Genomic DNA, 94,536 nt, shown 5'->3' with positions numbered 1-94,536 from the left:
CTCGAAGACGACCAGCGCATCGCATTGCCAACGCGCCACCTGCTGTGTGATGGCCTGTGTCGCGTTGGCAATGCGCCTCGGCACGCCGTCAGCCTCATCAAAGATATCGAGGTGTTTTTTGGAGATGTCGATTCCGACGTAACGAAGAGCTATGATCACGGTGCCTGTCCCTGTGATGCGAGGTCTGTTTGGCGCAGCCTCGTGCAACTGTTCAGGTTGATAGATGGAACGGGCGGGAGACCGAGCCGGCTCACGGCGTCAAGCGCCAAGGACCCAACGGCTTCCCGCCCACCCTCATCCTGACAGACTTCCAAGACACAGGGACCCATACGCCGCGGCGGACGTTGTGGCTGGGACTGGTCGTTGCAATAGTGCAGAAGGCGTCGTGCCCGCGCAGCGACCTCGCCGGCATGGCCGCAGGAAATCACGACCGGCGTACGCCAACACGCACGCCTGCCATGGCAGACGGCCGCGCGAATCGACAGTGCTATGAAAACTGTGCGCCCGAGGCTCTCAGCGCGGCGGCGACCTTATTGGTCCACCTTCGGCGTCTTGCCCGCAATGTCGAGGCCGAACCGGAGCGCGCGCTCCTGGCGCTCTTCCGTCAGCAGCTTCAATTCCCGTTCCAGCGACCGCGCGACCTCGTCCTGGGTTTCCTTGGAGCGGCGACGGGAGTCGCCTTGCGGTTTGGCCGGTTCGGCAGTCACGGGAGAAACCCTTGTCATCACAGTGTCACAGGCCCTGATGGCACGGCGGGAGTCGGGGCGACAATCAAAAAGAATTCAGTGGGCGCATCTTTGGAAGGTTTGCTGTGCGTCTGACTCAAATTTGGGCAGAAAATTCTCTTAAGTGTTGCCTCGAATGGAGCCGAACCGCTTCGGCCCGCCGTCTCATCAATTCGGATGAGAGAGCCCGGTTCCGACGAAATCATTTCCGGATTCGCACGAAGGCGTCCTGAAACCGACAAGGTCTAACCTTAGTAGCGTTGTGAAGGACGGCTGCCTGGTGAGACGCTGAGGACCGCGGTGGTGAGATTCACGACCCGGGTCGAGAGGTCAGTCGGTCCTCCTGAGACGTTGGGGATGATCCCGGAAATGAAGAAGTTGAATGCTGTGCCTTATGTCTGGGCGGCCGCGCTGATCGCGGTCGCGATCTGGGGCGTGAGCGGCACCCCGCAGACGGCACATACCTCTGCCAGCACTCATCTGGCCCGGGTGCGCTAGAGCTTCGGCCGCAGCGAGCGCTGCATATCCATCGTGTAGGTGTAGCGCCCCTCGGGGTGCGTGGTGATGGTGACCTCGAACAGTTCCTCGCGCTGGCCGTAGTAGCGGCGTACCACGGTGAGCGCCGGCGAGCCGGTCTTGACGCCGAGCGCCCTGGCGATCGGCGCCGGCATGCCCCGCACGAAGATTTCCATCTGCGCGCGCTCGGTGACCTGGCCGTACATCCTGGCGATCTGCTCATGCACCGGGGTGCGGCCGTGGTCGCTGCGGGTCACGACATCGGCGAACCGGCGCAGCACGTAGATTTCGGCCCAGCCGAGCGGCGCGGCGAACTGGTCGGAGCGGCGCACCGCCTCGATCAGGAACCAGCTCTTGCCAGGCTCGCATTTCAAAAGCCCGGCCAGCTTGCGGTCGGCCACGATGTCGCTGCTGGCCACGACCTCGCGGTAGGTCTCGTTGGAATAGCGCAGCCACTCGCCGAGCGACTTGACGCTGTGGGTGAACAGCACCGGCGGCTCGGATGCGATCACCACCGAGCCGAGGCCGGCGCGGCGCACGATCAAGCCCTGGTCGATCAGGATGCGCAGCGCCTCGCGCACGGTCTGCCGGCTGGCCTGGTAGCTCGCCATCAGCTCGGTTTCGGTCGGCAGCAGATTGCCGACCGCGTAGGTGCCGAGCCGGATGTCCTTCTGCAGCCCGGTGGCGATGTCGCGGTAGCGGGACGATCTCGCCCTGTCCGGTTGTTCAGACATGGCAGATCACTGGCATGCCATATGGCAGGCAACCGGATGTCCAGACTGCATCGACTGCAGCGCGGCCTCGAACGCGGCGAGCGTCGCCAGCACGTCCGCTTCAGGCACCGGGAACGGCTGCTTGCCTTCGACAGCGTCGGCAAAGGCCGCAAGTTCCGCGGTCAGGCTATCGATCGCCGGATAGCGCGTGGTCGCGGGCGCCTCGCCGGATTTCCGCAGCACCATCGTCTGTTCGTCGAGCACCTCGGCCGATCCTTCCGTGCCGAACACATGAATTCGCCAATAGAACGGTGTTGCGCGGATCGTCGCAAGTGTACCGCTGACGTGATTCACAAATTCAATCGTCAAAGTTGTGGTGTCGAGCGGCGGCGGTCCCGCCTCGCGCGCACTCAACCGGGCATAGACCTGGCGCGCGGGGCCGAGCAGGCTGACGAAGCCGTCGAGCACATGCAGCCCCGCGCCGGTCAGGCCGCCGCCCGGCGATTCCTCGGGTGACAGCCGCCAGCCCTGCGTGATGGTCTGCGAGTTCTCGTTGCTGTTGTGGCCCTCGACATGCAGGATGGTGCCAAGCTCGCCGCTGGCCGTGACCGCGCGCAGCGCCTGCATCGACGGCCAGAACCGCCGGTTATGCCCGACCGCGAGCACCACGCCGGCGCTGCGGCACGCCGCGAACATCTCTGCGGCATCGGCGCGCCGAAGTGCCAGCGGCTTCTCGCAAAACACCTGCTTACCGGCGCCGGCTGCCGCGATCACCTGGCCCTTGTGCAGCGAATGCGGCGTCGCCAGCAGCACGGCATCGATGCGAGGGTCGGCGAGGACATCGTCCAGGCTCGCCGCGACGGAGAGGCCGTGCGCCTCGCAAAAGCTGGCGGCGCTGTTGGCGTCGGGTTCCACCGCGCGGACGATCCTGAGCCGCGGCTCGTTGCGCGCGGCCCCGACCAGCGCGCGGCCCCATCGACCGAGGCCCGCGATCGCACAGTTGATCATGACTGTCCCTCGCCGTGGCCGCGGCCGGCCCGGATCGCCTCGATGACCGCGGCGCTGTCGTTGTCCGGCCCTTGAAGCGCGATCGCCGCGCGCAGCAGTCCGGCCTGCACCGAGGTCAGCGGCAAGGGCAGGCCGTGCCGACCGGCCTCCTGCAGGATCAGTTCGGCATCCTTCAAGGTCTGCGCGATGTGCGATTGCGGCGAGAAATCCCGCGCCAGCATCTTCGGCCCCTTGCTGTCCATCACCTTGGAATATGCCGCCGATTGCCGCGCGGTCGCAAGGAACACCGCGCCGTCGAGGCCGAGGCTCTCGGCAAAGGCGATGCCCTCGGCCAGCGCGGCGCGGTTGTTCTGCAGGATGAGGTTGATGGCGAGCTTGGTGCGGCTGGCATTGCCGACCGCGCCGACATTGATCCGCTGCGGGCAGAGGATATCGAGCGTCGCCGCGGCGGCGTCGATGACGTCGGCATCGCCGGCGACCAGCGCGGTGGCCGTGCCCGCACGCACCTCGGCGCTGGTCCCCGAGATCGGCGCTTCGACGAAGGCGAGGCGCGAGCGGGAGGCGAATTCGGCGATTGCCACGATCTCGCCCGGCGCGCCGGTGGTGGTGCAGATGACGCGCGGCGGCGGCGTCGCGTTGGCGAGGTCCGGCAGCAACGTCCTGACCTGGGCCGCGTCATACACCGCGATGACGATGGTCCGGCAGCGCGCCGCGACGTCGGCGGCGAACGCCGCGAACTCGGCGCCGCTGGCTCTCAGGCCATCCGTCTTCGCGGCGTCGATGTCGAAGCCGATCACCCCGATGCCGGCGTCGATCAGCCGTGCGGAAAGTGCCGATCCCATCAGCCCCAGGCCAATCATGCCAACAGGTGTCTCGCGAGCCATGATGCGACGCCGCCTCGCTTTATTGCGGCTGGATACCGGCCGCCTTGACCTCCGCCGACCAGCGCACGACCTCGCTCCTGACGAAGGCGCCGAACTCGGCCGGCGCCAGCGGCGCCACCATCACGCCGACATCGGCGAGCTTCTTCCTCGTCTCCGGCATCGCGAGGTATTTCGCACACTCGGCGTAGAGCTTGCTTACCACCGGTTCCGGCGTGCCGGCGGGCGCGAACAGGCCGTACCAGATCGTGGCCTCGAAGCCTGGCATCGCTTCGGCGAGCGCGGGCAGATCCGGCGTCAGCTCGTTGCGGGCCGCCGACGTCACGGCGATGCCGCGCAAGGTGCCGCCCTGCATCTGCGGGATCGCGACCGAGAAGTCGCCGAAGGTGAGATCGATCACCCCCGCCATCACGTCGGTCATTGCCTGCGGCACGCCACGATAGGACGCCGCGATCAGCGACAGGCCGCCGCGCGATTGTAGCTGGGCGATCGAGATCTGCGAGGCACCGGAGCCGTAGCCCGCGGTCAGATTGGGATTGGCCTTGGCGTAGCTGAGGAACTGCGGCAGGTCCCTGGCCGCGAGTTTCGGATTGACCAGCAGCACCATCGCCGTCGTGGTGGTGCGGATCACGGGTGCAAAGTCCTTCACCGGGTCGTAGGGCAGGCTCTTCAGCGTCGCGACGTTGCTGGCATGGGTGGTGTTGGTGCCCATCAACAGCGTGTAGCCGTCGGGCGCGCTGCGGGCGACCTCCTGCGCGCCGATGCTGCCGAGCGCGCCGGCGCGGTTCTCGATCAGCACGGTCTGGCCGAACGCGTCCTGCAGATGCTGGCCGACCAGCCGCGCGACATTGTCGGGACCGGCGCCGGCCGGGAAGGGCACGATGATCTTGAGCGGCCGTTGCGGAAAATCGTCGGCGGCGAAAGCCGGCAGGACCGGAAGCGTCGCAAGCAGGACGACGAGCAGCCCCAGCCGTAACTTCATCCCGGTCCCCTCCCGTGTCTGCTTTTGCAAATTTATACGGACAAATACATCAGAAAGGCAAGCGTCGGGCCTGCTGGAATGTTGAGGTGCATCATATTTATCCGTATAAATAGTCCATTCAGGGAGCCCGACGACGATGGTGGACATCAGCGATCTCCATGCGCGCGGACTGCGCCGGCGCCAGAAGATGTTCGGCGAGAGCGATGTCGCCAAGCGGATGGCCGCTGCCGGCGATTTCGGCACGCCGCTGCAAGACATCATCAATGCCTATGTCTATGGCGACGTCTGGGAGCGCAGCGGGCTGTCCGACCAGATCCGCAGCCTCGTGATGCTCGGCATCACCGCGGCGAGCAGCAAACCGGCCGAGTTCCGCGTGCATGCCAAGGGCGCGCTGGCCAATGGGTGCACCGCCGCGCAGGTGCAGGACGTGCTGCTGCTGGTCGCGATGTATTGTGGCATTCCGGCCGCGATCGAGACCAGCAAGATCGCAGCCGAGGTGTTCGGCGAGGTGCCGCCTGAGGGGTAGGGCACCGGCCTGCGCCGTGATAGGGACGTTGCCGACCGCGACCGGCAACAGGATCTGCCCATGTCCGCCTTCCCGACCTCGACCACCGTGCTCGATTCCGTATTGTTTCGCGATGCCTTCGGCACGCACGAGATGCGCGGGGTGTTTTCCGACCTGCGGCTGATCGAGCGCTATGCCGAGGTCGAGGTCGCGCTGGCGAAGGCCGAAGCGCGCTGTGGCGTGATTCCTGCTGAAGCCGCCGCGGAGATCGCAAAGCGGACCGATGTTGCCGCGTTCGATTTCGATCTGCTGCGGCAGGAGACCGACGTGGTCGGCTACCCGATCCTGCCGCTGGTGCATCAGATGGCGAAGCAGTGCGGCGAAGCCGGTCGCTATGTCCATTGGGGCGCGACCACGCAGGACATCATGGACACCGCCGTGGTGCTGCAGCTGCGCGACGGATTGAAGATCATCGAGGACGACATCGCCGCGCTGCGCGGCATTCTGGCCGGTCTCTCGAAAAAATACCGCGACACGCCGATGGCCGGGCGCACCCATCTGCAGCAGGCGCTGCCGGTGACCTTCGGCTACAAGACCGCGATCTGGCTCGCCGCCTTCGATCGCCATGCCGCGCGGCTCGTGGAGCTGAAGCCGCGCGTGCTGGTCGGCCAGTTCGCCGGTGCCGCCGGCACGCTGGCCTCGCTCGGCGACAAGGGCTTCGAGGTCCAGCAGGCGCTGTGCGAAGAGCTCGGGCTCGGTGTGCCCGTCTCCACCTGGCATGTTGCCCGCGACGGCCTGGCGGAAGCGGTGAATTTCCTCGCGTTGGTCACGGGAACGCTCGGCAAGATCGCGCTCGACATCATGATCATGGCGTCGACCGAGTTCGCCGAGGTCTACGAGCCGTTCGTGAAGGGGCGCGGCGCGTCCTCGACCATGCCGCAGAAGCGCAACCCGATCTCGTCGGAGTTGATGCTCGCCGCCGCCAAGGCGGTGCGCCAGCATGCCGGCCTGATGCTGGATGCGATGGTGCAGGATTTCGAGCGCGCCACCGGTCCGTGGCACGCCGAATGGATGGCGATCCCGGAAAGCTTCGTGCTGACCGCGGGCGCGCTGCATCAGGCGAGGTTCGCGCTTGGCGGCCTGATCGTCGACGAGCGGCGGATGGCCGACAATCTCGACATCAGCCGCGGGCTGATCGTGGCCGAAGCCGTGATGATGGGCCTCGCGCCCGCGATCGGCCGGCAGGAGGCGCATGACGTGGTCTATGACGCCTGCCGCGTCGCCAACGACAAGGGCCTGACGCTGGCCGAGGCGCTGGCCGCGGATGATCGCGTTGCCAGCCGGATCGATCGGGCGACGATCGACCGCCTCACCGCGCCGAAAAACTATCTCGGCCTCGCGCCCGAGATGGTCGACCGCGTGCTGGCCTCGGTGAAGCGGTAAAATTCGAGGCAATTGCTCGCCGTCGCGTGATCGAGCGCGGTGGCCGGGAACCTTGCGGATGCGGATCGAATTGGACTACGAATCCCGAGAGTTCCTCAAACGACACGGCGCTCCATGACCGCACATCAACGCAACCTTTCCGCCTCGATCGATCCCGTGAAACTCGATCGGCTCGCCGAAGTCGCGATCAAGGTCGGCCTGCAGTTGCAGCCGGGCCAGGATCTCTTGCTGACGGCGCCTGCCGCGGCGATGCCGCTGGTGCGGCGGGTGGTGGAGCATGCCTACAAGGCCGGTGCTGGTCTCGTGACCCCGTTCTTCTCGGACGAAGAGCTCACGCTGGCGCGCTACCGTTACGCCAGCGATGCGAGTTTCGATCGTGCCGCAAGCTGGCTCTATGAGGGCATGGCGAAGGCGTTCGGCGCCAACACCGCGCGGCTTGCGATCGTCGGCGACAATCCGATGCTGTTGTCGGGCGAAGACCCGGCCAAGGTGGCGCGCGCCAGCAAGGCCAATTCGATCGCCTACCAGCCGGCGCTGGAGAAGATCGTCAATTTCGACACCAACTGGAACATCATCGCCTATCCGAGCACGTCCTGGGCCAAGCAGGTGTTCCCCGACGATGCCGAGGACGTTGCGGTGGCCAGGCTTGCGGACGCGATCTTCTCCGCCTCCCGGGTCGATCAGGATGGCGCCGTCGCCGCCTGGGCAAAGCACAATGCGAAGCTCCGCGAGCGCACCGAATGGCTGAACGGCCAGCGCTTCCACGCGCTGAAATATTCCGGACCCGGCATGGACCTCACGATCGGCCTCGCCGACGGTCATGAATGGGAGGGTGGTGCGTCGACCGCCAAGAACGGCATCGTCTGCAATGCCAACATCCCGACCGAGGAAGTCTTCACCACCCCGCACTGCCGCCGCGTCTCAGGCCACGTCGTCAGCTCCAAGCCGCTGTCCTATCAGGGCACGCTGATCGACAATATCTCGGTCAAGTTCGAGGAAGGCCGCATCGTCGAGGCCAAGGCCTCGCGCGGCGAGGAAGTGCTGAACAAGGTGCTCGACACCGACGAGGGCGCGCGCCGCCTCGGCGAGGTCGCGCTGGTGCCGCACTCCTCGCCGATTTCGAAGAGTGGGCTGCTGTTCTTCAACACGTTGTTCGACGAGAACGCCGCCTCGCACATCGCGCTCGGCCAGTGCTACTCGAAATGCTTCGTTAATGGCGACAAGCTGACGCCGCAGCAGATCGCCGAGCAGGGCGGCAACAAGAGCCTGATCCATATCGACTGGATGATTGGCTCGGCGCACACCGACATCGACGGCATCCACGCCGACGGCCGCAGCGTGCCGGTGTTCCGCAAGGGCGAGTGGGCGTAAGGGGGCCGCTCACCCCGTCCTCTCGAGCTTGGTTCCGTCATCCTGAGGTGCGCGCTCTTGCGCGCCTCGAAGGATGCACGGCCCGCATCTCGCGGATGTGGAGAGAGCCCGGCCGTTCGCCCTCCGAGGCTCGCTCCGCTCGCGCCTCAGGGTGACGGGGATAGGTTTGCGCCGCCGGACTGTGACTAGCGAAACTTGCGCTCCCGCGCGGCGATCAGTTCGCCTCGCGGGGCGCTGAAGCGGCAGGTCTCGTGCTGCGGCCGGAAGCCGAGCCGGCGATAGATCTTCAGCGCCGGAGCGTTGCGGCTCGATACGTTGAGCCAGCAGGGGTGCTCGACCGAGACGTCGTGTGCAGCCAGCACGCGATAGACCAGCAACTGGCCGAGCCCGCGTCCCTGCCGCACCGGATCGACGGCGACCGACTCGATCCACATCGAGTTCCGCTCCGGCTCGGTCAGGCAGAAGCCCGACATCTGTCCATCCTCCGACGCGATCCAGACTTCGCTCTCGGTCAGGACCTGCGCCATCTCCTCCGGCGAATACAGGCGGAAGGCGGCGTCCGAGGCATAGGCGGCATTGTGGATGCGCGCGACCTCGCCCGCGCAGGCGGTGACGTCGCTGACCTGCTCGATGGTGGCGCGCGCGGCCGCGAGCGTGCGCGCCGGCTGCAGCGGCTCGACGCACTTCATCCCGATCTCGGACTCGACATGAACAAAGCGGAAGGCAGCCACGAAGGCCATTCCGGCCGGCCAGTCGCTGCTCACCAGCGTCTGTACGGCGAGATTGGAATCGGTGTCGATCGCAAGCACGTGGTCGAACAGTGCGAGGCCAATCCGGTGGCGCCGCATCTCGGGCGCCACGACGATCTTGAGGAACCGGGAATGATGCGCGCCCTGGTCGCGCAACGACGATTCGGCGAGGCCGCAGAGCACGCCATTGCGCTCGGCAACGCGAAAGTCGCGCCCGCCGCGGTTCTGCGGCAGCTTCAGGAACTGATCCCATTGCGGCAGCGTGACAGGGCCTAGCCGCGGTTCCACCGCGGCTGCCTTTGCGTAAAGTTCGACCACCGCTTCCGCATCAGCCTCTCGAAGCGGCCGGATGGTGATGCCGTCATCCATGAGTCGAGAGTTTACCCGATATCGAGCCGATAGACATCCTTTGCCGTCTTCAAGAACAACGCCGTCTTTTCGGCTTCGCTATATTGTGATGCAAGCCGTTTAAAGGTGTTGAAGATGACCTGGTAGCTGCATTGCCCCTTATCAGGTGGGAAGTTGCTCTCGAACATGCAACGGTCCGGACCGAACGCCTCGATGCAGGTCTCGATATAAGGCCGCCAGGCGGCGGCGAGTTCCTCCGACGAGGGCGGCCTGGGGCGGAGGTGGAAGTCGTAACCGAGCAGGCACATCGCCAGCCCGCCGAGCTTAACGACGACATTCGGGCATTGGGCGATCTCCTGGATCGACGCCTTCCAGACCGGAAATGTCTCCGCGCGCTTGCCGGCGAAGCGGCCGGTGCCGACCGGGCCGCCGCAATGGTCGAGCACGATCCTGGTATCGGGAAAGGCGCGAGCGAGGTCGGTCAACTCACCGATCTGCGGGTGAAACAACCAGGCATCGAAGCTGAGGCCGAGCGGTGCCAGGCAGGCGAACCCCCTACGAAAGGTGGAGTCCAGCAGAATACCCTTCGGCCGGTTCGCGTACATATGCGCGACGTTGGGGTCCTCGTCCCAGGCCGAGGAGTGGCGGATGCCGCGGAACCGGCCGTTGCCGGCGGCAATCTCCGCCTCCAGCACCGCCTTGGCCTGATCGCCAATCAGAAGGTTAACGTGGCTGACGATGCCGGCGCAGATCGCCGCCTTGCCGTAGCCGCCGCTCGCCGCCATCGCCGCGACGCCGTTGGCGAACTCGACCTCGCCGACCGGGCGGAACGCCTCCGGGCCGTCGGCGCGGTACATCGACCGGCAATCGACATAGACGGTGGCCACGATGTTGTGGCCGGACGCGATGTCGTCGCGCATCTCCTCGATCAGATAGCGAAGCCCGCCGCGATCCCAGAGATGGTGATGCGGATCGACGATCGGCCGGGCCGGATCGATGATCTCTTCAGTGTATTGGGCGAGCCAGTCTTCGCGCGGGTTGGCATAGAGCCCGCTGGCGGAGGAGGGCAGAGTGCTGGCCATGGATGATGCTCCCTGTTCTTGCTCTTGTCGGCCGCCGATACGATGTCGGCTGTGGGGAGGATAACGAGCCGCGGCGGAGCGCGTCAAACCCGAGCCTCTGCCTGACCTCTGCCTGAGGAAGCATGCGTATGTCTGCGCGTACCGGTCATCCCGACCGCATTGCCGGTCGCGACCATGTCATCGACTGAGCTTGCCTCGCCGACGCCGGCGATGCCTGCTCGGCGCGCCAGGTGATGATGACCGAGGCGATGACGAGAAGCGCTCCAAACAACATCATGACGGAAAACGGCTCGCCCAGAATCAGCGTGCCGAGCAGCACGGCGATGATCGGGTTGACGAAGATGTAGGTCGAGACCATGAACATCGACACATTGTCGAGCAGCCAGCGAAAGGCCGTGAAGCCGATGACGCTGCCGGCGATGGCGAGATAGATCACGGCCGCGAGCGAGGGCGCCGAAACGTCGCGCGGCGAGAAGCCTTCCAGTTCACCGGACGCAACACTGATCGCAAACAGGACCGCGCCGCCGATCGACAGCTGCATGCCTGACGACAATGTTGGCGAGCCATGATCCGAGGTCCGACGCGACAGCACCGTGCCCACCGCCCAGGAGAACGCCGCAGCGAGCAGCAGCAGAATGGGGAGGATGCTGAAATGGCCCTGTCCGGCCGATTGCCAGCCCACGATTGCAACACCTGCAAGGCCGGGCAGCAATGCGGCCAGCGTCATGGTCGCGGGACGCCGGGTTTGCGGATGCAGGAAATCGACGAGCAACACCCAGAACGGAATCGTGGCCAGCATGATCGCGGCGATGCCGGACGGAACCGATTGCTGGGCATAAGCGAGAACACCATGGCAGCCGACGAAGAACAGCACGCCGCAGAGCGCTGCGGTCAGCCAGTTCCACCGCGAAACGCGCGTGACGTCCGCCCCGTTCAGAGCGATCAGGATCAGGCCGCCGCCGAGCGAGCGAAGGCCCATCAGCAGGAACGGCGGGATCGACTTCAAACCGAGCGCGATCGCGAAGTAGGTGGAACCCCAAAGCAGATAGATGGCGGCGAACGCGCCGACAATCAAAAGGCGCTTGGACATGCGAGGCTCCCGAGCTAGATTCTAACCCCTTAATGGGTTGTCAAATCCAACCCATTAAGGGGTTATGCGTTCCAGAGGAGTTGCTGGACCATGTCGCGTGTTCCTTCGCCTGAGGCGTCGTCCCGGGAAGAGCTCAGCATCAAGTTCGTCAATACCGTCGCATGGCGTCTCCGCGACCTGGTTGAGGACCGGATCGCGACCTCGGACTCCATCCTGAAATGGCTGGTCGATGCCGAACTGGCGGACCGCCGGGTCGCCGCGCAGCTCAGGGCGCGATGGAAATCCTCACCGCGCGAGGCCGATACCTTTCTGAATGCCGCGCATGGCCTGCGCGAGGCGCTCTACCAGTTATTTGTTGCTCGCATCGGGGGTGGCCGGGCCGATCCGACGGCGGTGGCCGATCTCAACCGGTCTCTCGGAACTGGATCGGGTGGTGTTGCGCTCGGAACCGTCGGCGACACCCTGCGGTGGCTGCCGACCACCGGGAGGGTCACGCCCGACGCGCTGTTGAAGCCGATTGCGTGGTCGGCGGTGAGCCTTCTGACCGGTCCCCGTGCTGAGCGGGTGAAGCAGTGCCAGGACGAGCGGGGCTGCGGCTGGTTGTTCGTCGACGAGAGCCGTGCCCAGAACCGGCGGTGGTGCTCGATGGGCGATTGCGGCAATCTCGCCAAATCGCGCCGGCATTACCAGCGCAGCCAAGCGGCGGAAGAATGACGACGTGAGCCTCACACCCCGTCGAGGATGATCACCGTCGGCTTCGCCGGCAGGGTGTCGCGCGAGATCCGCAGGGTGCGCTCGCCGCCGCGGCGATCGATCTCGAACTGCTGGCCGATCAGGCGCATGAACTCGTCGAGCGGGGTAGCGAAGCGGTGCATCGGCAGCACGACGGCGGCGCGCAATCGCCTGGTGATCTCGGAGATGCCGTCGAGCGACATCGTATAGGTGCCGTCGATCGGCACCATCACGATGTCGAGCCGGCCGATCGCGGCGAAATGGCTGTCGTCGAGCTTGACGTGGAGGTGGCCGAGATGGCCGATGCAGAGGCCGGCGACCTCGAAGATGAAGATCGAATTGCCGTCCTTGATCATCTCGCCGCCGGAGTCTTCGCCCCAGTAGCGGCGGATGTCGGTGGTGACGTTGCGGATATAGACGTCGCCGATGCGCTCAGCGTAGTGCGCGGCCTGGCCGTTCTCTCCCCAGCCATGCAGCACGTGGGGAATCTTGGGATCGGGAAACAGCGTGTAATGGGTCGCGTGAGCCCGGTTCATGGTCGCGACGTCGGGCAGCCGCCCGGTCCGATAGACGCCGTTATAGTCGGTCGCGATCCGGACGCCGCCCGGCGTGTCGATGTAATAGGTCGAATGGCCGGCATAGGTGATTGCGACCTCGTCGGCTTTGGCTGCGACGCGCCGGTAGTTCACCGGGACGGCGCGCGGCGGCGCATTGGCCATCGCCAGGCATTCGCTGCGCTGGGCGTCCTGCGCGAAGGCGTGGCTGGTGAACGTTCCCAGCAAGACGAGCGCGGCGAGCAATCTCAGCATGACTGTTCCGTCTGCGGCGGCATCCGCGGACGATAAGACTAGCGCGCAATTGGCGCGCCGTCATGATGAGGCCCGTGCATCGCTCCATGGCGCGGGCTGCAATACGAGCCGGCGATTATTGCGTCGGGACACGCTAGGATGCCGCGCAAACCGAGATCAGGGAGTTCTGCGTGACTGATAACGTCTCATCGCAGCGCGCGCCTTCGACCAAACGGTTCGAGCCGTTACGGCAGGTCGACGCCGGTGTGCTCAGCATCGCCTATTACGAAGCGGGCCCATCCGATGGGCCGGCCGTGATGCTGATGCACGGCTTCCCCTACGACATCCACTCCTATGTGGACGTCGCGCCCCTGCTGGCGGCGCAGGGCTGTCGGGTCATCGTGCCCTATCTGCGCGGCTACGGACCGACGGCGTTCCGCGACAAGTCAACGCCGCGCTCGGGCGAGCAGGCGGCGGTCGGCGCCGACATGATGGCGCTGATGGACGCGCTCGGCATCGAGCGCGCGGTGTTCGCCGGCTATGACTGGGGCGGCCGCGCCGCATCGATCGGTGCGGCGCTGTGGCCGGAAAGATGCATCGGACTCGCCTGCACCAACGGCTACATGATCCAGGACATCGCGCATGCAATGGTGCCGGCGCCGCCGGATCGCGAGGTGGCGCTGTGGTATCAGTACTACTTCCAGCTCGAGCGAGGGCGGGCGGGGCTCGCCGCCAACCGGCGCGGCATCGCCAAGATCCTGTGGACGCAATGGTCGCCGAGCTGGGCGTTCGATGACGCCTGCTTCGAGCGGACTGCGGTCGCGTTCGACAATCCTGATTATGTCGACGTGGTGATCCACAGTTATCGGCACCGCTACGGCGTTGTCGATGGGGATCCGCAATATGTGGATTTGCAGCGGCGGTTGGCCGCGCTGCCGGTGATCACGGTCCCCACCATCACGCTCGACGGCGGCGATGACGGGGTTACAGCTGCCGGCGACGGCAGCGCCAGCGCGGCTAAATACACGGCCCGCCGGGCCTATCGCGTGATCCCGGGCGCCGGCCACAATCTGCCGCAGGAAGCGCCGGAGGCGTTTGCCGCGGCGGTGATGGAGCTGGTGAAGGGTTAAATCTTACGCGCGCCGCGGGCTGATCTTCCAGGCGATGGCAAGCGTCAGCAGCGTCAGAATGCCGCTGACCAGCGCGGCCGTCGGGATTGTCAGGGCCAGCGCCGCGGTTGCGGCCCAGCCGATCGAGGAGAAGGCTTCCGCGAAAGTGGCGATGCGGGAGGAGGTCTGACGCCGGCGGAATTGGCTGCGCTTGGCCTGCGCGCGGAACCAGAGCTGGACGGCGGCGGCGGATGCGGTCGCGATGATGATCGCGATCGCCGTGACCGCGGCCTGCCCTGGCGAGGCAAACGCCAGCGCGGCCACCAGCGGGGCGAAGACCACGGCGATTGCGAACAGGACCACCTCGACCTTGGCGCGGGTCACGCGTGACGGCGGCAGCGGCGCGGTCGCCACCAGATCGGGCGCGTCCTCGCCGGAGATGGTCAGCCAGGCGAGCCCGCCGGCGAGTTGGCCTGCGGCCATAACGATGACAGGCGTAATCAGCACGATCGCGGTCGATGTGCCGGAGAAGCTGCGCCACAGCATCAGCGCCGGCGGCAGCAGATAGAGCATCTGCATCAGGCTCTGCGACAGCAGCCACGGATCGCGGCGCAGCAGCAAGAATTCCTTGCGCCGCAGCGCCTGCTGCCGCGAGCCCGCCCGGAACGCGCGGGCGCGTCCCCGCGTCACCGCAGCCGGATTGGCGGCGACGCTGGCGACCGTATCGGCAAACCGCGGTGCGAATATCGCCATCACGCCGCCGAGCATCACCAGCGCCGCGGCGAGCAGCAGCATCATGATTTCGAGCTCGCCGAGCGATGCCCGTGCCGGCCACCAGAGCAGGCTGTCGGGGGCGGGGGCGATTCGTGCCGCGGTTTCCGAGGTCAGAAAGGCAAAGCGCGACAGCGTGCCATAGGACAGCACGGCCACGACCTGCAGCGCGATGACGAAGCCCGCACCGATCACGGCGGAGACGACCTGCGCCACCAGCCGCGTCCGGCTCGGCCCGATCAGGCGGAACAGGAACGCGGTGACGGCGATCGCGGTGGCTGCCGCCGACAGCCCGATCGCAAGGACGACGCCGAAGCCGGCGAGCCAGCGCGGGCCGCCGAGATAGACCAGCACGTCGATGAACGGCGTCGACAGCAAGAGCGCCATGCTGCTCACCGTCAGCGCGATCGCGGCGATCCGGATCGAGAAGATGTTGGTGAGTTTTGCCGGTGACGACATGATCAAATCGAGATCGGCGCGGGCGTAAAACACGCGCGTCACCGACTCGATCGCCTGCGAGAGCATCAGCGCCCAGGCCAGGAAGATCGTCGCGGTCAGCACGATCAGCGACGACGGGTCGAGCGGAAACCGCAGGTCGGCATAGCGGCTGACCACGGCATAAGCCGGCAGATGCAGGATCGCCGCGAAGATCAAGAGGCCGATCACGGCGCGATTGCGCCGGCGCCGGCCGCCGGTCATCATCGCCAGCCATTCGCGCCACGCCAGGCGGAATTCGTGGCGCGCGAACCAGGTGAGGTGGGCGACCGAGCTCACGCGGCCGCCGCTTCGGTGTCGACCAGCGCGATGAACATATCCTCGAGGGTGGTGTCGTTGCGGCCGTTCTGCTCGCGCAGCTCGGCCAGCGTGCCCTCGGCGATCAGCCGGCCGGCCGCGATCACGCCGATCCGGTCGGCCATCCGCTCGGCGACTTCGAGAATGTGGGTCGTCATGATCACGGTGCAGCCGGCGCGGACGCGCTCCTGCAGCAGCCCCTTGACGTGACGCGCCGACAGCGCGTCGAGGCCGGTCAGCGGTTCATCGAGAATGATCAGGCGGGGATCGTGCACCAGCGCGCCGGCGAGCGCCACCTTCTGGCGCATGCCCTTGGAGAAGCCTTCGCAGCGCTCGTTGAGATGCGGCTCGAGCCCGAGCGACATCAGGAGATCGCGCGCCGAACTCTCCGAGGTGCGCGGATCGATGCCCCAGAGGCCGGCGACGAATTCGAGATATTCCAGCGGCGTCAGCTTGTCGTAGATCATCGGCTCGTCGGACACCCAGGCCATGACCTGCTTGGCGGCGACCGGATCGGCGAGCGCGTCGTTGCCGAGGATCGACACCGAGCCGGCATCGGGCCGCAACAGCCCCGCCACCATGCGCAGCGTCGTGGTCTTGCCGGCGCCGTTCGGCCCGAGCAGTGCATAGAATTCGCCGACACGGATCGTGAGATCGAGCGCGTCGACCGCCGGGCGGTCAAAACGCTTGGTTAACTCTCGCACGGCGAGTGCGGACAGTTCAGGTGTCATGGCGTGGTGGCGATCCGGAATTTCGCTCGTCGGTTGCGCAAAGCTTGGACAAAAACCGTTTCGGTGCAGTGAATCGCACGGGGCAAATCAAAGGTGATATCCGTATTAGTCCGTGCTGCGGCAAATCTCCGCAAATGTGATGATACAGCGACATCAGCGGTTTGTTGACAGGGATCGGGCCTTTTGGCTCAATCGGGGGGACATAGGCGGCTTTCAGCGCTCCAGACACAAGGGCGTGAAGGCGGGATGCAACGAGCGATCGGATAAGAATCGCCGGGCATCGGGGAGGGAACGATGCTGGACTTTGTTCAGCAGCTCGTCAGCGGCATCGCGCTCGGCTGCGTTTACGGCCTGATCGCGCTCGGCTTCGTGCTGGTCTACAAGGCAACCGAGGTCGTCAATTTCGCGCAAGGCGATTTGATGATGCTGGGCGGCTTTTTTGCCTTCACCTTCATCGGCATGCTCGGGCTGAATTACTGGGTCGGGTTCGCCGGCGCGGTGATCTGCATGGCGCTGTTCGGCATGCTGGCCGAGCGGCTCGTGGTGCGGCCGATCCTCGGCTATCCACAGTTCTCCATCATCATGGCGACGATCGGGCTCGGCTATTTCCTGCGCTCGATCTCCGGCATGATCTGGGGCACCGACGACTTCAAGATCGAAACGCCGTTCAGCCAGGGCGTCCTGCGGATCGGCAGCCTGGTGCTAGCCTACGACAAGCTGTCGGTGATCGCGGCGACCATCATCCTGTGCGCGCTGCTCTATCTGTTCTTCAACCGCACCACGCTCGGCACCGCGATGCGCGCCAGCTCCGAGAACATGCTGGCTGCCTATTACATGGGCATTCCGGTCAAGCGTGTGGTCTCGATCGTCTGGGCGATCTCGGCCGCGGTCGCGACCTGCGCCGGCGTGCTGCTGGCGCCGATCACCTTCATTCATTCCAATGTCGGCCTGGTGCTGGGGTTGAAGGCGTTTCCGGCCGCGGTGCTCGGCGGCTTCGGCTCGATCCCGGGCGCCGTGGTCGGCGGCGTCCTGATCGGCGTGATCGAGAGCATGGCCGGCTTCTATTTGCCGCAGGGATGGAAGGACGTCGCGCCCTACATCGTGCTGCTCGCGGTGCTGCTGCTCAAGCCCGAGGGCCTGTTCGGCCTTCATGTTCGCAAGAAAGTCTGAGGAGCAACACATGCGGTTTCTCTTCAAGACCGATTACGAAGACGACATCAAGCTGTTCCCGCATTCGGGCTACATCTATTCCTACGGCCTGTTGCTGGCGGTGCTGCTGATCGCGCCCTACGTGCTCTCAAGCTATCTGATGAGCCAGCTGGTCTTCGTCTGCATCTACGCGACCGTCGGCGTCGGGCTCCTGATCCTGACCGGCTTCACCGGACAGGCCTCGCTCGGCCATGCCGCGTTTCTGGCGATCGGCGCCTACACCGCGGCCTATCTGCAGCAGTTCAATGTGCCGTTCCCGGTCTACTTCCTCGCTGCGGGGCTGTTGACCGGCGTGGTTGGCGCGCTGGTCGGATTTCCGGCGCTGCGGCTGCAGGGCATCTATCTGGTGATCGCGACGATCTCCTTTGCGTTCATCGTCGAGGAGATCCTGGCGCGCTGGGAAAGCGTCACCAACGGCAATGAGGGCATGCGGGTCAAGACCATGCAGCTGCTCGGCACCACGGTGTCGCGCGATGGCCCGACCTTCTATTATCTCTGCCTTGCGGTGCTGGTGCTGACCATCGTCGGCACGCTCAATCTGCTGCGCTCGCCGACCGGGCGCGCCTTCGTCGCGATCCGCGACAGCGAGACCGCGGCGCGCAGCATGGGCATCAATGTCGCGCTCTACAAGGTGAAGTCGTTCGCGATCTCGGCGGCGATCACCGGCTTTGCCGGCGTGCTGTTCGCGCACAAGCTGTCCTTCATCTCGCCCGAGATGTTCACGCTGCAGCTCTCGATCGAGTTCATCATCGTGATCCTGATCGGCGGCACGTTCAGCCTGCACGGCGCGGTGCTGGGCGCGATCTTCCTGGTCATGATCGATCCGTTCCTGACCTATCTGAAGGACGACATGCCCGGCGTGATCGGCGGCGTTGCGGCGACCCTCGGCGCCGGCACCGAGCGCGCGGGCCACATCCAGGACGCGGTCGCAGCCTTCGCCTCCGCCAACGGACTGAAGGGTGCGATCTACGGCATCATCATCGTGCTGTTCGTGCTGTTTGAGCCGCTCGGACTCTACGGCCGCTGGCTCAAGATCAAGCTCTTCTTCCAGCTGTTCCCGCTCTACAAGCGCGCGACCTTCAAGCGGCAGAAGATCTACGTGAAATCGGAGCGGAACAGATGAGCTATTTCCGCGCCGAGAACCTGTCGCTGCATTTCGGGGGCCTCAAGGCGGTCGATGCGGTCAGCTTCGCGGTCGAGAAGGGCGAGATCCTCTCGATCATCGGGCCCAACGGCGCCGGCAAGAGCTCGATCTTCAACCTGATCTCGCGGATCTACCCGCCGACCTCCGGCAAGATCTTCTTCGAGGATCAGGACATCACCCAGGAGCCGGCCTACGACATCGCGAAACTCGGCATCGCCCGCACCTTCCAGAACATCGAGCTGTTTGAGAACGCGACCGTGCTGAGCAATCTCCTGGTCGGCCGCCATCGCCATTCCAGCACCCGGCTGTGGCAGGAACTGCTGTTCCTACCGAGCGTTCGCGCCGGCGAGAAGGCGCATCGCCGCCGCGTCGAGCAGGTGATCGAATTCCTCGATCTCGAGCCCTACCGCGACAAGCTGATCTCGGGACTGCCTTACGGTGTGCGCAAGGTGATCGAGCTGGCGCGGGCGCTGTGCTCGGAGCCGAAGCTGATCCTGCTCGACGAGCCGTCGTCAGGCCTCAATGTCGAGGAAACCGACGACATGTCGTTCTGGATCCGCGACATGAAGAGCGAGCTCGGCATCACCGTGCTGATGGTCGAGCACGACATGACGCTGGTCAACCGCGTCTCCGACCGCGTCATCGCGCTGAACTACGGCCGCGTGCTGGCGATGGGCTCGCCGTCCGAGGTGCAGCACCATCCCGACGTCGTCGCAGCGTATCTCGGCGCATGAGGATGATGCCATGAGCACAGCGGACATCATCCTGAAGCTCTCCAACATCGAAAGCTATTACGGGCCGATCATGGCGATCCGCGGCATCAGCCTCGAGGTGCCGCGCGGCCAGATCGTGACGCTGCTCGGCGCCAACGGCGCCGGCAAGACCACGGTCCTGAAGACGATCTCCGGCATCCTCGACCCGCAGAAGGGCTCGATCGAATTCCTCGGCAAGCCGATCCAGCGCATGGAGGCCGACCGGATCGTGCGGCTCGGGCTGAGCCACGTGCCGGAGGGGCGCGAGGTGTTTCCGTTCCTGTCGGTGCGCGAAAACCTGATGATGGGCGCCTATCTGCGCAAGGACCGCGACGGTGTGGCGCAGGACCTCGAGCGCGTCTACGGCTATTTTCCACGATTGAGGGAGCGGCTCGGCCAGCCGGCCGGGCAGCTTTCGGGCGGCGAGCAGCAGATGCTGGCGATCGGGCGGGCGCTGATGAACCGGCCGACGCTGTTGCTGCTCGATGAGCCGTCGCTCGGGCTGTCGCCGATTCTGGTGAAGGAGATCTTCACCATCATCCGCCGCGTCAATGAGGAGCAGGGCATGTCGATCCTGCTGGTCGAGCAGAATGCCAAGATCGCGCTGGAGACGGCGCATTACGGCTATGTGCTGGAGATCGGCCGCGTCGTCATGAACGATACCTGCGAGCGGCTGATGAATTCACCCGATATCCAGGAGTTCTATCTCGGCGCCAAGGAAGCCGGCGCGCGGGGCGAGCGGCGCTGGAAAAAGAAGAAGACGTGGCGTTGAGAAGGACTTGGCGCTGAAAATTGGCGCCGAGGAAGGTTTGGCACTGAAACAGGGTTGCAGCTAGATTTCAGGCCTGTTTCGCCAACAAGACCGGCACCAAGGGCCGGCGGGCGAGACGGGCGGCGGAGGAGGGAGCGCGCATGGCAGGACCAGCGGTGCTGACGGTTGCCGACACGATCGCGAGGAGCTTTCTGCTCGCGGTTCAGACGCGTGGCGACAGGCCCGCGATCCGCGAGAAGAAGTTCGGCATCTGGCAACCGACCAGCTGGCGCGAATGGCTGCAGATTTCCAAGGACATCGCCTTCGGCCTGCATGCGACCGGCTTTCGCCCCGGCGACGTTGGCTCAATCATCGCCAACGCGGTGCCGGAATGGGTCTATGCCGACATGGGCATCCTGTGCGCCGGCGGCGTCTCGTCCGGCATCTATCCGACCGATTCGGCGGCGCAGGTCGAATACCTCATCAATGATTCCCGCACGCGGGTGATCTTTGTCGAGGACGAGGAGCAGCTCGACAAGGTGCTGACCTGCCGCTCGCGCTGTCCGACGCTGGAGAAGATCGTCGTGTTCGACATGGAGGGCCTCTCCGGCTTCTCCGATCCGATGGTGCTATCGCTTGCCGAATTCACCGCGCTCGGCCGCAACCATGCCCAGGGCAACGATGCCTTGTGGGACGAGATGACTGGCAGCCGCACCGCCTCCGACCTCGCGATCCTGGTCTACACCTCCGGCACCACGGGCCCGCCCAAGGGCGCGATGCACTCCAATCGCAGCGTGACGCACCAGATGCGCCACGCCAACGATCTCTACCCCTCGACCGACAGCGAGGAGCGGCTGGTGTTCCTGCCGCTCTGCCATGTCGCCGAGCGGGTCGGCGGCTATTACATCTCGCTCGCGCTGGGGTCGGTGATGAATTTCGCCGAGAGCCCGGAGACGGTGCCGGACAATCTGCGCGAGGTGCAGCCGACTGCGTTCCTCGCGGTGCCCCGGATCTGGGAGAAGTTCTATTCCGGCATCACCATCGCGCTGAAGGATGCGACCCCGTTCCAGAACTGGATGTACGCCCGTGCGCTCGCGATCGGTAACCGGATGACCGAGTGCCGGCTGCAGGGCGAGACGCCGCCCTTGTCGCTGCGGCTCGCCAACCGCGCGGCCTATTGGCTGGTGTTCCGCAACATCCGCCGCATGCTCGGGCTCGACCGCTGCCGGATCGCATTGACCGGCGCCGCGCCGATCTCGCCGGATCTGATCCGCTGGTATCTCGCGCTCGGCATCGACATGCGCGAGGTCTACGGCCAGACCGAGAATTGCGGCGTCGCGACCATGATGCCGGCGGACCGCATCAAGCTCGGCTCGGTCGGCAAGGCCGCGCCCTGGGGCGAGGTGATGATCTGCCCGAAGGGCGAGATCCTGATCAAGGGCGACTTCCTGTTCATGGGCTATCTCAACCAGCCGGAGAGGACCGCCGAGACGATCGACGCCAGAGGCTGGCTGCACACCGGTGACGTCGGCACGATCGACAATGAAGGCTATGTCAAGATCACCGACCGGATGAAGGACATCATCATCACCTCCGGCGGCAAGAACATCACGCCGTCCGAGATCGAAAACCAGCTCAAATTCTCGCCCTATGTCTCGGACGCGGTCGTGATCGGCGACAAGCGGCCGTATCTCACCTGCCTGATCATGATCGACCAGGAGAATGTCGAGAAGTACGCCCAGGATCACGACATCCCCTTCACCAATTACGCGAGCCTGTGCCGCGCCCGCGAAATCCAGGATCTGATCCAGCGCGAGGTCGAGGCGGTCAACGTGAAGTTCGCGCGCGTCGAGACCGTCAAGAAATTCTATCTGATCGAGCGCCAGCTCACGCCCGAGGACGAGGAGCTGACGCCGACCATGAAGCTGAAGCGCAGCTTCGTGAACAAGCGCTACGCCGCCGAGATCGACGCCATGTATGGCGAGCGGGCGGTGGCATAGCCGAAGAGAAGGAAATTGGCGAAGGAGCGAGCCGGCCCGACCCTTCGCTCAACATGGGCCATTGTTAAGGAGGAGACTGCAATGTCGAAATCGCTGAAGGCGCTGGGCCTTGCGGTGAGCGCGCTGGCGCTGACCTGTCTGCCGGCCGCAGCCCAGACCAAGGTCACCAATGAAGGCATATCGCCGACCGAGATCGTGATCGGAACGCATCAGGACTTGTCCGGGCCGATCAAGGTCTGGGGCGTTCCGGTGTCCAACGGCATGAAGATGGCGGTCGAGGAGATCAACGCCGGCGGCGGCATCAACGGCCGCAAGATCAAGATGATCCTGGAGGATAACGGCTACGATCCGAAGAAGGCGGTGCTGGCTTCGCAGAAGATGGTCGAGCGCGACAAGGTGTTCGCGATGATCGGCCCGATGGGCTCGCCGACCGTGCTCGCCGCGCAGGACGTCCTGTTCGATGCCGGCGTGCTGCAGCTGTTCCCGCTGACGGCTGCTGAATTCACCTTCAAGTTCGATCCCGCCAAGCCGCAGGAGCGGCTGAAGTTCAACAACCTCCTGCCCTATGTCGAGAGCACGCGCGCCGCGCTCAAATACATGATGGAGTGGAAGAACTTCAAGAAGCCCTGCATCATGCATCAGGATGACGAGTACGGCAAAAACGTGCTCGACGGCTTCACCCAGCAGCTCGGCGCGATGAAGGTGCAGCCGGCCTCGGTCACGAGCTACAAGCGCGGCGCCTCCGACTTCTCGGCGCAGGTCGCCAAGATGAAGGCCGACGGCTGCGACCTCGTCGTGCTCGGCACCGTGATCCGCGAGACCATCGGCGCGATGAACGAAGCCAAGAAGCTCGGCTGGGACGTGACCTTCCTCGGCGCCACCCCGACCAACGTGCTCGAAGTGCCGGCGCTCGGCAAGGAAGCCGTCGAAGGGCTCTATGCGGCGTCGGGCTTCGAGATCCCTTACGAGGACACGGCCAAGGGCAAGGTGAAGGACTGGCTGGTGAACTACAAGAAGATGTTCAACACCGACGCCAACACCCAGGCGATCATAGGCTACAACGCGGTGATGACCTTCGCCTTCTACGCGCAGAAGGCGGGCAAGGATCTCACCGGCCAGAAGATGCTGGACTCGCTGGAGTCAGGCGACAAATTCCTCGACATCTTCAGCTCGCCGCCGACCAAGTTCTCCAAGACGGATCATCTCGCCAACACCATCACCCAGGTGCAGCAGGTCAAGGGCGGCCGCTGGGTGCTGGTGAAGGATAATCTGATGTTCTGAGCGGACCCTCGGGTCGTTCCGGGATGGTGCGTGAGCACCAGACCCGGAACCTCGAGCTTCCGGGTTCGATGCTCCGCATCGCCCCGGAATGACGCAGTCAGTTCAGCCGCGCCGGCGCCACGCGGCCTCGGCGACGAGCGGGGCATCGACATAGCGGCTGACGCCATCCTGGTCGATCACGAAGGTCGGCCGAAAACTCCTGATGTCGGTATCCTCGATCATCGCCATGCGGCGGTTGTCGAGCGTCAGCCAGCGGCCGTCGAGCCGCGCCGCGACCACCGCATGGTCCTCGCCGCCGACGAGGTCATGCAGGACGACGATCCGCAAATCTTCCGGCGCGACGCCGGCCTTGCGCAGCGCCACCAATTTCGCGATCGCATAGTCCTCGCAATCGCCGCTGCCGCGGGCGAACGTGGCGAGCGGCGTCGCCCAGACGTCGGCCTCGCCATAGGCCACAAGATCGCTGCCCGGACGGATCGCAAGGTTGATCGCGCGGTTGATCTCGCCAAGACGGGCGCGACCCTGACGCGCCCGTCCGGCATCGACGATCGCCAGGAATCGCAGCGCCGCCGGTGACGCACAGCCGGCGCGGTCGCTCTCGCAGGCTGCCAGTTGCTCCAATTCGTCGGCGAGCTGGCGCTGCACGCCGAGCCATTTGTCGTGCAGGCCGCCGTCGGCAAGCAGGCTGGTCGTCAGGCCGAACGGCTCGGTCGACTTTCTGATCAGCGTCGCCGGGCCGGGCGAGAGCAGCGAAGCGGCATTTAGCTCGGCAACCGGCGCGGCTAGCGCCAGGCCAAAGCCCAGCATGATGGCGCGCAGCGCAAGCGGGCGAAGCGAGAATCTCATCTGACACCCCCTGTCCGCTCATCGGTGGGTGGATATTGCACCGCGCACGCGACCGGATCGTTTCATGCCGGGCAGCATGGCGAACGATCCCTTCGAATCGACTTAAGATGTGGGGAATCAGGGGAAGAGGCTAAAGGGCGCCTGCTTGGGGTCCCGAAAACTTTACCGGTTTGTGAAAGGAAGCGACGAACCTTTTTCCACTGCTTTGCAACTCATCCTTGCCTTCTGGTTAACCCGGCCGGTCCGCGCACGGGACCGCTGTGATTTGTAAGCTAAGTCACAGCTTTGGCCGGGAAATTGGGGTCAAATGCCCGCTCTGGGCTGTGGGGAAATAGAGGCAAGTACAGAAATGCCAATCAATACCACGAATACGTGGCTCAGTACGTATTTTGGCTTAAATCCCACCTTATGGTACCGTCAGGCGAATCGGAACTACTCGACTCTTCACAGCGTGAGCCAAGTCACATCCAGTCAAACCGCACCACAGGACCACCTTGCGCAAGCACAGAGTGGTTTCGCCAAGCTTTATCCGATGATATGCAGGCATAATCATTCGGATATTTTAACAATATTAACTCTCGTGCGGTGATCCGCAGTGAACTTTGTCGAGAAATTCGACGGCCTGTTGCCGAACACGGACGCTTATGCCCGTGGATACGTGCACGTCGACAGTGTCTCCACGCATGCTCCGCCCGGCGCGATCATCGTCGACGACGGGCAATTGCTGTTCACCGGCGACTTCAAGCGGACCGGGCTCGATCTCGTCATCGCGAAGGACGATCGGGAACTCGTCCTGCACGACTACTTCAAGGGCGAAAAGCGCGCGCCGCTGGCGTCGCCTGACGGCGCGCATCTCACGGGCGAACTCGTCAGCGCACTCACCGGCTATACCCAATATGCCCAGGCCGGCGGCGCGGCGGAGCCGGCCAAGGTCATCGGCCATGTTACCAAGCTGACCGGGAACGCCACGGCCATCCGCAATGGCGTCGCGATCGTCCTGAACCAGGGCGACAACGTCAACAAGGGTGACGTTGTGCAGTCCGGCGGCGACTCGACGCTCGGCATCACCTTCATCGACGGCACCGTGTTCGGTCTCGGCCCGAACGCGAAGATGGTGTTGAACGAGATGATCTACGACCCGAACGGGTCGAGCAATTCGTCGCTGATGAGTCTGGTCTCGGGCACGATCTCCTTCGTTGCCGGCGCGACCGCCAAGCACGGCGACATGAAGGTCGATACGCCGGTCGCGACCATGGGCATCCGCGGTACCGCGGTGCTGGTCGAGATCGATTTCGACGTGCAGGGCACCGGCGGCGTGCCGCCGGCCAAATTCCAGGTGCTGGTCGAACCCGATGGCACCACCGGCTCCTACATCCTGTTCGACAAGACGACGCTCAATCCGATCGCGACCGTCGATCAGGCCGGCACCCAGACCATCGTCAACGGCCAGGGCAGCGTCAGCTTCGTCTCGTCGGCTCAACTGTCGACCGATGCGCAGAAGCTCATCTCCGACGTCTTCGCGCTGAAGTTCACCGACAACAACAATCCTAACACCAAGCTCACGACGAACTTCACGGACAGCGTCGTGCCGGTGTCGACCAGCTTCAAGCTCACCAGCAGCGACAGTGGCGCGCCGATCATCATTCTGCTGACGTTCGTCAACACGACCGGACCTCAGGCCGGCGGCGCTCCCAACAGCAGGCTCGATCACATCCCGGGGCCGCCGCAAGTCGTGACCCAGGACGCGGTGTTTACCGAGCGGTCGGGGCTGACCCAGAGCGGACTGTTCGACACCGCGACGGGCCAGATCAAATGGCTGGACCTCAATGTCGGTGACACGCCGAGTGCGAAGGTCGACTATTCCGCGTTCAGCTACCGGGACGCCAACGGCAGCGACGTCACCTCATCGTTGACCGCTGCGCAGCTTGCGGCCATCAAGGCCGTCGAGATCCCCTTGCTGCTCGAGCCCAATCCGAACAACAAGAATGCCGGTTCGGCGACCTGGACCTACAACCTTGCCGACAGCGCGTTCGACTTCCTGGCCGCCGGGGAAACGCTGACGCTGACCTATGTCGCGCGCGTGGACAATAATTTCGCGCCGAACAACGAGACCACGTTCAAGACCTTCACGATCAAGATTACCGGCACCAACGACACGCCGGTGGTGACGTCCTCGGCGCAGGCCGGTTCGATCACCGAACTCGCCGCAACGACGAATTCCGCCCAGCCCGATACGGCGCACGGCACGCTGACATTTACCGATGCCGATCTGACCGACACGCATGCGGTCACCATCACCGGCGTCACCGAGGCCGGTGTCACCAGCGGACTTGCCGGCCATGCCACCGTGCTGAGCTGGCTGTCGCTGGGCGCGCTGACCGATTCGACCGATGGCGTGACGGGATCGCGCTCCTGGACGTTCTCGGCCGCCGACAGGAGCTTCGATTATCTCGCCGCCGGCGAGACGCTGACGCTGACCTACACGATCCAGATCGACGACCATCAGGGCGGCGTCGTCACGCTGCCGGTCACCATCACGATCGTCGGCACCGACGACAGGCCGGTGATCACCTCGCCGACCCAGGCGGCCGCCATCACTGAAGCCGAGGAGACGACCGGTTCGGTCGTGCCGGATACCGCATCCGGTACCGTGACCTTCGTCGATGTCGATCTCAGCGATACCCACAGCGTCACCGTGGCCGGCGTCACCGAAACGGGCGTGACCACGGGGCTTCCCGATCAGGCAACGATACTGGGCTGGATGTCGCTCGGCACGCTGACGGATTCGACCGGCGGCGTAACCGGATCGCGCGCCTGGACTTTCTCGGCCGCCGACGGGAATTTCGACTATCTCGCCGTCGGCGAGACGTTGACGCTGACTTACCTGATCCAGGTCGACGACCACCACGGCGGTGTCGTGACCCAGCCCGTCACCATCACCATCACGGGCACCAACGACGTGCCAGTGGTCGCGGCCGACGTCTCCGGCAAAGCCGGCGTGCACGAGATTACCGAGCTTCCTGATACGACCGGCGACACCGTTGATTCTGACAGCGCAGTTGGTTCGCTGGCCTTCACCGATGTCGATCTGAGTGATCGTCATACGGTCAGCTATTCCGCACCGAGCTTCGGCTGGTCGGATGCTGGCCAGCAGCTGACCTTGACCGCGGATCAGCGGGACGCGTTGACGGCGGCGAGCCACCTTACCCTGACGCTCAGCGACAGCACAGGCAGCGGTCATGGCGCGGTGGACTTCAATTATAGCGCCGTCGATGCAAGCTTCGATTTCCTCGCTCTGGGCGAGACGCTAACGGTCACCTACGACCTCACGGTCACCGACAACAACCACGTGTCCTCGATCCAGCCGGTGACGATCACGATCATCGGGTCCAACGACGCGCCGACGCTCGCCAATGTCAATGCCGGTACGCTCACCGATACCGCGGCCGACGACAGCTTCGGGCCGCTCACCGGCACGCTGCATGGCAACGATGTCGATCACGGCGAGACCGCGACGCTGACCTATGCGGCCGTGAACAATGACGTCCCGACCCTGGACGTCGCGATCAAGGGCCTGTACGGCTCGCTCACCGTCCATGCCGACGGTACCTACACCTATGTTCCGGATGCGATCGCGATCAATGCGCTCGCCAAAGGCACCTATGCCGACATCTTCGATATCGAGACCGTCGATGTGCATGGCGCCGTCGGCGCAGCACAACTGACAATCGACGTTGTAGGGGCAAACGATGCGCCCGTGACGACGGACGACGTGGCCACGACTTTCGGGAGCACCGGCAGCGTCACGGGCAACCTGCTCAGCAACGACAGCGATGCCGAACACGATACGCTCTCGATTGCCGGCGTCGGGCACGATGCGGCGGTGGACCATCAGTTCATGGTCGATGGCCTTTATGGCGAGCTGGTCGTCGATCCGGTGACCGGCGCTTATACCTACACGCTGGGGGTCACGGCCGCGCAGATTGCGGCGGTCGCTGCCCTGCCTCACGGCACCAGTGCGGTGGACCAGTTCACCTATACGGCCTTTGACGGCGCGCTCGGAACTGCCGGGCATCTGACGGTGACGGTCAATGGCGACGACGCGCCCGTGATCCAGACCGACAATATCGGCGTGCTGCACAATTCCGACGGGACCGACACGATTACTGGCCTGACGGTGACGGATGCCGATGCAGGCGCCGATGAGATTTTCAACCTGACAGCGGCGACTGATGGCAAGAGCAGCAGTACGGTCACACCCTCGTCCCACGCGGGCGACCTGGCCGGTATCAATTCCACGCTCTCAGCGGGCCTTACCTATGATCCGGGCGAATTCGCGCCCTCCACCGATATGGTTACGCTTACAGTGGCCGACCGGTACGGCGCGACCGACAAGGTCAATCTGATCTTCAACGTCCAACAGGATCGGCCCGAGCCCGTGATGCTGACCGGGACAGGCGACAAGGACATATTCTTTGGGTCGGACTATCAGGACAAGTTCGTGTTTGCGCCGAACTTCAACCACGACACGATCCTGAACTTCACGCCAGGCGAGGACCAGATCGACCTGTCCACAGTCGTCTCGGCAAGCACCTTCAGTACCTGGTTCGATCAGCATGTTGCGACATCGCCGACGAATTCGGCGGATACGCTGATCACGGTCGACGGCGCAGACACGATCACATTGCACAATGTCGCCAAGGCGAGCCTGTCCCAGAACGACTTCATTATTCATTTTACGTGACGGACGCGCGGCCGTGCCGCCGCGGGTCTGGTCCGGCTGATTGTGCACTGCGTGCTTGCTCGATTGGAACAATCCTGCGCGCGTGATATCCAGATGGCATGAAACGGCTGAAGGCGATACGCAGGTGGTTCGCACGGCGCTTCGGCTATGCGCGGCTGGTCTGCGTGGCGCTGTTGATCGGCATTGCCGCGCTGCGGATCGTGGATCCGGCTCCGGTCCAGGAGCTTCGCGTCAGGACGTTTGACACATTCCAGGCGCTGCAACCGCGCCAGAAGACCGCGCGGCCCGTCACCATCGTCGACATCGACGAGAAGAGCCTCGCCGATCCCCGGCTCGGACAGTGGCCGTGGCCACGGACGCGGCTCGCCGACATCGTCACCAATCTCACCCGGCTCGGCGCCGTGGTGATCGCGTTCGACGCGGTGTTCTCCGAGCCGGACCGTCTCAACCCCGATATCGCCGCCGATACCTTCAGCAGCCTCGATGAGGAGATGCGCGCCAGGCTGCGGCAGCTGCCGAGCAACGACAGCATCATGGCCGAAGCCATCAAGAACTCGCGCGTGGTGCTCGGCGAATCCGGCGGGCCCAACGTGCGCGCCGACCTCAACGAAAAGCTTCCGGTCACCGGACTTGCGATGCTCGGCGAGGAGCCGCAGCCTTTCATGTTCATGTTTCCGGGGTTGCTGCGCAACGTGCCGGTGCTCGAGGAGGCGGCTGCCGGGCGCGGCCTGTTCACGATCAGGCCGGAGCGCGACGGCATCGTCAGGCGCGTGCCGATGATCATGGTGGCGCAGGGCATCACCATGCCGTCGCTGAGCTTCGAGATGCTGCGGGTGGCGAGCGGCTCGGGCACGATCCTGATCAAGGCCGACAAGGCCGGTATCAAGAGCCTGGGTCTCAAGGGCTTTGCGATCCCGACCGATCTCCACGGCCAACTCTGGATCCACTACGCTCGCCGCGATCCCTCGATCTATGTCTCGGCCGTCGATGTGCTGGACGGGCGCGTCTCACCGGACCGAATTGCCGGCAAGCTGATCGTGATCGGCACCTCGGCGATCGGGCTGAACGACATCAAGACGACGCCGGTGACGCCGGCGATGCCCGGTGTCGAGGTTCATGCCCAGGTGCTGGAGAGCGCGCTGACCGGCGATGTCGTTTCGCAACCGAATTACGGCATCGGCATCGAGTTCTTCGCCGCGCTGATCATGGGGCTCCTTGTCATCGCCTTCGCGCCGAAGTTCGGTCCGATCACGCTGGTCGCCGTCGGCGGGATGTTCGCCTCCGTGCTGATCGGCACGTCCTGGTATTTCTATTCCCAGCACCGGCTGCTGATCGACTTCACCTATCCGCTGATGTCGACCACGGCGATCTATCTCACGCTGATCTTCTCCGCCTTCGTGCGCGAGCAGCAGCAGCGCCGACAGATCAGGTCGCAATTCGTGCAGTACATGTCGCCCGCGCTGGTCGAGCAGCTGGCGCAGTCGCCGGAGCGGCTGGTGCTCGGCGGCGAGGAACGCGAGATGACCATCATGTTCTCGGACATGCGCGGTTTCACCTCGATCTCGGAAACCTACAAGAGCAATCCGCAGGGCCTCACGGCGCTGATGAACCGCTTCCTTACCCCGCTTTCCAACGCGATCCTCGCCCGCAAGGGCACCATCGACAAATATATGGGCGACGCCATCATGGCGTTCTGGAATGCGCCGCTCGACGACAAGCAGCACCAGCTCAACGCCTGCGATGCGGCGCTCGACATGCTGGAGCGCGTCGACGACCTCAACCGTGAGCGCGAGCAGGAGGCGAAGGACGGTGGCCATGTCTATGTGCCGCTCAACATCGGTGTCGGTCTCAACACCGGCTCCTGCGTGGTCGGCAATATGGGCTCCGATGTGCGCTTCGACTATTCGGTGTTCGGCGACAGCGTCAATCTGGCCTCGCGGCTCGAGGGGCAGTCCAAGGAGTACGGCTTCCCGATCATCGTGGGATCGAAGACCGCGCTCGCGGTGAAGGAGAAGTTCGCGATCCTCGAGCTCGATTTCATCATGGTCAAGGGCAAGAAGGAGCCCGAGGTGATCTACGCGATTGCCGGCCGCGAGGATGTCGCGAACTCCGGCCGCTTCCAGCGGCTGCGCAACCTGACCATCGAGATGCTCGCCTGCTACCGCGGCCGCGATTGGGACGGCGCGCTCGCCGCGATCGAACGCGGCCGCAAGACCGACGAGGCGCAGACGCTGCAATATCTCTACCGACTCTACGAGGCGCGCATCCGCGCCTTCCAGAAGGAGCCGCCGCCGCAAGACTGGGACGGCGCGTTTGCGTTGACGACGAAATAGGCGTCACAAGCCCGATGTCGTCCCGGCGAAGGCCGGGACCCATAACCACAGATGGGTGTTGTTAGAAAGCCGTCTGGCCGCTTGCCTATTGCGCCGGCCGCGACATATGGGTCCCGGCCTTCGCCGGGACGACGGTCCAGAGATTTACTCCAGCCCAATCTGGGTCAGGTCCTGGAACCAGTGCTGCGCCTGCACGAAGGTTTTCACCTTCGGCGACAGCGCGTGCGGATTGGTATCGTGCACCACCCACACCAGCGCGGCATCGTCGACGATCAGCGCGTGCGCCTGCGCCAGCAGCTCGTCCTGCTTGGCGGTATCGAAGGTCTGCTTGGCCTCGTCGATCAGCGCATCGACCTTCGGGTTCTTGTAGCCGCCCCAGTTGACGCCGACCGGCGCCACTTGGCCGGAATGGAAGAACCGCACAATGGCGTAGAGCGGATCCGACGTGACATAGGCGATGTTGTTGGCGGTGATGCCGGCGTTCATCTCGTCCGCCGCGCCCTTGCGCCAGTGCGTATATAATGTCTCGAGCTCGACCACCTTGAAGTCGATGTCGATGCCGATCTCCTTGAAGCTCTGCTGCAGGAATTCGTTCATCGGCAGCGAGAGCATCTGCCCGGTGCCGCCCTGGGCGATGATGAAGGTCGCCTTCAGTGGCTTGTCCTTCGAATAGCCGGCTTCCTCCACCAGCTTCCTGGCGGCTGCGACGTCATATTTCAGTTCGAAGGCCGGCTTGCCGAACCACGGGCTCGACGGGTCGACCTGGCCCTTGGCGGGCTTGGCGAGGCCGTTCATCAGGCCGACCACCGCGTCGCGGTCGATCGCGAGGTTGAGCGCCTTGCGCAGGCGGATGTCGGTCCATGGCGAGCCCGGCAGCACGCTCAAGTGATAGTTCCAGACATGCGGTGTCACGTTGTCGACGATCCTCATGCCGGCGGCCTTGAGCTGCGGCACGGCGTCGGGCGCCGGCGTTTCGATCAGGTCGACCTGGCCGGCCAGCAGCGCGTTGGTGCGGGTCAGCGCTTCCGGCATCGGAATCAGGATCATCTTGTCGACCTTCGCAAGCCGCTTCTTGTCCCAATAGTCCGGGTTCTTCGTCAGCTCGGCGAGCTCGCGCGGCACCAGCTTGGTCAGCTTGAACGGACCGGTGCCGGAGGGCTGAGTGGCGAACTTGTCCCAGTCCTTGCCGAGCTTTTCATATTGCGCGGGGCTCGAGACCAGGAACCAGAGCATCTGATAGGGGAAGAAGGAGTCGACCGTCTTGGTGGTGATCTCGATGGTGAAATCGTCGATCTTGGCGTAGCTCGCGACCGAGGGCAGGCGGGTCTTGACCTGCGCGCTCTGCCGCTTGTCGAATTGAAGTGCCTTGTCGTTCAGCACCTTGTCGAGATTCCAGATCACCGCGTCGGCATTGAAGTCGCTGCCGTCGTGGAACTTGACGCCCTTGCGCAGCGCGAAGCGCCATTTGGTCTTGTCGTTGTCGTCGACCTTCCATTCGGTCGCAAGCCCGGGCACCAGTTTGCCCGGCCGGTCGGCAACGTCCATCTCCCAGGCCACCAGCGGATCGTAGATCGTGTAGGCGGTGAACTGATAGGCGCCGGCGCCGCGATCGGGCTGGCCGGTGGTCAGCGGGATGTCGGCCATCGAGATGCCGTAGCGCACAATGGACTCTGCTTGCGCGGATTTCCCCGGCCAGCACGCGGTCAGGGCAAGCGCCATTGCCGCCATCAGGATCGAATTGCGCGCACGCATATGAAGGCTCCGTTGGAAAGATGTGGGAGCCAAATCCTGCAAGCATGATGCCAGAATAGGCATCTTCGCTCCGTTCAGGCGCGAGGTGGGAAGAAATGACGCGCCCGGCGGTTATTTGCTGATGAACTATTCCCCTTGGCACAGGCATTGCATACGCTTGCCCAAGAAATAATCACCAAAACGTCACCAGACTCGAAGGGGCTGCTCAGATGCGTAACAGGAAAACCAATGCGACGGCGATCATGCTGGCGCTTGCGATAGCCACAGGCGTGCCGGCGATCGCCAGCGCGGAGAGCGTGCTGCGCATTGGCATGACTGCTGCCGATATTCCGCGCACGCTCGGTCAGCCCGACCAGGGGTTTGAGGGCAATCGCTTCACCGGGCTTACGATGTATGATGCGCTGACGATGTGGGACCTGTCCTCGTCGGACAAGGCGAGCGCGATGATCCCCGGCCTCGCCACCGAGTGGAAGGTCGACGATACCGACAAGACCAAGTGGATTTTCAAGCTGCGTCCCGGCGTCACCTTTCACGATGGCTCGCCGTTCAATGCCGACGCGGTGGTCTGGAACGTCGACAAGGTCCTGAAGCAGGACGCGCCGCAATACGATGCGAGCCAGGTCGGCGTCACCGCCTCGCGCATGCCGACGCTGGTCTCGGCGCGCAAGATCGACGACATGACGGTGGAGCTGACCACCAAGGAGCCGGACAGCTTCCTGCCGATCAATCTCACCAATTTGTTCATGGCGAGCCCGGCCAAGTGGCGGCAATTCTACGACAAGGCCGAAGGCGCCGACGCCAAGGCGAAGTCGCAGGCCGCGTGGGCCGCGTTTGCCAAGGACGCGTCGGGCACCGGGCCTTGGAAGATGTCGAGCTTCACCCCGCGCGAGCGGCTTGAGCTGGTGAAGAACGAAGATTATTGGGACAAGGCGCGGGTGCCGAAGGTCGACAAGATGGTGCTGTTGCCGATGCCGGAGGCCAATGCCCGCACCGCGGCGCTGCTGTCGGGACAGGTCAACTGGATCGAGGCGCCGGCGCCGGACGCGCTGCCCGAGATCAAGCAGCGGGGTTTCAACCTCTATTCCAACGAGGAACCGCATGTCTGGCCGTGGCAGTTCTCGCGCGTCGAGGGTTCGCCGTGGAACGACATCCGCGTCCGCAAGGCTGCCAATCTCTGCGTCGATCGCGAAGGGCTGCGTGACGGCCTGCTTGCCGGCCTGATGGTGCCGGCGACCGGCACGTTCGAGCCCGGCCATCCCTGGCGCGGCAACCCGACCTTCCAGATCAAATACGACAAGCCGGCCGCGCAGAAGCTGATGCAGGAGGCGGGCTTCGGTCCGAACAAGAAGCTGACGGTCAAGATCCAGACCTCGGCATCGGGCTCGGGCCAGATGCTGCCGCTGCCGATGAACGAGTATCTGCAACAGGCGTTGGCCGAATGCTACTTCGATGTGCAGCTCGACGTCATCGAGTGGAACACGCTGTTCACCAATTGGCGGCGCGGCACCAAGGATCCGACCGCCAACGGGTCGAACGCCATCAACGTCACTTATGCGGCGATGGATCCGTTCTTCGCGCTGGTGCGTTTCCTGCAGTCGGGCATGGCGCCGCCGGTGTCGAACAATTGGGGTTTCAACAACAACCCGAAGTTCGACGAGCTGGTGAAGAAGGCCCGCCAGACCTTCGAGCCGGCGGCGCGCGACGCCGCGCTCGCTGAGCTGCATGCGACCTCGGTCGACGACGCGGCCTTCCTTTATGTCGCCCACGACGTCGCACCGCGCGCGATGAGCCCGAAGATCAAGGGCTTTGTGCAGCCGAAGAGCTGGTTCGTCGACTTCTCGCCGGTCACGGTCGCGCCGTGAGGCGCTAGTCGCGCAACAGGTGCACCCTCTCCCCTTGTGGGAGAGGGTGGCTTCGCGAGAGCGAAGCCGGGTGAGGGGTTGTCTCCGCGGACACGCCTCCCTGAGATGAAATGATTGTATCCGCGGATAGAAACCCTCATCCGGCGCGCTCCGCGCGCCACCTTCTCCCGCAAGGGAGAAGGAAGAAAGAACGCAACGTGTTCGCCTATACGTCCAGACGGATCGTCTACGTCATTCCGATCGTGCTCAGCGTGGCGCTGGTGTGCTTCCTCTTGGTGCACATCACGCCCGGCGACCCCCTGGTCGCGGTGCTGCCGGCCGATGCCTCGCAGGAGCTTGCCGCGCAGTTGCGCACGGCCTACGGCTTCGATCGTCCGTTGCCGGTGCAATTCGGCCTGTGGCTGTGGCGCGCGATCCATGGCGATCTCGGCAATTCGATCGCGACCGGGCGGCCCGTCCTGACCGAGGTGATGCGCGCCGTCGGCAACACCGTGATGCTGGCGATCGCGGCCGCGATGATCGGCTTTACGCTCGGCCTGCTGTTCGGCCTGATCGCCGGCTATTTCCGCGACACCTGGGTCGACAAGGTCGCGACCTCGGTGGCGATAGCTGGCGTGTCCCTGCCGCATTACTGGCTCGGCATGGTGCTGGTCATCATCTTCTCGGTGCAGCTCAACTGGCTGCCCGCGGTCGGCGCAGGTCCCGGCGGCTCCGGCGCCTGGGCGTGGGACTGGGAGCATCTGCGCTATCTGGTGCTGCCGGCGATCACCACCTCAGTGATCCCGATGGGCATCGTCACCCGCACAGTGCGCGCGCTGACCGGCGACATCCTGAGCCAGGATTTCGTCGAGGCGCTGCGCGCCAAGGGCCTGCGTGAGACCGAGGTGTTCCGCCACGTCGTCAAGAATGCGGCGCCGACCGCGCTTGCGGTGATGGGCCTGCAGCTCGGTTATATGCTGGGCGGCTCGATCCTGATCGAGACCGTGTTCTCGTGGCCGGGTTCAGGCCTGCTGTTGAACTCGGCGATCTTCCAGCGCGATCTGCCGCTGCTGCAGGGCACGATCCTGGTGCTGGCGCTGTTCTTCGTGCTGCTCAATCTCCTGGTCGACATCGCGCAGGCCGCGATCGATCCGCGCATCAAGCGGAGCTAACCATGAGTGCGATGTCAGATACTGCATTACAGGCCGCTCCCGCGAGCAAAGCGCGCGGCTATTGGGCGACGGTTGCCCGCCGCATCAGGCGCGACAAGGTCAGCATGGCCTGCGCCATCATCCTGGTGCTGATCTTTGCCTCGGCGCTGCTGGCACCATGGCTGCATCTCGCCGATCCCTATCAGGGCTCGATGATCCGCCGTCTCCGCCATATCGGCACGCCGGGCTATCCGCTCGGCACCGACGAGCTCGGCCGCGACATGCTGGCGCGGCTGATCTATGGCGGACGGCTGTCGCTAGTTATCGGCATCCTGCCGGTGATCTTGGCGTTCGTGATCGGCACTTCGCTCGGCCTCGTCGCCGGCTATGTCGGCGGCAAGCTCAATACCGCGATCATGCGTACCGTCGACGTGTTCTACGCCTTTCCCTCGGTGCTGCTGGCGATCGCGATCTCGGGTGCGCTCGGCGCCGGCATCACCAATTCGATCGTGTCGCTGACCATTGTGTTCGTGCCGCAGATCACCCGCGTCGCGGAAAGCGTCACCACCGGCGTCCGCAACATGGATTTCGTTGAGGCGGCGCGCGCGTCCGGCGCGGGTCCCTTCACCATCATGCGGGTGCACATGCTCGGCAACGTGCTAGGCCCGATCTTCGTCTACGCCACCGGCCTGATCTCGGTGTCGATGATCCTTGCGGCCGGTCTCTCGTTCCTCGGGCTCGGCACCAAGCCGCCGGAGCCGGAATGGGGCTTGATGCTGAATACGCTGCGCACTGCGATCTACGTCAATCCGTGGGTCGCGGCGCTGCCGGGCGCGATGATCTTCGCGGTCTCGATCTGCTTCAATCTGCTCAGCGACGGTATGCGAAGTGCCATGGACATCAGGAACTAAAGCATGAGCGACGCCAATCTCTCCGTCGATATGCTGGAGCCGGTCGCCGACCTCGGCGGCGCCGCGCAGCCGCTGCTGCAGGTCAAGGGACTGACCAAGCACTTCCCGGTGCGCGGCGGCCTGTTCAGTCCGCGCAAGACCGTGCGCGCCGTCGACGACGTTACCTTCGCGGTCATGAAGGGTGAGACCGTCGGCATTGTCGGCGAATCCGGCTGCGGCAAATCGACCACCGCGCGGCTGTTGATGCATCTGATGGCGCGCGATGCCGGCGATATCATCTATGACGGGCGGCAGGTCGGCCCGTCGCTCTCGCTGCGCGATCTGCGGCGCGGGGTGCAGATGGTGTTCCAGGACAGCTACGCCTCGCTCAACCCGCGCCTCACCATCGAGGAATCGATCGCCTTCGGGCCAAAGGTCCACGGCATGGCCGACGACACGGCGCGGACGCTGGCGCGCGAGTTGCTCGGCAAGGTCGGCCTGCGGCCGGAGATCTTCGCCAACCGCTATCCGCACGAGGTGTCGGGTGGCCAGCGTCAGCGCGTCAACATCGCCCGCGCGCTCGCGCTGTCGCCGCGGCTCGTGATCCTCGATGAAGCGGTCTCTGCGCTCGACAAGTCGGTCGAGGCGCAGGTGCTCAATCTGCTCGCCGACCTCAAATGCGAATTCGGCCTGACCTACCTGTTCATCAGCCACGATCTCAACGTCGTCCGCTACATCTCCGACCGCGTGCTGGTGATGTATCTCGGCGAGGTCGTCGAACTCGGGCCGGTCGATGCGGTCTGGGACGCGCCGGCGCATCCCTATACCCGCGCGCTGCTGGCGGCGATGCCGTCATCCGATCCCGACAGGCGCACCGAGGTGCCGCCGATCTCGGGCGATCCGCCCAATCCGATCGATCCGCCATCGGGCTGCCGGTTTCACACCCGTTGTCCGTTTGCGGAGCCGCTCTGCGCAAACGACACGCCAAAACTCAGCGATCTCGATACAATGGGCCATCAAGCGGCGTGCTACATGGCCATTTCTGGCTCGGGGCACAGCCGCGCGCCGGCAAAAGCAAAAGGAGAAAACGCGGCATGACCAGACCCACTCCCAAGGATGTCAAGGTGATCGCGCACGTCGCCGACGTGCCCGCCGACGACGACGTCGCCACCCGGATCGCCAATTCGATCGGGCCGGCATTCGACGGCTTCGCACCGATCTCCGGCACGCTGCCCTTCGATCTCGAACCCGCGAGCTTCCTGCTGGCGCAGATCGCGCAGAAGATCGAGAAGGTGTCGAAATGAGCTCTGAACCGGCCCTGATGACGCTGACCGCGGTCGCCAAGGCGATTGCCGACAAGAAAGTTTCCTCGCATGAGGCGACGCGCGCCGTGCTGCATCGCATTGCGGAATGGCAGCCGCGCCTCAACGCCTATATGGCTGTTGAATCCGAGCAGGCGCTGGCCGCCGCCACCGAGGCCGATGCCGCGCTCGCCAAGGGCAATAGTCGCGGTGCGCTGCATGGCGTGCCGCTGGCGCACAAGGACATGTATTACGACGCCGGCAAGGTCGTGACCTGCGGCTCGCTGATTCGCCGCGACTTCGTGCCGAAGACGACTGCGACCGCCCTGCAGCGGCTGAAGGATGCCGGACAGGTCCGCCTCGGCTCGTTGCAGATGGTCGAGTTCGCCTATGGGCCGACCGGCCACAACGTGCATTACGGCGCGGTGCGCAATCCCTGGAACACCGAGCACATTACCGGCGGCTCGTCGTCGGGCTCGGGCTCGGCGGTCGCCGCGCGGCTCACCTTCGCGGCGCTCGGCTCCGACACCGGCGGTTCGGTGCGCATGCCCGCGCATTTCTGCGGCGTCACCGGCCTGAAGACGACGGTCGGCCGCGTTAGCCGCGCCGGCGCGATGCCGCTGTCGCAGTCGCTCGATACGGTCGGTCCGCTGGCCCAGACCGCGGAGGACTGCGCGCTTCTGCTCGGCCTGATGGCCGGCGCGGACCCGGAGGACCTGACGGCGTCGACGCAGCCGGTGCCCGACTACTTGGCCGCGACCAAGCAGTCGCTGAAGGGTCTGAAGATCGGCGTCCCGACGTCGTTCTATGTCGACGACCTCGACCCTGAGGTGGCGCGTATCCTCGACGAGACCATCGCCACCTTGAAGAAAGAGGGCGCCGAGATCGTCAAGGTCGAGTTGCCCGATCAGCGCCAGCTCTCCTCGGCATCGCAACTGGTGCTCGCGGTCGAGGCTGCCGCCTTCCACAAGCGCTGGATGATCGAGCGGCCGCAGGATTACGGCGCGCAGGTCTTGATGCGGCTGCAGAACGGCCTGACCATTCCGGCGGTCACCTATCTTGAGGCGATGCGCTGGCGCGGCCCCGCGCTCGCCGCGCACAACGCGGCGGTCAACGGGGTCGATGCGGTCATTGCGCCGTCGTCGCCGGTGCCGGCGCCCACGATTGCCGAGAGCGATGTCGGCAATGGTCCGGGCGCCGACGCGGTGCTGCAGCGGCTGACGCGCTTCACCCGCCCGGTCAACTATCTCGGCCTGCCGTCGCTCTCGATTCCCTCCGGCTTCACCAAGACGGGTCTGCCGGTCGGCATGCAACTGATCGGCCGCTCCTTCGAGGAAGCGGTTCTGCTCCGGATCGGCGCCGCCTTCCAGCGCGCGACCGATTTCCACGCCAGGGTGCCCAAGCTCGCATGACCAACCTCGTCGAGATCAACAACCTCAACATCCGCTTCACCGGCGATCGCACGGTCCATGCCGTGAACGATCTCAGCCTGTCGCTCGGCGAGGGCGAGGTGTTGGGGCTGCTCGGCGAGTCCGGCTCGGGCAAGAGCGTGACGCTGCGCGCGTTGATGCGGCTGTTGCCGAAGAAGCGCACACAGATCTCCGGCAGCGTCAAGGTGCTGGGCCAGCAGGTGCTGGCGATGGACGACGAGGCGCTGTCCGCATTCCGCGGCCAGAGCGTCTCGATGATCTTCCAGGAGCCGGCGCTGGCGCTCGATCCGGTCTACACCATCGGCCGCCAGATCGCGGAGACGGTGATGCGCCACGAGGGCAAGAGCGAGCGCGAGGCGACGGCCCGCGCGCTTGAAATGCTCGAGGTGGTGCGGATCCCCTCCGCGAAGCGGCGGCTGGACTCCTATCCGCACGAGATGTCGGGCGGCATGCGCCAGCGTGCGATGATCGCGCTGGCGCTGGCCTGCAAGCCGAAGATCCTGCTCGCGGACGAGCCGACCACGGCGCTCGATGCCACCGTGCAGATCCAGATCCTGCTGCTGCTGCGCGAGTTGCAGCGCGAGTTCGGCATGTCGGTGATCTTCGTCACCCACGACATTGGCGTCGCGATCGAGATCTGCGACCGCGTCGCGGTGATGTATGCCGGCCAGATCGTGGAGCAGGGCGCCCTGCGCGACATCGTGCGCTCGCCGGTGCATCCCTATGCAAAGGGTTTGCTGGCCTCGACCATTCACGGCGCGATGCGCGGCCAGCGGCTGGAGACGATCCCGGGCACGCCGCCTTCGCTCGATCACGCGCCGTCCAGTTGCTCCTTCGCACCGCGCTGCAAGTTCGCCGAGCCGCGCTGCAGCGAGCGCTTGCCGCCGGTCGTGCAGGTCGCGCCCGGCCGTTTGGCACGGTGCATCCTGGCCGAGCCGGCGCCCGCCACGGTTTAGTCTAGCTCGCGCGAGCGACCGCGTCCGTGATCCAGCGCCGCACCGCGGCGATGCGGCGGTCCCGCGCCTGCTCGGTGCGGGAGACCAGGTAGATCGTCTCGCTGTATGCGGCCTCGAACGCAAACGGCGCCACCAGCCGCTTGCCGAAGCCCGGCCGCGCCTTGATCAGGGGCGCGATCGCAATCGCGACGCCGAGCCCGTGTTCGGCGGCCTCCAGCATCGCCGGCACGCTGTCGAGCCACAAATGTCCGCGCGGAGCGAGATTCGGCAGCCCGGCCTCCTTCAGCCAGGCCGGCCACGCCCGCGGCTGCGTCGTGACATGGATCAGCACCTCGCGCGACAGGTCTGCAGGGGTCCGAAGACCTGCCTTGACCAGTGCCGGCGTACAGACCGGCATTCCTTTGACCTGCACCAGCGGCTCGACCTTCAGTCCGGCGGCGTGTTCCCGTCCGTAGCGGATCGCGACATCAACGCGCGAACTGTTGAAGTCGGCATATTGGTGGGTGGCCTCGATCCGCAGCGTCAGTTGCGGATGGCGCCGCTTGAACTCCGGCAGCGCCGGCAGCAGCACGGCGCTGGTGAAGAACGGCAATGAGCTGATCCAGAACTCGCCGCCGGCCTCGCCGCGTTGCCGCAGCATGTCACGGCTCGCCTCCTGCAGCGTCGCCAGCGCGGCCGACACTTTTGCAAGGTAGCGCTCGCCGTCGTCGGTCAATCGCACCTGGCGCGCGCCGCGGACGAACAGCCTGGTGCCGAACTGCTCTTCCAGCCCGCGGATCTGATGGCTGATCGCCGACGGGCTCAGCGACAGGTCGCGCGCGGCGCGCCGGAAGCTGAGTTGCGTGGCCGCGCGCTCGAAGGCGAGCAGCGCCGGCAGCGGCGGGATCGCCCGCGGATCGGGGGCATCCAATGGGTGAATCCTGCTCACCTGAAGTGATGAATGGCCTTTTGTCATAGCCGCTATTCTTGGATCAGATTGGCCGAACGCTCAATCCTGCTCATCTCAGGGATCATTCGCCTTGGCCATCTTCGAACCGCTCGCCACGCCCCACCACTGGAAGCCGGCAGCGCTGGCGGCCGGGCCGTTCACCGGCCTTCAGGGCGGCGCGGTCGCAAGCCTGCTGACCGGCGAGGTCGAGGCCATGGCCGCCGCGCGCAATTGGGGCACCGCGATCTCGGCGGCGGCCTGGTTCCTGCGGCCGACGCCAATGGCGGAACTGCGCACGCACGTTACCGTGGTGACCGAAGGCGGCCGGGTCAGCGTGGTCGACAACACGCTCTGGCCGGCCGGTGAGGAGCAACCCTGCGCGACGGTGCGCGTGACGCTGTCGCGCGAGCGTGCCGTCGAGGTCCCGGGGTTTTACGGGAGCGCAGCCGATCCGGTGGATCCCACGGCATTTCCGTTGCGCAACCTGCGCGCCGGCCATGGCCATGGCCGCAGCTGGTTCATGGATGCGATGGAAGCCCGCGCCGGCGGCGATACCGCCTGGTTTCGCTTGCATCACGCCGTAATTGCGGACGCCGGTCCGCTGGCGCGGGTGCTCGGCCCGGCTGATTGGACCCACGGCATCGCGCGCCCGGTCCAGAACGTGGTGGCCGACCCCAATCCGAACCTCGCGGTGCAACTGTTCAGGCCGCCGCGGGGCGCGTGGATCGGCGTTCGCGCCGAGGCCCGCTGGCGGCCGGAGGCCGGGCTCGGCGTCGGCAGCGGGGTATTGCTCGACGTGGATGGCGAGATCGGCCGGGTCTCGATGTCGGTCATTCTCGTGCCGTTTCCGAGAAGCGCGCCCGCGCAGGGCCAGGGTTCCGCGGCCGGTTAACCCTAATTATTCCGTCAACTGTCGGTGCGATCACAAAATTAGGCCGCGAACCATGCTTTGGTTCACGCGACTTAAAATGGACGGTGGTCGCAAACGTCTATACAACGTGGTGATCACGTAACTCTTTTGTTTTGCAGAGATCAGTTTTTATGGCAGCCGCGCCCGCTGTCCGGCGTTCCGAACTGGCTGAGGCGCTGCGCGCTTGCCGCAGCGCTTTTATCGGCGTCGGCCTCATCAGTTGCATGATCAACCTGCTCTACCTGACAGGTTCGATGTTCATGCTGCAAGTCTACGACCGGGTGCTGCCGAGCCGCAGCGTTCCCACCCTGGTCGGCCTCGTGGTCATCGCCGCGGTCCTCTACATCGCCCAGGGCGTGCTCGACCTGCTTCGCGGACGGATCCTCGGACGCGTCGGCACCTCACTCGACGAAGCGCTTAACGCACGGGTGTTCGACACCGTCGTGCGGCTGCCGCTGATGGCCGGCAATCGCAGCGAGGGCCTGCAGCCGCTGCGCGACCTCGACAATGTGCGCTCCTTCCTCGGCAGCATGGGTCCCGGCGCGTTCTTCGATCTGCCCTGGCTGCCGTTCTACATGGTGATCTGCTTTGCCTTCCATTGGCTGCTTGGCGTCACGGCGCTGGTCGGCGCGATCATCCTGGTGACCCTGACGCTGATCACCGAATATTTGTCGCGCACGCCGGCCAAGGAAGCGATGACGCTCGCGGCGCGGCGCAACGATCTCGCCGCCTCCAGCCGCCGCAATGCCGAGGTGCTGGTGGCGATGGGCATGGCCGGCCGCATGAACAGGCGCTGGAACGAGGCCAACGAGGAATATCTGTCCGGCAACCAGCATGCGAGCGACGTCACCGGCGGGCTCGGTGCGGTCGCCAAGGTGCTGCGCATGATGCTGCAGTCCGCCGTGCTCGCGGTCGGCGCCTATCTCGTGATCCATCAGGAGGCCACCGGCGGCATCATCATCGCCGGCTCGATCCTGAGCGCGCGGGCACTGGCGCCGGTCGATCTCGCGATCGCGCATTGGAAGGGCTTCGTCGCCGCCCGGCAGAGCTGGCATCGGCTCAACCGCCTGCTGCAGCAGATGCCGGCGCGTCCCGAGCAGACCCTGTTGCAGGCGCCGGAGAAGAAGCTCTCGGTCGAAGCCGTGACCATGGTCGCGCCGGGCGATCAGCGCGCCATCGTGCAGGACATCACCTTCGCCGTCGAGGCCGGCAGCGGCGTCGGCGTGATTGGCCCGAGCGGCTCCGGCAAGTCGTCGCTGATCCGGGCGCTGGTCGGCGTCTGGCTGCCGGCGCGGGGCAAGGTACGGCTCGACGGCGCCGCGCTCGACCAGTGGTCGTCGGACCAGCTCGGCCGTCATGTCGGCTATTTGCCGCAGGACGTCGAACTGTTCGCCGGTACGGTCGCGCAGAACATCTGCCGGTTCGATCCCGACGCCAAGTCCGACGGCATCATCGCGGCGGCCAAGGAGGCCGGCGTGCATGAGATGATCATCAAGATGCGCGAGGGCTACGACACCCAGGTCGGCGAACAGGGCACTGCGCTCTCCGCCGGCCAGGCGCAACGCGTGGCGCTGGCGCGTGCGCTGTACGGCAATCCGTTCCTGATCGTGCTGGATGAGCCGAACTCCAATCTCGACAGCGAAGGCGACGAGGCGCTGACCCGCGCGGTGCGCGGCGCCCGTGAGCGCGGCGCGGTCGTCATTGTGGTTGCGCACCGGCCGATCGGCATCGAGGGCGTCGATCATCTGCTGGTGCTGAAGGACGGACGCATGCAGACCTTCGGGCCGAAGGAAGCCGTGCTCGCGCAGGTGCTGCAGCGCGCCGCGCCGCCGGTGCCGACGCCGATCAAGATCGTCGCGGATGCGGGAGCCGCCAAGTCATGACCGATCAACCGCGCAACGCACATCGCTCGATCCGCAAGCATCTGATCGTCGGCCTCGTCGTGGTTCTGGTCCTGGGCGGCGGCGTCGGCGGCTGGGCCGCGACGGTGCCGATCTCCGGCGCGCTGATCGCGCCGGGCTCCGTGGTGGTCGAATCCAACGTCAAGAAGGTGCAGCATCCGACCGGCGGCGTCGTCGGCGAAGTCCGGGTGCGTGACGGCGACGTGGTCAAGGCGGGCGACATCGTCGTGCGCCTCGACGAGACCGTCGTGAAGGCCAGCCTTGCCATCGTGGTCAAGACGCTGAACGGGCTCTATGCGCGGGCGGCCCGGCTCGAGGCCGAGCAGCAGGGCCGCGACAAGATCGTCTTTCCGCCGCAGCTCACCGAGCAGGCCAAGGATCCCGACGTTCGCGACATCATGGTGAGCGAAACCAAGCTGTTCGAGGTGCGGGTCAATGGCCGCACCGGTCAAAAAGCGCAGCTGCGCGAGCGCGTCACCCAGCTTAACGAGGAGATCTCGGGGCTTGAGGCGCAGGAGAAGTCCAAGGACAAGGAAATCGAGCTGGTGAAGACCGAACTGGTCGGTGTTCGCCAGCTTTACGAGCAGCATCTGGTGCAGCTCACCCGCCTGACCACACTGGAGCGCGACGCGGCGCGGCTCGCCGGCGAGCGCGCGCAATACATCGCCTCGCGCGCGCAGGCCAAGGGCAAGATCACCGAGACCGAGTTGCAGATCATCCAGGTCGACAAGGACATGGTCTCGGAGGTCTCGAAGGACCTGCGCGAGGCCAACGACAAGATCGGCGAGTTCGTCGAGCGCAAGGTGACCGCCGAGGACCAGCTCCGCCGTATCGATATCCGCGCACCACAGGACGGCGTGGTGCTGCAGTCGACCGTGCACACCGTCGGCGGCGTCATTACCGCGGGCGACGCCATCATGATGATCGTGCCGAAGGCCGATGATCTGTCGGTCGAGGCCAAGGTCAATCCGCAGGACATCGACAAGCTGCAGGTCGGACAGAAGACCGTGCTGCGGCTCTCCGCCTTCAACCAGCGCACCACGCCGGAGCTGAACGGCGTCGTCACCCGCGTCTCCGAAGTCGGAGGCCAAGCGGTCTTAGGAAGACAAATATGTCTGGCAACTCCTTGGCTCACAGAACGACATGGCTACGATCCGACTTGGTGAAGATCATCCCGGGAATGCCGGTGGAAGCCTTCGTCCAGACCGGCGACCGCACCATGCTGTCCTATCTGATGAAGCCGATGAGCGACCAGTTCATGCGCTCGTTCCGCGAGAAGTAGGTTCTCGCGTTACCGCTTTCGTAGCCCGGATGGAGCGAAGCGAAATCCGGGAACAGTCGTGCTGCGGATATAGCCGCCCCGGATTGCGCTTCGCTTCATCCGGGCTACGCCGTCTTCGTCAGGTTGCAGGCTCTTTCCTTGCGTCGTCCCTGCGAAAGCAGGGACCCATAACCACAGGATCGAGTTGTTGAAGCAGGCTGTGGCTCGAGCGGACCATCGTCAATGGCCATCGGTGGTTATGGGTCCCGGGTCGCGCTTCGCTTGCCCGGGACGACAGCGGAGATTTATTGCGACAAGTTCTTCAACAACAGCTCCAGCGCCGCCTTCGCAAATGCCTGCATGTTCGCCTGCCGGTCGCTGCTGGCGGTCTCCAGCGTGATTACCTGCTGCCGGGGGCCGGCGACCGCCATGCAGCTGTGACCGGCGGCATCGCCGTAGCGGTTGCCGGTCGGGCCGGCGGCACCGGTCTCCGACAATCCCCAATCGGTTGCGAGGCGCTCGCGAATCTGCCGCGCTAGCAATTGCGCGTAGGGTTCCGACGACGAACGGAGCCCGCGCATGGCATCGTCGGAAATATCCATCAGCGCGCGCCGCGCGTCGCGCGTGTAGATCACGCCGCCGCCGAGGAAATAGGCCGACGCGCCGGGAACCGCGAGCAGCGATGCGGAGATCAGTCCGCCGGTTGAGGATTCCGCGACCGCAATCGTCTGCTTGTTCGCGATCAGCTTTGCGGCGACCTGTTCGGCGATGGATGTGAGCGCGTTCATCGGCCTTCTTCCTCGTTGCTTGCCATGAAAATCCCGTGGGGCGTTCTGCCTTCCTAGCACAGCACGCAGGCCCTTGCCGAGTTGCAGGCCGCGGCATGGCCTGTTTGAATGCGAGCCAAGAACCAAGCGCCGCCCGACAAGCTTGTCGTAAGAGCGTGCGCGGAGGAAACATCATGACGTCGCCGATCGCGGGCGGCGTGGATTGCGATCTGCATCCCGCCGTACCTCACCTCACCAGCCTGCTGCCGTACATGAACGACTACTGGCGCGACCAGGTGACGACGCGCGGCATGACCGACCTGATCTCGCAATCCTATCCGACCAATTCGCCGATCTCGTCGCGGCCGGACTGGCGTCCCGCGCAAGGCAAGCCGGGCTCGAGCCTTGCGGACATGCAGCGCCAGGCGCTCGACCGGTTCGGCACGGCCTACGGCATCTGCAATCCGCTTTACGGCGTGCAGATGGTGTTCTCCGAGGACATGGCCGATGCGTTCTGCCGCGCGCTGAACGACTGGCTGGTCAAGGAATGGCTCGACAAGGACGATCGCCTGCGCGGCTCGATCGTGATCCCGGTGCAGAGCATCGAAAAGGCGGTCGCCGAAATCGAGCGCTGTGCGCAGGACAAGCGTTTCGTGCAGGTGCTGATGCTGGTGATGGGCGACATGCCGCTCGGCAAGCGCCACTACTGGCCGATCTACGCCGCGGCCGAACGGCTCGGCCTGCCGGTCGGCATCCATGCCGGCAGCGCCTATCACAATCCGCCGACCTCGGTCGGCTGGGGTTCCTATCACATCGAGGATTATGTCGCGCAGGCGCAGGCGTTCCAGACCCAGCTTACCAGCCTGATCGTCGAGGGCGTGTTTGCGCGCCATCCGAACCTGAAGATGGTGATGCTGGAGGCCGGCTTCACCTGGCTGCCGCCATTCCTGTGGCGGCTGCACAAGTTCTGGCGCGGCGTGCGCATGGAGACCCCGTGGGTCGACCGCGCGCCGCTGGAGATTGTGCGCAGCAACATCCGCTTCTCGCTGCAGCCGATCGATGCGCCGCCGGACGGAGACACGCTGAACCGCCTGTTCGACCATATGCAGTCGGACGAATTGATCCTATTCTCGTCAGATTATCCGCATTGGCAGTTCGATGGTGACGAGGTGCTGCCGCAGGGGTTGTCGCAGGATCTGGTGCGCAAGATCATGGTCGATAATCCGCATGCGACCTATGGCCGGCTCAAGGTGAAGGAGATGACGCCATGAACATCCAGTTTCGCGAGCGCCCCGAAACCGCGTCGCCGACCAGCATCAAGACGGCGATCGCCGACTGCGACATCCATCCGGCCCGCGCCACCAAGGACGAGCTGTATCCTTATCTCGAAAAGCGCTGGCATGCGCATCTCGAGACCTTCGGCGTCCATGCCTATCAGGGCATGATGGAAGGTCCGCCCTATCCGAAGGCGCAGCCAAATGCGTCGCGCCGCGATGCCTATCCGCCGGAAGGCGGCCCGCAGGGCTCGTCGCTGTCCTTCATGCAGAAGCAACACCTCGATCCCAACAATGTCGCGCTCGGCGTGCTCAACCCGCTCAACACCGGGCAGGGTATCCGCAACCAGGATCTCGCCGGCGCGATCTGCTCGGCCATCAACGACTGGCAGATCGAGAAATGGACCAGCAAGGATTCCCGGCTGAAAGGCTCGGTCGTCGTCGCCAATGAGGATGGCGTGTCAGCCGCCGCCGAAATCCGCAAGCGCGCAGGCGACACAAATTTCGTCCAGGTGCTGCTGCTCAGCCGCAATGTCGAGCCGCTCGGCCAGCGTCGCTACTGGCCGATCTATGAGGCGGCACAGGAAGCCGGCCTTCCGATCGGCGTGCACGCCTTCGGCTTCGGCGGCAACCCGATTACCGCGTCGGGATGGCCGAGCTACTATATCGAGGAGATGGTCGGGCATTCGCAGTGCCAGCAGACCGCGCTGGCGAGCCTCGTGCTCGAGGGCGTGTTCGAGCGCTTCCCGAAATTGAAGATGGTGATGGTGGAGGCCGGGTTCGGCTGGGCCCCATCGCTGGCCTGGCGCCTCGACAAGGTGTTTGCGCGGCTGCATGCCGAAGTGCCGCATCTGAAGCGCAAGCCGTCGGAATATATCCGCGACCACATCTGGTGGACGACGCAGCCGATGGAGGATCCGGAGAGCCGCGACCATTTGTTCCAGACCATCGAGTGGATCGGCTGGGACAGACTGTTGTTCGCGACCGATTACCCGCATTGGGATTACGACGAGCCGTCGCGCGTGCTGCCGGCCGGCGTCAGCGATGCCAATCGCCAGGCGTTCTATCTCGACAATGCCAGGCAGCTGTACGGTATCGCATGATCCGAAAAAGTGGGAACCGGTTTTTCGAATCAGATCATGCGTGAGAACGATTGATGGCGCGGCATGTGATCGCCCCGGTGGACGAGCTGCCGCCGGGTTCGCGAAAATTCCTCGAGATCGACGGACGGCCGATCGCGGTCTTCAACGTCAAGGGCGAGTTCTTCGGCCTGCTGAACCGCTGCCCGCATCAGGGCGCGGCGCTGTGCGAGGGGCCGCTGATCGGGCTCGCCTCATCGTCCGATCCCGGCGAGATCGAATACACCAAGCTCGGTGAGATCCTGCGCTGCCCCTGGCACGGCTGGGAGTTCGACATCCGCACAGGCCAGTCCTATTGCGACCCGCGCCGCTTCCGCGTGCGCGCCTATCCGGTCAGCGTCGAGCCGGGCACCAATGTGGTGAAGGGGCCGTATGTCGCCGAGACCATCAAGGTCGCGGTAGAGAGCGACTACGTGGTGGTGGATTTGTAGCCGCGACCGTCCCGAAATCCTGTTCACCGGAGATGGCAATCGGTGAGCGCCGTGCAAAGCATCCTCTTGCGTGCGTTTGGCCGTCCTCGGGGTCTCCTGGGGAGGCTCGGCGGCATGATCATGGCGCGCACCAATGCCGATTGCGGCGCGTGGGTCGCAGATCGCCTCGAGGTCGGACCGGACGACAGCGTGCTCGAGGTCGGGTTTGGTCCGGGCGTCGTCCTTCAACGCCTGTCGACATTGGTGCCGGCGGCACGCGTCGCGGGCATTGATCCGTCGCAGGAGATGGTCGGGCAAGCTCGCGCCCGGAACGCGGCCGCGATCGAGGATGGTCGTGTCGAGCTTCGGCTTGGCTCCGTGGAGCGCATGCCATTCGATGCGGACAGCTTCGACAAGGTGCTGGCGATCAACTCGATGCAAGTCTGGCCGGACGCCATCGCCGGGCTACGGGAGGTCCGGCGCGTGATGAAGCCGAGCGGCAGGATCGCACTCGGCTTTACGCGCTACTCCGGACAGCCCAAGGAAGGGGTCGCGGAAAAGATGACAGCAGCCGGCTTCACGCAGGCTCAGCTGGTCGAGACAAATGAGTGGTTCTGTGTTCTGGCGACAAAGCCCGATGCAGGATGAATTCGTAAGCCGGGCTACGCTGCGTAACCCACCACCATTCATTCGGCCATCGTCTGCCGTTCGCGCGCATAGCGCACCAGCGCGACGAAGCGGTAGATGCCGTGCACGAATTTGCCGTAGGGCATGGTGATGAACAGCGCGAACACCACGCCGAGATGCAGCGCCAGCAGCGGGCCCATCGCGGCGGTCTCGCGCCACAGCAGCAGGGCGAGGCCGGTAACGCTGGTCAGGAACAGCATCAGGATGAACGCGGTATCCATGCCCATGCGCTGCTCATCGACCAGCACGCGGTCGCGCTTCCATTTCTCCGACAGGAGTCCGATCGGGCCGACCACGAGTCCGATGCCGCCGAGCGTACCGAGCACGACGGGCAGGTCCCACCACGCATAGGGCGCCTCGCGCGCCAAGAGGTAATGATACAGTGTGCCGACGCAGGTCGCGGCGAAGCACAGGATGAAGCCGTAGAACGTGAAGTGGTGATACAGCTTGCGGCGGTCGGTCGGCTGGTCGTCCTCGTTGAAGCAGCCGACACCGCCGCCATCAAGATAACGCAGCTCGCCGGCGTCGCGGACCGCCTGCAACAGCGCCTTCGCATCCGTCGTCATGCCGACCGGCTCGCCGATGTCGCGCCAGAACGCACGCACGCCCATCACCAGCGCCAGGATCGCGTAGAGCAGGGCCAAGCCGAACAGCAGCGCCATCGCATTGTGGGGCATCAGTTTATAGAACGCGCCGGGACCGGTGTGGATGCCGGTGAGCACGCCGCGATCATTGACCGCGGCGAAGCCGAAGATGAAGGCGGCGACGCTGAGCGCTGCGATCAGACTGATGACGAGGCCGTTGCGCGCGAACGCGCCGGCAAAGGCGCGCGGCCAGGCATAGGCGGCATAGGATTCGGCGCGCGCCACCGCGAGCGTCTTCGGTACATTGACGTTGAATTCGTGCGGTGGCGAGAACTGGCAGTCGGTGTAGCAGGCGCCGCAGCCATGGCAGAGGTTGGCGAGGTAGTTGAGATCGCCGTCGGAGAAGGCGCGGCGCATTTCCATCGCGGGAAACACCGCGCACAGGCCCTCGCAATAGCGGCAGGAATTGCACACCGTCATCAGACGGTCGGCTTCCTGCAAGATCCTCGTCCCGTGCATCGCGTCAGTCCCGCCTTCAGTTCCGCGCATTCTTGGCTGCTTCCCGGCCGGCGACGCGGCCGAACACGCTGCCGATGGTCATGCCGATGCCGGCTGCATAGCCCTTGCCGAGCACGTTGCCGGCCATGATCTCGCCGGCGGCGAACATGTTGGCTGACGGCTTGCCGTCCTTCATCAGCATCCGCGCCTCTCTGTTCACGCGGGTGCCGAGATAGGTGAAGGTGATGCCCGGCCGCACCGGATAGGCGAGATAAGGCGGCGTCTCGATCCGGCGCGCCCAATGCGTCTTCGGCGGAGTGATGCCTTGGGTAGCGCAGTCGTCGAGGATGGTGTGATCGAAGGTGCCAGGCTGCACTGCGGCGTTGAACTCGGTGATGGTCCTTTCCAGCGCGGCCGCGTCGAGCTCGAGCTTGCCGGCGAGCTCGGCAATCGTCGCGCCTCCGATCGGCGGAAACAGCGTCGGCATGAAGCTCGTCACCACGGTCGAGTCGAAGATGATGTAGGCGATCTGGTCCGGCTGCGCGGCGACCAGCCGGCCCCAGATCGCGTAGCGCTTCGGCCAGATGTCCTCGCCCTCGTCGTAGAAGCGCTCGGCATGCTTGTTGACGACGATGCCGAACACGACCGAGTCGTGGCGCGTGATGATGCCACCGTCGAATTTCGGCGCGCGCGCATCGATCGCCACCGCATGGCATTGCGTCGGATCGCCGATCTCCTGCACGCCCTTGGCGAGCAGCATCTTCAGGATCGCGCCGCGATTATAGGGCGTGCCGCGGATCAGGAAATTGTCGGCCGCATCGCCCCAGGATTCCTTCAGCCATTCGATGTTGGCCTCGAAGCCGCCGGCGGCCGCGACCAGGGTCGAGGCGCGGACTTCGGTCTTGCCGCCGACCGGCTGCTTCAGCTGCGCCGAAAGGAACATGCCGTCCTCGACCGTGAGGTCGATGACCTCGGCATCGTAGAGGATGTCGACACCGAGCTCCTCGGCGGTGCGATAGAGCGCGTTCAGCATCGCGCGGCCGCCGCCGAGGAAGAACGAGTTGGTGCGGCCAAGGCTCAGCGTGCCGCCGAGCGACGGCTGCCAGCGCACGCCCTGTTCGACGATCCAGTTCAGGATGTCCTTGGATTCGTGGATCATGAGGCGGGCCAGTTCCTCGTCGGTCTGGCCGCCGGTCACCAGCAGCAAATCGTTCCAGAACTCGTCCTCGGTGTAGGGACCGGTGAGGATTTCGGTCGCCGCGTCATGGGCGCAGCGCATGTTGCGGGTGTGGCGGGTGTTGCCGCCGCGATAGAATTTCGGGGCGCCTTCCAGCACCAGCACGGAGGCGCCGGCGCGCCGTGCGCTGATCGCAGCGCACAGCGCGGCGTTGCCGCCGCCGATCACCAGGACGTCGAACCTGCGCGTCAGATCAACCATGCGCTCTTGTTATCGTTGTTGGCATGGAAAGCAACACGGCCGGGCGCATGAGCATGATCCGGAAAAGCGTGTCGCGATTTTCCAAAGAAGTCATGCCCAGCGAGCCCGCCCGGCCGCAAAGTGGAATATCAGGCCGCAACCGTCTCGCGCTGCTCGATGGTCTGGCCGCCACGATAGACGATCAGCGTGGCGACGATGCCGAGAGCTGCGGCGCACATCAGCCAGTAGCCGGGCGAAGCCTTGTCGCCGGTCTGCTGGATCAGCCAGGTCGAGGCGAACGGCGTGAAGGTGCCGAACAGCCCGGCCGCCAGCGCAAAGGCCAGCGAGAAGCAGGTGGTGCGGACATGCGCCGGCACGATCTCGACCAGAGAGCCCAGCATGGTGCCGCTGTAGACGCCGAAATAGAACGAGAACATCATCTCGACCGCCAGCATCTTGCCGAACGACGGATTGGTCACCAGCCAGTGCAGCGCCGGATAGGCCGTGATGAGGGACAGGCCGGCGATCGCCAGCAGCACCGGCTTGCGGCCGATCCGGTCGGACACCGCGCCGCCGACCGGATTCCAGATGAAGTTGGTCACCGCAACCAGCAGCGTCACCAGCAGCGCGTCCTGGGTCGAGAGCTTCAGCACGGTCTTGCCGAAGGTCGGCGTGTAGACGGTGACGAAGTAGAAGGTGGTGGTGGTCAGCACCGCGATCATCATGCCGAGCACGACGATGCGCCAGTTCGCGATCGCCGAGGCAAACACCTCGCTCGCGGTCGGATGCTTCTTCATCGCGAGGAACGCCGGGGTCTCCTCCAGCGTCCGGCGCAGGAAGAAGATCACCGGGATGATCAGGCAGCCGACGAAGAACGGGATGCGCCAGCCCCAGGAGGCAACGGTCGCCGCCGGCATGCTCTCGCTGAGGACGAAGCCGAGGATCGAGGCGACGAAGATCGCGACCTGCTGGCTCGCCGACTGGAACGACGTGTAGAAGCCGCGATTGCCGGGCGTGGCGATCTCCGCGAGATAGACCGAGACGCCGCCGAGCTCGACGCCGGCGGAGAAGCCCTGCAGCAGGCGCGCGATCAGCACGATGATCGGCGCCGCAATGCCGATGGTCGCATAGCTCGGGCAGAGCGCGATCACCACGGTGCCGATAGCCATGATCGACAGCGTCACGATCAGGCCCTTGCGGCGGCCGATGCGGTCGATATAGGCGCCGAGCACGACGGCGCCGACCGGGCGCATCAAGGCGCCGAGCCAGAACACGCCGAACGCGTTGAGCAGCGCCGCGGTCTCGTTCTCGGAGGGGAAGAAGGCCTTCGCAATCGCCTGCGCATAGAAGCCGAACAGGAAGAAGTCGAACTGCTCGAGGAAATTGCCGCTGGTCGCGCGCAGGATGGCGCCAAGACGCGATTTGATCTGCGGGACTTGCGATGAACTCGACTGCGACATAACGCCCTTTCCTCCCCGTGACGAAACGGCCGGCGCAAATTGTTTCGCCGGCCAAAGCAGTTAACTGCCATGTGCGGCAATTTGGCACGCCTGTCCGGCGCGACCAACCCGAAATCACGCGGGGGGCTATGGGAAAAAAGCCGTAGGCGGACATCGTAGGGAGCGTATCGAGCGAAAAGGATACCGGTTCGCGCGAATAAACCTCGTCAAAACAACATTCTAGCGCTTCGGCGCTGGTGCAATCAGAACCGAAGCTCCGGCCGTCATGTGCGCCGCATCAAGGCGCGGCGTGCGCCGTTGTGCCGAGCCAGTTCCGGAACGCGGAGAGCTTTGGCGTATCGGCGCGTCCCTGCGGCGACACCAGGTAGAAGCCGGCGTCGGCAGGCAGCGCGATCTTGAAGGGAACCACGAGGCGGCCCTTGGCGATGTCGTCCTGCACATAGGAGGTGCGGCCCATCGCGACGCCGATGCCGTCGATCGCGGCCTGGATCGTCACGAACAGCAGGTCGAAGGTGACGCCGGGCTGCTTGGAAATATCGGTCGGCAGCCCCGCCGCGGTCAGCCACAGCCGCCAGTCGTCGCTGTTGGCGTTGCTGGTGTGCAGGAGCGTGTGATCCCTGAGGTCTTCAGGGCATTTCAGCGGCCTGGTTCCCTGCAGCAGCGACGGGTTGCACACCGGAAACAGCTCATCCGCCATCAGCCAGTCGGCACGCAGGCCCGCCCATTGGCCGCGGCCATAGCGGATCGCCGCGTCGACCTTGTCGCGCTGGAAGTCGACCAGGCTGGTCGAGGTGGTGATGCGAACGTCGATACCGGAATGCGCCTCCTGGAAGGCCGACAGCCGTGGCAGCAGCCATTTGGCGGCAAGCGATGCCAGCGTCGAGACAGTCAGCACGTGATCGTCGTCCCGGCGCAGCAGGCGGTCCGTGGCGAGCCTGAGGTCGTTGAAGGCGGCGCGGACGCCGGGAAGGTATTCGGTAGCCTCCGGCGTCAGGCTCAGCGAGCGGTTCTGGCGGACGAACAGGCGGACGCCGAGCTCCTCCTCGAGCCGCCGGATCTGATGGCTGATCGCGGTCTGCGTCACGTTCAGTTCGGACGCCGCCAGCGTGAAGCTCATATGCCGTGCGGCGGCCTCGAACGCCCTCAGGCCATTCAGCGAAGGCAGGCGGCTGGTCATCTCTTAAGCGTCTCCAGATGCATGACTTTAATTCATGCGAAACGGTACAAAGTGTCGTTTGTGAGTGGACCGAATAGCGCCGATATTACCGCCAACAGGTTACCGACAGGAGCCGCAGATGTCCATTTTCACCCATGAATCGATGACAAATCATCATACTCCCGGATTGCTGAACCAGGTCGGCGAGACGCTGCATGTCTGGTGGGAGCGCTACGAGCGCCGTCGCGAGCTGTCGCAGTGGACCGAGCGCGATCTGCACGACATCGGCATGTCCCGCAGCGACATCGTGTTCGAGACCGAGAAGCCGTTCTGGCGGGCCTGAGAAGGACGCCACCGCTGGCGCCGCCTCGATGAGGGGCGCAGGCCAATTTCTTCACCCGAGGAGCGTGTCATGGTTGCGCTGCATCTCGACGATCTCAAGCAATACTCTGACGTGCTGCGCGCCAAGAACGGCAGCGAGGTCAAGGTGCGCTTCGTCGAGCCGCGCGACCGCGAAGAGCTGCAGAGCTACATCCGCTCGCTCTCCGCGGGGTCCCGTTACAACCGCTTCCTGGGCGCGTTGAGCGAGCTGCCGAAGACGGAGCTCGAACGTTTCATCCACGTCGGCGAGGCTGACCGGTTCACGGTGGTCGCGACGATGCTGGTCGATGGCTTTGAGACCATCGTCGGCGAAGCCCGCTACGCCTTCCATGCCGATAATTCGAGCGTCGAGTTCGGCCTGTCGATCGATGACCGGTGGCAGGGCCACGGCATTGGCAAGGCGCTGCTGAAGAATCTCGAATGCCGCGCGGCGTCCTTCGGAGCCGAGCGCATCTTCGGCGACACGCTGCGTTCCAATGCGACGATGATCGGCCTCGCCCGCAAGTCGGGCTACGCCTTCACCCAGAGCCCCGGCGACTGGAAGCTGGTGCGCTTCGTGAAAGAGATCCACGTCGAACCGCAAGACATTCCCTGTGCCAGCTGGCGGCTTGCCGCCACTTCCCGCTTGGCCGCGATGTCCTCGCTTGCGGTTTGACTGACTAGGCCCGGTTCTGGCCCCTCCAGAACCGGGCCCTTTTCTTTTTGATTGCTCCGACCCCGTAGCCCGGATGAAGCGCGGCGTAATCCGGGGGCGTACCGCCGCGAGACTTGTCCCGATTTCGCTTCGCTTCATCCGGGCTACGAGCTCTCACCTCCCCTTGAAAAGGGGAGGTCGCTTTGCTCGTCAGAGCAAAGCGGGTGGGGATCTTCTCTCTCCCCGGCAATGGCGCGTGTGGCTGACCCCCATCCCGACCTTCCCCCTTTCAGGGGGAAGGAGAGATCGCGCTCAACTCCCCCGGAACACCGGCTTCCTCTTCTCGATGAAGGCCTGCACCGCCTCCTTGTGATCGGCCGTCGTGGTGAGGCGGATCAGCCGCTCGGCCTCGTGGTCGCGCGCGGTGGCGAAGTCGAATTGCAGCGCCTCGTCGAGATTGTCCTTCATGTAGCGCAGCGCGAGGGTCGGGCCCTCGGCGATCGACTTCGCCAGCGCAAAGGCTTCGTCCTGCAGCGTTTCGTCCGGCACCACGCGGTTGACGAGGCCGATCTGCTCGCACCTCGCGGCGTCAACCTTCTCCGAAGTGAACATCAGCTCGCGGGCGCGCGAGGTGCCGATCAGCCGCGTCAACAGCCAGGCCATGCCGTAATCGCCGCTCAGCGCCACGCGCAGGTAACCGGTCGAGATGAAGGCGGATTGTGCGGCGATCCGGATGTCGCAGGCCATCGCGATCGCAAGGCCGGCGCCGACCGCGGGGCCGGGAAGGGCGGCAATCGTCGGCTTGCGCACCGAGGCGAGCGCGCCGGTGAGCAGGCGCTGGCGCTCCTGCAAATCCGCGACCTTGTCCTCATAGGACATTTCGAGCTTCTTCTTGTCGCGGTGCGCGCCCATGCCCTTGACGTTGCCGCCGGCGCAGAACGCCTTGCCGGCGCCGGTGACGAGCAGCACGCCGACCTCGGGGTTCTCGCCGCAGGTCCTAATCATCGTGCGCAGCGCCGGCGTCAGCGTGTCCGACAGCGAGTTGCGGGCGTCCGGGCGGTTCAGCGTGATGACGGCGACGCGATCGCGGATCACGCAGAGCAGTTCGTCGGTGCCGGTCTCGATCTTGATTTCGTTCGACATGTTTTCCTTCCCCAGAGTTCCATCCGTCATTGCGAGCCACCCGGTCGGCGCGCAGCGCCGGCCGGATGACAGGCTCAGCGAAGCAATCCATGCCGCCGCAAGTGGAGGAATGGATTGCTTCGTCGCTTCGCTCCTCGCAATGACGAATGTGGCGGCGGTTTGCGTCCAGCCTACGCCGCTTGCATGATCTCCGTCATCTCAAAACTTCTCAACCCAGGGCCGCAATTCCAGCTCCCAGGTCCAGGCGCTGCGCGGCTGTTGCAGCACGTTCCAGTAGCTCAGTGCAATCGCGTCGGGATCGAGCATCGAGTCCGGCCGGTCGGCGGGCTCGGTGCGGGCGGCGCTGCGGATGCCGCCGTCGATCACGAAATGCGCGACGTGGATGCCCTGCGGCGACAATTCGCGTGCCATGCTCTGCGCGAGGCCGCGCAACGCGAACTTGCCCATCGCGAACGGCGCCGACTGCGCATAGCCCTTCACGCTGGCGGAGGCGCCGGTGAACAGGATCGCGCCCTTCTTGCTGGGTAGCATGCGCTTCGCCGCCTCCTGCGCTACCAGGAAGCCGCCGAATGCCGAGACCGCGATTGCCTGCTCGACCTCTGAGGGCACGAGTTCAACGAAGGGGCCGCGCGAGCGGCCGGAGGCGTTGTAGACCACGAGATCAGGCGTTCCGATCTCGCGCTCGACCAGACCAAAAAGCCGTTCGACATCCTCGGCCTTGGTGGTATCGCAGGCATAGGCGCGTGCGCCGGTTTCGGTGCAGAGCGCGCCGAGTTTCTCGATGCTGCGGGCGCCCAGTGCCACGCGAATTCCCTCTCGCGAAAATAGCCGCGTCAAGGAGGCGCTGAGGCCCGCGCCGGCACCGACGATCAGGGCGATCTTGTATTTTGGAATATCCATTGGGCTTTCCTTTGCTCGGCCGGAGGAGGATAGTCGTGCCCAAACAAATGAGCACCGAAGCCGGGAATTCAATGCAGCCGCACAAGCAGGATCCGAAAACGTCAGCCGCCACCAACCAGCCGGGGCTGCTGGCGCCCGACACGACGGGAATCAATTTCTACCGGGCCGATCCGGCGCTGACCGATCTTCTGAAGCTGCATCTGCCCGAGGCATTGTTCCGCCATATCGAGCCGCATCTCGACCGCCTCGGTGGGTTAGCCGGAGGCTATCTCGACGAATGCGCGCGACTTGCCGACCGGCATACGCCGGTGCTGCATCAGCGCGACAAGTTCGGCCGCGACGTGCAGCACATCGAATATCATCCGGCCTATCGCGAGATCGAGAACGCCGCGTTCGGCGAGTTCGGCATCCATGCGCTGTCGCTCCGCAAGGGCATCATGGGTTGGCCCGACAAATACCCTGTCGTGGCCAAGCACGCCTTCACCTTCCTGTTCAACCAGACCGAATTCGGCATGGGCTGCCCGATCAACGTCACCGACGGTTGTGCAAAGCTGCTGGCGAATTTCGGCAGCGAGGCGTTGAAGGCAAAATATCTCGACGGCCTGACCCAGACCGACATGAGCAAGCTGACGCAGGGCGGCCAGTTCATGACCGAGAAGGAAGGCGGCTCCGATGTCGGCACGCTGACCACGCGCGCCGTGCAGGAGGGCGATCACTGGCGGCTCTATGGCGAGAAGTGGTTCTGCTCCAACGCCGATGCCAAGGTGGTGATGCTGCTGGCGCGGCCGGAAGGCGCGGGGCCCGGCACCCGCGGCGTCGGCCTGTTCCTGATGCCGCGTTTCCTCGACGACGGCTCGCAGAACCATTACCGGATCGTGCGGTTGAAGGACAAGCTCGGCACCCGCTCGATGGCCTCGGGCGAGATCAAGCTCGACGGTGCGATTGCCTACGCCGTCGGCAAGCTCGACCGCGGCTTCGTGCAGATGGCCGAGATGGTGAATTCGTCGCGGCTCTCCAACGGCGTGAAATCGACCGCGCTGATGCGGCGCGCCTGGCACGACGCGATCACCGTGGCGAAGGGCCGCGTGGTGTTCGGCCAGCGCATCATCGACCTGCCGCTGGCGCGGCGCCAACTGATGAAGATCATGCTGCCGACCGAGCAGGCGCTGTCGATGAGCTTTTTGACCGCTGACGCGCTCGACCGCGCCGAGGCCGGCAGCCAGGACGCCGCGGCACTGCTCCGCATCCTGACGCCGACGCTTAAATTCCGCGCTACCCGCGACGCCCGCAAAGTCTGCGGCGATGCGATGGAGATGCGCGGCGGCATCGGCTACATCGAGGAATTCGTCACGCCGCGGCTGCTGCGCGACGCGCATCTCGGCTCGATCTGGGAGGGCACCGGCAACATCGTCGCGATCGATGCGCTGAAGCGCGCGGTCGGCCGCCATGGCGCCGACAATGCGCTCGCCGCCGATCTGCATGCGCGGCTCGATGACAGCGCGAATGTGCCGCAGGCCTGGCGCAACCGGCTGCGCGATCTCAGCGACCGTGCGGTCGCGTTTGCGCGCGAGGTGGCGAGCCGCGTCGACAATGAGGGCGACGCGCGCCGCGCCACCAGCCTGCTCTATCATGTTGCAAGCGCGGTCGCGCTGGCATGGGAGGGCGGACGCATCCACGAGGTGCGCGGCGATGCGCGCCGGCTGTTGCTGTCGCGGATGGTGGTCGATCACCGCGTGCTGCCGGGCGATCCGTTCCGGCTAACGGAAAATACCGTTCAGCGCAGGTTGACCGAGCACCTGCTCGGCGATCGCGCGGTCGGCATGGCCGAGGTTGGCGAATTGCTTGACGCAGCGTAGGCTGCCGCGCGAGCGAACTTTTCAAACAATCAAAAACGTCAAGGGAGACCCCGATGAAGGCCGCCGTTCTGCATGAAGTCAATCAGCCGCTGGTGATCGAGGATGTCAGCGTGCCCAATCCGGGGCCACGCGAGGTCCTGATCCGCACCGCGGTTGCGGGCCTGTGCCACTCCGACCTGCACTTCATGGAAGGCCTGTATCCGCACCCGCTGCCGGCGGTGCTCGGGCATGAATCGGCCGGCGTGGTTGAGAAGGTCGGCTCCGACGTCAATTACGTGAAGCCCGGCGATCACGTCGTCACCTGTCTGTCGGTGTTCTGCGGCACCTGCGACAACTGCACCACCGGGCGAACCGTGCTGTGCACCGACACCACCGTGAAGATGCTGCCCGGCGCCTCCAACCGCCTGTCATGGGGCAGGAAGGAGAAACTGAATCAGTTTCTCAATCTGTCGTCGTTCGCCGAGCAGATGCTGGTGCACGAGAACGCCATCGTGAAGATCAAGAAGGAGATGCCGCTCGATCTCGCCGCGCTGATCGGCTGCGGCGTCATCACCGGTTATGGCGCCGTGGTGAACACCGCGAAGGTGACCGCCGGCGAGACCGTGGCTGTGATCGGCTGCGGCGGCGTCGGCATGGCCGCGATCAACGGCGCGCAGATCGCGGGCGCCGGCCGCATCATCGCGATCGACACCAATCCGGCCAAGCTGCAGCTTGCGACCAAGCTCGGCGCAACCGACATCGTCGATCCGGCCCGCGGCGACGTCGTCCAGCAGGTGCGCGAGATCACCGGCGGCGGCGTGCAGCACTCGTTCGAGGTGCTCGGCCGCAAGGACACCGCCGAGCAGGCCTTCGCCATGCTGGCGGCAGGCGGCACCGCGACCATCGTCGGCATGATCCCGTTCGGCCAGAAGATCGAGCTGCACGGCTTCGACTTCCTGCGCGAGCGCCGCATCCAGGGCTCGTCGATGGGCTCCAACCACTTCCGCGTCGACATGCCGCGCCTCGTCGACTTCTACATGCGCGGCAAGCTGCATCTTGAGGACTGGATCTCGGCCAAGCTGAAGCTTTCCGAGATCAACGAGGGCTTCGCCAACATGAAGGCCGGCAAGACGCTGCGCAGCGTGATCATGTTCGACAGCTGACGAACTTGTCGTCGCCCGGCTTGACCGGGCGACCCAGTACGCCGCGGCGGAAGTTGTGAAATCAACTGCGGCCGCGGAGTACTGGATGCCCCGCATGAAGCGGGGCATGACAGCGGAGGGTGACGCTGCGAACGTCGCGCTCACCGCGCGACGTGCGCAGATACCGCGAGCCATTTTCCGTTCTGCCGCGCCCAGCAATCGGTGTAGCGGCCGCGCGCCGGCTCACCATCCGCGTTGGTGTAGCTGGTCTGGGCGTGGATGATGGCGAAATCGCCGAGGATGCGGATTTTGACGTCTTCGGCCTTCAGGCCCTTGATCTTCACCGGGATCGCCGTCTGCTTCAGGAAGGCAGCGCGGTCGACCAGGCTCTTGTCGGTATTGGTGCAATAAAAATCCTGCGCCAGGATCTCGTCGAAGCGCTTGACGTCACAGTTCTGAACGGAATCGACGTAATCCTTGTTGAGCCTTGTCAGCTCCTCGAGATCGTTGCTCATTGGTTTCCTCCCGGTTTCCCCTCGTCATTGCGAGGAGCGAAGCGACGACGCAATCCACGCCTCCGCGCAGACGGATATATGGATTGCTTCGCTTCGCTCGCAATGACGATGGCGAGTATCAATCATCAAACATCTTCGGCGGCACGAAGCCGCCGAACTCGCGCTCGATCAGCTCCGCGAGCTTGAGCGGCGTGCGGTCCTCGAGCCAGGGGCCGACGATCTGCACGCCGACCGGCAATCCGTCGGGCGCAAAGCCGGTCGGGATCGCAGTCGCAGGCAGGCCGGGCAGGGTCGCGATGCCGGGCCAGGCGAGCTGGTCGGTGTAGACGTGCGGCACGCCGTCGATCAAAATCCGCCGCTGCTCCTGGTCGGGCGCATGGTCGTGCGGATAGGCCGGCGTTGGCATGATCGGGCAGATCACCGCGTCGAACGACTTGAACAGCTCGCGCCATTGCGCGCGCAGCCGCGAGCGGGCGACCGTCGCCTGCACCCAGTCGCGGTGGCTGAGCGCGATGCCGCGTAGCCGCTCGGCCTGCAGGCTGTTGTTGCTGGCCGGCAGCGCGGCCGCCGCCGCGCATGCGCCGGCATAGACCTCCGGCGGGAAGGTCGCGGCGAGAAACGACAGCAGCATCCGCATATAGAGCCGCGAGGACGCCGCGAAATCCGGCAGCAGCGGGCTCGAACGCGATATCTTCGCGCCGGCCTTGTCGAGGTGGCTGGCGAGCTTGTCGATGCTGCCGCGAACCGCCTTGTCGGTCGGCAACACCGGATCGGTGTCGATGACGAGGATGCGGAAATCCTTCAGGCTGGCGTGGCGCGCCGCCGGCAGGTCGAGGCGATAGGCCTTGCCCGCATCGAGCGGATCGGGCGCGGCCATCACGTCGAGCAGCAGCGACAGGTCGGCCGCGCCGCGCGCCATCGGGCCGGTCACCGCAAGGTCGCGCTCATAGATGATGGGCGGCGCCGGCGGCGCGGTGTGGCCGCGCGACGGCAGCAGCGCGAAGGTCGGCTTGTGCGCATAGATGCCGCAATGAAACGCCGGCACGCGGAGCGAGCCGCCGATGTCGGAGCCGAGCGACAGCGCGCCATAGCCCGCGGCGAGCGCCGCCGACGATCCGCCGGACGAGCCTCCCGGCGTGCGGCCGAGGTCGTAGGGGTTGTTGGTGGTGCCGTAGATCTCGTTGTAGCTCTGCCAGTCGGCAAGCCCGACCGGCACATTGGTCTTGCCGAGGATGACGCCGCCGGCGTCCTTCACCCGCTGAATCGACAGCGCGTCCTCGGTCGGGACAAAATCCTTTTGCGGCAGGAAGCCCCAGGTGGTCGGCAATCCCGCGACGTTGAAGGATTCCTTCACCGTCATGGGAATGCCGAGCAGCGGCCTGTGCTCGCCGCGCGCGATCGCGGCATCCGCGGCGCGGGCAGCGGCGAGACCGCGCTCGAAGTCGCGCACGCAGACCGCGTTGACCCTGCCGTCGTGGCGCTCGATGCGGCCGATCGCGTCCTGTGCGAGCTCGACCGCCGAGACCTCTTTGTTGCGCAGCGCTTCCGACAGGTCGACGGCGGTCTTGAAACTGTAGTGCGATTTGGCCACGGCGTGCTCCCGGTTTGTTGTTGGCGCGATGATGGGCAGTTTGGCTGCCGCCCGCAAGCGCTGTAGCCGTGACGTCGTCGCCGTGTTTGATCGGAATTGCTACGCCGCGCCGATCAGGATGCCGACCGCGAGCACGATCGCGCCGCCGAGCACGATCTGGAACACCGCCTGCAGGAACGGCGTGTCCATGTAGCGCGCGCGGATGAAGGCGATCGCCCACAATTCGAAGAACACCACGATCCCGGCGATCGCGGTCGCGATCCAGAATGCGTTCGGCCAGGCGTCGGGCACCAGATAGGGAATGGTGTGGCCGAGCCCGCCGAGCGTCGTCATCAAGCCGCAGGTCAGGCCGCGCAGCCAGGGCGAGCCGCGCCCGGTCAGCGAGCCGTCGTCGGACAGCGCCTCGGCAAAGCCCATGCTGATACCGGCGCCGATCGAAGCGGCAAGTCCGACCAGGAATGTTTGCCAGTTATGATGCGTGGCGAAAGCGGCGGCGAACAGCGGCGCCAGGGTCGAGACCGAGCCGTCCATCAATCCGGCAAGGCCCGGCTGCACATATTGCAGCACGAACATCCGCCGACGCGTGCGGTCTTCCTCCGCGCGCACGTCGGGCTTGAGGATCTCGCCGGTCAGCTTCACCGCGAGCTTCTCGTGGCCCTTCTCCTCCTCGGCGAGATCGCCGAGCAGGCGGCGCACGCCGACATCCTCGGCCTTCTCGGCGGCTTTGGCATAGAAGCGCTCGGCCTCCAATTCCATGGTCTCGACTTCCTTGCGGATGGTGTCGAGCGGCAGATTCTTGGTGAGCCAGATCGGGCGCCGGCGCAAAAAGCCTTTGACGTCCTCGCGCCGGATCGGCGGCAGATGCGCCCCGAAGCGCTGCTCGTAGGTTTCCAGCAGCCGGTGGCGATGGCCGCGTTCCTCATCGGCCATCTCCTCGAAAATCTTGGCGGTGTCGGGATAGCGCTCGGCGAGATCCTCCGCGAACGTCATGTAGATGCGGCTGTCCTCCTCCTCGGAGGCGATCGCGACCGCCAGCACCTCGCGCTCGGTCAGATCGGCAAAGTTCTTCACGGCAACGCCTTCTTCACGGAGTTTAGAATTAGAATAGTTCTAAACTATAAAGTTGCACTGGCGCCGGGTCAAATCCGGATCGGCCGGGTTCGCTGCCGCAGCACCGGCAAGCCGCGCGGGTTGGGCGAAGAAAACGCGTGAGATCAACGGGATGCGATGCGACGGCCGAACGGGCGCTTAGCGCTGCGCGCCCGCCTCTCGCAGGAATGTGAGCAGAAGCCGGCTCACCTCATCGGGCTGTTCCTGCTGCACCCAATGGCCGGCGCCGTCGACCAGATGGCAGCCGATCATGTTGGTGCAGGCTTTCGTCCGCATCGCCTCGAACACGCCGGGCCGCTGGTAGGTGCCCCAATCCTGCTTGCCGGAAATGAAGGCCGACGGCTGGTCGATCGTGCGGCCGCTCCAGGTCTGCAGTTCCGGGACGAACGCGCCCGAAGTGCCGCAGCGATACCACTGCAGCCCGCCCTGGAATCCCGTGCGCTGATATTCGCTGCTGTAATAGGCGAGCTCGCTATCCGGCAGCCATGTGTTGGCGGCGATCGCCTCGCGTGACGGCATTTCCTCGGCGACGGTGGCGGCCATGTCCTTGGCGAGATCCATCACATAGTAGGTCGGCAGTTTTGCCAATTCGCCCGCCGACCAGGATTGCAACGGATACGGCTTGTTGTCTTTCCAGTCCGCGCTTTTGTGGTGGTAATAGGCGCGCAGGAAGTCGTGCACGCCCTGCGGCGCGCGATGCATGTCGTCATTGGCCGGGCGCGTCGAATAGTACCATTGGTAGTGCTTGCGCGGCCGCGGCAGCGCGGCGAGTTCGCGATGCACGGGGTCTTCGGTCGCGGGCTTTGCCGGCGCGCTCGCGGTGTTGAACGGCAGCGACGGCGGCCCCGAAAACGGCGCGCTCATCATCACAACCGCGCGGAACACGTCGGGCCGGATCAGCGCGCACCACGCCGCGACCGACGAGCCGAAATCGTGCCCGATCACCGCATCGACGTGTGTGTAGCCGAACGCTGCGACCAGCCCGAGCGCATCGCGCACCAGATTGGGCAGGCGGAACGACGCGAGATCGCCGTCATACTCCGCACTCGATCCGCTGGTGCGGCCATAGCCGCGCTGGTCCGGCGCGATGACGTGATAGCCGGCAGCGGCGAGCTTCGGCATCACCTTGCGCCAGGAAAACGCCAGCTCCGGAAAACCGTGCAGCAGCAACAAGCAGGGCCGGCCGGATGTTTCAAAGCCTGCTTCCAGCACATGCATGCGCAGGCCGTTGATCCCGTCGACATAACGCGAGCGGATGGTGGAGGGGAGCGGAACGTCGGGGAGGGCTTCCATTGTGCAGATCACCTGTTGGGCATCGCCGCAGAACCAGCGCATTTCACTGTATGCTGACGGTCATTGTTGAACGATAGCAATTTTGCCCAGGGGATGCATACCGCATGCGCCACGCGAAGATTGCAGAGCAGCCCGGCTGGACGTCGCTACTGGGTCTCATGATTGTGGCGGCAAGTCTGGTGCTGATGTCGGCGGTGCGTGCCGCCGACATCAAGCAGCTGACCGAAAAACTGCCGCACGCCTATATCGGCGAATTCCTGTGGGACGGCGACAATACGGTGCAGAACATCGTCGTCACCTTCGACAAGGTGAAGGCCTTGAATGAGCAGAACGCGGAAGCGCTCGGCTGCGGTACATATGAGGTCGGCCGTCGCGTGACCAAGATCGGCGTGCAGATGTTCATCCGGCTGTCCGATCTCGAGGTCGAGATATTCGAACGGTCCCCTGACGGCAACGGGGCGTTCGAAACCGACGGCAGCCATCGCGGCAAGCTGTCGGAGGATTTTCAGCAGATCGATGCGCAGTGGACCACCACAGCGACAGGCAAACACGGCCAGCTGCATCTGCGTGCCGTGGTGTCTGCTGCGTGTGAGCCAGCGGCGGAGTTGTAGGAGTGGGTCAGCAGCGCCGGCGGGCTGGGCTGCGTGCGCTCTTCATCCTCCCCTGGAGGGGTCTCCAGGGGAGGGTGAAGCGCGGCTACGCCTTGACTGGAGCCTTCGGCCAATAGCGGTCGCGCAAATGCCGCTTCACCAGTTTTCCGGTCGGCGTGCGCGGCAGCTCTTGCTCGAAGTCGATGCTCTTCGGGCATTTGATCGGCGACAGATGTTGCCGGCAGAACGCGATCAGCTCGGCCTCGAGCTCCTTGCCGGCCCTGGTGATGTCGTGCGGCTGCACCACGGCCTTGACCTCTTCGCCCATCTCCTCGTTCGGCACCCCGAACACCGCGACGTCGGACACCGCGGGATGCGTGATCAGCACGTCCTCGGTCTCCTGCGGATAGATGTTCACGCCGCCGGAGATGATCATGTAGCTCTTGCGGTCGGTGAGATAGAGGAAGCCCTCTTTGTCGAGGTAGCCGACATCGCCGAGCGTCGACCAGCCCTTGGCGTTGTAGGCCTTCTTCGTCTTCTCCGGATCGTTGTGATAGGAGAACGCCGGGGCGTCGGCAAAAAAGACCTGACCGATCTGGTCGGTCGGCGCCTCCTCGTCGTTCTCGTCGAGGATCTTGACCTTGCCGACCACGGCGCGGCCGACCGTGCCGCGGTGGGTGAGCCATTGCTGCGAGGTCGAGACCGTGACGCCGTTGCCTTCGGAGCCGGCGTAATACTCGATCAGGATCGGTCCCCACCACTCGATCATCTTCGCCTTGACGTCGACCGGGCAGGGCGCGGCGGCGTGGATCGCGCCCTTCAGCGAGGAGACCTTGTAGCGGCTCCGCACCTCGTCGGGCAGCTTCAGCATGCGCACGAACATGGTCGGCACCAGCTGCGACTGCGTCACCTTGTGCTTCTCGACCTGCTTCAGAAATTCCTCGGCGTCGAAATGCTCCATGATGACGGAGGTGCCTCCGAGCACGGTCGCCATCATGTTGAAGCGCAGCGGGGCCGCGTGATAGAGCGGCGCCGGCGACAGATAGATGCTGTCGGCATTCATGCCGCACATGTCGGCGGTGAGAATCCGCAGGAACGGGTTCGGCACGTCGATCCGGTTGCCTTCGAACTCCTTCTTGATGCCCTTGGGCCGGCCGGTGGTGCCGGAGGAGTACAGCATGTCGTAGCCCGCGACCTCATCGGCAACCGGCGTGGTCGGCTGCGCGCCGGCCTCCTTGTCATAGGAGCGGAAGCCTGGTGCGGGCTCGTCCATCATGTAGAACAGCGGCTCGCCCACCTCGCCCTTGATCAGGCCTTTCACCTTGTCGGCGCATTGCGGGGTGGTGATGAATACCTTCGCGCCACAGTCCTTGATGATGTAGGCGATCTCCTCTTCCGTCAGGTAGCGGCTGATCGCCGTGTAATAGAGACCCGAGCGCTGCGCGGCCCAGCAGATCTCCATGAAGGCGAGGCGGTTTTCCATCAGCAGCGCGATGTGGTCGCCGGCCTTCAGGCCGAGCGAGCGGAACAGATGCGCGCCCTGGTTCGAGAGCTCGTCGAGCTCGCGGTAGGTGATCGCCTTGCCGCTGCCCGCCATCTGGTAGGCGAGCTTGTTCGGATGGGTACGCGCGTGGGTCGACGGATGGGTCATTGTGTTTCCTCAGGGCATCAAGAGTGGTCGTCCCCGCGAACGCGGGGACCCATAACCACCAATTTTTCTTGTTGGACTGAGTTGTGGCCCCAGCCGCGCCTAACCACGGGCATTTGTGGTTATGGGTCCCTGCTTTCGCAGGGACGACACCTATTGCGTGGAGGCTGCGTGCCTCGTTTCTCGCGACGTTACAATCGCTCGACAATCGTGACGTTGGCCATGCCGCCGCCTTCGCACATGGTCTGCAGGCCGTAGCGCTTGTTGCGCTGCTTGAGGGCATGCAGCAGCGTCGTCATCAGCTTGGTGCCGCTGCCGCCGAGCGGATGGCCGAGCGCGATCGCGCCGCCATTGACGTTGAGCCGGGCCGGATCGGCGCCGGTGGTCTTCAGCCACGCGGTCGGCACCGAAGCGAAGGCCTCGTTGACCTCGAAGAGATCAATGTCGTCGATCTTCATGCCGGCCTTCTGCAGCGCGCGCTGGGTTGCCGGCAGCGGCGCTTCCAGCATGATCACGGGATCGCCGCCCATCATCGTGAGGTGATGGATGCGCGCCATCGGCTTGACGCCGAGCGCCTTCAGGCCCTTCTCGTTGACGACCATGACGCCGGAGGCGCCGTCGCAGATCTGGCTGGCGCTCGCCGCGGTCAGCTTGCCGTTCTCGGCGATCAGCTTGACGCCCTTGATGCCGTCGAGGCTGGCGTCGAAGCGGATGCCTTCGTCGATGTGATGGGTGTCGGTCGAGCCGTCGGCGCGGGTGATTGTCACCGGCACGATCTCGTCCTTGAAATGGCCGGCCTGTGTTGCCGCGATCGCGCGCTGATGGCTGTTATAGGAGTATTCGTCGAGCTCATCCTTCGACAGGCCGTACTTCTCGGCCATCATCTCCGCGCCGGTGAACTGGCTGAAGACGATGTTGGGATATTTCGCCTCGATGCCCGGGCTCTTGTAGTGGCCGAAGCCGTTCTTGGCGGGCAGCGAGGAGGCGAGGCCCATTGGCACGCGGGTCATCGATTCCACGCCGGCGGCGATCACGCAGTCCATCGTGCCAGACATCACCGCCTGCGCCGCGAAGTGCAGCGCCTGCTGCGAGGAGCCGCACTGGCGGTCGATCGAGGTCGCGGGCACGCTCTCCGGCAGCTTCGAGGCCATCACCGCGTTGCGCGCGATGTTGGTGGACTGCTCGCCGGTCTGCATCACGCAGCCCATGATCACGTCCTCGACCTGCGCGGGGTCGGCACCGGTGCGCTCGACCAGCGCATCGAGCACGGTCGCGGCCAGATCGGCCGGATGCCAGCCGGCGAGACGCCCTCCCTTGCGGCCGCCCGCGGTGCGAGCGGCGGCGACGATATATGCCTCGGCCATGTCTGATCTCCCTGATGTTTCCGGATTGGGCGGTCTGAAAGTTGGGCCGGATTTAAGGGGCGGCTCAGCATTTAGTCAATCAATCAATTAACTCTTGAGTGCGACCCCGCCATGGGCTTATGTGCGGCCTCGATTTACCGTCGAACCCTGACACTGAGCGGGACCAGAGCGCAGTTGAATACCAGCGTACCGACGAAACTTCCGGCCGGCAAAAATGCCACCGCCGACAAGCTATTGGTCGCAGCCAGCGAGCTGATGATCGAACGCGCCTCCATCGAGGTCTCGCTGTCCGACATCGCGCAGAAGTCGGGCGTCAACGCCGCGCTGGTGAAATATCATTTCGGCAACAAGGACGGGCTGTTGCTGGCGCTGCTGGCGCGCGACGCCGCCACCGAGATATCGCAGCTCGAATATCTCATCAGCCAGCCGATCACGCCGTCCGCGAAACTGCGGCTGCATATCGGCGGCATCATCCGCGCGTATCACCAGTTCCCCTATATGAACCGGCTGATCCATTATCTCCTGCACGAAAGCTCGCCTGCCGCCGCGAACGAGGTGTCGAAATTCTTCGTCGCGCCGCTGTTGGATTTTCACCGCCGGCTGCTCGCCGAAGGCATCAAGGCCGGCGAATTCCGCAAGATCGATCCGGTGCTGTTCTACACCAGCCTGATCGGCGCCTGCGATCATCTGTTCTTCGGCCGCCACGCGATGTCGCGCGCGGTCGGCGTCGGTCCGGTCACCGACGAGGTCTGCCGCGAGTACATCAAGCATATGGAAGCCTTGATCTTCGGCGGCGTGCTCAATCCCGACAAGGAAACGGCAGCGGTTGCCGCCGGATAACAAGTTCGAAGTCTAGAGAAGAAACGCCCAAGGAAAGGTTGTATCCATGCAGTTGAAAGACGTTGCCGTTCTCATCACCGGCGGTGGCTCCGGCCTTGGTGCCGCAACCGCGCGCGCCATGGCCGCCAAGGGCGCCAAGATCGGCGTGATCGACCAGAACAAGGAAAACGCCGAGAAGGTCGCCGCCGAGGTGAAGGGCGTCGCGCTGCATGCCGACGTCACCGACGAGGACGCGATCAAGGCGGCGATCGCCAAGGCCGAGGCCGCGCACGGCATCGCGCGCGTGCTGATGAACTGCGCCGGCATCGGCGGCTCGCAGCGCATCGTCGGCAAGGACGGCGTCTATCCGCTGGCGAAGTTCGTCCGCATCATCAACGTCAATTTGATCGGCACCTTCAACGTGCTGCGGCTGTTCGCCGAGCGGCTGGCGACCGAAGCCCCGATCGGCGAAGAGCGCGGCGTCGCGATCAACACCGCGTCGGTCGCGGCCTATGAAGGCCAGATCGGCCAGATCGCCTATTCCGCCTCGAAGGGCGGCGTCGTCGGCCTCACGCTGCCGGCGGCGCGCGACCTCGCCAGCCTGAAGATCCGCGTCAACACCATCGCGCCCGGCCTGTTCCTGACGCCGCTGCTGATGGGTCTCAACGAGGAAGCGCGCAAGAGCCTCGGCGCCCAGGTGCCGCATCCGGCCCGCCTCGGCGATGCCTCGGAATACGGCAACCTCGCCGTTCACATCGTCGAGAACCCGATGCTCAACGGCGAAACCATCCGCCTCGACGGCGCCATCCGCATGGCGCCGCGCTAACGCTGGCTCTGCCGTACTTCCCTTCTCCCCTTGTGGGAGAAGGTGGCGCGGACGCAGTCCGCGACGGATGAGGGGTTCTCTCCGCGGAGACAGACCCCTCACCCAACCGAATGCAAGGCAATAGCGAACATGCCCTCTCCCACAAGGGGAGAGGGCACAGCAACGAGCATCGCGTTCGCTGAACGGTCGGGAGGACCATGCGCGTGTCTCAGCCGCTGCTGATCGAACATCACGACGGGGTCGATTGGGTCACGCTCAATCGCCCCGAGAGCCTCAACGCGCTCGATCCTTCATTGATCGACGCGCTCAACGTCTACTTCCAGGGCTTGCAGCGCAATCGCGACACCCGCGTCGTGGTGCTGAAGGGCGCCGGTGCGAACTTTTGCGCCGGGCTCGACCTCAAGCACGCGATGGCCCGCCGCGGCGGGCAGGCCGAGCCGCCTGGCGTCACGGAGTCGCTGGACTCGCAGCGCCGCATTGCCGACATCGTGATGCTGATGCGGCGCGCTCCGCAGCCGATCATCGCGTTGGTGCAGGGCGCGGCCGCCGGCGGCGGCTTTGCGCTGGCGCTCGCGGCCGACATCCGCATCGCGGCGAAGAACGCGCGGATGAATTGCGCCTTCATCAAGCTCGGTCTCGGCGGTTGCGACATCGGCACCAGCTATTTCCTGCCGCGCCTCGTCGGCGTGTCGGTTGCTTCCGAACTGATCCTCACCGGGCGCTTCATCCATGCCGACCGCGCGCTTGCGGTCGGCCTGGTGTCCGAGGTGGTCGAGGCCCGCGATCTCGATGCTGCGGCCAATCCTTATGTCGAGGCGATGATGACGGCCTCGCCGGTCGGTCTCCGCCTGTCGAAGGAATGCATCAACATGAGCGTCGATGCCGGCTCGATCGAGGCCGTGATTGCGATGGAAGATCGCAATCAGGTGCTGTGCAGCCGCTCGGAAGATTTCCAGGAAGGCATCAGGGCCTTTCTCGAGAAACGAAAGCCTGTCTATATCAGGCGCTGAGAACAGATCCTCTAAAGGACAAGAATTCCGGGAGACGCAAAATGGATGGAGACGCGGCGATGCTGACGAAACCTGCCTTTCGCAAGGTGGATTGGCTCGCACGTGACATCGCGGTCGAGCGGCGCGGTGACGGTACCGTCGTCCTGAAGTCGCGGATTCCGCTCCAGGCCTACGAGACGCACATTCCGGCCTATCTCGCCAAATGGGCGGCGCAGGCGCCGGAGCGGATCTGGCTCGCGCAACGCGGCGGTCCCGACCGGCAGTGGCGCAAGGTCTCCTATGGTGAAGCCAAGCGCACCGTCGATGCGCTGACGCAAGGCCTGCTCGATCTCGGCGTTGGCGACGGCCGGCCCGTCGCGATCCTCTCCGGCAATTCGATCGAGCATGCGCTGATGACGCAGGCCGCGATGCAGGCGCGGCTGCCGGCCGCGCCGGTGTCGCCGGCCTATTCGCTGATGAGCCAGGATCATCTCAAGCTCAAATATCTGTTCAACCTGATCAAGCCAGCCGTCGTGATGGTGCAGGACGGACCTGCCTTCGAGAAGGCGCTGAAGGCGATCGACCTCACCGGCATCCCGGTCGTTCACGTGCTGCGTCCCTGCGAGGGCATCAAGAGTGTGGCCTTTGCTGACCTCGCGGCAACGAAGGTGACGGCTGACGTCGACGCGTCGATCGCGAAGATCACGCCTGACACCACGGGCAAGCTGCTGTTCACCTCGGGCTCGACCGGCATGCCCAAGGCCGTCATCAACACCCAGGAGATGATGTGCGCCAACGCGGCGATGATGATGCAGGTGCGCCCGCGTGAAACGGAGGGACCGATCCCGACGGTGCTCGACTGGATGCCGTGGAATCACACCATGGGCGGCAACGCTGCGTTCAATCCGGTGCTGGTCGACGGCGGCACGCTCTATATCGACGACGGCCGGCCGATGCCGGGCCAGCTCGAGGAGACCATCAGGAACCTGCGCGAGGTGTCGCCGACCTATTACGCCAACGTGCCGGCCGGCTATGCCGCGCTCGCCGCCGCGATGGAGAAGGACGAGGCGCTGTGCGCGAGCTTCTTCAAGAACCTCTCGATCATGGCCTATGGCGGCGCGCGGCTGCCCGACGATCTCTATGACCGCATGCAGGCGCTGGCGGTGAAGACCACGGGCGAGCGCATCGTGTTCTACACCGGCTGGGGCTCGACCGAGACCGCGCCGACCTCGACCGGCACCTATTGGGACACCGAGCGCGTCGGCCTGATCGGCCTGCCGTTCCCCGGCGTCGAGCTGAAGATGGTGCCGTGCGGCTCGAAATACGAATTGCGGCTGCGCGGCGTCAACGTCACGCCCGGCTATTTCGGCCAACCGGAGCTCACGGCAAAGATGTTCGACGAGGAAGGCTTCTACTGCATCGGCGATGCCGGCGTGTTCGTGGACCCCGAAGACCCGCTGCAGGGCATCATCTTTGCCGGCCGCGTGGTCGAGGATTTCAAGCTGACGACCGGCACGTTCGTGCATGTCGGCTCGTTGCGCACCGATGCGATCGCGGCCGCGACGCCGGTCGTGCATGATGCGCTCGTTGCGGGGCAGGACCGCGAGTTCATCGGCCTGTTGTGCTGGCCGAACCTGCATGCCTGCCGCCAGCTCGTCGGCAACGCCGATGCCAGCTATGAGGACGTGATCCGGCATCCCGAGGTGGTCGCGTGCCTCAAGAAGGGCTTGCAGGCGCACAACGCTTCCATCACCGGCAGCAGCATGCGCATCGCGCGTGCGATGCTGATGGTCGAGCCGCCGTCGATCGACGGCAACGAACTCACCGACAAGGGCTACATCAACCAGCGCGCCGGCCTCGAACGCCGCGCCGCACTGGTCGAGAAACTGTACGCCGGCAAGCCCGGCGACGACGTGATCATCTTGAACTGATCCTACGAAAGCAAACGCGTCATTCCGGGGCACGCGAAGCGTGAACCCGGAATCCAGAGAGGTTCCTTACGTCGAGATTCCGGGTTCGATGCTGCGCATCGCCCCGGAATGACAGCAAGAAAAAGGTAAGCGCCATGAATTTCGATTTCTCCGACGAACAGAAGCAGATGCGCGATGAGGCGCGGAAATTCCTCAGCGAACAGTGCCCGCCGAAAGCCGTGCGCGAGGTGCTCGACGGCAAGGCGCCTTACGACAAGGCGTTGTGGAAGGGCCTCGCCGAGATGGGCTTCCTCGGCGTTGCGATTCCGGAACAGTTCGGCGGCGCGGGTGCCGGCCATCTCGAGCTCTGTGTGATCGCGGAGGAAATGGGCCGCGCGCTGGCGCCGGTGCCGTTCTCCTCCACCGTCTATCTCGCCGCCGAAGCGATCCTGCTCGCAGGCAGTGACGCACAGAAGCAGAAGTGGCTGCCGAAGATCGCCGCCGGCGAAGCCATCGGCACGCTGGCTCTGTTCGAGGGCAAGGGCAACCCGTCGCCGAAGGCGATCAAGGTGACGGCCAATGGCGGCGTGCTCAACGGCGTCAAGAAGCCGGTGCCGGATGGCGCGATCGCCGATTTCGCCGTTGTCGCCGCGCGCACCGGCTCGAGCGGACGCGAGTCCGATATTTCCCTGTTCATCGTCGATCTCAAGGCCAGCGGCGTCGAAATCAAGTCGCTCACCAACATCGACCTGACCCGCGGCCAGGCCGAGTTTACCTTCAAGGATGCGAAGGCTGAGCCGCTCGGCGCGGCCGGCGAGGGCTGGAGCGTCATCTCCCAGGTGCTCGATCGCGCGGCCGTGTTGACGGCGTTCGAGCAGGTCGGCGGCGCCGACCGCGCGCTGGAGATGGGCCGCGACTATGCGCTTGATCGTATTGCCTTTGGCCGTCCGATCGGCTCGTTCCAGGCGGTCAAGCACATGCTGGCCGATATGTATGTGTCGGCGACACTGGCGCGCTCGAATTGCTACTACGGCGCCTGGGCGCTCTCGACCAATGCCGGCGAATTGCCGGAAGCCGCCGCCGCCGCACGCATCAGCGCGACGCAGGCGTTCCAGCACTGCGCCAAGAACAATATCCAGGTCCATGGCGGCATGGGCTTCACCTGGGAGTTCGACTGCCACATGTACTATCGCCGCGCCAATGCGGTGGCGCTCGGCCTCGGCAGCCCGTCCTATTGGGAAGACGCGCTGATCGATCGCATGCGCAAGAAGAACGCGGCGTAACGCTACGATTCGTCATTCCGGGGCGCGCGTTGCGCGAACCCGGAATCCAGAGGTTGGGAATCGAGATTCCGGGTTCGATGCTCCGCATCGCCCCGGAATGACGGAAAGAAAGCCACCATGAATTTCGACGACACCCCGCAGGAGGCCGCATTCCGCGCCGAGGCGAAAGCCTGGATCGCGGCCAATGCGCCCAAGCAATATGAGGACGAGCTGCGCAAGGCCTCGCTCGGCCGCGTTGCGCTCAAGGGCGCCAACATCCTCGAGGTCGCAAAGGCCTGGCAGAAGAAGAAGGCCGACGCCGGCTGGGCCTGCCTGCACTGGCCGAAGGAGTATGGCGGTCGCGGCGCCTCGCCGATCGAGCGCGTGATCTGGCAGCAGGAGGAGGGGCCGTTCGGCCGCCTCAGCTCGATGTTCATCATCGGCCACGGCATGTGCGGGCCGACCATGATGGCGTTCGCCGGCGAGGAGCAGAAGCGCAACTATCTGCCGCCGCTTGCCTCCGGCGAGAAGATCTGGTGCCAGCTGTTCTCCGAGCCGGCCGGCGGCTCCGACGTCGCCGGCCTGCGCACCCGCGCCGAGAAGCATGGCGACGAATGGGTGATCAACGGCCAGAAGATCTGGACCTCGGGCGCGCATTATTCCGACTACGGCATCTTGCTCACCCGCACCGATCCGACCGTGCCCAAGCACAAGGGCCTCACCATGTTCTTCCTGGACATGAAGAGCCCGGGCGTTGAGGTCCGGCCGATCAAGCAGGCGAGTGGCGCCTCTGACTTCAATGAGGTCTATTTCACCGACGTGCGCATTCCGGACTCGCAGCGGCTCGGCAATGTCAATGACGGCTGGAACGTGTCGCTAACGACGCTGATGAACGAGCGGATGTCGATCGGCGCCGGCGTCGCCACCGGCTTCCCCGAGCTGTTCGACTATTGCAGCAGCCTAGTGCTGGAGGATGGCCCCGCGATCGAGAATCGCGCGGTGCGCTCCAAGCTTGCGAACTGGGCGGTGAAGGCGAGCGGGCTGAAATACACCAGCATGCGCGCGATCTCGGCGCTGTCGAAGGGCGAGCGTCCGGGACCGGAGAATTCGATCGGCAAGCTGGTCGCCGGTTCGATGATCCAGGACGTCGCGACCTACGCGCTCGACCTGCAGGGCGCCGCGGGTGCCTTGAGCGGACCCGAGGATGCCGAGGTCGCCGGCAAATTCCAGGCGATGCTGCTGCGTGCGCCGGGCACCCGCGTCGAGGGCGGCACCGACGAGATCATGCGCAACATCATCGCCGAGCGCGTGCTGGGCCTGCCCGGCGACATCAGGGTCGACAAGGACGTTCCCTTCAACAAGATCCCGACCAAGGGAAGATCATAACCGTCGTTCCGGGGCGGCGCGAAGCGGCGAACCCGGAACCTCGAGCCGCACCACTCATCTCCAGATTCCGGGTTCGCGCTGTGCGCGCCCCGGAATGACAAGAAAAAGGAGCCGCCATGAATTTCGATGACACGCCGCAGGAAGCCGAGTTCCGCGCTATCGCCCGCAAGTGGATCGCGGCCAACGCGCCGAAGGAGTTCGAGGAGGAGCTCTCGAAGTCGTCGCTCGGCCGCATCCGGCTCGCCAGGCACGACATGGTCGAGGTCGGCAAGGCCTGGCAGAAGAAGAAGGCAGAGGGCGGCTGGGCCTGCCTGCATTGGCCGAAGGAATATGGCGGCCGCGGCGCCACCCCGATCGAGCGCGTGATCTGGCAGCAGGAAGAGGGCGTCTACGGCAAATTGACCCAGCCGTTCCAGATCGGCGAGGGCATGTGCGGCCCGACCGTGATGGCCTGGGGCAGCGAAGACGCCAAGCGCCGCTATCTGCCCAAGCTCGCTTCGGGCGAGGAGATCTGGTGCCAGCTGTTCTCCGAGCCGTCGGCCGGCTCCGACGTCGCGGGGCTGCGCACCCGCGCCGAGAAGAAGGGCGACAACTGGGTCGTCAACGGCCAGAAGATCTGGACCTCAGGCGCGCATTACTCCGACTACGGCCTGTTGATCGCGCGCACCGATCCGAATGTGCCCAAGCACAAGGGCCTCACCATGTTCTTCCTCGACATGAAGAGCCCCGGCGTCGAGGTCAGGCCGATCAAGCAGGCCAACGGCATGCAGGAGTTCAACGAGGTCTATTTCACCGACGTCGTGATCCCGGACAGCCAGCGCTTAGGGGCGGTCGGCGAGGGCTGGAGCGTGTCGCTGACCACGCTGATGAACGAACGCATGTCGATCGGTGCGCGGCTAGCCACCGGCGTGCCCGAGATGTTCGAGTTCTGCTCCAATCTGATGCTGGAGGACGGTCTTGCGATCGACGATCCGGCGGTGCGCTCCAAACTTGCGAGCTGGGCGGTGAAGGCGAGCGGGCTGAAATACACCAGCTACCGCGCCATCTCGGCGCTGTCGAAGGGTGAGCGTCCGGGGCCGGAAAACTCCATCGGCAAGCTCGTCTCCGGCCTGATGCTGCAGGATATCGCGACCTATGCGATGGACCTCGAGGGTGCGGCGGGCAGCCTCACCGGCACCGATGAGGAGCAGGCCAACGGCCAGTTCCAGCAGATGCTGCTGTCGTCGCCCTCGATGCGCATCGCCGGCGGCACCGACGAGATCCTGCGCAACATCATCGCCGAGCGCGTGCTGGGCCTGCCCGGCGACATCCGCGTCGACAAGGACGTGCCCTACAACAAGATCCCGACCAAGGGGCGGGGTGGTTAGTCGTCATTCCGGGGCGATGCGAAGCATCGAACCCGGAATCTCGAGATTCCGGGTTCACGCTTCGCGTGCCCCGGAATGACGAAAAAAGAGGATATGTCATGGACGCGAAGACACCGAACCCGCGTTACGCGACCGAGGACCGCATCGGCGCGCTCGAGGAATTGCTCAACGAGCGCTACTCGGTGCGCGCGTTCCAGCCGCGCGAGGTGCCGCGCGAGGTCATCGAGCACATTCTGTCGACCGCGCAGCGCACCGCGTCCTGGTGCAACAGCCAGCCCTGGCAGGTGCTCATCGTCTCCGGCGAGGCCAAGGAGCGGTTTCGCAAGGCGATCTATGCCGAAGCCTCGCGCGGCCTCGCCGAGGATTACGACTTCACGCCGCCGCGCGAATATGTCGGGGTCTACCTGGAGCGCCGCCGCGAAAGCGGCTTCCAGCTCTACAACACGCTCGGCATCGCGCGCGGCGATAAGGCGGCCTACGCAAAACAGGCGCTGGAGAACTACAATTTTTTCGGTGCGCCGCACATTGCCGTGATCCACACCAATGAGCCGCTCGGCATCTATGGTGCGATCGACTGCGGCGGCTATGTCTCGAATTTCATGCTGGCGGCGCAGGCGCTCGGGCTCGGCACCATCCCGCAGGCGGCGATCGCGCGCCATTCCGGGCTGATCCGCCGTCATTTTAACCTGGCCGACGATCGCCGGGTTGTCTGCGGTATCTCGTTCGGCTATGCCGATCATGAGCAAAAGGTGAACAGCTACCGCACGTCGCGTGCAACCGTGGAAGACACTGTCACATTCGTCGATGTATAGTTTCCTGAAGGCGGGAAGGTCGGTTCACCCCCCGCCGAGGACAAGAAAAGCTACAAAGAAACGACAAGAACAAAAATGGCGAATAACGCCTCCCTGACGCCGGCTGAGATCAGCTGGCAGCTGCACCGTCTGCCTGCGCTTGAGCGTGACGCGTTCATCGCCGCGCATTATCTGGGCCAGCAGGTCGCCTGGAAGACCCGCTTCTTCGACGCGATCGACTGGGGCGCAGGCTCGGTGCTGCAATTCAGTTTCCTGCAGCGCGGCTGGCATCGCCATTCGCGGCTCGACAATCCGATCTATGCCTATCTCGACATCGAGCAACATCCGGAAACGCGCGGCCTGCGTCGCGGCCGCCGGATCGATCTTGAGGGCACGATCAAGGGTGTCGACTTCGTGACCGGGATTACGCTGACGCTGGACCGGTTCGAGATCCTGCCGGTGAATTTTTTCGACCGCTTCGTCATCAGCTCCGACAGCCGCTACTAGCAAGCAGCGAACCGCAGACTCTGCTCCACCTCGCCCCGCGCGCGGGGAGAGGTCGGAACGCATCGTTAGATGCGTTCCGGGTGAGGGGGAGGCTCAGCAAGCGCAGCTATCACCGTATGCGCGGAGACAGCCCCTCACCCCAACCCTCTCCCCGTAAGAACGGGGCGAGGGAGCGCACTGCTCCTGCGGCTCCATTCAACCCAATCTCATCGCGCTTTAGCGCCAGCCACCGCGCGGCGCGGCGGCGCCTCGGCATAGCGGGCGGCCATCGCGCCGGTCAGCTCGGCCATCTTCTCGCGCAACTCCCCCGGCGCGACCACCTCGGCCTCGGCGCCAAGCCGCAGCAATTCGGTCGCCGCATGCCACACCGTCTTGCCGACCGGCATGGTGGCGAGCCGCCAGCCGTCGGCGTCGGTGCCATCAGTGAGCCGCATCCGCGCCTTCACGTAAGGGTGCGCAAGCGCGTCGAACAGTTTCAGCCCGAGCGGCGACAGCCGCACCGTGGCCTCGTTCGGATGCAGCTCGGCCTCCAGCCGCTCGATCGAGGCGCCCCAATAGGCGGCGAGGTCGAACTCCGCGGGCCGCGCGAACGGCGTCTCCAGCGTCGCGCAGTCCAGCACGCGTGCGACGCGATAGGTGCGCACATTGCCGTCGACAAGGCCGGCGAGATACCAGCTGCCGCCCTTCAGCACGAGGCCGAGCGGCGCCACGCGCCGCCGCTTCTCGGCCTTCCAGCTCTGGTAGCGGATCTCGAGCATGGTCTCGCGCAGCACGGCGCCGGCGATGGCGCGCAGGTGCGTCGGCTCCTCGGTCTCGCCGAACCAGCCCGGCGCGTCGAGATGGAAGCGCTGCTGCATCCCTCTTGCGTTGGGCCGCAGGTTCTCCGGCAGCGCCGCCATCAGCTTGGTCTGCGCCGCCGCCATCGCGGCATCGAGGCCGAGCGCGGCGGCGGGCCCCGGAAGTCCGGCCATGAACAGCGCCTCGGCCTCGCCCTGCGACAGGCCGTTGAGCCGCACGCGATAGCCGTCGAGCAGGCGATAGCCGCCCTCGGCGCCGCGGTCGGCATAGACGGGAACGCCGGAGGCGGCGAGCGCGTCGATGTCACGATAGATCGTGCGCACCGAAACCTCGCAGGCTTCCGCCAGCTCAGGCGCGGTGACCTGCCCCCGCGCCTGCAGGGTGGTGAGGATGGAAAACAGCCGGCTCGCGCGCATGGCCAGATCATACCTGACACAAGATGTCAGGTATAGGCGGACATAAGGAGCCATGCCCCTAGCGGCTCAAGGAGACCCCCATGACCATCACCGACCGCGTCACGCTGTATTATTCGCCGCAGAGCCGCGCCACCGGCACCCGCGTGCTGCTGGAGGAACTCGGCGCGCCCTATGATCTGCACGTTCTCAACATGAAGGCGGGCGAGCAGCGCAAGGACGCCTATCTCGCCATCAATCCGCTCGGCAAGGTGCCGGCGATCCGCCATGGCGACGCGCTGGTGACCGAACAGGTCGCGATCTTCATCTATCTCGCCGATCTGTTTCCGCAGGCCGGCCTGACGCCGGCGCTGACCGATCCGCGCCGCGGCCCGTATCTGCGCTGGATCGCCTATTACGGCTCATCGTTCGAGCCGGCCGTGATCGACCATTTCATGAAGCGCGAGCCCGCGCCGATCACGCAGTCGCCCTATGCTGATTACGACACCATGCTGGGCGCGCTGGAGACGCAGCTGGCTAAGGGGCCCTATCTGCTCGGCGAACAGATCACGGCGGCCGACATCCTCTGGGGCATCGCGCTCTCTTGGACCATGATGTTCGGCATCGTGCCGAAAAGGGACGTGTTCGTCCGCCATGCCGAACGCATCGCCGCGCGCCCGGCCTTCCAGCGGATATCGAAGGCCGACGACGAGATGGCGGCGCAGCATGCGGCGGCCGCCGGAGTGTGATACGGATCGGCCCGATGGCGAAAGTCCTGCACAGCACCAACTGCTTCAACACCCTGATCCGCGTCGCGGAGGACTGCCCGGCGGAGCGCGGGGAGGAGCCGCAGCCGCGCGGCGGCCAGCCGACGGTTGCCGTGCTGCAATATCGGATGATCGCGGGCGCGCCATACAAGTACACCTCCGACGACGTCGTGTTCGCGACGTCGGCGGCCGGCCGCGCGCTCGATGCGAAAGCAGCGAAGAAGGCGCGCAGCCTCGCCCGCGAGACGTTCTTCTCGCGCGGCCAGGCCTGCATGCGCGCCTCGCCGCTCGGCAAGCGGTTCGGCTGGGGTGTCCATGCCGATGCCGAGGGCCGCATCGCGCTCCACGCCGTCGACAGCAAGCGCTACCAGGCACTCGCGGCGGACCCGGAGATCGCGCAGGTTCGCGCGATGCGAAGCAAGCGGGCATAGTGGGTCCCAACGAGGATCGCGACGACTATTGGACCGTCATCCCCGCGCAAAGGCTTCGCCTTTGTCGCTGGAGGTGCGAGCGGAGCGAGCCTCGAAGGATGCACGGCCACCAGTCGGGCCGTCGACCCTTCGAGACGCCGCTACGCGGCTCCTCAGGGTGACGGGACAAGGGAGGCGGGCCGAGCTAAAACCGCGGCGCACGCTTCTCGGCGAATGCCTTGATGCCTTCCTTGATCTCGTCGCCGCGCATGCTGTCGCGGTGGCGGGCATCGGCGGCGGCTTCGTCCAGCTCGCCGCGGGCAAATTCGTTGATCACGCGCTTCATGCCGGCCATCGCCTTGGGCGCGTTGCCGGCCAGGATCGTCGCGAGCTTGTCGACCTCCTCGTCGAGCAGGTCGAGCGGCACCATCGCGGTGAGGTAGCCGATCCGCAGCATCTCCGGCGCCGTGATCCTTTGCGCGGTCAGGAACAGCATCTTGGCGTTGTCGACGCCGAGCCGCGTGACGTAGCGCTGGATGCCGCTCTTGTAATAGTGCAGCCCGAGCCGCGCCGCCGGCATGAACATCTCGGCGATATCGACGCCGATGCGAAAGTCGCAGGCGAGCGCGAGGTCGGTCGAGCCGCCATAGACGCCGCCATTGAGCCGGCAGATCGTCGGCACGCTCAAATCCTCGAGGCGGTTGACCACGACCTCGAACGCCGAGCCCGCGCTCTGCTGCTCGCTCGCGCTCACCGCGCGCTCGGCCACCGAGTTGAGGTCGTAGCCGGCGGAAAACGCGCGGCCGGTTCCGGTCAGCACCAGCACGCGGATCGCAGGATCGGCCTCGATCCGGTCGAACAATTTCAGCAGCTCGCCGAGGTCCTCGGCCTGCAGGCGGTTGAGATGCTTCGGCCGGTTGAGGCGGATCGTTGCGCGCGCGCCCGCGATTTCGAGCACGGGTCCGCTGGCGGTGTCGGCCGCGTCAGCCATCTTGGTCTCCATCATTGATTCTCACGTTCGCGCCGCTTGGCCTCGGCATCGATGGTCTCGGCGAGATCGGGATGCCTTGCCATCAACAGGCGGAAATCGACCAGGTCAAGCACCAACAGCCTGGTCACCTTGCTGGTCGAGACGCTGGCGCCGCGCTTGGCGTTACCGAGCAACGCCATCTCGCCGAAGAACTCGCCTTCGCCAAGCTTCACCTTGCGTCCGGGCAGGTCGACCTCGACCTCGCCGGCGGCGACGAAATACATGCAGTCGCCATTGGTGTCCTTGCGGATGATCATGGTGCGCGGCGGCAGGTCGATGGTCCGTAGCACCTGGGTGACGTCGGCGATCGCGGCCGGGCCGAGATGCGCGAAGAACGGCACCTTGCTGACGGTCTCCCAGGTCCTCAAGAAATTGTCGCGGCGGGTTTCGGCGGCAAAGCCGGTCGCCAGGATACCGGTCCACAGCCCGAACACGCCGAGGCCCGAGATCATCACCATGGCGGCGACCAAGCGGCCGAGCGGGGTGATCGGCACCACGTCGCCATAGCCGGTCGTGGTCAGCGTCACCACCGCCCACCACAGCGCCGCCGGCACGCTGCCGAAGGTCTGCGGCTGGACGTCCCGCTCCAGGAAATATTCCGCGACGGAGGCCAGGAACACCACCATCAGGAAGATCACGAGCACGCTGAGCAGCGGCCCTGACTCCACCACCAGCACGCGCCGGAGCTGGCGCAGGCCGGGAATGCCCGGCACCACCTTGAGCACCCAGAGCACGCCGAGCAGCCAGGCGGTTTTCGGCTCGACGCCGGACAGCAAGGCCACCGGCACGGCCAGCGCGCCGATCGCATCGACGATGCCGGCGCTCGACAGCGCGTAGAACCAGAACTTGCCCTGCCGGCCCATGTGGCGCAGCCGCACCAGCCATTCGAACACGAAATAGGCAAGGCAGGCCCACAGCAGCGCATCGACCCAGCCCGGCGCCGCGTCATGGGTCGGCGCGACCGTCAGCAGCGTCATCGTGGCGACGCCGGCCGCGACCGCGACATAGGCTGCCGTGGTCATGTTGCGGCCGGCGGTGGCGGAAACGAAGCGCGTCAAGGCCGGAAGGACGAGCCGCTTGGACATCGGAACGGACTTGCCTGTCGGTGAACTGCTGGAATTGAGGCCCTGCGAACGGCAGAGCCGATGTCACAACGTGCCTCTCCCGGTTGAGGCCGTCAACGCGCTGCCCGTGGCGGCATGATCGCTGGGGAAGACGACCGCATCTGTTGGACGAAAGGCCTAACCATGTTGGCCCGATTTTGCGCCCGCGAATGTGAGAAATCGGACAAATCGTCGCTTTTTCCCCGTATATCAGGGATGCTGGTCGCTGATGCGACCCGGGCCGGAATGAAGCGACTAATAAGACGATCTTATTCACTTCTTGAGCATTGGCTGGTTTCCGATGGATACCTCACATCTCGCGCAGCACGCCGGCGCTGCCGGCAGTCTCTTCGCTTCGATCTTCGTGGTCGCCACGCTGTCAATGCGCACCATGATCCCGTTGCGCGTCTTCGCCATCCTGACCAACATCATCCTGATCGCGACCGCGATCCCGACGCACAATTATGCGACGCTGATTCTGCATGCCGTGCTGCTGCCGGTGAACACCTATCGGCTGCACCAGATGCTGCAACTGGTCCGCAACGTGAAGAAATCGGTCAACAGCGATCTGTCGATGGAATGGCTGAAGCCGTTCACGACGGAACGCAAATGCACCGCGGGCGAAGTCCTGTTCTACAAGGACGAGAAGGCCGACAGCATGTTCTACATTGTCAGCGGCCGCTTCCGCCTGGTCGAATCGGGCATCGAGCTGCCGGTCGGCGCCCTGGTCGGCGAGTTCGGCATGCTGTCGCCGTCGAACACGCGAACCCAGACGCTGGAGTGCGTCGAGACCGGCATGGTGCTGTCAGTGACCTATGACCAGGTCGAACAGCTTTACGTCCAGAACCCGGCGTTCGGCTTCTACTTTCTGCGCCTCGCCAGCGCCCGTCTGTTCCAGAATATCTCGACGCTCGAGCAGCAACTTGCGCAGCACACGACCCCACAGGTTGCGGAGCCAAAACCTGCATGAGCCCCGTGACGAGTTCTGGAGGCGCCGCAGTGCCGGATGACGACGGTCTCCTGGCTTCGCTCCGTTACCTCTTTGCCGACATCATCGGCGATGAGGACGAGGGGCCGCCGGTGCTGCCCGACGCCTGCCCGGACCATCTCGGGCCGGCCGTCACCAAGGCCATCGATCTGTTGATCGCCTATCAGAGTACGAGCTACGCCCAGCTCTATATCGACCGGCTCAAGCGCTTCGCCGGCCGCCGCGGCGTCGACGACGCCCTGCTTGCCGAGATAGCCCGCCTGATGGCGGAGCGCATGGCCTATGAGGACGCAATCCGCATCGCGCAGCTCAAGCTTGGCGAAGTCAATGCGGTGGGCGGCCTTGCGGCGCGCTCGGCCGACGACGTCAAGAAGTTCCGCCTTGACGAGTTGATCGACGCCTTGCCGGCGGTGGTCGCCGATCCGGTGCTCGGCGTGCTGGAACAATTCGGCTGGCGGCGTCGCCGGGTCTCGATTCGCTTCAGCGCCAACAACCGCTTCAGCGTTCGCCGGCTCAGGATCGAGGCGGGCCTGAAGCGCTGGCGGCTGTTCTCGGGACGCTATGCGAGGGAGCGCGTCTGGGTCGAGCGCTGGCTGCACATGATCGACCGCAGCCTGACCAAGCAGCCGAGCGCCGCCCCGGCGGTCGTGCAGACCGCGACCATGATCCAGGGCTACGGCGATCCCTACCGCCAGGGCATCGCGGACTGGCACGTGATCATCGACGGGCTCGCCAAGCCGACCTTCGACGGCGTGCTCGTGCTTCCCGATCTTGCCGACGCCATTGCGGAAGCGCGCGCCGCCATCCTGCCCGATCCGCGGCAGGCAGCGCTGAAGCGCAAGGTCGCGGAGATTCGCGCGCGGGCGCCGGCGGTGTCGTAAGAACCTTCGCCGTCATTGCGAGGAGCGAAGCGACGAAGCAATCCAGTTCTCCGCTTGCGGCGCTATGGATTGCTTCGCTTCGCACGCAATGACGCGGGAAGCTATCACCGTCACCCTGAGCGCGCTCTAACGGGTCTGAAAGACTCCCCGCGGCTCTGCCGAAGCCGCCTACCGCTTGATGTGCGGCGGCTCGTCGTAGCCGCGGCGGCTGGAATAGAACAACAGCCCCATCAGGCCGATGCAGACCGCAGCCAGGACCGCAACGCCGATCGTGAACACCACGATGCCGTAGGTCGGCACCGGAGCGTCCACGGTCAGGCCTTCATAGGCGTAGGCGCCGACGGCGGCCAGAAAGGCCAGCAGGCCGATGCTGATTGCAATGCGCATGCGTAGCTCCTCTGCTGAGGGCTGAGGGCAACAGGGCAATTGCGCCGGTTATCCCGCCGCGGCGGTGGCCTTGGCCAGCGCCTGCTGTCCGGCTTCGGTTAGCTCGGAGAGCGTCGTCCTGCCGTTCTTGGCGCATTTGATGATGTATCGGGCAACGCGGCGGCGGGTGTCATGTTCCTCGCCGTGAGGTGCGTCTGCGCAAACGCGATCGAGCGCAGCGTTCATGGCGAAGAGCGTGCGTGAGTCAAACCGTTCCTCGATCATCGCAGCTCTCCTTTGCGACTCGCGGCTACTTGCGGAACGTCAGCCACTCGCTGACTTCCATCACAGTTTCGGTCTGTCTGGCCTTCTTCATCAGCATTTCGCGTTCCCGTCCCGGCGGCAGCTTGCGTGCCGCAATGCGCGAATCTTCGGCGAATTTTTGCAAGCGGTTTTCAAACGATCCGGGAGGCCGCGACCTGTTGCGCTTCTTCTTGATCATGCCGTCTCCGAGCTGGAACCAGCAATACTAGGCTTGTTCCCCGGATGCCGTCGTTAACCCATGACATCGGGCGAATTGAAAAAACACGCGGCCAAAGTCGCGACCAAAAATCGCGACCAAGGATCGCGCAGGACCGCAGGAACGATCTTCGGCGCTCTGCGTAACACCCGTGCGTTCGCTGCTTTGCTCCCCGAAAGGCGGTGGACCACTCCGGTGACGGGCCTCGGCGAATTTGATCGCCGAGGCCCGCATGTCTTCAAGCAAAGCGGCCAAGGAAACAAGAAGGACATAAGCCAAGAAGGACATCATCAATGGCACATTCCAATCAGGGTATCGTGAAGGACAACAAGGGGCAGGAACAGCCGGCCGACAAGCAGCGCGCGCAAACCGCGCACAAGACCGACCCGCGAAAGTCGAATGCGCGCGAAGCGACGCGTGATCCGAAATTGAACGATGCCGACAAGACGCCGGGATCCGGCATGACATCAGACGACCGCGGCGATCCTCCAACAGGCTGAACGGCGTTCCGCTCTGCAGCAATCGCGGCAATGCGGCAGGAACGGTGACCCGGGTCGACCGTTGGCGTCGAGGGATCAATGGAGAACTGACATGGCGATGGACGAGAAGGAGGTCGGAAACCTGATCGGCAGCGACAAGGTCGAGGGCACCGCGGTCTATGGCTCCGACGAGCGCAAGATCGGCTCGATCGAACGGGTGATGATCGACAAGAAGAGCGGGCGGGTGTCTTACGCCGTGCTCGGCTTCGGCGGCATTCTCGGTCTCGGCAACGACCATTATCCGCTGCCCTGGCAGTCGCTCAAATACGACACGAGGCTGGGCGGTTATGTCACCGGCGTGACCGAGAGCCAGCTGCGCGGCGCGCCGAAATACGGCAGCGAGCGGGATTGGAATTGGTCCGATATCGGCGCCACGCGCGCGGTGAACGAATACTACGGCGTGCCGTTCGTCTGAGCGGCGCCGGGCCCGCACTTCACTGGCACCCCACCGGAGCTGCCTGTATGGCGGTTGCCGACGTTAGCGTCGCATCCTTGGGGCGTCTGTACACTAGTGAACATACGTCAAAAGCTGTGCAATGTAACATACGTAATTGAAGTCGGTCCTGCAGTTGCCCGATTGAACATGCGGGAGACCAATGTCGTTGCCGTCGCTAATCCGGAAATTGGAGCAGTTTGCACGGCTTTCGCCGGTGGACCACGTCCTTCTCAATCGCGCGTCCACCGAGCGCGTCCGGCATTTCGGTCCGCGGGTCGACATCGTTCGCGAAGGCGAGAAGCCGAAGGACGTCCATCTGATCCTGTCCGGCTGGGCCTATCGCTACAAGCAGCTCGAGGACGGCCGGCGTCAGATCGTGGCTTTCTTCCTGCCCGGCGACATTTGCGATGTGAACGTCTTCATCCTGCGCGAGATGGATCATTCGATCGGTACCGTCACCTCAGTGTCGATCGCCGACCTCTCCCGCGAATTCTTCGACAAGGTCGCAGCCGGACATCCGCGCATCGTGACCGCGTTCTGGTGGGAAACCCTGGTCAACGCGGCGATCCAGCGCGAATGGACCATGAGCCTCGGCCAGCGAACGGCGCTGGAGCGGATGGCCCATCTGCTGTGCGAGATCTGGCTCCGGCTGCGTGCCGCTGGCCTGACCCAGGGCGACAGCTGTGATTTCCCGCTGACCCAGGGCGATCTCGCCGATGCCACCGGGCTCTCCAAGGTTCACGTCAACCGAACGCTGCAGGAATTGCGCGCCGGCGGCCTGATCGTACTGAAGGGAAAGACCCTGGTCGTCCCCAATCTCGAGCGGCTGATGCAGGCCGGCCTGTTCAACCCGAACTACCTGCACATGGATCACGAGGGACGGCAGCTCGATGCCGCCGCGACGCCGACGGACGCGGCGGCCGGGCAGTAGCGCTGTAGTCCGCTGCATGTCGAGAGCGCGCGGATGTATGGTTCACCGGCCGTTCAACATACGCGGTGTCGTCCTGGCGAAAGCCAGGACCCATTACCCCAAGTCTCAATTGTTGCGCGATGCTGGGGCCGCGATCCCGTTCATCAGCGAAAGCGGTGGTAATGGGTCCTGGCTTTCGCCAGGACGACAGTGGTGCATGTGGCGCGACCGTAGGGACGACAGTTGTATCTGTGGCGTAACCAACGGCTTGGCTTCACCCATTCGCCGCCTTCACCACCACGAGGTTCTCGTCCGGCGTCGCCGGGTGGCGCTTGAGGTGATCGCGGCGCAGCGCGATCTCGTCGCGGACCAATTCGTAGCCGAGCTTGAACGTGTCCATTCCGTCGCCGGAAACGGTGCCGTCGCGCAGGCCGGTCACCGCGCCGCGCAGGATCGCCTCGAGCTCGTCCTGCAATTCATCGAGATGCTCGGCGCAGGTGGCGTGCGCGACGCGCTCGCCGATGTCGAGGATCCTGCCCGCCAGCTCGCTGGCCTTCTCCGGTGCGACGCGGGTGATCTTGGTGTAGATCGCGGCGAAGATCGAGCCGATGATGCTGAGCGCGGCGGCAGCGAGATACATCACGTCGCTGTAGCGATCCATGAACGACTTGGTGTCGTCGTTGATGTATTCGGCGGCGCCCTGATGGGCGACGATGAAGGCGTCCTTGTCGGTCGCCGCCGGCTCGATCTTGGAGGCGAAGCCGTCGTCGAGCGCCAGTTCCGACTTGTTCTCATAGATGATGCGCGCGAGCTCGGCGGCTGTCGTCGTGGACATCGAGGATTGCGCGACCAGCAGCCATTCCAGCCCGATGGTGTCGACCTCGTCATCGGGGATCGCCGGCGAGGACGACAGCATGCCGGTCGAGACCGTCTCCTCCGAAATCGCCGGGTATTTGCGCGCCAGCGCCTTGGCCGCGTCGATCGCATTCAGTGTGAAGCCGCCGGCGCGCTTGGCATATTGCTCGTAGGTCTTGTCCTTCACGATCTTCGAGGCATGTTCGATCGCGAGCACGGCGGCAAAGCCGGAGGCGAACAGCTTGTCGAAAGGTGTGTTCGGCGGCGCCTGCTGTACCCGCTGCGCCGCGTCGGGGCTGTCGGCGATCTCGAGCGCGCCGCGGACGAAATTGACGTTGCTCTCGCCGTCGCCGACGACCGCGATCCGCTTCTTCTTGAGCTCGCTCAGCGATTTGATCTTCTTGCCGCCGGGGCTGAGCACCAGCACCACGTCATGCTCGAGGATCGCGATGGCGCGGGCACGCGGCGGCACCCTTGCGTCGGTGCGCAGGATGGCCAGCGAGGCGTCGCGGCGATCGAATTGCGCCAGCGCCTTGGCGTTGTCGGGGTTCGGCGCGATCTTCAGCCGCAGCCGCGACGAATTGTTCTTCAGCACGGTGGCGAGCTTGGCGGCGAATTTCGCCTCCGGGCCGTTGGCATCGCCGACTGCGAACACCAGCGTTTCGGAATTGCGCAGCCAGAGGCGGCCGCCGATCACGGTGACCGCGCTCAGGAGCAGCGTCAGCAGGGTGAAGACGATGATCTGTGCGCGGTTGGTCTTGACGACCGGTTTGGCGACCGGAGGGCGCGGCGGCGTCGGCGCAGGCGAGGGGGCTTCGGCACTCATGGCTGATCACCTGGCTCATCACCCGTCCGGGACGGCCCGCTGCCGCAACAACCCGATCGGCGCGGCGCTGCCCGGTGAATCCGTAAATGACTATAAAAGAAAGAAAATTTCCTATGTTGCCGACGATATACTTCCCCGGGGGGAATGCAAACGGCCGCCGGCCGTAACCTTAATCCCGGCCGGCCTGCGCCGCGATGCCACATGACCATTGCCACTATCGACGCCCGGACCGAGATGTGATTTTCGAGCAGGCGCAGGTGCATTCCGGCGCCGGAGATGTCATAAATGAGACACGCTTCGGTTTGCGGAATTGTGCTGACGGCCTGACCCGGATTTCTTGCAATCACATTCATCGAAGTAAAAGGGCGTCAGCTTGTTGTTTCCCTCCATGTCATCGTCGGTGTCGGTTGGTGCCCTGGTGGGATGGATGTTGCTTCTCACCGCAAAGCACATCATCGCCGACTTCATGCTGCAGAACGCCTGGATGGCGATCGGCAAGGACCAGAAGACCGGCTGGGCCATGCCGCTGCTGGCGCATTGCCTGGTCCATCTCGCGGTCGCGCTGGCGCTGATCCTGGTGGTGGCGCCGCGGTTCTGGTACGTCGCCTTCATTGACTTCGTGATCCACATCATCGTCGACCGTTGCAAGGGAATCTGCGCCTCGCATTTCGGCGTGACGCTGGAATCCGGCCATCCCTGGTTCTGGACCCTGATCGGGGTCGACCAGGCGCTGCACCACCTCACCGGCTTCGCGCTGTCGATCTACATGGCCGCGAACTGAGCGGTTCGCGCGCACCTTTCCTCACATCCTGGACCAGAAATCCAGCCGGGCCGCGGCGGGCGGATGTGATTCGCGCGCAACGGGCAAGACCCTCCGGAAGCGACCGGAGGCCGTGGTTAACCTTTCGTTAGAGGATTACGCGGCATCTTCCCGATCGAGGGGGATTTGCAAATGTTTTCAAGCCGCGACGCCTTCGAGAACGATGCCTGCCCGGTTGCCGACGACCTGCTCGGCCAGATGTATCGCGCCAATCCGAACGGGCTCTCGTTGCTGGTTGCCAATGTCGCGCCCGATGTCAGGGCGCAGCTCGCGCTGTTCTGCTATCGCCGCAGCCATCTGCACGCACTCGCGGTCGCGATCGCGTCGAGCTGCAGCGAGTGGGAGCTGGTGAATTCCGGTGGTCGTGTCGGCTCGACGCTCTACGCGCTGTCGCGCGAGCCGGTCCGCGCCGCGACCGTTTCGCATGGCGGCCGCAAGCCGATCACGCTGTCGACCAAGCCGCTGTCGACCTTCGCGCCTGTCGTCGATGACGACCTCGACGACGAGGACGTCAGCGAGACGGTGACCGTGACGGCTTAAGCATGATCCGGAAAAGTGGAAACCGGTTTTCCCTCGCGACAAACGCGGAACGCGTTTGCGCGGAGATCATCCGCAAATAAAAGAGCCGTGCTCAACCCGGCTGCACGCTCGGGACGAGCGGCAGGCCGTGCCGGCGCCGCGCCATCGCGCATTCCGCGTCGCCCGGCTGGCAGGTCCGGCACACCTCCGGCCGCACCGCATAGACCTCGCAGCGCGTTGCTTCTCCGACCCGGCCCGATAGCGCCGAGCAGCGGTCGCCCTCGCAGCGCATGCCTGATTGTCGCGCGTTGACGAATCGCGCCGGGATCAGATCGAGCTGCGCATCGTCCTCGATGGTGAAGCGCGGCCAGTTCTCCGAATAGCTGCAGCAGGCACCGCAGGACTGGCAGGGACTTGCGTCGGGCGCGTCGATCGCGTTGTCGGCCATCAGGTGTCCCTCGGCGCTTCCCAGACCAGGCTGCGCCGCCAGCGCGCCCTGAGCAGGTCGCGCCGCTCCGGATATTTCTCGTCGTGATAGACCGCCGTGACCACGCGGTCGGTGCGGAAGCTGCGGAAATCCCTGCGCAGCTCGCACCAGGCGGCGAGCAGCCGCACCGCCTCGTGATAGCCGACCGCGATCGGCCAGATCGTGCGCTCGCTATCGCGGCCATGCTCGTCGCGATAGTTCAGCGTGATCTTCTTGCCCTCATGGATCTGGCTGCGGGTCCTGACCATGTCGATGCGGTCGGGCTCCCGGTTCCAGGCCGAGCGGGCCCGGCTTGCCGGCTCCAGCACGAACGGCCGCAGCCGGTCGGGCACGGTCTCGGCGATCTTGGCCATCAGGTCCTCGGCTGCGCGCGCCAGCGCCGGATCGGCGTGGCCGACCACCCATTGCGCGCCGAGCACGCAGGCCTCGATCTCGTCGGGTGTCAGCATCAAGGGCGGCAGGTCGAATCCCTTCTCCAGGATGTAGCCCATGCCGGCCTCGCCGCGGATCGGCACCCGCTGTTCGATCAGGCTGGCGATGTCGCGATAGATCGTCCGCTTCGATGTCTCGAGCTCGGCGGCGATTGCATCGGCGGTCAAAGGCTTACGGGTGCGGCGGAGCACCTGGATGATCTGAAACAGCCGGTCGGCGCGTCTCATGGCAACTCTCTCGATCGCTCTCTTGGCACGTGTCTTGTCGAGTGTCTTGTCAGCTCTCTTGGCAGCTCTCTCGGCAGCTGTCTTGACGAGTGTCTTGACGGGGCTCGTGGTCTCTCGGTGTGCAGACTTTTCTGGGTCCCGTCCGGCTGCTGCTGACAGCATGTTGGCAGCAGGTGGGGGCTATATCAGGACAACACCTCAAGTGAAGGGAATTTGTCCATGACGAATCTTGACGAACTCGGTTTCCGGCAGGCGCAAGGCTTTGCGCTGGAACAGCTGGTCACGGTCTACTCCACCTCCGGCGACCTGCGCTGGGCCCTGGTCGCGCTGATCGCACAGTCGATCAGCACGGTTTGGTCCTACGGGCGGGCACGGCTGGTCAAGCGCGTTCGCGAGGCGGTTCGCCGCCTCGCACCCGTCGGCCCGTTCGACAGTGAATGCCACTACTGCTGACACCATGCTGGCAGCAGGGGACGGCTAGCTTCAATTCACGACCACAGGCGATCGGGAGCTTCATATGATTACGCTTTTTGGCTTTGGCACGGGCTTCGGCTTGCCGGAAATCAGCCCCTTCGTGACCAAAACCGAGGTCCAGCTCAAGATGGCCGGGCTCGACTATCGCAAGGAGAAGGCGATGCCGCCGGCCTCTCCCAAGGGCCAGCTGCCGTTCATCGCCGACGACGGCGAGGCGATCGCCGATTCGACCTTCATCCGCGCCCATATCGAGGGCAAATACGGCTTCGATTTCGACGCGCCGCTCAGCCTGCAGGCGCGCGCCCAGGCATGGGCCTTCGAGCGCATGATCGAGCATCACGTCTACTGGGCGCTGGTCGGCGCGCGCTGGGTCGACGACACCAATTTCGCCAAGGGGCCCGCGCATTTCTTCGACGGCGCGCCCGACCATATGCGCGACAAGATGCGCGAGGACGCCCAGTTCCGCGTTGCCGAGAACTATCTGCTGAGCGGGCTTGGCCGTCACGGACCGGACGAAGACGTTGATCTCGCGATCCGCTCGCTGTTCGCGCTGTCAGTGCAGCTCGGCGACAAGCCGTATCTGATGGGCGATGCGCCGTGCGGCACCGATGCCACCGCGTTCGGCGCGCTGGCGGGAATCCTCACCCCGTTCTTCGATTCGCCGCTGCGCGAGCGCACCGAGAAGTTCGACAATCTCACCGCCTATGTCGGCCGGATGATGCGGCAATATTATCCGGAATTCGCCTGGGCGCCGCTGCAGCAGCAGGCGGCCTAAGCCGGCGCCACAGCAGCGGGCTCGCCCTTCAATGAGGCGAGCTCCGCCTCGAGCTCGGCGATGCGCTGGTCGCGCGAGGCCAGCGCTGCCGCCACATCGGCCGCGTCGAACTTCTGCGGAATGTGCTGCGGGCAGTTGGTGTCCCACGCTGTGACCTTGAACAGGATCACCTGCTCGGGCCGCGCGCGGTACCCCTGCGGCATCAGCGCGCGCGTCAGCGCCGGATCGTCCTCCACCACCTTCGCCTCGCCCCACAGCTTGACGCGGCGGCGGTGCGCATAATCCATCACGAAGATATACGCCCTGGCATTCTCCGACAGATTGCCCTGGGTGATGAACTGCCGGTTGCCGCTGTAATCGGCGAACGCGATGGTGTGCTTGTCGAGCACCTTGATAAAGCCCTTCGGCCCGCCGCGATGCTGGATGTAGGGCTGGCCGTCGGCCGAGGCGGTCGCGAGATAGAAGCTGTTCACCTCGCCGAGGAACCCGGCGAGGTTCTCGTCGATCTCGCTGCGCCAGCCGCCATGTGCCTCGACCTCGGCGTAGGTGGCGCGCGAGCCCTTGCGGGTCTGGATCGCCTTCACCGCCGGACTGAATGCGACGTCGCTCGCATAGCTGTGACCATCTGACATCGGAGCCTCCCGTGACGGGCGCCTGAAGCGGTTGTCCTCGCCGCTTAAAATGGACATTCCCAGATCGTAAGCAATCTTGTGCATTGACACTTCACTGTTGCCGATTATGCAATAGTGCTCATGGACCGGATCGACGCCATGCAGGCCTTCGTCGCGGTGGCGGACCTCGAGGGTTTTGCCCCCGCCGCCCGCAAGCTCGGGCTGTCGCCGTCCGCCATCACGCGGTTGATCGCGGCG

Annotated in this window: 91 protein-coding genes and 1 pseudogene (1 of these 92 running past the window's edge); 55 read left to right on the top strand and 37 right to left on the bottom strand. The window is 64.9% G+C overall.

The genetic code is table 11. The annotated features are described in order from the left end of the window. Positions 1-530: 530 nt before the first annotated feature. Positions 531-707 (bottom strand): hypothetical protein, encoded by a 177-nt coding sequence (locus QJT82_RS09525; RefSeq protein WP_162832420.1) that lies wholly within the window; start codon positions 705-707, stop codon positions 531-533. Positions 708-1,094: 387 nt separating this feature from the next. Here QJT82_RS09525 and QJT82_RS09520 point away from each other — a divergent pair, with 387 nt between their 5' ends. Continuing rightward, on the top strand, positions 1,095-1,223 hold the full coding sequence (locus tag QJT82_RS09520; protein WP_016847287.1) for a hypothetical protein: 129 nt from the start codon (positions 1,095-1,097) through the stop codon (positions 1,221-1,223). On the opposite strand, the gene QJT82_RS09515 is transcribed toward QJT82_RS09520, so the two are convergent. Genes QJT82_RS09515 through QJT82_RS09500 form a run of 4 tightly spaced genes read right to left on the bottom strand, consistent with a single transcriptional unit; the run spans position 1,220 to position 4,825 of the window. Further along, positions 1,220-1,975 carry a GntR family transcriptional regulator gene (locus QJT82_RS09515; RefSeq protein WP_018269133.1) on the bottom strand — a complete coding sequence of 252 codons (756 nt, stop codon included), beginning with the start codon at positions 1,973-1,975 and terminating at the stop codon, positions 1,220-1,222. The two genes, QJT82_RS09520 and QJT82_RS09515, sit on opposite strands and share 4 nt — an antisense overlap. Before the next feature lie 6 nt (positions 1,976-1,981). Then, the gene (locus tag QJT82_RS09510; protein ID WP_028339169.1) at positions 1,982-2,962 is read right to left on the bottom strand and encodes a Gfo/Idh/MocA family oxidoreductase; all 981 of its coding nucleotides are present in this window, start codon (positions 2,960-2,962) and stop codon (positions 1,982-1,984) included. Next, entirely contained in the window at positions 2,959-3,846 is an 888-nt protein-coding gene (locus QJT82_RS09505; RefSeq protein WP_028339168.1) for an NAD(P)-dependent oxidoreductase, read from the bottom strand. The genes QJT82_RS09510 and QJT82_RS09505 overlap by 4 nt, the downstream gene beginning before the upstream one ends. Before the next feature lie 19 nt (positions 3,847-3,865). Further along, a complete protein-coding gene (locus QJT82_RS09500) occupies positions 3,866-4,825 on the bottom strand; it encodes a tripartite tricarboxylate transporter substrate-binding protein (protein WP_028339167.1) in 960 nt (319 codons plus the stop codon). A 136-nt stretch (positions 4,826-4,961) separates the two neighbouring features. On the opposite strand from QJT82_RS09500, the gene QJT82_RS09495 reads away from it, so the two are divergent. The 3 genes from QJT82_RS09495 to QJT82_RS09485 all read left to right on the top strand — a co-directional run bounded on the left by QJT82_RS09495 (position 4,962) and on the right by QJT82_RS09485 (position 8,144). Then, positions 4,962-5,351 (top strand): carboxymuconolactone decarboxylase family protein, encoded by a 390-nt coding sequence (locus QJT82_RS09495; protein ID WP_051447732.1) that lies wholly within the window; start codon positions 4,962-4,964, stop codon positions 5,349-5,351. A 60-nt stretch (positions 5,352-5,411) separates the two neighbouring features. Beyond that, positions 5,412-6,773 (top strand): adenylosuccinate lyase family protein, encoded by a 1,362-nt coding sequence (locus QJT82_RS09490; RefSeq protein ID WP_028339165.1) that lies wholly within the window; start codon positions 5,412-5,414, stop codon positions 6,771-6,773. A 114-nt stretch (positions 6,774-6,887) separates the two neighbouring features. Continuing rightward, entirely contained in the window at positions 6,888-8,144 is a 1,257-nt protein-coding gene (locus QJT82_RS09485) for an aminopeptidase (RefSeq protein WP_028339164.1), read from the top strand. Positions 8,145-8,329: 185 nt separating this feature from the next. On the opposite strand, the gene QJT82_RS09480 is transcribed toward QJT82_RS09485, so the two are convergent. The 3 genes from QJT82_RS09480 to QJT82_RS09470 all read right to left on the bottom strand — a co-directional run bounded on the left by QJT82_RS09480 (position 8,330) and on the right by QJT82_RS09470 (position 11,413). After that, complete coding sequence (locus QJT82_RS09480; RefSeq protein WP_051447731.1) at positions 8,330-9,262, bottom strand: GNAT family N-acetyltransferase; 933 nt, start codon at positions 9,260-9,262, stop codon at positions 8,330-8,332. Positions 9,263-9,273: 11 nt separating this feature from the next. Further along, positions 9,274-10,323 (bottom strand): amidohydrolase family protein, encoded by a 1,050-nt coding sequence (locus QJT82_RS09475; RefSeq protein ID WP_035631026.1) that lies wholly within the window; start codon positions 10,321-10,323, stop codon positions 9,274-9,276. A gap of 145 nt (positions 10,324-10,468) precedes the next feature. Further along, a complete protein-coding gene (locus QJT82_RS09470; protein ID WP_035631024.1) occupies positions 10,469-11,413 on the bottom strand; it encodes an EamA family transporter in 945 nt (314 codons plus the stop codon). Positions 11,414-11,503: 90 nt separating this feature from the next. Here QJT82_RS09470 and QJT82_RS09465 point away from each other — a divergent pair, with 90 nt between their 5' ends. Next, positions 11,504-12,127, top strand: a complete 624-nt coding sequence (locus QJT82_RS09465) for an ABATE domain-containing protein (protein ID WP_028339162.1) — start codon at positions 11,504-11,506, stop codon at positions 12,125-12,127. Positions 12,128-12,138: 11 nt separating this feature from the next. Here the strand turns inward: QJT82_RS09465 and QJT82_RS09460 are convergent, their stop codons facing one another. Beyond that, positions 12,139-12,954: an MBL fold metallo-hydrolase gene (locus QJT82_RS09460; protein ID WP_028339161.1), complete on the bottom strand. Its 816-nt coding sequence runs from the start codon at positions 12,952-12,954 to the stop codon at positions 12,139-12,141. A gap of 170 nt (positions 12,955-13,124) precedes the next feature. On the opposite strand from QJT82_RS09460, the gene QJT82_RS09455 reads away from it, so the two are divergent. Further along, complete coding sequence (locus tag QJT82_RS09455; protein ID WP_028339160.1) at positions 13,125-14,063, top strand: alpha/beta hydrolase; 939 nt, start codon at positions 13,125-13,127, stop codon at positions 14,061-14,063. 3 nt (positions 14,064-14,066) lie between these two features. Here the strand turns inward: QJT82_RS09455 and QJT82_RS09450 are convergent, their stop codons facing one another. Further along, positions 14,067-15,587, bottom strand: coding sequence for a hypothetical protein (locus tag QJT82_RS09450; RefSeq protein WP_028339159.1), 1,521 nt, complete (start codon positions 15,585-15,587; stop codon positions 14,067-14,069). After that, positions 15,584-16,336, bottom strand: a complete 753-nt coding sequence (locus QJT82_RS09445; protein ID WP_028339158.1) for an ABC transporter ATP-binding protein — start codon at positions 16,334-16,336, stop codon at positions 15,584-15,586. The genes QJT82_RS09450 and QJT82_RS09445 overlap by 4 nt, the downstream gene beginning before the upstream one ends. Before the next feature lie 294 nt (positions 16,337-16,630). Here QJT82_RS09445 and QJT82_RS09440 point away from each other — a divergent pair, with 294 nt between their 5' ends. From QJT82_RS09440 to QJT82_RS09415, 6 genes are all read left to right on the top strand, one after another. Next, positions 16,631-17,506, top strand: coding sequence for a branched-chain amino acid ABC transporter permease (locus QJT82_RS09440; protein ID WP_018269126.1), 876 nt, complete (start codon positions 16,631-16,633; stop codon positions 17,504-17,506). A gap of 10 nt (positions 17,507-17,516) precedes the next feature. Then, on the top strand, positions 17,517-18,668 hold the full coding sequence (locus QJT82_RS09435; protein WP_028339157.1) for a branched-chain amino acid ABC transporter permease: 1,152 nt from the start codon (positions 17,517-17,519) through the stop codon (positions 18,666-18,668). Continuing rightward, positions 18,665-19,423 (top strand): ABC transporter ATP-binding protein, encoded by a 759-nt coding sequence (locus QJT82_RS09430; protein ID WP_028339156.1) that lies wholly within the window; start codon positions 18,665-18,667, stop codon positions 19,421-19,423. Before QJT82_RS09435 ends, QJT82_RS09430 begins: the two co-directional genes overlap by 4 nt. A 10-nt stretch (positions 19,424-19,433) precedes the next feature. Beyond that, a complete protein-coding gene (locus tag QJT82_RS09425; protein ID WP_028339155.1) occupies positions 19,434-20,213 on the top strand; it encodes an ABC transporter ATP-binding protein in 780 nt (259 codons plus the stop codon). 140 nt (positions 20,214-20,353) lie between these two features. Further along, complete coding sequence (locus QJT82_RS09420; RefSeq protein WP_028339154.1) at positions 20,354-22,192, top strand: AMP-dependent synthetase/ligase; 1,839 nt, start codon at positions 20,354-20,356, stop codon at positions 22,190-22,192. A gap of 81 nt (positions 22,193-22,273) precedes the next feature. Further along, complete coding sequence (locus QJT82_RS09415) at positions 22,274-23,473, top strand: ABC transporter substrate-binding protein (protein ID WP_016846826.1); 1,200 nt, start codon at positions 22,274-22,276, stop codon at positions 23,471-23,473. Between the two features lie 102 nt (positions 23,474-23,575). On the opposite strand, the gene QJT82_RS09410 is transcribed toward QJT82_RS09415, so the two are convergent. After that, positions 23,576-24,319 carry a transglutaminase-like cysteine peptidase gene (locus QJT82_RS09410; protein WP_028339153.1) on the bottom strand — a complete coding sequence of 248 codons (744 nt, stop codon included), beginning with the start codon at positions 24,317-24,319 and terminating at the stop codon, positions 23,576-23,578. Positions 24,320-24,914: 595 nt separating this feature from the next. On the opposite strand from QJT82_RS09410, the gene QJT82_RS09405 reads away from it, so the two are divergent. Continuing rightward, positions 24,915-29,063: a VCBS domain-containing protein gene (locus QJT82_RS09405; RefSeq protein ID WP_028339152.1), complete on the top strand. Its 4,149-nt coding sequence runs from the start codon at positions 24,915-24,917 to the stop codon at positions 29,061-29,063. Positions 29,064-29,161: 98 nt separating this feature from the next. Further along, positions 29,162-31,396 carry an adenylate/guanylate cyclase domain-containing protein gene (locus QJT82_RS09400; protein WP_028339151.1) on the top strand — a complete coding sequence of 745 codons (2,235 nt, stop codon included), beginning with the start codon at positions 29,162-29,164 and terminating at the stop codon, positions 31,394-31,396. A 144-nt stretch (positions 31,397-31,540) separates the two neighbouring features. On the opposite strand, the gene QJT82_RS09395 is transcribed toward QJT82_RS09400, so the two are convergent. Continuing rightward, a complete protein-coding gene (locus QJT82_RS09395; protein WP_028339150.1) occupies positions 31,541-33,148 on the bottom strand; it encodes an ABC transporter substrate-binding protein in 1,608 nt (535 codons plus the stop codon). 242 nt (positions 33,149-33,390) lie between these two features. On the opposite strand from QJT82_RS09395, the gene QJT82_RS09390 reads away from it, so the two are divergent. The 7 genes from QJT82_RS09390 to QJT82_RS09360 all read left to right on the top strand — a co-directional run bounded on the left by QJT82_RS09390 (position 33,391) and on the right by QJT82_RS09360 (position 40,717). Then, positions 33,391-35,010, top strand: coding sequence for an ABC transporter substrate-binding protein (locus tag QJT82_RS09390; RefSeq protein WP_245288647.1), 1,620 nt, complete (start codon positions 33,391-33,393; stop codon positions 35,008-35,010). A 197-nt stretch (positions 35,011-35,207) separates the two neighbouring features. Further along, the gene (locus QJT82_RS09385; protein WP_028339148.1) at positions 35,208-36,161 is read left to right on the top strand and encodes an ABC transporter permease; all 954 of its coding nucleotides are present in this window, start codon (positions 35,208-35,210) and stop codon (positions 36,159-36,161) included. Positions 36,162-36,163: 2 nt separating this feature from the next. Further along, entirely contained in the window at positions 36,164-37,051 is an 888-nt protein-coding gene (locus QJT82_RS09380; RefSeq protein WP_196238123.1) for an ABC transporter permease, read from the top strand. Positions 37,052-37,054: 3 nt separating this feature from the next. Next, entirely contained in the window at positions 37,055-38,128 is a 1,074-nt protein-coding gene (locus QJT82_RS09375) for an oligopeptide/dipeptide ABC transporter ATP-binding protein (protein ID WP_028339146.1), read from the top strand. Continuing rightward, positions 38,125-38,334, top strand: coding sequence for a hypothetical protein (locus QJT82_RS09370; RefSeq protein WP_028339145.1), 210 nt, complete (start codon positions 38,125-38,127; stop codon positions 38,332-38,334). The genes QJT82_RS09375 and QJT82_RS09370 overlap by 4 nt, the downstream gene beginning before the upstream one ends. Next, positions 38,331-39,743 (top strand): Asp-tRNA(Asn)/Glu-tRNA(Gln) amidotransferase GatCAB subunit A, encoded by a 1,413-nt coding sequence (locus QJT82_RS09365; RefSeq protein WP_028339144.1) that lies wholly within the window; start codon positions 38,331-38,333, stop codon positions 39,741-39,743. Before QJT82_RS09370 ends, QJT82_RS09365 begins: the two co-directional genes overlap by 4 nt. Continuing rightward, on the top strand, positions 39,740-40,717 hold the full coding sequence (locus QJT82_RS09360) for an ABC transporter ATP-binding protein (protein ID WP_028339143.1): 978 nt from the start codon (positions 39,740-39,742) through the stop codon (positions 40,715-40,717). The genes QJT82_RS09365 and QJT82_RS09360 overlap by 4 nt, the downstream gene beginning before the upstream one ends. A gap of 1 nt (position 40,718) precedes the next feature. On the opposite strand, the gene QJT82_RS09355 is transcribed toward QJT82_RS09360, so the two are convergent. Continuing rightward, positions 40,719-41,627 carry a LysR substrate-binding domain-containing protein gene (locus tag QJT82_RS09355; protein WP_028339142.1) on the bottom strand — a complete coding sequence of 303 codons (909 nt, stop codon included), beginning with the start codon at positions 41,625-41,627 and terminating at the stop codon, positions 40,719-40,721. A 109-nt stretch (positions 41,628-41,736) separates the two neighbouring features. Here QJT82_RS09355 and QJT82_RS09350 point away from each other — a divergent pair, with 109 nt between their 5' ends. The 3 genes and pseudogenes from QJT82_RS09350 to QJT82_RS09340 all read left to right on the top strand — a co-directional run bounded on the left by QJT82_RS09350 (position 41,737) and on the right by QJT82_RS09340 (position 45,738). After that, positions 41,737-42,537: an acyl-CoA thioesterase domain-containing protein gene (locus QJT82_RS09350; protein ID WP_028339141.1), complete on the top strand. Its 801-nt coding sequence runs from the start codon at positions 41,737-41,739 to the stop codon at positions 42,535-42,537. 149 nt (positions 42,538-42,686) lie between these two features. Continuing rightward, positions 42,687-44,438 carry a type I secretion system permease/ATPase gene (locus QJT82_RS09345; RefSeq protein ID WP_028339140.1) on the top strand — a complete coding sequence of 584 codons (1,752 nt, stop codon included), beginning with the start codon at positions 42,687-42,689 and terminating at the stop codon, positions 44,436-44,438. Next, positions 44,435-45,738, top strand: a pseudogene (locus tag QJT82_RS09340) (HlyD family type I secretion periplasmic adaptor subunit). The gene QJT82_RS09345 and the pseudogene QJT82_RS09340 overlap by 4 nt, the downstream one beginning before the upstream one ends. A 284-nt stretch (positions 45,739-46,022) precedes the next feature. Here the strand turns inward: QJT82_RS09340 and QJT82_RS09335 are convergent. After that, positions 46,023-46,505: a CinA family protein gene (locus QJT82_RS09335; protein ID WP_028339138.1), complete on the bottom strand. Its 483-nt coding sequence runs from the start codon at positions 46,503-46,505 to the stop codon at positions 46,023-46,025. A 173-nt stretch (positions 46,506-46,678) separates the two neighbouring features. Between QJT82_RS09335 and QJT82_RS09330 the strand changes: the two genes are divergently transcribed. The 4 genes from QJT82_RS09330 to QJT82_RS09315 all read left to right on the top strand — a co-directional run bounded on the left by QJT82_RS09330 (position 46,679) and on the right by QJT82_RS09315 (position 49,955). After that, positions 46,679-47,755, top strand: a complete 1,077-nt coding sequence (locus QJT82_RS09330; RefSeq protein WP_028339137.1) for an amidohydrolase family protein — start codon at positions 46,679-46,681, stop codon at positions 47,753-47,755. Next, on the top strand, positions 47,752-48,861 hold the full coding sequence (locus QJT82_RS09325; protein WP_028339136.1) for an amidohydrolase family protein: 1,110 nt from the start codon (positions 47,752-47,754) through the stop codon (positions 48,859-48,861). Before QJT82_RS09330 ends, QJT82_RS09325 begins: the two co-directional genes overlap by 4 nt. 53 nt (positions 48,862-48,914) lie before the next feature. Next, complete coding sequence (locus tag QJT82_RS09320) at positions 48,915-49,328, top strand: Rieske (2Fe-2S) protein (RefSeq protein WP_016846808.1); 414 nt, start codon at positions 48,915-48,917, stop codon at positions 49,326-49,328. Positions 49,329-49,442: 114 nt separating this feature from the next. Then, positions 49,443-49,955: a class I SAM-dependent methyltransferase gene (locus tag QJT82_RS09315; protein ID WP_028339135.1), complete on the top strand. Its 513-nt coding sequence runs from the start codon at positions 49,443-49,445 to the stop codon at positions 49,953-49,955. A 38-nt stretch (positions 49,956-49,993) separates the two neighbouring features. Here QJT82_RS09315 and tcuB read toward each other — a convergent pair whose 3' ends face one another. The 4 genes from tcuB to QJT82_RS09295 all read right to left on the bottom strand — a co-directional run bounded on the left by tcuB (position 49,994) and on the right by QJT82_RS09295 (position 55,130). Continuing rightward, positions 49,994-51,097: a tricarballylate utilization 4Fe-4S protein TcuB gene (gene tcuB, locus QJT82_RS09310; RefSeq protein ID WP_028339134.1), complete on the bottom strand. Its 1,104-nt coding sequence runs from the start codon at positions 51,095-51,097 to the stop codon at positions 49,994-49,996. A 16-nt stretch (positions 51,098-51,113) separates the two neighbouring features. After that, positions 51,114-52,505 carry an FAD-dependent tricarballylate dehydrogenase TcuA gene (tcuA, locus tag QJT82_RS09305; RefSeq protein ID WP_028339133.1) on the bottom strand — a complete coding sequence of 464 codons (1,392 nt, stop codon included), beginning with the start codon at positions 52,503-52,505 and terminating at the stop codon, positions 51,114-51,116. A 137-nt stretch (positions 52,506-52,642) separates the two neighbouring features. Further along, on the bottom strand, positions 52,643-53,953 hold the full coding sequence (locus QJT82_RS09300) for an MFS transporter (RefSeq protein WP_028339132.1): 1,311 nt from the start codon (positions 53,951-53,953) through the stop codon (positions 52,643-52,645). 277 nt (positions 53,954-54,230) lie between these two features. Beyond that, positions 54,231-55,130, bottom strand: a complete 900-nt coding sequence (locus tag QJT82_RS09295) for a transcriptional regulator GcvA (protein ID WP_028339131.1) — start codon at positions 55,128-55,130, stop codon at positions 54,231-54,233. A gap of 118 nt (positions 55,131-55,248) precedes the next feature. Here QJT82_RS09295 and QJT82_RS09290 point away from each other — a divergent pair, with 118 nt between their 5' ends. After that, on the top strand, positions 55,249-55,452 hold the full coding sequence (locus QJT82_RS09290) for a DUF1127 domain-containing protein (protein ID WP_028339130.1): 204 nt from the start codon (positions 55,249-55,251) through the stop codon (positions 55,450-55,452). 69 nt (positions 55,453-55,521) lie between these two features. Further along, positions 55,522-56,145 (top strand): GNAT family N-acetyltransferase, encoded by a 624-nt coding sequence (locus tag QJT82_RS09285; RefSeq protein WP_028339129.1) that lies wholly within the window; start codon positions 55,522-55,524, stop codon positions 56,143-56,145. Between the two features lie 291 nt (positions 56,146-56,436). Here QJT82_RS09285 and QJT82_RS09280 read toward each other — a convergent pair whose 3' ends face one another. After that, entirely contained in the window at positions 56,437-57,267 is an 831-nt protein-coding gene (locus QJT82_RS09280) for an enoyl-CoA hydratase (protein ID WP_028339128.1), read from the bottom strand. A 198-nt stretch (positions 57,268-57,465) separates the two neighbouring features. Next, complete coding sequence (locus tag QJT82_RS09275) at positions 57,466-58,167, bottom strand: SDR family NAD(P)-dependent oxidoreductase (protein WP_028339127.1); 702 nt, start codon at positions 58,165-58,167, stop codon at positions 57,466-57,468. Between the two features lie 71 nt (positions 58,168-58,238). Between QJT82_RS09275 and QJT82_RS09270 the strand changes: the two genes are divergently transcribed. Beyond that, on the top strand, positions 58,239-60,023 hold the full coding sequence (locus QJT82_RS09270) for an acyl-CoA dehydrogenase family protein (RefSeq protein ID WP_028339126.1): 1,785 nt from the start codon (positions 58,239-58,241) through the stop codon (positions 60,021-60,023). Positions 60,024-60,076: 53 nt separating this feature from the next. After that, positions 60,077-61,165 (top strand): Zn-dependent alcohol dehydrogenase, encoded by a 1,089-nt coding sequence (locus QJT82_RS09265; RefSeq protein WP_028339125.1) that lies wholly within the window; start codon positions 60,077-60,079, stop codon positions 61,163-61,165. 140 nt (positions 61,166-61,305) lie between these two features. On the opposite strand, the gene QJT82_RS09260 is transcribed toward QJT82_RS09265, so the two are convergent. The 4 genes from QJT82_RS09260 to QJT82_RS09245 form a co-directional block, all read right to left on the bottom strand. Then, complete coding sequence (locus QJT82_RS09260) at positions 61,306-61,659, bottom strand: nuclear transport factor 2 family protein (protein ID WP_028339124.1); 354 nt, start codon at positions 61,657-61,659, stop codon at positions 61,306-61,308. A gap of 118 nt (positions 61,660-61,777) precedes the next feature. After that, positions 61,778-63,250, bottom strand: a complete 1,473-nt coding sequence (locus QJT82_RS09255) for an amidase (protein WP_028339123.1) — start codon at positions 63,248-63,250, stop codon at positions 61,778-61,780. Between the two features lie 99 nt (positions 63,251-63,349). Then, the gene (gene mbfA, locus QJT82_RS09250) at positions 63,350-64,321 is read right to left on the bottom strand and encodes an iron exporter MbfA (protein ID WP_028339122.1); all 972 of its coding nucleotides are present in this window, start codon (positions 64,319-64,321) and stop codon (positions 63,350-63,352) included. Positions 64,322-64,498: 177 nt separating this feature from the next. After that, a complete protein-coding gene (locus QJT82_RS09245; protein ID WP_028339121.1) occupies positions 64,499-65,653 on the bottom strand; it encodes an alpha/beta hydrolase in 1,155 nt (384 codons plus the stop codon). A 104-nt stretch (positions 65,654-65,757) separates the two neighbouring features. On the opposite strand from QJT82_RS09245, the gene QJT82_RS09240 reads away from it, so the two are divergent. Then, the gene (locus QJT82_RS09240; protein ID WP_028339120.1) at positions 65,758-66,264 is read left to right on the top strand and encodes a hypothetical protein; all 507 of its coding nucleotides are present in this window, start codon (positions 65,758-65,760) and stop codon (positions 66,262-66,264) included. An 85-nt stretch (positions 66,265-66,349) separates the two neighbouring features. On the opposite strand, the gene QJT82_RS09235 is transcribed toward QJT82_RS09240, so the two are convergent. Together QJT82_RS09235 and QJT82_RS09230 are read right to left on the bottom strand one after the other, a co-directional pair. Then, positions 66,350-67,894, bottom strand: a complete 1,545-nt coding sequence (locus QJT82_RS09235; protein ID WP_264641737.1) for an acyl-CoA synthetase — start codon at positions 67,892-67,894, stop codon at positions 66,350-66,352. A 188-nt stretch (positions 67,895-68,082) separates the two neighbouring features. Next, a complete protein-coding gene (locus QJT82_RS09230) occupies positions 68,083-69,255 on the bottom strand; it encodes an acetyl-CoA C-acetyltransferase (protein ID WP_028339118.1) in 1,173 nt (390 codons plus the stop codon). A 174-nt stretch (positions 69,256-69,429) separates the two neighbouring features. On the opposite strand from QJT82_RS09230, the gene QJT82_RS09225 reads away from it, so the two are divergent. The 9 genes from QJT82_RS09225 (at position 69,430) to QJT82_RS09185 (ending at position 79,112) form a co-directional block, all read left to right on the top strand. After that, entirely contained in the window at positions 69,430-70,095 is a 666-nt protein-coding gene (locus QJT82_RS09225) for a TetR family transcriptional regulator (protein WP_016847446.1), read from the top strand. 46 nt (positions 70,096-70,141) lie between these two features. Continuing rightward, entirely contained in the window at positions 70,142-70,900 is a 759-nt protein-coding gene (locus QJT82_RS09220; RefSeq protein ID WP_016847447.1) for an SDR family NAD(P)-dependent oxidoreductase, read from the top strand. Between the two features lie 203 nt (positions 70,901-71,103). Beyond that, positions 71,104-71,910, top strand: coding sequence for an enoyl-CoA hydratase/isomerase family protein (locus QJT82_RS09215; protein ID WP_028339117.1), 807 nt, complete (start codon positions 71,104-71,106; stop codon positions 71,908-71,910). Positions 71,911-71,951: 41 nt separating this feature from the next. Then, entirely contained in the window at positions 71,952-73,820 is a 1,869-nt protein-coding gene (locus tag QJT82_RS09210; RefSeq protein WP_028339116.1) for an AMP-binding protein, read from the top strand. Between the two features lie 134 nt (positions 73,821-73,954). After that, positions 73,955-75,082 (top strand): acyl-CoA dehydrogenase family protein, encoded by a 1,128-nt coding sequence (locus QJT82_RS09205; protein ID WP_028339115.1) that lies wholly within the window; start codon positions 73,955-73,957, stop codon positions 75,080-75,082. 117 nt (positions 75,083-75,199) lie between these two features. After that, positions 75,200-76,447 carry an acyl-CoA dehydrogenase gene (locus QJT82_RS09200; RefSeq protein WP_028339114.1) on the top strand — a complete coding sequence of 416 codons (1,248 nt, stop codon included), beginning with the start codon at positions 75,200-75,202 and terminating at the stop codon, positions 76,445-76,447. Positions 76,448-76,563: 116 nt separating this feature from the next. Continuing rightward, positions 76,564-77,814 (top strand): acyl-CoA dehydrogenase, encoded by a 1,251-nt coding sequence (locus tag QJT82_RS09195; RefSeq protein ID WP_028339113.1) that lies wholly within the window; start codon positions 76,564-76,566, stop codon positions 77,812-77,814. Positions 77,815-77,912: 98 nt separating this feature from the next. Next, positions 77,913-78,626, top strand: coding sequence for a nitroreductase (locus tag QJT82_RS09190; RefSeq protein ID WP_051447730.1), 714 nt, complete (start codon positions 77,913-77,915; stop codon positions 78,624-78,626). A 75-nt stretch (positions 78,627-78,701) separates the two neighbouring features. Then, positions 78,702-79,112, top strand: coding sequence for a hypothetical protein (locus QJT82_RS09185; RefSeq protein WP_028339111.1), 411 nt, complete (start codon positions 78,702-78,704; stop codon positions 79,110-79,112). Between the two features lie 206 nt (positions 79,113-79,318). Here the strand turns inward: QJT82_RS09185 and QJT82_RS09180 are convergent, their stop codons facing one another. Continuing rightward, the gene (locus tag QJT82_RS09180) at positions 79,319-80,326 is read right to left on the bottom strand and encodes a YafY family protein (protein ID WP_028339110.1); all 1,008 of its coding nucleotides are present in this window, start codon (positions 80,324-80,326) and stop codon (positions 79,319-79,321) included. Between the two features lie 80 nt (positions 80,327-80,406). Here QJT82_RS09180 and QJT82_RS09175 point away from each other — a divergent pair, with 80 nt between their 5' ends. Continuing rightward, positions 80,407-81,051, top strand: a complete 645-nt coding sequence (locus tag QJT82_RS09175) for a glutathione S-transferase family protein (protein ID WP_028339109.1) — start codon at positions 80,407-80,409, stop codon at positions 81,049-81,051. Between the two features lie 14 nt (positions 81,052-81,065). Then, complete coding sequence (locus QJT82_RS09170) at positions 81,066-81,500, top strand: DUF6157 family protein (protein ID WP_028339108.1); 435 nt, start codon at positions 81,066-81,068, stop codon at positions 81,498-81,500. A gap of 184 nt (positions 81,501-81,684) precedes the next feature. Here QJT82_RS09170 and QJT82_RS09165 read toward each other — a convergent pair whose 3' ends face one another. Further along, positions 81,685-82,470 (bottom strand): enoyl-CoA hydratase/isomerase family protein, encoded by a 786-nt coding sequence (locus tag QJT82_RS09165; protein ID WP_028339107.1) that lies wholly within the window; start codon positions 82,468-82,470, stop codon positions 81,685-81,687. 11 nt (positions 82,471-82,481) lie between these two features. Continuing rightward, positions 82,482-83,594 (bottom strand): cyclic nucleotide-gated ion channel, encoded by a 1,113-nt coding sequence (locus QJT82_RS09160; protein WP_028339106.1) that lies wholly within the window; start codon positions 83,592-83,594, stop codon positions 82,482-82,484. A gap of 319 nt (positions 83,595-83,913) precedes the next feature. Between QJT82_RS09160 and QJT82_RS09155 the strand changes: the two genes are divergently transcribed. After that, entirely contained in the window at positions 83,914-84,582 is a 669-nt protein-coding gene (locus QJT82_RS09155; protein WP_028339105.1) for a cyclic nucleotide-binding domain-containing protein, read from the top strand. A gap of 29 nt (positions 84,583-84,611) precedes the next feature. Beyond that, a complete protein-coding gene (locus tag QJT82_RS09150; protein ID WP_028339104.1) occupies positions 84,612-85,481 on the top strand; it encodes a DUF6537 domain-containing protein in 870 nt (289 codons plus the stop codon). A gap of 168 nt (positions 85,482-85,649) precedes the next feature. Here the strand turns inward: QJT82_RS09150 and QJT82_RS09145 are convergent, their stop codons facing one another. Genes QJT82_RS09145 through QJT82_RS09135 form a run of 3 tightly spaced genes read right to left on the bottom strand, consistent with a single transcriptional unit; the run spans position 85,650 to position 86,349 of the window. Further along, positions 85,650-85,868, bottom strand: coding sequence for a hypothetical protein (locus tag QJT82_RS09145; protein WP_028339103.1), 219 nt, complete (start codon positions 85,866-85,868; stop codon positions 85,650-85,652). Positions 85,869-85,916: 48 nt separating this feature from the next. Further along, complete coding sequence (locus tag QJT82_RS09140; protein ID WP_028339102.1) at positions 85,917-86,132, bottom strand: hypothetical protein; 216 nt, start codon at positions 86,130-86,132, stop codon at positions 85,917-85,919. A 25-nt stretch (positions 86,133-86,157) separates the two neighbouring features. Next, complete coding sequence (locus QJT82_RS09135) at positions 86,158-86,349, bottom strand: hypothetical protein (protein WP_016847464.1); 192 nt, start codon at positions 86,347-86,349, stop codon at positions 86,158-86,160. A 311-nt stretch (positions 86,350-86,660) separates the two neighbouring features. On the opposite strand from QJT82_RS09135, the gene QJT82_RS09130 reads away from it, so the two are divergent. The 3 genes from QJT82_RS09130 (at position 86,661) to QJT82_RS09120 (ending at position 88,273) form a co-directional block, all read left to right on the top strand. Beyond that, complete coding sequence (locus QJT82_RS09130; protein ID WP_028339101.1) at positions 86,661-86,867, top strand: hypothetical protein; 207 nt, start codon at positions 86,661-86,663, stop codon at positions 86,865-86,867. A 91-nt stretch (positions 86,868-86,958) separates the two neighbouring features. Further along, on the top strand, positions 86,959-87,321 hold the full coding sequence (locus QJT82_RS09125; protein ID WP_028339100.1) for a PRC-barrel domain-containing protein: 363 nt from the start codon (positions 86,959-86,961) through the stop codon (positions 87,319-87,321). Positions 87,322-87,508: 187 nt separating this feature from the next. Continuing rightward, entirely contained in the window at positions 87,509-88,273 is a 765-nt protein-coding gene (locus tag QJT82_RS09120; protein WP_051447736.1) for a Crp/Fnr family transcriptional regulator, read from the top strand. A 253-nt stretch (positions 88,274-88,526) separates the two neighbouring features. On the opposite strand, the gene QJT82_RS09115 is transcribed toward QJT82_RS09120, so the two are convergent. Further along, entirely contained in the window at positions 88,527-89,933 is a 1,407-nt protein-coding gene (locus QJT82_RS09115) for a TAXI family TRAP transporter solute-binding subunit (RefSeq protein WP_028339098.1), read from the bottom strand. On the opposite strand from QJT82_RS09115, the gene QJT82_RS09110 reads away from it, so the two are divergent. From QJT82_RS09110 to QJT82_RS09100, 3 genes are all read left to right on the top strand, one after another. After that, the gene (locus tag QJT82_RS09110; RefSeq protein ID WP_155258355.1) at positions 89,932-90,138 is read left to right on the top strand and encodes a hypothetical protein; all 207 of its coding nucleotides are present in this window, start codon (positions 89,932-89,934) and stop codon (positions 90,136-90,138) included. The genes QJT82_RS09115 and QJT82_RS09110 overlap by 2 nt on opposite strands. Before the next feature lie 222 nt (positions 90,139-90,360). Then, positions 90,361-90,714, top strand: coding sequence for a DUF3307 domain-containing protein (locus QJT82_RS09105; RefSeq protein WP_080686645.1), 354 nt, complete (start codon positions 90,361-90,363; stop codon positions 90,712-90,714). 171 nt (positions 90,715-90,885) lie between these two features. Beyond that, positions 90,886-91,293, top strand: coding sequence for a hypothetical protein (locus QJT82_RS09100; protein ID WP_028339096.1), 408 nt, complete (start codon positions 90,886-90,888; stop codon positions 91,291-91,293). Positions 91,294-91,384: 91 nt separating this feature from the next. Here QJT82_RS09100 and QJT82_RS09095 read toward each other — a convergent pair whose 3' ends face one another. Then, positions 91,385-91,720, bottom strand: a complete 336-nt coding sequence (locus QJT82_RS09095) for a YkgJ family cysteine cluster protein (protein ID WP_028339095.1) — start codon at positions 91,718-91,720, stop codon at positions 91,385-91,387. Beyond that, complete coding sequence (locus QJT82_RS09090) at positions 91,720-92,418, bottom strand: YafY family protein (RefSeq protein ID WP_016847472.1); 699 nt, start codon at positions 92,416-92,418, stop codon at positions 91,720-91,722. Before QJT82_RS09090 ends, QJT82_RS09095 begins: the two co-directional genes overlap by 1 nt. Before the next feature lie 219 nt (positions 92,419-92,637). Between QJT82_RS09090 and QJT82_RS09085 the strand changes: the two genes are divergently transcribed. Continuing rightward, positions 92,638-92,871, top strand: a complete 234-nt coding sequence (locus tag QJT82_RS09085; RefSeq protein WP_028336548.1) for a hypothetical protein — start codon at positions 92,638-92,640, stop codon at positions 92,869-92,871. 64 nt (positions 92,872-92,935) lie between these two features. Further along, positions 92,936-93,667: a glutathione S-transferase family protein gene (locus QJT82_RS09080; RefSeq protein WP_028339094.1), complete on the top strand. Its 732-nt coding sequence runs from the start codon at positions 92,936-92,938 to the stop codon at positions 93,665-93,667. On the opposite strand, the gene QJT82_RS09075 is transcribed toward QJT82_RS09080, so the two are convergent. Beyond that, complete coding sequence (locus QJT82_RS09075; RefSeq protein ID WP_028339093.1) at positions 93,664-94,299, bottom strand: pyridoxamine 5'-phosphate oxidase family protein; 636 nt, start codon at positions 94,297-94,299, stop codon at positions 93,664-93,666. The genes QJT82_RS09080 and QJT82_RS09075 overlap by 4 nt on opposite strands. Positions 94,300-94,419: 120 nt before the next feature. Between QJT82_RS09075 and QJT82_RS09070 the strand changes: the two genes are divergently transcribed. Beyond that, positions 94,420-94,536 carry the start of a LysR family transcriptional regulator gene (locus QJT82_RS09070; protein ID WP_028339092.1) on the top strand. 777 nt of this gene lie beyond the right edge of the window, so 117 of the gene's 894 nt are visible here — the first part of the coding sequence; its start codon is at positions 94,420-94,422; its stop codon lies off the right edge, out of view.

Origin of the sequence: Bradyrhizobium sp. Mp19 (genome assembly GCF_029952935.1) — a bacterium.
GTDB classification, from domain to species: Bacteria; Pseudomonadota; Alphaproteobacteria; order Rhizobiales; family Xanthobacteraceae; genus Bradyrhizobium; species Bradyrhizobium elkanii.
The sequence above is the reverse complement of the archived record's forward strand: the minus strand, read 5'-3'. Positions and strand labels throughout refer to the sequence as shown.

Coding starts and splice junctions, on each gene's coding strand:
- QJT82_RS09515 (WP_018269133.1), bottom strand. CDS start 1,975: ATGTCTGAACAACCGGACAGGGCGAGATCGTCCCGCTACCGCGACATC.
- QJT82_RS09435 (WP_028339157.1), top strand. CDS start 17,517: ATGCGGTTTCTCTTCAAGACCGATTACGAAGACGACATCAAGCTGTTC.
- QJT82_RS09475 (WP_035631026.1), bottom strand. CDS start 10,323: ATGGCCAGCACTCTGCCCTCCTCCGCCAGCGGGCTCTATGCCAACCCG.
- QJT82_RS09390 (WP_245288647.1), top strand. CDS start 33,391: ATGCTGGCGCTTGCGATAGCCACAGGCGTGCCGGCGATCGCCAGCGCG.
- QJT82_RS09285 (WP_028339129.1), top strand. CDS start 55,522: ATGGTTGCGCTGCATCTCGACGATCTCAAGCAATACTCTGACGTGCTG.
- QJT82_RS09160 (WP_028339106.1), bottom strand. CDS start 83,594: ATGTCCAAGCGGCTCGTCCTTCCGGCCTTGACGCGCTTCGTTTCCGCC.
- QJT82_RS09135 (WP_016847464.1), bottom strand. CDS start 86,349: ATGATCAAGAAGAAGCGCAACAGGTCGCGGCCTCCCGGATCGTTTGAA.
- QJT82_RS09480 (WP_051447731.1), bottom strand. CDS start 9,262: ATGGATGACGGCATCACCATCCGGCCGCTTCGAGAGGCTGATGCGGAA.
- QJT82_RS09380 (WP_196238123.1), top strand. CDS start 36,164: ATGAGTGCGATGTCAGATACTGCATTACAGGCCGCTCCCGCGAGCAAA.
- QJT82_RS09415 (WP_016846826.1), top strand. CDS start 22,274: ATGTCGAAATCGCTGAAGGCGCTGGGCCTTGCGGTGAGCGCGCTGGCG.
- QJT82_RS09395 (WP_028339150.1), bottom strand. CDS start 33,148: ATGCGTGCGCGCAATTCGATCCTGATGGCGGCAATGGCGCTTGCCCTG.
- QJT82_RS09420 (WP_028339154.1), top strand. CDS start 20,354: ATGGCAGGACCAGCGGTGCTGACGGTTGCCGACACGATCGCGAGGAGC.
- QJT82_RS09465 (WP_028339162.1), top strand. CDS start 11,504: ATGTCGCGTGTTCCTTCGCCTGAGGCGTCGTCCCGGGAAGAGCTCAGC.
- QJT82_RS09085 (WP_028336548.1), top strand. CDS start 92,638: ATGACGAATCTTGACGAACTCGGTTTCCGGCAGGCGCAAGGCTTTGCG.
- QJT82_RS09090 (WP_016847472.1), bottom strand. CDS start 92,418: ATGAGACGCGCCGACCGGCTGTTTCAGATCATCCAGGTGCTCCGCCGC.
- QJT82_RS09130 (WP_028339101.1), top strand. CDS start 86,661: ATGGCACATTCCAATCAGGGTATCGTGAAGGACAACAAGGGGCAGGAA.
- QJT82_RS09275 (WP_028339127.1), bottom strand. CDS start 58,167: ATGGATATTCCAAAATACAAGATCGCCCTGATCGTCGGTGCCGGCGCG.
- QJT82_RS09270 (WP_028339126.1), top strand. CDS start 58,239: ATGCAGCCGCACAAGCAGGATCCGAAAACGTCAGCCGCCACCAACCAG.
- QJT82_RS09080 (WP_028339094.1), top strand. CDS start 92,936: ATGATTACGCTTTTTGGCTTTGGCACGGGCTTCGGCTTGCCGGAAATC.
- QJT82_RS09235 (WP_264641737.1), bottom strand. CDS start 67,894: ATGACCCATCCGTCGACCCACGCGCGTACCCATCCGAACAAGCTCGCC.
- QJT82_RS09295 (WP_028339131.1), bottom strand. CDS start 55,130: ATGACCAGCCGCCTGCCTTCGCTGAATGGCCTGAGGGCGTTCGAGGCC.
- QJT82_RS09220 (WP_016847447.1), top strand. CDS start 70,142: ATGCAGTTGAAAGACGTTGCCGTTCTCATCACCGGCGGTGGCTCCGGC.
- QJT82_RS09410 (WP_028339153.1), bottom strand. CDS start 24,319: ATGAGATTCTCGCTTCGCCCGCTTGCGCTGCGCGCCATCATGCTGGGC.
- QJT82_RS09140 (WP_028339102.1), bottom strand. CDS start 86,132: ATGATCGAGGAACGGTTTGACTCACGCACGCTCTTCGCCATGAACGCT.
- QJT82_RS09155 (WP_028339105.1), top strand. CDS start 83,914: ATGGATACCTCACATCTCGCGCAGCACGCCGGCGCTGCCGGCAGTCTC.
- QJT82_RS09185 (WP_028339111.1), top strand. CDS start 78,702: ATGGCGAATAACGCCTCCCTGACGCCGGCTGAGATCAGCTGGCAGCTG.
- QJT82_RS09095 (WP_028339095.1), bottom strand. CDS start 91,720: ATGGCCGACAACGCGATCGACGCGCCCGACGCAAGTCCCTGCCAGTCC.
- QJT82_RS09170 (WP_028339108.1), top strand. CDS start 81,066: ATGGCGAAAGTCCTGCACAGCACCAACTGCTTCAACACCCTGATCCGC.
- QJT82_RS09300 (WP_028339132.1), bottom strand. CDS start 53,953: ATGTCGCAGTCGAGTTCATCGCAAGTCCCGCAGATCAAATCGCGTCTT.
- QJT82_RS09265 (WP_028339125.1), top strand. CDS start 60,077: ATGAAGGCCGCCGTTCTGCATGAAGTCAATCAGCCGCTGGTGATCGAG.
- QJT82_RS09425 (WP_028339155.1), top strand. CDS start 19,434: ATGAGCACAGCGGACATCATCCTGAAGCTCTCCAACATCGAAAGCTAT.
- QJT82_RS09105 (WP_080686645.1), top strand. CDS start 90,361: ATGTTGCTTCTCACCGCAAAGCACATCATCGCCGACTTCATGCTGCAG.
- QJT82_RS09460 (WP_028339161.1), bottom strand. CDS start 12,954: ATGCTGAGATTGCTCGCCGCGCTCGTCTTGCTGGGAACGTTCACCAGC.
- QJT82_RS09145 (WP_028339103.1), bottom strand. CDS start 85,868: ATGCGCATTGCAATCAGCATCGGCCTGCTGGCCTTTCTGGCCGCCGTC.
- QJT82_RS09495 (WP_051447732.1), top strand. CDS start 4,962: ATGGTGGACATCAGCGATCTCCATGCGCGCGGACTGCGCCGGCGCCAG.
- QJT82_RS09360 (WP_028339143.1), top strand. CDS start 39,740: ATGACCAACCTCGTCGAGATCAACAACCTCAACATCCGCTTCACCGGC.
- QJT82_RS09485 (WP_028339164.1), top strand. CDS start 6,888: ATGACCGCACATCAACGCAACCTTTCCGCCTCGATCGATCCCGTGAAA.
- QJT82_RS09240 (WP_028339120.1), top strand. CDS start 65,758: ATGCGCCACGCGAAGATTGCAGAGCAGCCCGGCTGGACGTCGCTACTG.
- QJT82_RS09430 (WP_028339156.1), top strand. CDS start 18,665: ATGAGCTATTTCCGCGCCGAGAACCTGTCGCTGCATTTCGGGGGCCTC.
- QJT82_RS09205 (WP_028339115.1), top strand. CDS start 73,955: ATGAATTTCGATTTCTCCGACGAACAGAAGCAGATGCGCGATGAGGCG.
- QJT82_RS09470 (WP_035631024.1), bottom strand. CDS start 11,413: ATGTCCAAGCGCCTTTTGATTGTCGGCGCGTTCGCCGCCATCTATCTG.
- QJT82_RS09445 (WP_028339158.1), bottom strand. CDS start 16,336: ATGACACCTGAACTGTCCGCACTCGCCGTGCGAGAGTTAACCAAGCGT.
- QJT82_RS09280 (WP_028339128.1), bottom strand. CDS start 57,267: ATGTCGAACGAAATCAAGATCGAGACCGGCACCGACGAACTGCTCTGC.
- QJT82_RS09520 (WP_016847287.1), top strand. CDS start 1,095: ATGAAGAAGTTGAATGCTGTGCCTTATGTCTGGGCGGCCGCGCTGATC.
- QJT82_RS09075 (WP_028339093.1), bottom strand. CDS start 94,299: ATGTCAGATGGTCACAGCTATGCGAGCGACGTCGCATTCAGTCCGGCG.
- QJT82_RS09440 (WP_018269126.1), top strand. CDS start 16,631: ATGCTGGACTTTGTTCAGCAGCTCGTCAGCGGCATCGCGCTCGGCTGC.
- QJT82_RS09180 (WP_028339110.1), bottom strand. CDS start 80,326: ATGCGCGCGAGCCGGCTGTTTTCCATCCTCACCACCCTGCAGGCGCGG.
- QJT82_RS09100 (WP_028339096.1), top strand. CDS start 90,886: ATGTTTTCAAGCCGCGACGCCTTCGAGAACGATGCCTGCCCGGTTGCC.
- QJT82_RS09500 (WP_028339167.1), bottom strand. CDS start 4,825: ATGAAGTTACGGCTGGGGCTGCTCGTCGTCCTGCTTGCGACGCTTCCG.
- QJT82_RS09230 (WP_028339118.1), bottom strand. CDS start 69,255: ATGGCCGAGGCATATATCGTCGCCGCCGCTCGCACCGCGGGCGGCCGC.
- QJT82_RS09190 (WP_051447730.1), top strand. CDS start 77,913: ATGGACGCGAAGACACCGAACCCGCGTTACGCGACCGAGGACCGCATC.
- QJT82_RS09365 (WP_028339144.1), top strand. CDS start 38,331: ATGAGCTCTGAACCGGCCCTGATGACGCTGACCGCGGTCGCCAAGGCG.
- QJT82_RS09110 (WP_155258355.1), top strand. CDS start 89,932: ATGGCTGATCACCTGGCTCATCACCCGTCCGGGACGGCCCGCTGCCGC.
- QJT82_RS09510 (WP_028339169.1), bottom strand. CDS start 2,962: ATGATCAACTGTGCGATCGCGGGCCTCGGTCGATGGGGCCGCGCGCTG.
- QJT82_RS09195 (WP_028339113.1), top strand. CDS start 76,564: ATGAATTTCGATGACACGCCGCAGGAAGCCGAGTTCCGCGCTATCGCC.
- QJT82_RS09290 (WP_028339130.1), top strand. CDS start 55,249: ATGTCCATTTTCACCCATGAATCGATGACAAATCATCATACTCCCGGA.
- QJT82_RS09370 (WP_028339145.1), top strand. CDS start 38,125: ATGACCAGACCCACTCCCAAGGATGTCAAGGTGATCGCGCACGTCGCC.
- QJT82_RS09505 (WP_028339168.1), bottom strand. CDS start 3,846: ATGGCTCGCGAGACACCTGTTGGCATGATTGGCCTGGGGCTGATGGGA.
- QJT82_RS09165 (WP_028339107.1), bottom strand. CDS start 82,470: ATGGCTGACGCGGCCGACACCGCCAGCGGACCCGTGCTCGAAATCGCG.
- QJT82_RS09175 (WP_028339109.1), top strand. CDS start 80,407: ATGACCATCACCGACCGCGTCACGCTGTATTATTCGCCGCAGAGCCGC.
- QJT82_RS09330 (WP_028339137.1), top strand. CDS start 46,679: ATGACGTCGCCGATCGCGGGCGGCGTGGATTGCGATCTGCATCCCGCC.
- QJT82_RS09260 (WP_028339124.1), bottom strand. CDS start 61,659: ATGAGCAACGATCTCGAGGAGCTGACAAGGCTCAACAAGGATTACGTC.
- QJT82_RS09400 (WP_028339151.1), top strand. CDS start 29,162: ATGAAACGGCTGAAGGCGATACGCAGGTGGTTCGCACGGCGCTTCGGC.
- QJT82_RS09325 (WP_028339136.1), top strand. CDS start 47,752: ATGAACATCCAGTTTCGCGAGCGCCCCGAAACCGCGTCGCCGACCAGC.
- QJT82_RS09115 (WP_028339098.1), bottom strand. CDS start 89,933: ATGAGTGCCGAAGCCCCCTCGCCTGCGCCGACGCCGCCGCGCCCTCCG.
- QJT82_RS09315 (WP_028339135.1), top strand. CDS start 49,443: ATGATCATGGCGCGCACCAATGCCGATTGCGGCGCGTGGGTCGCAGAT.
- QJT82_RS09375 (WP_028339146.1), top strand. CDS start 37,055: ATGAGCGACGCCAATCTCTCCGTCGATATGCTGGAGCCGGTCGCCGAC.
- QJT82_RS09200 (WP_028339114.1), top strand. CDS start 75,200: ATGAATTTCGACGACACCCCGCAGGAGGCCGCATTCCGCGCCGAGGCG.
- QJT82_RS09345 (WP_028339140.1), top strand. CDS start 42,687: ATGGCAGCCGCGCCCGCTGTCCGGCGTTCCGAACTGGCTGAGGCGCTG.
- QJT82_RS09210 (WP_028339116.1), top strand. CDS start 71,952: ATGGATGGAGACGCGGCGATGCTGACGAAACCTGCCTTTCGCAAGGTG.
- QJT82_RS09125 (WP_028339100.1), top strand. CDS start 86,959: ATGGCGATGGACGAGAAGGAGGTCGGAAACCTGATCGGCAGCGACAAG.
- tcuB (WP_028339134.1), bottom strand. CDS start 51,097: ATGCACGGGACGAGGATCTTGCAGGAAGCCGACCGTCTGATGACGGTG.
- QJT82_RS09490 (WP_028339165.1), top strand. CDS start 5,412: ATGTCCGCCTTCCCGACCTCGACCACCGTGCTCGATTCCGTATTGTTT.
- QJT82_RS09320 (WP_016846808.1), top strand. CDS start 48,915: ATGGCGCGGCATGTGATCGCCCCGGTGGACGAGCTGCCGCCGGGTTCG.
- QJT82_RS09335 (WP_028339138.1), bottom strand. CDS start 46,505: ATGAACGCGCTCACATCCATCGCCGAACAGGTCGCCGCAAAGCTGATC.
- QJT82_RS09245 (WP_028339121.1), bottom strand. CDS start 65,653: ATGGAAGCCCTCCCCGACGTTCCGCTCCCCTCCACCATCCGCTCGCGT.